General features: G+C 44.6%; 100 protein-coding genes and 1 other annotated feature (2 of these 101 running past the window's edge). Of the genes, 38 read left to right on the top strand and 62 right to left on the bottom strand.

Annotated elements, in window-relative coordinates; translation table 11 throughout:
• From SHAL_RS05775 to murJ, 10 genes are all read right to left on the bottom strand, one after another.
• Positions 1 to 3,151: the 5' portion of a pilus assembly protein gene (locus SHAL_RS05775; RefSeq protein WP_012276251.1), read on the bottom strand. 446 nt of this gene lie to the left of the window's left edge; only the first 3,151 of its 3,597 coding nucleotides appear in the window; it begins with the start codon at positions 3,149 to 3,151; its stop codon lies off the left edge, out of view.
• 4 nt (positions 3,152 to 3,155) lie between these two features.
• Positions 3,156 to 3,590 carry a pilus assembly PilX family protein gene (locus SHAL_RS05770; protein WP_012276250.1) on the bottom strand — a complete coding sequence of 145 codons (435 nt, stop codon included), beginning with the start codon at positions 3,588 to 3,590 and terminating at the stop codon, positions 3,156 to 3,158.
• Between the two features lie 12 nt (positions 3,591 to 3,602).
• On the bottom strand, positions 3,603 to 4,583 hold the full coding sequence (locus SHAL_RS05765) for a PilW family protein (protein WP_012276249.1): 981 nt from the start codon (positions 4,581 to 4,583) through the stop codon (positions 3,603 to 3,605).
• On the bottom strand, positions 4,584 to 5,105 hold the full coding sequence (gene pilV, locus SHAL_RS05760) for a type IV pilus modification protein PilV (protein ID WP_012276248.1): 522 nt from the start codon (positions 5,103 to 5,105) through the stop codon (positions 4,584 to 4,586). It lies immediately after the preceding gene.
• A 245-nt stretch (positions 5,106 to 5,350) separates the two neighbouring features.
• Positions 5,351 to 6,280, bottom strand: coding sequence for a 4-hydroxy-3-methylbut-2-enyl diphosphate reductase (gene ispH, locus SHAL_RS05755; protein ID WP_012276247.1), 930 nt, complete (start codon positions 6,278 to 6,280; stop codon positions 5,351 to 5,353).
• A 2-nt stretch (positions 6,281 to 6,282) separates the two neighbouring features.
• Entirely contained in the window at positions 6,283 to 6,696 is a 414-nt protein-coding gene (gene fkpB / locus SHAL_RS05750) for an FKBP-type peptidyl-prolyl cis-trans isomerase (protein ID WP_398364930.1), read from the bottom strand.
• 14 nt (positions 6,697 to 6,710) lie between these two features.
• Complete coding sequence (lspA, locus tag SHAL_RS05745) at positions 6,711 to 7,223, bottom strand: signal peptidase II (protein ID WP_012276245.1); 513 nt, start codon at positions 7,221 to 7,223, stop codon at positions 6,711 to 6,713.
• A gap of 121 nt (positions 7,224 to 7,344) precedes the next feature.
• Positions 7,345 to 10,167, bottom strand: coding sequence for an isoleucine--tRNA ligase (ileS, locus tag SHAL_RS05740; protein ID WP_012276244.1), 2,823 nt, complete (start codon positions 10,165 to 10,167; stop codon positions 7,345 to 7,347).
• Positions 10,168 to 10,198: 31 nt separating this feature from the next.
• A complete protein-coding gene (gene ribF / locus SHAL_RS05735) occupies positions 10,199 to 11,134 on the bottom strand; it encodes a bifunctional riboflavin kinase/FAD synthetase (protein WP_012276243.1) in 936 nt (311 codons plus the stop codon).
• A 65-nt stretch (positions 11,135 to 11,199) separates the two neighbouring features.
• Positions 11,200 to 12,759, bottom strand: coding sequence for a murein biosynthesis integral membrane protein MurJ (murJ, locus tag SHAL_RS05730; protein WP_012276242.1), 1,560 nt, complete (start codon positions 12,757 to 12,759; stop codon positions 11,200 to 11,202).
• A gap of 256 nt (positions 12,760 to 13,015) precedes the next feature.
• On the opposite strand from murJ, the gene rpsT reads away from it, so the two are divergent.
• On the top strand, positions 13,016 to 13,282 hold the full coding sequence (gene rpsT / locus SHAL_RS05725) for a 30S ribosomal protein S20 (protein ID WP_012154338.1): 267 nt from the start codon (positions 13,016 to 13,018) through the stop codon (positions 13,280 to 13,282).
• Positions 13,283 to 13,501: 219 nt separating this feature from the next.
• On the opposite strand, the gene SHAL_RS05720 is transcribed toward rpsT, so the two are convergent.
• The 3 genes from SHAL_RS05720 to SHAL_RS05710 all read right to left on the bottom strand — a co-directional run bounded on the left by SHAL_RS05720 (position 13,502) and on the right by SHAL_RS05710 (position 16,993).
• A complete protein-coding gene (locus tag SHAL_RS05720; protein ID WP_012276241.1) occupies positions 13,502 to 13,816 on the bottom strand; it encodes an ArsR/SmtB family transcription factor in 315 nt (104 codons plus the stop codon).
• An 813-nt stretch (positions 13,817 to 14,629) separates the two neighbouring features.
• Complete coding sequence (gene yaaA, locus SHAL_RS05715; protein WP_012276240.1) at positions 14,630 to 15,403, bottom strand: peroxide stress protein YaaA; 774 nt, start codon at positions 15,401 to 15,403, stop codon at positions 14,630 to 14,632.
• Between the two features lie 108 nt (positions 15,404 to 15,511).
• The gene (locus SHAL_RS05710; RefSeq protein WP_012276239.1) at positions 15,512 to 16,993 is read right to left on the bottom strand and encodes an alanine/glycine:cation symporter family protein; all 1,482 of its coding nucleotides are present in this window, start codon (positions 16,991 to 16,993) and stop codon (positions 15,512 to 15,514) included.
• 422 nt (positions 16,994 to 17,415) lie between these two features.
• Here SHAL_RS05710 and SHAL_RS05705 point away from each other — a divergent pair, with 422 nt between their 5' ends.
• From SHAL_RS05705 to SHAL_RS05685, 5 genes are all read left to right on the top strand, one after another.
• A complete protein-coding gene (locus SHAL_RS05705) occupies positions 17,416 to 19,782 on the top strand; it encodes a phosphoketolase family protein (RefSeq protein ID WP_012276238.1) in 2,367 nt (788 codons plus the stop codon).
• Positions 19,783 to 20,023: 241 nt separating this feature from the next.
• The gene (locus tag SHAL_RS05700) at positions 20,024 to 21,121 is read left to right on the top strand and encodes an OmpA family protein (protein ID WP_012276237.1); all 1,098 of its coding nucleotides are present in this window, start codon (positions 20,024 to 20,026) and stop codon (positions 21,119 to 21,121) included.
• A 282-nt stretch (positions 21,122 to 21,403) separates the two neighbouring features.
• Entirely contained in the window at positions 21,404 to 22,360 is a 957-nt protein-coding gene (tal, locus tag SHAL_RS05695) for a transaldolase (RefSeq protein ID WP_012276236.1), read from the top strand.
• Between the two features lie 16 nt (positions 22,361 to 22,376).
• A complete protein-coding gene (gene pgi, locus SHAL_RS05690; protein ID WP_012276235.1) occupies positions 22,377 to 24,014 on the top strand; it encodes a glucose-6-phosphate isomerase in 1,638 nt (545 codons plus the stop codon).
• Positions 24,015 to 24,237: 223 nt separating this feature from the next.
• Complete coding sequence (locus SHAL_RS05685; RefSeq protein WP_012276234.1) at positions 24,238 to 24,423, top strand: DUF3545 family protein; 186 nt, start codon at positions 24,238 to 24,240, stop codon at positions 24,421 to 24,423.
• Positions 24,424 to 24,501: 78 nt separating this feature from the next.
• Here the strand turns inward: SHAL_RS05685 and SHAL_RS05680 are convergent, their stop codons facing one another.
• Entirely contained in the window at positions 24,502 to 25,041 is a 540-nt protein-coding gene (locus tag SHAL_RS05680) for a hemerythrin domain-containing protein (RefSeq protein WP_041415862.1), read from the bottom strand.
• A gap of 241 nt (positions 25,042 to 25,282) precedes the next feature.
• Between SHAL_RS05680 and nfo the strand changes: the two genes are divergently transcribed.
• Entirely contained in the window at positions 25,283 to 26,137 is an 855-nt protein-coding gene (gene nfo, locus SHAL_RS05675; protein WP_012276232.1) for a deoxyribonuclease IV, read from the top strand.
• Positions 26,138 to 26,154: 17 nt separating this feature from the next.
• On the opposite strand, the gene SHAL_RS05670 is transcribed toward nfo, so the two are convergent.
• The 4 genes from SHAL_RS05670 to thrA all read right to left on the bottom strand — a co-directional run bounded on the left by SHAL_RS05670 (position 26,155) and on the right by thrA (position 31,442).
• Positions 26,155 to 26,445: a hypothetical protein gene (locus SHAL_RS05670; protein ID WP_012276231.1), complete on the bottom strand. Its 291-nt coding sequence runs from the start codon at positions 26,443 to 26,445 to the stop codon at positions 26,155 to 26,157.
• A gap of 268 nt (positions 26,446 to 26,713) precedes the next feature.
• Positions 26,714 to 28,000, bottom strand: coding sequence for a threonine synthase (gene thrC, locus SHAL_RS05665; protein ID WP_012276230.1), 1,287 nt, complete (start codon positions 27,998 to 28,000; stop codon positions 26,714 to 26,716).
• Between the two features lie 44 nt (positions 28,001 to 28,044).
• Positions 28,045 to 28,980, bottom strand: a complete 936-nt coding sequence (gene thrB / locus SHAL_RS05660; protein ID WP_012276229.1) for a homoserine kinase — start codon at positions 28,978 to 28,980, stop codon at positions 28,045 to 28,047.
• Complete coding sequence (gene thrA, locus SHAL_RS05655; RefSeq protein ID WP_012276228.1) at positions 28,977 to 31,442, bottom strand: bifunctional aspartate kinase/homoserine dehydrogenase I; 2,466 nt, start codon at positions 31,440 to 31,442, stop codon at positions 28,977 to 28,979. The genes thrB and thrA overlap by 4 nt, the downstream gene beginning before the upstream one ends.
• A 713-nt stretch (positions 31,443 to 32,155) precedes the next feature.
• Here thrA and slyD point away from each other — a divergent pair.
• Entirely contained in the window at positions 32,156 to 32,776 is a 621-nt protein-coding gene (slyD, locus tag SHAL_RS05650; protein ID WP_012276227.1) for a peptidylprolyl isomerase, read from the top strand.
• A gap of 132 nt (positions 32,777 to 32,908) precedes the next feature.
• A complete protein-coding gene (locus SHAL_RS05645; RefSeq protein WP_012276226.1) occupies positions 32,909 to 33,310 on the top strand; it encodes a hypothetical protein in 402 nt (133 codons plus the stop codon).
• Between the two features lie 53 nt (positions 33,311 to 33,363).
• Here the strand turns inward: SHAL_RS05645 and trpR are convergent, their stop codons facing one another.
• Positions 33,364 to 33,639 (bottom strand): trp operon repressor, encoded by a 276-nt coding sequence (gene trpR, locus SHAL_RS05640; RefSeq protein ID WP_012276225.1) that lies wholly within the window; start codon positions 33,637 to 33,639, stop codon positions 33,364 to 33,366.
• Between the two features lie 244 nt (positions 33,640 to 33,883).
• Between trpR and SHAL_RS05635 the strand changes: the two genes are divergently transcribed.
• The gene (locus tag SHAL_RS05635; protein WP_041415861.1) at positions 33,884 to 34,327 is read left to right on the top strand and encodes a c-type cytochrome; all 444 of its coding nucleotides are present in this window, start codon (positions 33,884 to 33,886) and stop codon (positions 34,325 to 34,327) included.
• 64 nt (positions 34,328 to 34,391) lie between these two features.
• Here SHAL_RS05635 and SHAL_RS05630 read toward each other — a convergent pair whose 3' ends face one another.
• A complete protein-coding gene (locus SHAL_RS05630) occupies positions 34,392 to 35,084 on the bottom strand; it encodes a cytochrome b/b6 domain-containing protein (protein ID WP_012276223.1) in 693 nt (230 codons plus the stop codon).
• Between the two features lie 309 nt (positions 35,085 to 35,393).
• On the opposite strand from SHAL_RS05630, the gene hpf reads away from it, so the two are divergent.
• Both hpf and pheA read left to right on the top strand, forming a co-directional pair.
• A complete protein-coding gene (gene hpf, locus SHAL_RS05625) occupies positions 35,394 to 35,756 on the top strand; it encodes a ribosome hibernation-promoting factor, HPF/YfiA family (RefSeq protein ID WP_012276222.1) in 363 nt (120 codons plus the stop codon).
• 119 nt (positions 35,757 to 35,875) lie between these two features.
• Positions 35,876 to 35,996 (top strand) — a sequence feature (Phe leader region).
• 79 nt (positions 35,997 to 36,075) lie between these two features.
• Positions 36,076 to 38,055: a prephenate dehydratase gene (gene pheA, locus SHAL_RS05620; RefSeq protein WP_012276221.1), complete on the top strand. Its 1,980-nt coding sequence runs from the start codon at positions 36,076 to 36,078 to the stop codon at positions 38,053 to 38,055.
• Positions 38,056 to 38,096: 41 nt separating this feature from the next.
• Here the strand turns inward: pheA and SHAL_RS05615 are convergent, their stop codons facing one another.
• The 11 genes from SHAL_RS05615 to ffh form a co-directional block, all read right to left on the bottom strand.
• A complete protein-coding gene (locus SHAL_RS05615) occupies positions 38,097 to 39,383 on the bottom strand; it encodes a cation:proton antiporter (protein ID WP_012276220.1) in 1,287 nt (428 codons plus the stop codon).
• A 41-nt stretch (positions 39,384 to 39,424) separates the two neighbouring features.
• Positions 39,425 to 39,763: a hypothetical protein gene (locus SHAL_RS05610; RefSeq protein ID WP_012276219.1), complete on the bottom strand. Its 339-nt coding sequence runs from the start codon at positions 39,761 to 39,763 to the stop codon at positions 39,425 to 39,427.
• 137 nt (positions 39,764 to 39,900) lie between these two features.
• Positions 39,901 to 40,992: an FAD-binding oxidoreductase gene (locus tag SHAL_RS05605; RefSeq protein WP_012276218.1), complete on the bottom strand. Its 1,092-nt coding sequence runs from the start codon at positions 40,990 to 40,992 to the stop codon at positions 39,901 to 39,903.
• 94 nt (positions 40,993 to 41,086) lie between these two features.
• Positions 41,087 to 42,751, bottom strand: coding sequence for a hydroxylamine reductase (gene hcp, locus SHAL_RS05600; protein ID WP_041415860.1), 1,665 nt, complete (start codon positions 42,749 to 42,751; stop codon positions 41,087 to 41,089).
• A 308-nt stretch (positions 42,752 to 43,059) separates the two neighbouring features.
• Positions 43,060 to 44,199 carry a bifunctional chorismate mutase/prephenate dehydrogenase gene (gene tyrA / locus SHAL_RS05595; protein WP_041415859.1) on the bottom strand — a complete coding sequence of 380 codons (1,140 nt, stop codon included), beginning with the start codon at positions 44,197 to 44,199 and terminating at the stop codon, positions 43,060 to 43,062.
• 14 nt (positions 44,200 to 44,213) lie between these two features.
• A complete protein-coding gene (locus SHAL_RS05590) occupies positions 44,214 to 45,305 on the bottom strand; it encodes a 3-deoxy-7-phosphoheptulonate synthase (RefSeq protein ID WP_012276215.1) in 1,092 nt (363 codons plus the stop codon).
• A 359-nt stretch (positions 45,306 to 45,664) separates the two neighbouring features.
• Positions 45,665 to 46,018 (bottom strand): 50S ribosomal protein L19, encoded by a 354-nt coding sequence (rplS, locus tag SHAL_RS05585; RefSeq protein ID WP_012276214.1) that lies wholly within the window; start codon positions 46,016 to 46,018, stop codon positions 45,665 to 45,667.
• A 36-nt stretch (positions 46,019 to 46,054) separates the two neighbouring features.
• A complete protein-coding gene (trmD, locus tag SHAL_RS05580; protein ID WP_012276213.1) occupies positions 46,055 to 46,801 on the bottom strand; it encodes a tRNA (guanosine(37)-N1)-methyltransferase TrmD in 747 nt (248 codons plus the stop codon).
• A 15-nt stretch (positions 46,802 to 46,816) separates the two neighbouring features.
• Positions 46,817 to 47,347 carry a ribosome maturation factor RimM gene (rimM, locus tag SHAL_RS05575; RefSeq protein ID WP_012276212.1) on the bottom strand — a complete coding sequence of 177 codons (531 nt, stop codon included), beginning with the start codon at positions 47,345 to 47,347 and terminating at the stop codon, positions 46,817 to 46,819.
• A 20-nt stretch (positions 47,348 to 47,367) separates the two neighbouring features.
• The gene (gene rpsP / locus SHAL_RS05570) at positions 47,368 to 47,619 is read right to left on the bottom strand and encodes a 30S ribosomal protein S16 (RefSeq protein WP_012154307.1); all 252 of its coding nucleotides are present in this window, start codon (positions 47,617 to 47,619) and stop codon (positions 47,368 to 47,370) included.
• A gap of 217 nt (positions 47,620 to 47,836) precedes the next feature.
• Positions 47,837 to 49,210 (bottom strand): signal recognition particle protein, encoded by a 1,374-nt coding sequence (gene ffh, locus SHAL_RS05565; protein WP_012276211.1) that lies wholly within the window; start codon positions 49,208 to 49,210, stop codon positions 47,837 to 47,839.
• Between the two features lie 393 nt (positions 49,211 to 49,603).
• On the opposite strand from ffh, the gene SHAL_RS05560 reads away from it, so the two are divergent.
• The gene (locus SHAL_RS05560; protein ID WP_012276210.1) at positions 49,604 to 50,392 is read left to right on the top strand and encodes a cytochrome C assembly family protein; all 789 of its coding nucleotides are present in this window, start codon (positions 49,604 to 49,606) and stop codon (positions 50,390 to 50,392) included.
• 148 nt (positions 50,393 to 50,540) lie between these two features.
• On the top strand, positions 50,541 to 51,821 hold the full coding sequence (locus SHAL_RS05555) for an HlyC/CorC family transporter (protein WP_012276209.1): 1,281 nt from the start codon (positions 50,541 to 50,543) through the stop codon (positions 51,819 to 51,821).
• A 91-nt stretch (positions 51,822 to 51,912) separates the two neighbouring features.
• On the opposite strand, the gene SHAL_RS05550 is transcribed toward SHAL_RS05555, so the two are convergent.
• The 4 genes from SHAL_RS05550 to SHAL_RS05535 form a co-directional block, all read right to left on the bottom strand.
• On the bottom strand, positions 51,913 to 52,455 hold the full coding sequence (locus SHAL_RS05550; RefSeq protein WP_012276208.1) for an Mpo1 family 2-hydroxy fatty acid dioxygenase: 543 nt from the start codon (positions 52,453 to 52,455) through the stop codon (positions 51,913 to 51,915).
• Between the two features lie 231 nt (positions 52,456 to 52,686).
• Positions 52,687 to 53,253, bottom strand: coding sequence for a NapC/NirT family cytochrome c (locus SHAL_RS05545; protein WP_012276207.1), 567 nt, complete (start codon positions 53,251 to 53,253; stop codon positions 52,687 to 52,689).
• A gap of 56 nt (positions 53,254 to 53,309) precedes the next feature.
• Positions 53,310 to 54,776, bottom strand: a complete 1,467-nt coding sequence (locus SHAL_RS05540; RefSeq protein ID WP_012276206.1) for a multiheme c-type cytochrome — start codon at positions 54,774 to 54,776, stop codon at positions 53,310 to 53,312.
• A gap of 465 nt (positions 54,777 to 55,241) precedes the next feature.
• Positions 55,242 to 56,288 carry a toxin-antitoxin system YwqK family antitoxin gene (locus SHAL_RS05535; RefSeq protein WP_012276205.1) on the bottom strand — a complete coding sequence of 349 codons (1,047 nt, stop codon included), beginning with the start codon at positions 56,286 to 56,288 and terminating at the stop codon, positions 55,242 to 55,244.
• A 339-nt stretch (positions 56,289 to 56,627) separates the two neighbouring features.
• Between SHAL_RS05535 and SHAL_RS05530 the strand changes: the two genes are divergently transcribed.
• Entirely contained in the window at positions 56,628 to 57,569 is a 942-nt protein-coding gene (locus SHAL_RS05530; protein ID WP_012276204.1) for a Dyp-type peroxidase, read from the top strand.
• A 108-nt stretch (positions 57,570 to 57,677) separates the two neighbouring features.
• Positions 57,678 to 58,193 (top strand): GNAT family N-acetyltransferase, encoded by a 516-nt coding sequence (locus tag SHAL_RS05525; RefSeq protein WP_223296244.1) that lies wholly within the window; start codon positions 57,678 to 57,680, stop codon positions 58,191 to 58,193.
• 9 nt (positions 58,194 to 58,202) lie between these two features.
• Here SHAL_RS05525 and acpS read toward each other — a convergent pair whose 3' ends face one another.
• The 11 genes from acpS to rpoE form a co-directional block, all read right to left on the bottom strand.
• On the bottom strand, positions 58,203 to 58,598 hold the full coding sequence (acpS, locus tag SHAL_RS05520; protein WP_012276202.1) for a holo-ACP synthase: 396 nt from the start codon (positions 58,596 to 58,598) through the stop codon (positions 58,203 to 58,205).
• Between the two features lie 187 nt (positions 58,599 to 58,785).
• Positions 58,786 to 59,523: a pyridoxine 5'-phosphate synthase gene (pdxJ, locus tag SHAL_RS05515; RefSeq protein WP_012276201.1), complete on the bottom strand. Its 738-nt coding sequence runs from the start codon at positions 59,521 to 59,523 to the stop codon at positions 58,786 to 58,788.
• A 117-nt stretch (positions 59,524 to 59,640) separates the two neighbouring features.
• Positions 59,641 to 60,330 (bottom strand): DNA repair protein RecO, encoded by a 690-nt coding sequence (gene recO / locus SHAL_RS05510; protein ID WP_041415858.1) that lies wholly within the window; start codon positions 60,328 to 60,330, stop codon positions 59,641 to 59,643.
• 194 nt (positions 60,331 to 60,524) lie between these two features.
• The gene (gene era, locus SHAL_RS05505; protein ID WP_012276199.1) at positions 60,525 to 61,517 is read right to left on the bottom strand and encodes a GTPase Era; all 993 of its coding nucleotides are present in this window, start codon (positions 61,515 to 61,517) and stop codon (positions 60,525 to 60,527) included.
• On the bottom strand, positions 61,514 to 62,191 hold the full coding sequence (gene rnc / locus SHAL_RS05500) for a ribonuclease III (RefSeq protein ID WP_012276198.1): 678 nt from the start codon (positions 62,189 to 62,191) through the stop codon (positions 61,514 to 61,516). The genes era and rnc overlap by 4 nt, the downstream gene beginning before the upstream one ends.
• A gap of 1 nt (position 62,192) precedes the next feature.
• Positions 62,193 to 63,110: a signal peptidase I gene (gene lepB / locus SHAL_RS05495; RefSeq protein WP_012276197.1), complete on the bottom strand. Its 918-nt coding sequence runs from the start codon at positions 63,108 to 63,110 to the stop codon at positions 62,193 to 62,195.
• A gap of 139 nt (positions 63,111 to 63,249) precedes the next feature.
• Positions 63,250 to 65,040: a translation elongation factor 4 gene (gene lepA, locus SHAL_RS05490; RefSeq protein WP_012276196.1), complete on the bottom strand. Its 1,791-nt coding sequence runs from the start codon at positions 65,038 to 65,040 to the stop codon at positions 63,250 to 63,252.
• Positions 65,041 to 65,169: 129 nt separating this feature from the next.
• Positions 65,170 to 65,634, bottom strand: coding sequence for a SoxR reducing system RseC family protein (locus SHAL_RS05485; RefSeq protein ID WP_012276195.1), 465 nt, complete (start codon positions 65,632 to 65,634; stop codon positions 65,170 to 65,172).
• 13 nt (positions 65,635 to 65,647) lie between these two features.
• Positions 65,648 to 66,580 (bottom strand): MucB/RseB C-terminal domain-containing protein, encoded by a 933-nt coding sequence (locus tag SHAL_RS05480; RefSeq protein WP_012276194.1) that lies wholly within the window; start codon positions 66,578 to 66,580, stop codon positions 65,648 to 65,650.
• A gap of 12 nt (positions 66,581 to 66,592) precedes the next feature.
• The gene (locus SHAL_RS05475) at positions 66,593 to 67,198 is read right to left on the bottom strand and encodes a sigma-E factor negative regulatory protein (protein ID WP_012276193.1); all 606 of its coding nucleotides are present in this window, start codon (positions 67,196 to 67,198) and stop codon (positions 66,593 to 66,595) included.
• Between the two features lie 25 nt (positions 67,199 to 67,223).
• On the bottom strand, positions 67,224 to 67,802 hold the full coding sequence (rpoE, locus tag SHAL_RS05470) for an RNA polymerase sigma factor RpoE (RefSeq protein WP_012154289.1): 579 nt from the start codon (positions 67,800 to 67,802) through the stop codon (positions 67,224 to 67,226).
• 219 nt (positions 67,803 to 68,021) lie between these two features.
• On the opposite strand from rpoE, the gene nadB reads away from it, so the two are divergent.
• Positions 68,022 to 69,632: an L-aspartate oxidase gene (gene nadB, locus SHAL_RS05465; protein WP_012276192.1), complete on the top strand. Its 1,611-nt coding sequence runs from the start codon at positions 68,022 to 68,024 to the stop codon at positions 69,630 to 69,632.
• 30 nt (positions 69,633 to 69,662) lie between these two features.
• Here the strand turns inward: nadB and SHAL_RS23405 are convergent, their stop codons facing one another.
• From SHAL_RS23405 to rppH, 9 genes are all read right to left on the bottom strand, one after another.
• Positions 69,663 to 70,079, bottom strand: a complete 417-nt coding sequence (locus SHAL_RS23405) for a protein YgfX (protein WP_012276191.1) — start codon at positions 70,077 to 70,079, stop codon at positions 69,663 to 69,665.
• Positions 70,060 to 70,299 (bottom strand): FAD assembly factor SdhE, encoded by a 240-nt coding sequence (locus SHAL_RS05455; RefSeq protein WP_012276190.1) that lies wholly within the window; start codon positions 70,297 to 70,299, stop codon positions 70,060 to 70,062. Before SHAL_RS05455 ends, SHAL_RS23405 begins: the two co-directional genes overlap by 20 nt.
• A 166-nt stretch (positions 70,300 to 70,465) precedes the next feature.
• Positions 70,466 to 71,374 carry a transcriptional activator NhaR gene (gene nhaR, locus SHAL_RS05450; protein WP_012276189.1) on the bottom strand — a complete coding sequence of 303 codons (909 nt, stop codon included), beginning with the start codon at positions 71,372 to 71,374 and terminating at the stop codon, positions 70,466 to 70,468.
• A 69-nt stretch (positions 71,375 to 71,443) separates the two neighbouring features.
• Positions 71,444 to 71,827 (bottom strand): hypothetical protein, encoded by a 384-nt coding sequence (locus tag SHAL_RS05445; protein ID WP_012276188.1) that lies wholly within the window; start codon positions 71,825 to 71,827, stop codon positions 71,444 to 71,446.
• The gene (gene nhaA / locus SHAL_RS05440; protein WP_012276187.1) at positions 71,824 to 72,999 is read right to left on the bottom strand and encodes a Na+/H+ antiporter NhaA; all 1,176 of its coding nucleotides are present in this window, start codon (positions 72,997 to 72,999) and stop codon (positions 71,824 to 71,826) included. Before nhaA ends, SHAL_RS05445 begins: the two co-directional genes overlap by 4 nt.
• A gap of 755 nt (positions 73,000 to 73,754) precedes the next feature.
• Positions 73,755 to 74,606 carry a thymidylate synthase gene (locus tag SHAL_RS05435; protein WP_012276186.1) on the bottom strand — a complete coding sequence of 284 codons (852 nt, stop codon included), beginning with the start codon at positions 74,604 to 74,606 and terminating at the stop codon, positions 73,755 to 73,757.
• Between the two features lie 84 nt (positions 74,607 to 74,690).
• Complete coding sequence (locus tag SHAL_RS05430) at positions 74,691 to 75,491, bottom strand: sulfite exporter TauE/SafE family protein (RefSeq protein WP_012276185.1); 801 nt, start codon at positions 75,489 to 75,491, stop codon at positions 74,691 to 74,693.
• 74 nt (positions 75,492 to 75,565) lie between these two features.
• Positions 75,566 to 77,800: a phosphoenolpyruvate--protein phosphotransferase gene (ptsP, locus tag SHAL_RS05425; protein WP_012276184.1), complete on the bottom strand. Its 2,235-nt coding sequence runs from the start codon at positions 77,798 to 77,800 to the stop codon at positions 75,566 to 75,568.
• 19 nt (positions 77,801 to 77,819) lie between these two features.
• The gene (rppH, locus tag SHAL_RS05420; protein ID WP_012276183.1) at positions 77,820 to 78,341 is read right to left on the bottom strand and encodes an RNA pyrophosphohydrolase; all 522 of its coding nucleotides are present in this window, start codon (positions 78,339 to 78,341) and stop codon (positions 77,820 to 77,822) included.
• 692 nt (positions 78,342 to 79,033) lie between these two features.
• Between rppH and mutH the strand changes: the two genes are divergently transcribed.
• Positions 79,034 to 79,705: a DNA mismatch repair endonuclease MutH gene (mutH, locus tag SHAL_RS05415; RefSeq protein WP_012276182.1), complete on the top strand. Its 672-nt coding sequence runs from the start codon at positions 79,034 to 79,036 to the stop codon at positions 79,703 to 79,705.
• Positions 79,706 to 79,829: 124 nt separating this feature from the next.
• Complete coding sequence (locus SHAL_RS05410; protein ID WP_012276181.1) at positions 79,830 to 80,903, top strand: adenylate/guanylate cyclase domain-containing protein; 1,074 nt, start codon at positions 79,830 to 79,832, stop codon at positions 80,901 to 80,903.
• Between the two features lie 61 nt (positions 80,904 to 80,964).
• Here SHAL_RS05410 and oxyR read toward each other — a convergent pair whose 3' ends face one another.
• The 3 genes from oxyR to mnmL all read right to left on the bottom strand — a co-directional run bounded on the left by oxyR (position 80,965) and on the right by mnmL (position 83,571).
• On the bottom strand, positions 80,965 to 81,876 hold the full coding sequence (gene oxyR, locus SHAL_RS05405; RefSeq protein WP_041416269.1) for a hydrogen peroxide-inducible genes transcriptional activator OxyR: 912 nt from the start codon (positions 81,874 to 81,876) through the stop codon (positions 80,965 to 80,967).
• Between the two features lie 198 nt (positions 81,877 to 82,074).
• On the bottom strand, positions 82,075 to 82,440 hold the full coding sequence (locus SHAL_RS05400) for an Hpt domain-containing protein (RefSeq protein WP_012276179.1): 366 nt from the start codon (positions 82,438 to 82,440) through the stop codon (positions 82,075 to 82,077).
• A gap of 189 nt (positions 82,441 to 82,629) precedes the next feature.
• On the bottom strand, positions 82,630 to 83,571 hold the full coding sequence (gene mnmL / locus SHAL_RS05395) for a tRNA modification radical SAM protein MnmL/YtqA (RefSeq protein WP_012276178.1): 942 nt from the start codon (positions 83,569 to 83,571) through the stop codon (positions 82,630 to 82,632).
• Between the two features lie 499 nt (positions 83,572 to 84,070).
• On the opposite strand from mnmL, the gene gltB reads away from it, so the two are divergent.
• The 8 genes from gltB to SHAL_RS05355 all read left to right on the top strand — a co-directional run bounded on the left by gltB (position 84,071) and on the right by SHAL_RS05355 (position 97,287).
• Positions 84,071 to 88,519, top strand: a complete 4,449-nt coding sequence (gene gltB / locus SHAL_RS05390) for a glutamate synthase large subunit (RefSeq protein ID WP_012276177.1) — start codon at positions 84,071 to 84,073, stop codon at positions 88,517 to 88,519.
• A gap of 6 nt (positions 88,520 to 88,525) precedes the next feature.
• Positions 88,526 to 89,935: a glutamate synthase small subunit GltD family protein gene (locus SHAL_RS05385; protein WP_012276176.1), complete on the top strand. Its 1,410-nt coding sequence runs from the start codon at positions 88,526 to 88,528 to the stop codon at positions 89,933 to 89,935.
• Between the two features lie 649 nt (positions 89,936 to 90,584).
• Complete coding sequence (gene betI, locus SHAL_RS05380; protein ID WP_012276175.1) at positions 90,585 to 91,190, top strand: transcriptional regulator BetI; 606 nt, start codon at positions 90,585 to 90,587, stop codon at positions 91,188 to 91,190.
• Positions 91,181 to 92,644 carry a betaine-aldehyde dehydrogenase gene (gene betB, locus SHAL_RS05375; protein WP_012276174.1) on the top strand — a complete coding sequence of 488 codons (1,464 nt, stop codon included), beginning with the start codon at positions 91,181 to 91,183 and terminating at the stop codon, positions 92,642 to 92,644. Before betI ends, betB begins: the two co-directional genes overlap by 10 nt.
• A gap of 9 nt (positions 92,645 to 92,653) precedes the next feature.
• Positions 92,654 to 94,351, top strand: coding sequence for a choline dehydrogenase (gene betA, locus SHAL_RS05370; protein WP_012276173.1), 1,698 nt, complete (start codon positions 92,654 to 92,656; stop codon positions 94,349 to 94,351).
• 345 nt (positions 94,352 to 94,696) lie between these two features.
• Complete coding sequence (locus tag SHAL_RS05365; protein WP_012276172.1) at positions 94,697 to 95,914, top strand: choline transporter; 1,218 nt, start codon at positions 94,697 to 94,699, stop codon at positions 95,912 to 95,914.
• Between the two features lie 18 nt (positions 95,915 to 95,932).
• Complete coding sequence (locus SHAL_RS05360) at positions 95,933 to 96,637, top strand: TorF family putative porin (protein ID WP_012276171.1); 705 nt, start codon at positions 95,933 to 95,935, stop codon at positions 96,635 to 96,637.
• Between the two features lie 167 nt (positions 96,638 to 96,804).
• Positions 96,805 to 97,287, top strand: coding sequence for a MarR family winged helix-turn-helix transcriptional regulator (locus tag SHAL_RS05355; RefSeq protein WP_012276170.1), 483 nt, complete (start codon positions 96,805 to 96,807; stop codon positions 97,285 to 97,287).
• A gap of 124 nt (positions 97,288 to 97,411) precedes the next feature.
• On the opposite strand, the gene SHAL_RS05350 is transcribed toward SHAL_RS05355, so the two are convergent.
• Positions 97,412 to 97,867: a GNAT family N-acetyltransferase gene (locus SHAL_RS05350; RefSeq protein ID WP_012276169.1), complete on the bottom strand. Its 456-nt coding sequence runs from the start codon at positions 97,865 to 97,867 to the stop codon at positions 97,412 to 97,414.
• Between the two features lie 193 nt (positions 97,868 to 98,060).
• On the bottom strand, positions 98,061 to 99,356 hold the full coding sequence (locus SHAL_RS05345) for a diguanylate cyclase domain-containing protein (protein ID WP_012276168.1): 1,296 nt from the start codon (positions 99,354 to 99,356) through the stop codon (positions 98,061 to 98,063).
• 328 nt (positions 99,357 to 99,684) lie between these two features.
• Between SHAL_RS05345 and SHAL_RS23565 the strand changes: the two genes are divergently transcribed.
• The 7 genes from SHAL_RS23565 to SHAL_RS05315 all read left to right on the top strand — a co-directional run bounded on the left by SHAL_RS23565 (position 99,685) and on the right by SHAL_RS05315 (position 103,785).
• The gene (locus SHAL_RS23565) at positions 99,685 to 99,807 is read left to right on the top strand and encodes a hypothetical protein (RefSeq protein WP_263053413.1); all 123 of its coding nucleotides are present in this window, start codon (positions 99,685 to 99,687) and stop codon (positions 99,805 to 99,807) included.
• Between the two features lie 37 nt (positions 99,808 to 99,844).
• Positions 99,845 to 100,537 carry a 5'-methylthioadenosine/S-adenosylhomocysteine nucleosidase gene (gene mtnN, locus SHAL_RS05340; protein WP_012276167.1) on the top strand — a complete coding sequence of 231 codons (693 nt, stop codon included), beginning with the start codon at positions 99,845 to 99,847 and terminating at the stop codon, positions 100,535 to 100,537.
• An 86-nt stretch (positions 100,538 to 100,623) separates the two neighbouring features.
• Positions 100,624 to 101,604 carry a cobalamin biosynthesis protein CobD/CbiB gene (locus SHAL_RS05335; protein ID WP_012276166.1) on the top strand — a complete coding sequence of 327 codons (981 nt, stop codon included), beginning with the start codon at positions 100,624 to 100,626 and terminating at the stop codon, positions 101,602 to 101,604.
• Between the two features lie 145 nt (positions 101,605 to 101,749).
• Positions 101,750 to 102,127: a DUF2721 domain-containing protein gene (locus SHAL_RS05330; RefSeq protein WP_041416267.1), complete on the top strand. Its 378-nt coding sequence runs from the start codon at positions 101,750 to 101,752 to the stop codon at positions 102,125 to 102,127.
• Positions 102,124 to 102,747: a trimeric intracellular cation channel family protein gene (locus SHAL_RS05325; RefSeq protein ID WP_012276164.1), complete on the top strand. Its 624-nt coding sequence runs from the start codon at positions 102,124 to 102,126 to the stop codon at positions 102,745 to 102,747. Before SHAL_RS05330 ends, SHAL_RS05325 begins: the two co-directional genes overlap by 4 nt.
• The gene (locus SHAL_RS05320; protein ID WP_012276163.1) at positions 102,747 to 103,226 is read left to right on the top strand and encodes a nuclear transport factor 2 family protein; all 480 of its coding nucleotides are present in this window, start codon (positions 102,747 to 102,749) and stop codon (positions 103,224 to 103,226) included. The genes SHAL_RS05325 and SHAL_RS05320 overlap by 1 nt, the downstream gene beginning before the upstream one ends.
• A gap of 148 nt (positions 103,227 to 103,374) precedes the next feature.
• Positions 103,375 to 103,785 (top strand): hypothetical protein, encoded by a 411-nt coding sequence (locus tag SHAL_RS05315; RefSeq protein WP_012276162.1) that lies wholly within the window; start codon positions 103,375 to 103,377, stop codon positions 103,783 to 103,785.
• 61 nt (positions 103,786 to 103,846) lie between these two features.
• On the opposite strand, the gene tyrS is transcribed toward SHAL_RS05315, so the two are convergent.
• Entirely contained in the window at positions 103,847 to 105,043 is a 1,197-nt protein-coding gene (gene tyrS, locus SHAL_RS05310; RefSeq protein WP_012276161.1) for a tyrosine--tRNA ligase, read from the bottom strand.
• A gap of 128 nt (positions 105,044 to 105,171) precedes the next feature.
• Between tyrS and SHAL_RS05305 the strand changes: the two genes are divergently transcribed.
• Both SHAL_RS05305 and SHAL_RS05300 read left to right on the top strand, forming a co-directional pair.
• Positions 105,172 to 106,596: a peptidoglycan DD-metalloendopeptidase family protein gene (locus tag SHAL_RS05305; RefSeq protein ID WP_012276160.1), complete on the top strand. Its 1,425-nt coding sequence runs from the start codon at positions 105,172 to 105,174 to the stop codon at positions 106,594 to 106,596.
• Positions 106,597 to 106,667: 71 nt separating this feature from the next.
• Positions 106,668 to 107,777 (top strand): anhydro-N-acetylmuramic acid kinase, encoded by a 1,110-nt coding sequence (locus SHAL_RS05300; RefSeq protein ID WP_012276159.1) that lies wholly within the window; start codon positions 106,668 to 106,670, stop codon positions 107,775 to 107,777.
• A gap of 117 nt (positions 107,778 to 107,894) precedes the next feature.
• On the opposite strand, the gene SHAL_RS05295 is transcribed toward SHAL_RS05300, so the two are convergent.
• Positions 107,895 to 110,045, bottom strand: a complete 2,151-nt coding sequence (locus SHAL_RS05295) for a winged helix-turn-helix domain-containing protein (RefSeq protein ID WP_012276158.1) — start codon at positions 110,043 to 110,045, stop codon at positions 107,895 to 107,897.
• 352 nt (positions 110,046 to 110,397) lie between these two features.
• Between SHAL_RS05295 and SHAL_RS05290 the strand changes: the two genes are divergently transcribed.
• Positions 110,398 to 113,163, top strand: coding sequence for a TonB-dependent receptor plug domain-containing protein (locus SHAL_RS05290; RefSeq protein WP_012276157.1), 2,766 nt, complete (start codon positions 110,398 to 110,400; stop codon positions 113,161 to 113,163).
• Positions 113,164 to 113,258: 95 nt separating this feature from the next.
• Positions 113,259 to 115,343: the 5' portion of an alpha/beta hydrolase family protein gene (locus SHAL_RS05285; RefSeq protein ID WP_012276156.1), read on the top strand. Its footprint extends 435 nt past the window's final position; only the first 2,085 of its 2,520 coding nucleotides appear in the window; the start codon lies at positions 113,259 to 113,261; its stop codon lies off the right edge, out of view.

The raw sequence follows: 115,343 nt of genomic DNA, 5'->3' as shown, positions 1-115,343 counted from the left end.
ACGAGGTAACATCATATAGGTCCGTCAGCTCCAAGGGGCTAGGAACATTCGTTCCTGAAAATGTCTTGGTAACTACGTTTCTGTCTTGGAAAACATAAAACATATCATCTGTACTGGTATTTAACGGGTTCGTACGGTTACCTGTTCCCACTGTGACGGCATCATAAGGGATGTTTTGATAACTCAGCGTTCCTGACTGACTATGAATATTATTAAACTGCGTTTGTGCGACTGCAGGTTCTGCAAAGAACATACGATTATTTGGTGACAAAGACGCGCTTATTGAAGCAAACTGAAACACAGACCAATCACTGCTTACTTTTGAAGGCAAGTCCATACGCCATACATTACCACTGATATCGGTTGCATAGATGCGATCGGTCACACCATCATTGTTACTGTCGAGCACAGCGACTTTATTGGGAATACTGCTCATACTCGAGTCTGTAAACTTATCTATGTAGGCGCCTGTATCGGCATTGACAATATAAACCGCTTCACCTGTGCCATCTGGTGACGCCATACCGCCACCGAATATCAATACCGGACTCTCAATTCCAGGAATAAAGGTAACTACTGGTTCTGACCATGTTTGCCCCAACTCTTCTAGACCTGTGGCATTAGAATCAATTTTCCACTTAAATTTCGGTTGATCGGGGTTAGTAATATCGAGCGCATAGTAAGACATGCCACCACGGCGCATCCCTAAATAAACCCAAGCTTTATTCACCTTTCCTGTAGAGTCAGTTTCGGTATAGGCAACAGGGGATAAGTCCATGCCATAAACACTGTGCTTACCGGTCGGTAGGTTCGATTTCAATGCCGAAACATTGGATAAAAGCTCTGCTGGAATAAATGCCCAAGACTCTTCGACTGTTCCCACTGAGTAATCTTTACTGCCGCTATCAGAGTCTTTAAACATATGTACTAACCCTTGGTTAGTCCCCACCAAGATCCGCACGTCCAAGCTTGTAGAAGATGCACCAAAGTTAATGGCTAACGGTTTAGAATGTAGCGGGTCCCCCATCACATCCATTCTCGCCTCAGTGCGATTCTCATCATTATCATCATCATCGACATCAACACCATAGAGCCAATCTAAGTGTTGCCGTACCGATATTGTTTCAGAATCAACGACTACAGAGTCGATGGTAGGTTTACCAAGCAGTGTGTACATAGATGAAGAAGCGACATCTTCAACGCTCAGTAAACTGCTACTGTTATTGGTATATAATACCCTGCTCTTAAGGGCCTTTCTTAAAGCGGGCAGTACCCCTCCAGAATTCACTTTATTACCATCTGCATTAGAAGATGTACATATATTCCAATAAGTGCAAGTGCTCGCACTTATATTGCCAGCGGCATCGATAGCCTTAGATGTACCACCAGGACCTACGATATCACCGGCCGATGTTACTTTTAACTTTTTAAGGTTGCCACTCCATCGTGGGCCATCTCCAGGTAAAAACATCGCAAAATAGGCGGAGTTATAGGTTTGGGTCTTATCGAAGTTATTACTGGCAATACTGGGTGAAGTAAACGAGGAGTCTACTGATAAAATCGACTTAAGTGCATCTTCTAAAGCTGTTTCCAACGCTAGCCCAGTTTTTGCCACATAGTAACCTTTAGACACACCATTATCTCTCCTAGCATAACCACCTCGATAAGCCGCCTCCTCTAATAAGGTGGCAGCCGCATCGGCGCCATCGGAAAAGCCAATCGTCGACAACATGACATTTTGCTTATTATCGACTCCAGAAGAGTCCTTATTACCCACCACAAGATCGTTGTTATACATATAAGACGCTAAGGCTGGAAGGTAACTGGTCTGCGTGTTCCCCCTCGTATTAGTAAAGTCGAAAGGTCCGTAGTTACCAGTTTCAGCAGCGTTATCAGTGAGCGTCTTAATGTAACCGTCTGCAGCACTATCTAAGGTAGGCGCGCCATCGGTAATATAGATCACATAAGCCGTATCAGGGCACTTCTTAAACGGGCTTGTATAACTTCCTGACATTTGGATACTAGGAGGACTATTGGGGACATAACCATCAATCTTGTAATGCCCTTGAGCATTACTGTCTTTATTGCCGTAGATTACAGCGCCACCGCTAAAATACTGATGAGCCTCATATAATGTCTCACATAAAGGAGTATTGGTTTGCGCTGGCATACCATTGATTAAAGAGATGAAGCTCGCTAAATTAGCAGTGTTTTGTCTTATATCTTTCATACTAGAGACAATCCTGCCACCATCGATTTCATACTCATCGGGGTAATTTAAATTAAATACTGCTAAGCTCGCTTCGATAGGGATTTTCAAAGTTTCCAAAGCGTTACTTAGAGCGGATTTAGCAACTTCCAACCGGGTTCCGGTACCGCCACTGTTCTGACCATCATCTGTTGTGGTCACCCACTGATACCAAACCAAATAATGCGATGTGTAAAGGGTTACAGGGTTCCCCTCTCCAAAGTCCGTCTCAGCAACACTCTGCGCTTGGGCTGCTGCATCTGAACCTGCGGTATACATGGCTTTTGTATCAATCGGATAACCATTATCAAATGCAACCGTGCCGCCGCCCTGCTTTTTCCTGCCGGGGTTTTTCGAGTCAAACTCCAGTATATCTTGTTGGCAATCGACTATTGCCCCTTGATTGAAGCCCTCGTTTTCAGCTAGTGAAACCCACTTACCAGTCTGACCACTGGATTTAAATTCGCGCAGGTAGCCGGTATAGCGACCTCTCTCTTTTAGTGCAATAGCGGCCTTATTGCAGTTATTATTATCAGCATAGAACCGGCGAGAATCCTTCGGCACGTCCGGCACAGGCATGCTGCTGGTATTATCTATCCCGCCAGCATTCCAATAGATCCCAGCTCCATTGATATAACCAGAATAACCCGCTAAGTAATCCTCAAAGCCATCGGCGTAACTACAGTCACCTGCCGCTTTTCCCGCTGCAGAGCAATACTTACTTACCGCATTCTGATCTTCTGTGGACATACTGCCGGAGTTATCAAAAATAAATAACACTTGAGGTAGTTTCCCCGTCGCCTTATTGGGATCGACAAGGTAAAGCTCCGTATCATCTGCAAAGCTACAGGCAGAAACGATTATCGAGGCAGCGATTGCACTACAAAATAGATTTTTAATCATAACCCTAATTCCCTGTCAGCACTTGTTGCTCTACACCCGAGGCAACTGTGAGTGTTCCCAGATTATCTCGACCAAATGTCACCGTGCTAGTGATCTGAACCCGCCGACAACTCACAAGATTTGCACCAGTTGCATTAGAAGTACGTTGACAAGCGACATCTCGTACTCCCGCTTCAGGTAACGGAGTCAGCACTTGAGACCCGCCAAACAGTTCTGCGGTTGCAATATCGGGAAGATTAGCGAAAGGAGCACCTGAGTTATCAGCGATGACCTGTGCCAATCCACCATCGGCAATCGCTTTGGCTTCAACTCTTTCCGCGCCAGCACCGGCCATACGCAAAGACTGAGTTGAATTAACAGCAAGCGCAACGCCTATCACCGTCATAATAACCAGCACGACCAGCGCAAAAAAAAGCACAACGCCTTGTTGTTTCTTCATCAAAGCCCCCGCTTAACTTCGAATGAGTACTGGGTTTTCCAGAACTACCGTTGTTGACATGATTTTACGTCTGTAATTATCTTTTGGTGCGGCGATTGTTTTGTCGCCCAACTTATACAACGTTTCGTTGGTATAACTCTTATCTTGCTCTGTTGAGCGCACTAAAACATAAATTTTGATGGCAACTAAACGCTGAAATGACTCATTGTCCCACATTAGGGAGGTCACACTTTCGGCAGGAATATAACGTTCTGGGGTGCTATCGCCATCGTTATCAAAGCCATATAGAAAACGGATATTCTCAATCCCCTCGACTAACTGCTCATCATTTTTCATGCCTGTTACGCTAAGGGTTTTGCGGTTTAACATAGGAATACCATTTGCTTCATCGATATAATATACGTGCTGTTGATACTCCCAAATTCGTGCATTTAGCAGATTAGAAGATGGGGTGCCATCATTAAAAAATATGGCCTGACTAGCCGTTGTTGACACGTAATATCCAGTATTTATACCTGCTGCAACACTAGGGCCAATAAAACGTTTTATCTGTATGACATCGGTCCTTTCTTTTACTCCAGTCAAACACGACAAACTGTCCGTACTCAAACCGCTTTCATAGCCCCACAATCGTCTAAAGTGAGCTGGCTGATTATTAGGAAGAGTCGCATTATTTAAGCCGGCACCAATACAATCATCGGCCGCGGCAAGAGCTGAATCGACAGTAGTATTAACACCTACAACAAAGTCGGTGCCAGTCAGATCCCCCATGAAACCAAGCTGGCTAATATCTCGCTCCATGATAGTCAGTGCAATACGACCGTTTTCCTGTAGCTGATTAAACTGACTGGTGGTGGTCACGTTAGATGAAGACATACTGAACATGGTAAGAATACCGGCAGACAAAAACAGGCTGATCACCATGGCAACCATCAACTCAACGAGTGACATGCCATACTGTATAGAGGGGCTATTTTTAGCGAAGTGTTTCATTTAAATAATCACCGTTTGAATGGAGTAAACTCGTCGGCGATCACTTGAACTTCCGCAATCGGGAAAGTTTGCAGAATCTGATGTAGACCTTATTCCCTGCCACGACATGATGACAGTGACTGTATTGCCGTTAATAGCTATACACCCAGTGGCTGTATCCAACCCTCCAACATTTTGAGCCCCGACAGTTTCTGCTTGCCCGATAAATGCTGCTCGCCACTCATATAGATCCCAGCCCACAGTCTGCGCAGGAGAACATAGTGCAGCCCCTGTACAGGCGGGGGTAGGAATTGGTGGCGTACCACTAAAATTACCAACATAACCTGCTAACTGCCCAGGATTAAGCCTCATACGGTTAATAATATCGTTAGCATAATAAGAGGCCTGAGTCTGCTGAAAAGACTCGAAACTACCACGTTTAGAAATGATATGAAGGTTAAAGACGCCAACTAGACCAACGGTTAAAATAACCAAAGCGACGAGTACTTCAATTAAAGAAAGTCCTTTCTCTCTGGTCTCCATTCCGTCAATCCTCTTGCATTCGTCATATTATTGACGTTAATATTTTGATTTTACCGTTTTAAATCGGTTACTTATAAGTGTTAAAACAGCATACACGTTAATAGTAAATTAGTCGAATGTTACAAAAGGCCGTAACCTTACTCCCTTCGTATTATCAACCGTTGAAATCACTAATTTTTAAGCAAAAAAAAGAGGCCTAAGCCTCTTTTTATTTATTTCAGTTTGGAGCCAACTTTCGTTATAGATCAGCGTAGCTCTGCGGGTACAGCAAACACAGTGTCCTCTAGACGTCCTTCGACCTCGGTGATCACACTCGGTGCCATTTTAGCTATAGCATCAACAACCTGCTTAACCAGTACCTCAGGTGCCGAAGCCCCAGCTGTGACGGCGACATGTTGAATACCGTTAAACCATGACGGATCAACATCGTCGGCGTTATCGACTAAGAAAGCCGTTGTACCTTTCTTCTGTGCTAACTCACGCAGACGGTTCGAATTTGAACTGTTCTTTGAGCCCACCACGATAAACAACTCAACTTTTTCTGCCACATTACGTACCGCATCTTGGCGGTTCTGCGTTGCATAACAGATATCGTCCTTACGCGGCCCCTCGATTGAAGGGTACTTGCTTTGCAAGGATGCAATCACATCAGTCGTATCATCCATAGACAAGGTGGTTTGAGTAACAAAACACAGATTATCGGGATCTTTAACCACAAGATTAGCAACGTCTTCTGGCGACTCAACTAAATGAACGCCGCCAGCGGGGTTATCATACTGCCCCATGGTACCTTCAACTTCAGGATGGCCGGCGTGGCCAATTAAGATGCACTCAATGCCTTTACGGCTAGCCCTTGCAACCTGTAGGTGAACCTTGGTGACTAGCGGACAGGTTGCATCAAACACTTTAAGGCCACGTCTTTTAGCCTCGTGGCGAACCGCTTGAGATACGCCGTGAGCACTAAAGATGACGATACTCTCGTCAGGCACCTGATCCAGTTCTTCAACAAATACTGCACCGCGATCTTTTAGATTCTGCACCACATAGCGGTTATGCACCACTTCATGTCGTACGTAAATAGGGGGCGAAAATAGTTCTAATGCTCGCTCAACAATGCTAATAGCACGATCGACGCCCGCACAGAAACCACGTGGGTTTGCCAAAAGAATATTCATAATTACAATACCTGTACCACTTCGAGTTCAAAGGTGAGCACTTGCCCCGCCAATGGGTGGTTCAGATCGATAGTTACCGAGTCGCCAACCACATCTCTGACCATACCAGGAATTTCACTGCCACCAGGGCCTGAGAAGCTTACGATCACACCGGGTTCAAGGGCCATATCAGCAGGAAAGCGGCTCCTGTCCATATGGTGCACCGCATCAGGGTTAGATTCCCCGAACGTGTCAGCACTCTGCAATGTAAAACTGTGTTTATCACCTTGTTTAAGGTTGATAATTTCAGCTTCAAACGCAGGGCTTAAGCTTTCATCCCCCACATTAAACCTTGCAGGCTTGCCACTTGAGCGTGTGCTTTCAGCGGTGGAGCCGTCTTCAAGCACGATATTCATATGACATAAAATTGAATGCATCTCTGACACTTGAGCTACTCCTTTATACCATCAGTTTTTTTATCATCTTTACCCGTAACAAATGAGTCTAAGATGATAAGTGCTGCGCCCACACAAATTGCCGAATCGGCGATATTAAATGCTGGGAAGTGACTGGTATTCCAATAAAAATCTAAAAAGTCGACCACAAAGCCATGCTGCAGACGATCAATTAAGTTACCTAACGCACCACCAATCACTAAGGTATAGGCTAAGTTTAAGCGCCACATCTTGCTTGGCTGCTGACGCAGCCAAACTGATAACACTACGCTAAAGCCAACCGCAACGAAGGTGAACAACCAACGTTGCCAGCCACCAGCATCGCTTAAAAAGCTAAATGCAGCGCCATAGTTGCGCACATAGGTAAAGTTAAAAATGGGCAATAACTGTATCGACTCGTAAAGTTCAAAATTCGACAACACCCACTGCTTAGATAGTTGATCGGCAACAAACACCAACACGACTACCCAATACCAACGCAGACCACTGTCTTTCCAGTTAGTTGGCATCTATCATTCCTTCTCAATCTGAATATTGTTTTGCCATAGCTTTAAGAGATGTCTCTCTTAAAAATGTAAAATTAGAACACAAAAAAAACAACGGCTCCTAAAGAGCCGTTGTTATTACTGATTAAGCGAACTGACGAACTTCGCCATCACCTTCGATGTTAGTAACACAACGTACACATAGCGTTGGATGCTCAGTAACGGTGCCTACATCTTCTCTATGGTGCCAGCAACGCTCACACTTCTCGGCCTCAGACTTCTTCAAGCTTAACTTAAGTGAAGCAAGTTCGGTTCCAATCGCATCACTTGGTGCTGCCGCTAGAGCTACAACTTCAGTTTTAGACGTTAGTAACACAAAGCGCAGTTCATCACCTAGCTTCTCAAGTACCGCAGATAATGCATCATCGGCAAACAAAGTCACTTCAGCTTCTAAAGAGCCACCGATCTGCTTCTCACGACGTGCATTCTCAATAACCTTGTTCACTTCAGCGCGAACGGCCAATAACTGATCCCAGTACTCATCACTTAAATCAGATTCAAGTGTGATTGACTTAAGGCCTTCATACCAAGTTTCGGTAAATACGTATTCACCACGCTCACCCGGTAGCAGCTTCCAGATCTCATCAGCTGTGAAACTTAGGATTGGCGCAATCCAGCGCACCATAGCCTCAGAAATAAGGTACAGCGCAGACTGACAACTACGACGCGCATTGCTGTCACCTTTTGCTGTGTACTGTCTGTCTTTAATGATATCTAGGTAGAAACTACCTAGCTCAACAGAGCAGAACTGCATCAGCTTTTGCGTTACTAGGTGGAAGTTATACTCATCGTATGCTTCCAGTAACTCTTGCTGTAGTGCAGCTGCGCGGCGAACAACCCAACGGTCCAATGCAACCATATCTTCAATGGCAACCATGTCACTAACTGGATCGAAGCCATTAATGTTAGCTAATAGGAATCGAGCCGTATTACGGATCCGGCGATAGGCATCGGCGCTACGGTTTAGGATCTGATCTGAAACCGTCATCTCGCCACTGTAATCGGTCGCAGCGACCCATAAACGAAGAATATCGGCACCCAGTTTGTTGGTCACATGTTGCGGTGAAATCACGTTACCGACAGACTTAGACATCTTACGGCCTTGTCCGTCAACGGTGAAACCATGAGTCAGCACTTGCTTATATGGTGCTTTACCATTCATCGCTGTAGAAATCATTAGCGATGACATAAACCAACCACGGTGTTGATCGCTACCTTCTAAATAAAGGTCGATATCATGGCCATGAAACTCTGGACGTGCAGCAACAACTGTCGAGAATGTTGAGCCTGAGTCATACCAAACATCTAATGTGTCGGTCACTTTGCGGTACTGATCTGCTTCGTCACCTAATAGCTCAGATGCATCTAGATCCCACCAAGCTTGAATGCCTTGTTGTTCGATACGAGCGGCAACACGCTCCATCAAAGACACGCTATCAGGATGAAGCTCTTCAGTTTCACGGTGTACAAACAAGGTAATAGGCACGCCCCATGTACGCTGACGTGAAATACACCAATCAGGACGGTTCTCTACCATCTTTTCAATACGGCTCTGACCCCAATCTGGGATCCATTTAGTCTGCTCGATTTCACTTATAGCCTGCGTACGCAGACCCTTTTGATCCATAGAGATAAACCACTGCGGCGTAGCGCGGAAGATAATTGGCGTTTTATGGCGCCAGCAATGCGGGTAGCTATGCTTAATCTGAACATGACTAAGGAGTGCGCCCTTCTCTTCAAGCAATTCAACTACGTTCTTGTTTGCCTTAAATACATGTAAACCTGCGAAGATCTCTGTATCTGGCTTATAAACGCCGTTATCACCAACTGGGTTTGCCACTTCTAGACCATATTTTTGGCCCACAACGAAGTCGTCTTGACCATGACCAGGCGCGGTATGAACCACACCAGTACCCGAATCAACAGTCACGTGGTCGCCTAAAATAACAGGTACGTCAAAATCATAGAATGGGTGATTAAAACGTAAAAGCTCAAGATCGCTACCTGCTACCGTCCCCAATACCGTGTGAGACTCTGCGCCAAAACGCTCAATACATGATTCATAAAGGTCAGTTGCAAGTACTAGTGCTTGAGTTTGGCCATCTTTAACCATCTCAACCAAGGTGTACTCAACATTAGCCGCTACCGCAAGCGCGCGGTTAGCAGGAAGAGTCCATGGTGTGGTAGTCCAGATAACCATTGAGATATTGTGAGCGTAGTCAGCAAGACCAAACTTAGCGAGTAATGCACTCTTATCTACAGCGGTGAAGGCGACATCGATTGCTGGAGACATCTTGTCTTCATATTCAACTTCAGCTTCAGCCAAAGCAGAGCCACAATCAGTACACCAATGTACAGGCTTAACACCTTTATGCAGATGGCCGTTCTCAATAACCTTAGAAAGTGAACGTACGATATTAGCTTCGGTGCTGAAATCCATCGTTAGGTACGGATTTTGCCAGTCAGCAAATACACCTAAACGAATAAAGTCCTCACGTTGACCGTCAACTTGCTTTGCAGCGTATTCACGGCACTTTTGACGAAACTCAGCTGCAGTAACCTTATGGCCTGGTTTACCCACTTTTTGCTCTACTTTCAGCTCAATCGGTAGACCATGACAGTCCCAGCCTGGAATGTACGGCGCGTCAAAACCAGACATGGTCTTTGACTTAATAATAATATCTTTAAGAATTTTGTTTACTGAGTGTCCAATATGGATATCACCGTTCGCATATGGAGGACCATCATGCAAAATAAACGGTTTAGCATCTTTACGGCTTTCACGGATCTGCTGGTACAGTCCGTTCTCGTTCCAAGATTTCAACATCTCTGGCTCACGATTAGCCAAATTACCACGCATCGGAAACTCTGTTTCCGGCAAATTCAAAGTAGATTTATAGTCGCTCATTGATCCTTTACCGTTTTGTTAGCTAAGCTGTTCAGCCTGCATCGCTACCAAGTAGGGCTTTCGCTCTATTGGCATCATCTTTAATTTGTTTTTTCAGCGCATCTAACGATCCAAATGGCTGCTCGTCTCTAATCTTTGCCACTAATTCAACTTCGACAGTTTTGCCATAAAGGTCACCATCAAAATCAAATAAATGGACTTCTAACTGACAGACTTGACCATTTACCGTTGGCCTAAAACCAACGTTGGCTACGCCTTCATATATGTCGCTATTATCCCAATATAATTTAACTGCAAACACGCCTCTAACAGGCGACACTTTGCGTTTTAAGGCAATATTAGCGGTAGGAAAACCTAACGTTCTCCCAATTTTTTCACCATGAGCAACCTTACCGCTTAACGTAAAAGGATGCCCTAACAAGCGTCTTGCTTGCTCTAAGTTACCCTTTGCAAGCAACTGTCTAACTTCCGTAGAGCTAACTCGCTTATCGCCCAGAATAAAACTCTGAGTGCTTACTACAGCAAAACCATGCTTTTCTCCGGCCTTGCGTAACATCTCAAAATTACCTTGGCGTTGCTTCCCAAAACAAAAGTCGTCGCCAACAACTAGGTACTTCACACCAAGGGCCTTAACGAGTAGTAGCTCGATAAAATCCTCTGCCGTAAAACTTGAAAACTTATTATTAAAGTTTACACATAATAAGCGATCGATCTTTAACTCATCGAGCAAGACTATCTTGTCTCGTAGCAAACTCAAACGAGCTGGCGCATTCTCACCCTGAAACAACTCTCGTGGCTGTGGTTCAAAAGTCATTACAACAGCAGGCAAACCTAAATGTTTTGCTTTTTTCACGAGCCGATTAATCACTTCCGCATGACCACGGTGAACACCATCGAAGTTGCCTATGCTTAATACGCAACCTCGATGTTTCGGCAAAATATTATGAATACCGCGGATTAATTCCATTATCTTACACGACACATGAGAGTAAATGGGCGGATTATATACCAGCTAGGCTTTATAATCAGCACTCAAACAGCAGCTTTCATCTTCCAAGGACGAATTCCGAGGCAAACTAAGCAAATAAAGTAAGCGATTGCTGCAAATACAATCAACTTAACTAAGGTATAACTACGCTCTATAAAAGATAAGTCAAGCCATTGCGGTATTGTCGGGTCAAATTGGAATAACACAAGCAACATCACCGCTGCGGCAACGGCTGATTTAGCAAAAAATACCAGCGTCGCCTTATTAGCACGATAAACATTAGCTTTATGCAGTCCGCGGTACAATAAACACGCGTTGAGCATCGCCGACATTGAGGTGGCGATAGCTAAACCGACATAACCGAATGGGATGGCAAAAATAAGGTTAAACACCATATTACTCACCATCGCGATAATGCCATAGCGTACCGGCGTCCTAGTATCTTGGCGCGAGTAATAACCCGGTGCCAAAATTTTAATCAACATAAAGCTCAATAAACCACTGCCGTAGGCCATTAAACTATAAGATGCCATTTCAACATCTTCATAACTAAACGCTCCGCGCATAAATAGTACCATCAACATCGGCTTAGCTAGCATAATAAGGCCACACATTGCTGGCAATCCGAGCAATATTATCGCTTTGACTCCCCAATCCATGGTTTTTGCAAACTCATCACTTTCGGCATTGACATGTCGCTTAGATAAAGCCGGCAAGATAACGGTCGCAATGGCAATGCCAAATAAACCTAACGGAAACTCCAGCAGTCTATCGGAGTAGTACAGCCAACTTATTGAGCCCGTCATTAAGAAGCTAGCGATAAAAGTGTCGAGCAACAGGTTAATTTGTGACACTGAAACACCAAAAAGTGCAGGGATCATTAAGGTGCGTATTTTGGTTACCCCTGGATGACTCCATCCCCAACGAGGTTTCACCAACGCGTTCTCTTTAATAAGAAAAGGAATTTGAAACAAGAACTGGATTAAGCCACCTAAAAATACACCACATGCCAAACCGATTTCAGGCTGTTGCATATTGGGAGCTAGAAAAATAGCCGCAGCGATAATGGCGATGTTTAGAAATACGGGCGTAAATGCCGACACAGCAAAGCGCCCACGAGTATTTAATATCGAACCCGCTAACGCAGTAAATGTGATAAACCATAAATAGGGAAAGGTAATCTTTAACATTAACGAGGCTAGTTCAAACTTTGCCCCATTGGGCTCGTCATTGACCCAAGCTAAAAACCAGCCCCCGCCAAACAGGGCCGCTAAGACTGGTGAAGCAATAACACCGACTAAGGTCACGATACTAACAAGTACACCTAACGTTCCGGCAACTTTTGCGATTAAATCCTTAATTTCTTCGCTACTATTTTTCTCTTGGTATTCTGTCAATACGGGCACAAATGCTTGTGCAAAAGCGCCCTCGGCAAATAGGCGCCTTAAAAAATTGGGGATCTTGTTGGCGAAAAAAAACACGTCCGCACTACTTCCTGCTCCCATAAGGTTCGCAATAACAACATCTCGAACCAAACCTAAAACACGGGAAATCAACGTCATGGCACTAACAATGATGCCTGACTTAACTAACTTTCTGCTCAAAACGCCCCCCACCCCTGCTACAGAGCTAAATAACTTTCGCTAATATCACGTAAAAATTGGTATTAGCTCTATTGTCTCATAGCAATACCTGCTAGAATTGCGCCACATATTACACGAGTTAGGTTGAAGATAGCCAAGTAGGTTGGATTATTTTGAGTTAATCAGATTGATTCAATCATTGTCATTGACAAAGTGACAAAAATAAGGCATATTCCTCGACCTTAAAAATACCAAACCCAGTTTTAGGAGTTGCACCTTGGCTAATAGCAAGTCTGCAAAGAAGCGCGCGCTTCAATCTGAAAAGCGTCGCCAGCACAACGCTAGCCGTAGCTCAATGCTACGTACTTACGTTAAAAAAGTAATCGCTGCAATTAATGCAGGTGACCACGCGACAGCTACTGCTGCTTTCGCTGTAGCACAACCAATTGTTGACCGTATGGCGACTAAAGGTCTTATTCACAAGAATAAGGCTGCTCGTTATAAGTCACGCTTAAATGCTAAAATCAAAGCACTTGTTGCTTAATCTTTAGCTTTAAAGCAAATGAAAAAAACCGGCCTTGGCCGGTTTTTTTATATCTGCAATTTCCAGTACACACCAACAGTTCACATTAGCAAAATTCAGACAAAAAAATAGAGAGGCAAGCCTCTCCATTAGTCATCCATTATATAGCTTTTGTAGAGTCAATAAAAACCAACCGTAACAAATTAAACTTTAACTTGCTAACAACTGACTTTAGATTGACTAAGCAACAGTCTTTAAGCTTTCACAATAGATGTTATTCAGTAATTTAATGATCTCTGCAACTTCTTCACTCTTTAACGAATAGTAAACCGTTTGAGCTTCTTTGCGTGTTTCGACTAAATTATCTTTACGTAACCAAGCTAAGTGCTGAGACAGAGCCGATTGGCTTAACCCCAACTTCTTATTCATTTCACCAACACACATCTCGCCTTCATTAAGAAGATAACACAAGATAAATAAACGACGTTCATTGGCTAACGCTTTCAACAATACAACGGCATGGTCTGCTCGTTGCTGCATTAATTCTATATTCATTACGAGCCATTTCTCCTAAAACAAACCGACGCCCTAATATAGCGTTGCCTTACAGATATAGTCGGGACATAAAGCACACTTTTTGCTAGATTGTTTTAAAAAGTGGGATATACATAGTAAAAAACAAAAAAACTTATGAAAAACAAGTATCTCAATATGCTTTGAGGATTAATTCCTCTTAACTTAATTGGTTGCCAGCACACAAAAAATAATAGAGACGAGGCCGTTTCCACTGATTTACAACAAAAGCCCTTAGCGACTCTTACTTACGAGCGAGTTGAATCTCTAACCGTTGAGCTAGACTCTCGGCTAGCAGGTAGTGAACGAGATCTTATTATTGTTCAGTGGGCAAAGGTTAAACTGACGAGGCAAGGCTTTGATAAAGTCTATAAAGAAGCGATACAAGTCCTCATGTGGCACAGTGCTGAAGCAAAGGCTTCTATAAGTTCCATTTCCACAACCACTCGTGATAACAGCCTTAGGAGGCTGCATTGCGACATTTAGAGGGGATCGAAGCTAATATCATCCGCTTTGATAGCTTAAAAACGTTGAAGCGGCACCAAAAGGCATTGTCGTCATCATAATCTGACTTTGGCACTGGTCGTATCTATCAAATCGACTTTAGAGCCTGTGAGTAAGGATATAAACAACTTATTAAGCTAATTCAGTCAATGGTAGCTAATGAGGTAGTTATAGGCTGTAACGCAGTCTCCGGCGGTCTTGATGTATCCATATAGCCACCTAAAGGTATATCAGTGGCATCCACAGGCCAGATGGTACCGATTACTTCGATTATCCCCATGCGCCTAACGACTATTGCGCTTCACGCAGGAATACTGGCTCATTAACTGTCGAGTCTTTTTCACTGTAGTAGTAACCCGCCGTATCAAACTTGATTAATGCCTCTAGCGAGTCGACATGGTTATCCAAAATATAACGCACCATCATGCCTCTCGCCTTTTTGGCAAAGAAACTGATAACTTTATATTGGCCATTCTTACAGTCTTTAAAGATTGGGGTGATCACCTGCGCATTGAGTTGCTTAGGTTTCACGGCTTTAAAATACTCATTCGACGCTAAGTTAATGATGAATTCATCGCCCTGCTCCTCTGTGGTCTTATTGATTTCATCGGTGATGATATCCCCCCAGAATTGATACAGATTCGTGCCACGATCATTAGCGAGTCGGGTCCCCATCTCTAATCGATACGCCTGCATCAAATCTAATGGCTTAAGCAAACCATATAAACCCGATAAGATCCTTAGTTGCTTCTGAGCTTTTTGTAAGCTTGCCTCTGACAGTGTATCGGCATCAAGACCTGTATATACATCGCCACGAAACGCAAACACTGCTTGCTTAGCGTTCTCAGGGGTAAAATCTTTTTGCCAAGAGCTAAATCTTGCCACGTTTAGCCCTGCAATTTTATCGCTTACTTTCATTAAAGTCGCAATATCTGTTGGGGTAAGCGTGCGACACACCTCAATAAGCTGTTTACTTTGATCGAGTAACGTCGGCATTGAGTAGCTTTCGCAGCCTGGAGGATTGTCAAAATCTAACGTTTTTGCAGGAGAGACTAAGATCAGCATACATGAGGCCTTTAAAGATAAATAATTAAGCTAATGATACTGAACAAAAACAAAAAAACCACGCTTAAACAGCGTGGTTTTTTAGATTGTACTGATAAAACTTATAGATTAAGCATTAGCGGCTTCAGCTTTCGCTACGGCCTTAGCTTGAGCCTTGGCTTCCTCTTCAACAGTTTTGCTCGTCCAAATTCCGCCTTCTAAATTAGATAGCTCTGGGAACTTGCTAGCGTCAAACGTTGGCGTCTCGCCGCTTTTCAGCTGTTGACGATAATCGTTAATCACTCGAATCGCTAAACCAGACAATAGCAGTAAGGCGATAATGTTCACCGTCGCCATTAGACCCATAGACACATCGGCTAAGTTCCACACTAGGCCAATTTTTGCGACAGCACCAAACATCACCATACCTAAAACACAGACTCTAAATATTGGTAGTGCTTTCTTACTATTACCCGATAAATACATTACGTTGGTTTCAGCGTAAGAGTAATTGGCAATAATTGAAGTAAAGCAGAATAGTAAAATCGCTAATGCAACGAACCCACCGCCCCATGGACCAACATGCTGTGTAAGAGCATCAATTGTAAGTTTGATGCCATCACTGTCTGAGCCTACGTCGCCCGCTAACAAAATGATGGCAGCAGTCGCAGTACAGATAACGATGGTATCAACAAACACACCCATCATCTGTACAAAGCCTTGCGATGCTGGATGGTTTGGGTTTGGTGAAGCACTCGCTGCAACGTTAGCAGCACTACCCATACCCGCTTCGTTAGAGAATAGACCACGAGCAATACCTGCTTGCATAGCCTGAGCGATAGTATAAGCCACACCACCAGCCACAGCTTCCTGCAGACCGAAGGCACTCTTAATCACCAGCATAAATACATCTGGTAGCTTCTCGAAGTTCATTGCCACAACAACAAATGCGATCAAGATATAGGCTAAAGCCATAATCGGAACAACGATTTCAGAGACCTTGGCCACCTTATTTAGGCCGCCCATGATGACAAACGCGCTAACAATCACTATGCCGATACCGACATAAGTAGGGTCAAAGCCGAAGACCTGAGTCATCGCACCGGTAATGGTATTGGCTTGAACAGCATTGAACACTAAGCCAAACGCAATGATCAGGAAGATTGAGAATAGGATCCCCATCCAACGTTGACCAAGTCCCTTCTCCATATAATAAGAGGGGCCACCACGATACTGGCCGTCTTCATCGCGCACTTTATAAACCTGTGCCAACGTCGATTCAACCATAGCGGTAGCCATACCGAGTATAGCAATAAGCCACATCCAGAATACGGCACCAGGACCTGCCGCAGTAATTGCAACGGCCACACCAGCCATATTACCGGCACCAACGCGCGCAGCCATGCTAGTACAGAAAACTTGAAAAGATGAAAGACCGCTTTGGCCTCCACCTTGTCGGCTTTTAAGCATAATTTCACCAGAATGCTTAAAATGAGTGAGCTGTATAAATGCCAGTCGAATCGTAAAATACAGTCCGGCACCGACCAGACCATATACTAAAAGCTTTCCCCAAAGCAGCGCATTGAGAAAGTTAATCGTTGTTTCTATCATATAATTTCAATCCCCATGACAAACAGAATCGAGCAAGACGAACGCTAGATTAGTTTATCCTGTTTTTATCCTTCCTAAGGTATTTAAATAACAGCAGTTTTTATTTTCAAATTGTCTTAACGTGAAAAAATTACATCACGCCTGCTGTATTCCGCGCAGCAAAATAGCATAGCATTGCTTCAATCCCGAGCGATGCAGATCACAGTTTCTCATTTAGCCGACATCTACATCACACCTGCACCAGAACAACACCAAAAAATTTAACCAAATTAACACGCCAGCCACATGCAAGTTAACTACATTAAATTGTACAAAACTCTTTCAATAAATCAGATATTGCACACGTTTTTGTAATAAAATTACAAATATAGTGAGTTATATAAAATTTGTTTAACTTTATGATTACGTAAATGGGGTTATTTATGGCACATCAGCAAGAAATTGTCGCACTTAAGAAATTTGTTCGAGCAACTAACTTTCTGGCGACATCACAAATTTATTTAAAGAAAAACGTGCTGCATAAACGCGCACTTGAACACTCCGATATTAAGCCTAGGCTACTTGGTCACTGGGGAACGTGCCCAGGTATCAATTTTGTCTACGCTAACGTTAACAGGCTCATCACCAAGCACAACCGCTCATTCGTTTATTTAGTTGGCCCCGGCCATGGCTTTCCAGCTGTTCAAGCAAACTTGTTTATGGAAGGCTCCTTAAGCCACTTCTACCCCGATACCATTCCATATAATGAAGACGGGATCACCGATATCTGCCAGAAGTTCTCTGCCGCTTATGGTTACCCTTCGCATGCGAACCCTGAAGCGCCAGGCCAAATCCTTGAAGGTGGTGAACTAGGCTATTCACTTTCTGTTGCTTGGGGCGCTGTTTTAGATAATCCAGATCTGATTGCCGCTTGCCTTATCGGTGACGGTGAGTCAGAAACCGGCCCACTAGCTGCCTCTTGGTATGCGAACCGTTTAGTGTCTGCAAAGAATAATGGTGCTGTTTTACCTATTGTTCATATCAACGGTTATAAGATTTCGGGTCCGACTCGTATGGGTCGTATGAGCCATGAAGAACTCGATCTTGAATTTAGAGGTCTAGGTTACCATCCCATTATTGTTGATGATCAATTAGAAGAAGACGTTTATCTTCAGATGGCTGCCGCAATGGATAAGTCATACGAAATGATCAATGACATCCAAACCCGCGCTCGTGCAGGTGAAGATATCGTTAAGCCACGCTGGCCAGTGATCTTAATGCGTACCGCTAAAGGCTGGACGGGTACTGCCGAGTTTGATGGTAAGAAATTAGAAGGTAACTGTGAATCCCACCAGGTTATCGTCAACAAATGTGCTAGCAACAAAGGTCACCTCGATGCACTAAATACTTGGCTTGCGAGCTACAAGTTTAATGAGCTTTATAGTATCAATGAAAAAGGCGAGCTGATCTTCGACGAAGATATTCAGTCCCTTCTACCACCAAAAGAACTAACCTGTGGTCGCCAGCATTTAAGTTATGGTGGTGAAGTGGTTCGCGCACTCGCTAAACCTGATCTAGAAAAGCTTGCCTATGGTCCTGAAACCCCTCGCGGCCATCGCGGCTTATCTATGTATAAGATGGGCGAATGGATGCGTGATGCATTTAAGCTTAACCGCGATCAGCGTAACTTACGTATTTTCTGTCCAGATGAAACCTATTCAAATCAACTACAAGCCGTATTTGAAGAGACGAGCCGTGCATGGCAGTGGCCTATCGAAAGCTGGGATGAAGATATGTCTCGTGACGGTCGAGTCATCGAGTTGCTATCAGAAAACCTATTATTCGGTATGTTACACGGCTACACAGTAACGGGTCGCCATGCCATGTTCCCAACTTATGAGGCGTTCTCACAAGTTGTTTCTTCAATGGCCGACCAATACTGTAAATATGTATATGCGAGCCAAGGCGTACATTTCCGTAAGCCTGTTCCTGCTTGTAACGTAGTTTTATCCTCACTACTTGAGCGCCAAGATCACAACGGTTATTCACATCAAAACCCCTCTTTCTTGGGTGCGATGCTTGAGAAACACCCGAAGATTATCTCAGCTTACCTTCCTGCAGATGGTAACAGCACCTTAGTTTATACTGAGCGCGCTTATGCCGATCGCGACAAGCTCAACATCTTAGTGGCGGGTAAGAAAGATCTACCACAGTGGCTAACACTCGATGAGGCTCGTCAACAAGCAAAAGATGGTGTCATGGTTTGGGATTTCGCATCAGATGAAAACCCAGATGTGGTACTTGTCGGTTGTGGTGATTATGTCACTCAAGAGGCGATGGCTGCACTGGTGCTTATTCGTGAGCTGCTACCACGTGTACGCATTCGCTTTGTCAGTGTTACAGAACTCACAAGTAGTGGTTTAGGTAGCTTAGAGTTCCAAGCTAAGCCTTGGTTGATGGATGAAGTATTCACGGCAGATAAAGGTGTAGTATTCAATTATCACGGTTATCCAAACACGATTAAGAAACTAGTGTTTGATTATAAAGGTAGCAAGCGCTTCAGAATTAAAGGCTATGAAGAGGAAGGCTCAACAACAACTCCATTTGATATGGGCGTTCGTAATGGCACATCACGTTACCATCTAGTCATTGATATGGCATACAAGCTCTTCCAGAGCAGCGTGATTGACGAGTCTCAACACGTGGCTATCACCACCGACATGCTGCAACGCTTAGTCGACCATAGAAATTACATCAAGGCCAACGGTGTTGATCCTGAAAGCATCGAAAACTGGGTTTGGACACGTTAACTCTTTATCTATTTTGAGTTGTAATTTTCAATCAATCAAAGGGCGCTTTTAAAGCGCCCTTTTTTTATGCAACTTTAGTTCTCTATGATATTTCACAATTGGAGTGGAAAATATCGCATTTGCAGTTGATAATAGTGTCAGCTAGCTAAAACATAAAGGAACTCCGTGATAAGTGCTAGTACTGCTTAGAATAATAGTAAGCAGGCGGAGACGTTTTATAAATAAAACATAAGGACTATAAATGATGAACAACACACTAAAAGCAGTTCTGCTTACTTCGATGTTACCTTTTGCTGCTAGCGCGGCTGACGGTATGAGCCCCTGGTATGTAGGTGGTGGGGTCGGCATCAACAACTACGAACCTAATTGCGATCAAAAAACCATGAAAAGCTGTGGTAAAGACGATCCCTATGCATGGGATGTATTCGCAGGTTACCTGTTTAATGATTATTTCGGCGCAGAGCTAGGCTATCGAGACCTAGGGCGAGCAGAATGGGTCGACTATTCAAACAAGCTCAATGATGTGGGAGCTAAAGGCATGAACCTTGGTCTAGTGGCTTTTTGGCCCTTTGCAGGTAATTGGAGCCTGTCAGCTGAAGCCGGTGCTTTCAACTATCTCATTTCAAATAACAAGAACTATGGCAGTGAATACTACAGCGACAGCGGTGTGGCTCCTTACTTTGGCGCGGGTATCGGTTATAACATTACTGATAACTTAAAAATTCAGGCTAAATACCGTCGTTATGAAAACCTAGACGAGGACAAGTGGAAAACCCTTGAGATGGAAAGTAACTATTGGGGTCTTGAGCTAAGCTATCGTTTTGGTAATAAGGCTAAGCCTGTTCCGGTCGTCGCCGCAATCATAGTTGTAGACTCTGATAACGACGGCGTGACAGATGACTTAGATCAGTGCCCGAATACACCAACTACCTATAAGGTTGATGCATACGGCTGTCCGATTTTCTTAGAAGTAGAGAGCCAGCTTGATATTGAAGCAAAATTTGCTAACAACTCAGCTGAAGTAGAAAAGTCTTCATATGGTGCCATTCGGGAGCTTGCTACATATATGAAGCAGCACCCTAATGCAGAAGTAACCATTTCTGGTTTCGCCTCTAATACGGGTAAAGCTGATTATAATATGGATCTCTCTGAGCGACGTGCAGCATCTGTTGCCGAAATTCTCATCAATGAATATGATATAGCGCCGGGCAGAGTGTCCTCAAAAGGTTACGGTATAACAAGGCCGCTAATGGAAGGAAGTTCCGCAGAAGCTAACGCCGTAAACCGACGTATCGAAGCCCATGTAACAGATCTATCTGTCACTCCAGTGCTTAAATAAAATTATGCTCTTTACCAAAAGCTCACGGCTATCACAACCGTGGGCTTTTTTAATATGATGGGTTTATAAAAACGCTATACTTCTTGATCAAACTTTTAACGAGCCCCAATTATTAGCAAGTTTTCGTACTTAGATTACTAAAACAGTCAATTTAAATGATTTTTAGCAACTTTTGTGTAATTTTTTTTCATATATAGTTGGAAAGTTCATTCAAATGGCTTTTAATAGCTGCTAAATTAATTGTCCAATAGATGCTGTTCCTAGAGTAAGGATGTAATACATATGGCCAACACATTAGAACAACTTAAACCTTTCACGACCATTGTTGCCGATACTGGCGATATTGAAGCCATAAAGCGTTACCAGCCAGAAGATGCAACGACTAACCCCTCTCTTATTTTAAAAGCATCAGAAATTCCTGAGTACAGTGCATTAATCGAAAACGCTATCGATTGGGCTAAAAGCCAAAGTGACGACCTAGCGCAGCAGGTTGAAGATGCTGGGGATAAACTTGCGGTTAATATCGGTCTTGAGATCTTAAAAATTGTTCCTGGTCGTATTTCTACAGAAGTTGATGCGCGTTTATCATTTGATAAAGAGGCATCAATCACAAAAGCGCATAAACTTATCAATCTTTATCAAGCTGCAGGTATCGACAAGTCTCGTATCCTTATTAAGCTAGCGTCAACATGGGAAGGCATTTGCGCCGCCAAGCAACTTGAGCAAGAAGGCATTAACTGTAACCTAACGCTACTATTTAGCTTTGCTCAGGCACGTGCATGTGCAGAAGCAGGTGCTTACCTTATTTCTCCATTCGTTGGCCGTATCCTAGATTGGTATAAGAAAGATACTGGTCTTGAATTCTCAGCGACTGAAGATCCAGGTGTCGTCTCGGTAACAAGCATCTATAACTACTATAAGCGTCATGGCTTTAATACTGTTGTAATGGGCGCAAGCTTCAGAAACACAGGCGAAATTATCGAGCTTGCTGGTTGTGACAGACTAACCATTGGCCCAGCTCTACTTGAAGAGCTACAAAACAGCACGACTCCTATTGTACAAAAGCTACTGCCAGCAACTGAAGTTGTTGCACCCGAAGCTGAAATGACTGAAGCGCAGTTCCGCTGGGAATTTAACGAAGACGCAATGGCAGTTGAAAAGCTTGCTGAAGGTATTCGCAACTTCGCTATCGACCAAGGTAAGCTTGAAGTTATGCTAAAAAACAAACTTTCGTCTTAATCAATAGGACAAAAAAATGACTGAACTCACTCAACAAGCCACTTGGCAAGCATTAGAAAAGCACAGTAAAACGCTTTCCCATATGCGCGAGCTATTTAGCACAGAACCTCAGCGTTTTAATGACATGTCGACTCAGGCCTGTGGATTGTTTCTAGATTACTCTAAAAACCGCGCCTCACAAGAGACGATGTCTCTTTTATTTAAGCTGGCGAAAGACACTCAGCTTGAATCAAAAATTAAGGCGATGTTTGCTGGAGAAGCAATCAACAACACAGAACAAAGAGCGGTACTACACACGGCTCTTCGTGCACCAGCAGACAAAGTTATTATTGTCGATGGCAATAATATTGTCGCCGAGGTTCAGCAAACACTGGCAAAAATGAGTGAGTTCGTCGAGTCGCTTACATCCGGAAGCTGGAAAGGCTACACAGGTAAAGCCATTACTGACGTCGTCAGTATCGGTATTGGCGGCTCTTTCTTAGGGCCTAAAATCGTTTCTCAAGCATTGCGTCCATATTGGACGGGTGAGCTAAATTGCCATTTTGTGGCAAATGTTGATGGAACCTCTATCACTGAAAAACTAAAAGGCCTAGACCCGCAAACCACCTTGTTTGTGATGTCTTCTAAATCTTTTGGTACTCAAGAAACGTTAACCAATACGCTTACCGCTAAAGCGTGGTTTTTAGGACAAGGTGCATCACAATCTGATGTTGCTAAGCACTTTGTCGCTGTGAGCTCAAATGTCGCTAAGGCAACGGAGTTTGGTATCGATGCCGATAACATCTTCCCTATGTGGGACTGGGTCGGTGGTCGCTATTCACTTTGGTCTGCAATTGGATTACCTATCGCTCTGCTAATCGGTATGGATAACTTTCGCGAGTTATTAGCCGGTGCTCATGAGATGGATGAACACTTTGCCAATACTCCATTAGAAGACAATATGCCCGTTATTATGGGCTTATTCTCACTATGGTATGGTAATTTTTTCAATGCTCAGTCTCATGTAGTGTTAACTTATGATCATTACCTAAGAGGCCTGCCAGCTTACTTTCAGCAGCTAGATATGGAGAGTAACGGTAAGTCTGTCACCCTAAATGGTACCGATGTTGATTACAGCACTGGACCTGTAATTTGGGGCGGCGAAGGAACTAACGGTCAACACGCATACCACCAGCTATTGCATCAAGGAACGGCACTCATTCCAGCCGACTTCATTATGCCACTCAACAGCCACAACCCGGTGGGTGAGCATCATGTTCAACTTGCTTCAAACTGCTTTGGTCAAACCCAAGCATTGATGCAAGGTAGAACCTATGAAGAAGCATTAGCAGAGTTAAGCTCTAGTAGCCTTAACGATGAGCAGAAGCAACTTATCGCTAAACATAAGGTGATGCCGGGTAATAAGCCGAGCAATACCATCTTAATGGATAAGCTTACTCCTTCAACGTTAGGTGCATTAATTGCTCTATATGAACACAGAACATTTGTTCAAGGTGCTATTTGGCAGATTAACTCATTTGATCAGTGGGGAGTCGAGCTTGGTAAGCAACTAGGCAACGATGTTCTCGATCGCCTCACGGCAAGTAAAGATGCCGATGAGCTCGACACTTCTAGTAATGGTTTGATTAACCTGTTTAGGCAAGGAAATATCTAAGCTCGTACTCAAGCTATAAAAAAGCCAGTTTCTACTGGCTTTTTTGTTTTTTACAGCCAAGCATTCCATATAGCTTAAAAAAAAGACCATATTTATCTCACCTCCTCTCATACTAAAACATTAAACATTCGTCCAATTTAACATTCCTGAAACATTTTGATTGCAAGGTGAGCAAAAATCATGCTATTAAATTGAAGACAAAATAAAAAAACAGGAGGTTGCCATGAATCGACTCGATTATGGTAGTGCGCTAGATAGTGTAGTTGAGAAGCCAAGCCGCTCAAGAAGCTCCAATAAAAAGCGGAAGTGGCGTGAAATTGAAGCTCTAAAGGAAAAGCACCGTTTACTTAAAGAACTTCAAGAGATAGATAATAATTTCAGTGGCGAGCTTGATACCCTCCTGATGTAAAACCAAATAGAAGAGCGCTTAAAGCGCTCTTCTTTAATTTTACTCGAACAACAAAATACCACAGGTTCGACAAAATCGTTATTCTGCGGTGTTCAAGTACTCTCTAAGCTCTTCAAACAGAACCTTATCACTATCACTAAACAGAGGGTCATCAATTAAGCGAGCATTACACATGGCCGCGACCACGTGCCAGTCATCATCGGTAATGACCTCCTTCCATTTCGGAAATACCGTCGACTCCTCAAATTCCATATGCGCTTGCTGCATCCGCACATAACTTTCTAGATCGGCAACTAACTGCTCTTTCGATACCACGGTATCATTCAAAATGAGGTTTAATGTCGCCATTAGAGACGCGGAGGCCTCGCCTAACTTCTGATGCTCAGAAGTCAGCTTTTCATTGATATGTGCTCGACCAAGCTTATTCCAATAAAACTCTGAAATGACCTCTTCTAACGGATGATGGCTATGCTCTGCATAACTCTGCATATACTCCACTATATCTCGCACTAGGTTATAGTTTATCGCTTCACCGGCGGACAGCTTAGTGTATTTATTCTTTAAGACCTTAAGTAAAATAGCAATATGCTTATGATCGTGCATGAGTCTCGCCAGCATAGTCTTCTCCATCCTAATTCCACCACTACCGTTAATATTAGTAAATCGTATAAAGAACACCCAATATAACAAGTGAATTACAACAAGACTAATGATAAAGATCAACTAACTTTAGATTAACTAACAAAGACTTGTGGGTGTCGAGCACTCTGAAAATAAATATTCACAGAGTGATCTAAACCACTTTTACGCTACCGTGGCATAATACCAAAAATAGAAATCAATAACGGAACAGATCCAGATGCAAGCTTCACACCTTATTGGCGCCCATGTTAGCGCCGCTGGCGGTATCGCCAATGCTCCACTAAATGCCGCAGCGATTGGCGCGAATGCTTTTGCTCTGTTTACCAAAAACCAACGTCGCTGGCAGGCGAATGACCTCGAAGAGAAGCAAATATTACTATTCAAGCAGCATTGTCACGACGCTAATATCAGCCTCGAATCCATTTTGCCTCACGATAGTTACTTGATTAATTTGGGTCACCCAGATGATGAGCTGTTAGAAAAATCTCGTCAGGCCTTCTATGACGAAATGCAACGCTGCGAACAGATAGGCCTTAGTTTATTGAACTTTCACCCTGGTAGTCACCTAAGAAAAATACCTATCGATGACTGCTTAGCAAAAATTAGTGAATCGATAAACTTAGCCTTAGAACGTTCATCTGGCGTGACCGCTGTAATCGAAAATACCGCAGGCCAAGGTTCCAATCTTGGGCACTCATTCGAACAGTTAGCGCAGATCATCAATGGTGTGGAAGATAAGTCTAGGGTTGGCGTCTGTATCGATACTTGTCACCTGTTTGCAGCAGGTTATGATATTCGCACCCAAGAGGCTTGCAAGCAAACCTTTGATCTTTTCGATAAGGTCGTGGGTAATCAATACCTGAAAGCCATGCATTTGAATGACAGTAAAACAGCGCTTAATAGTAGAGTCGACCGCCATGAATCCTTAGGGCAAGGTGAAATAGGTCAGCAAGCGTTTGCTAGCTTGATGAAGCTAGATGTGATTAAAGGGATCCCACTTATTTTAGAAACGATACGCCCAGAGATCTGGCAGGAAGAGATTAACTGGTTACGTTTTCTCGCTAAGCAGTGATCTTAATTCCTAATTTGCTACATTAAACATTTGTAGATCACTGCAACCACTTTGGTAGGCTCGCCTAAGTCTGATTGCAACCATACGATATGGGTGCCTTTAAGCTCTTCACCTTGCTTAATGGCGCTCAATCTTGCGTCAGCGAGTGCATTATCGCCCCGTCCAATTCCAGTCACCATGGCAAAACTGTCACAGTGGGTTACTTCAAAGTCATAAGCTTCGTTGATCCGATGATAAAGTTCAAACTCTTCACTCGCACAACCACTTAAAAGGCTAACGCATAAAATAGCTATGACAAAACGAAACACAATACCGACTCCAATTTAAAAACTGCGGCGCACGATATAAAAATTTGCCATTAAAAATAGTGATACAGATCGCACCGCATCAGCTTTAGCTGTCACACTTGGTTTCAACTGTTAAAAAAAACAGATAACAATTAAATAGGTGAAAAAACAATTTGAAACACAGCTGCATATTTAAATTGCTACCCACAATTTATCAACAAAAAAAGGAAGCCTTAACAGCTTCCTTATTTAAGTAACATTTATGTTTTATCCTATTTAACCAGCCCAGTTAATCTAGCAACACCTTGAAAAGATGTTGTTTTAACAGCGCAAAATCTGCTGGTAACTCTGCAGACCAAATAGCTTTCGGGACGACACGAGCTAATGGCTCAGGTAAGGCTAGCTCAATATTGAGGATCTCTTCCACAACCTCATTAAATTTAGCCGGATGAGCCGTTGCTAAGAATATTCCCTTCTCATCTGCAGACATAGTTTGCTTAAGTGCCAAAGCAGCAATGGCAGCGTGAGGCTCTGAAAGGTACCCAGCGCTATTCAGCGCTTGCACCGAAGCCGCTGTTTGCGTCTCAGTGATCCCCAAGCCAACAATATCCTCCAAAGACCAATCCATAACCTCTACAATCGCTTCGACACGTGGCCAGTTACTCGGCTCGGCCACATCCATCGCATTGGACATCGTCGCGACGGTGGTTTCTGGCTGCCATTTGCCACTATCTAAATAGCGAGGTACGGTATCATTACTGTTTGTGGCAGCAATAAATCGCTTGATAGGTAGCCCCATGGCTTTAGCAAATAAGCCAGCCGTTAGGTTACCAAAGTTACCACTGGGTACGGCAATCACGGGATCGCTTTCATTATGTTGCTTAAACTGTGCAACCGCTTCGAAGTAATAGCAAATTTGAGCAAGCAAACGGCTGATATTAATTGAGTTTGCCGAGTTAAGATGCAAACCCTCCCTAATATCGAGATCTTCAAATGATTGCTTTACCAAAGTTTGGCACGCATCAAAGTCTGACTCTACCGCAACCGTATGGATATTGTTTCCTAATGTGGTAAACATCTTCTCCTGTAGTACGCTGATTTTGCCTTTTGGATACAGCACCACCACATTAATATTATCTAAGCCATAGAATGCATCTGCTACCGCAGCCCCAGTGTCGCCAGAGGTGGCTGTGAGAATGTTAATCTTTTCTGATTTAGCTAGTTCATTTAAACACTGGGCCATAAAGCGGGCGCCAAAATCTTTAAACGCAAGCGTTGGACCATGAAACAACTCCAAACTATACAGATTGCTATCAGCCTTCACTAATGGCAGCTCAAAGTTAAAGGCACGCTCTACCAATCTATCAACAGTATCTTGGCCAAGCTCAGAGGCCAACCAAGCACCAATGACTTTCTTACTTCTCTCTACAAATGGCAGCGCCAATAAGCTATCGACATCTTGCAACTGTGGGATCTGTTTTGGGAAAAATAGACCTCTGTCCTTTCCAAGGCCTAACTTGACCGCTTCAGTAAAGCTCACCACCTGTGACGGGTGCTTTAGGTTATATAACTCCATAATGACTTCCTTAAAATTCTGTTCATTGGGTCTAGTTAAGACGCTTAGTCGACTCTACGAGCCCCTTGGCTATCGATTCTGCAGATATGAGAGAAGCCTTTACTAGGCTCAACATAGTTCGCGTCCAGCCATTGCTGTGCTTGCTTAGCCACATCAAGATCATCGGTAATGCTAAACAGGGTCGGACCACTACCTGAAATCCCTGTCGTGAACATACCTAACTCGGCTAAAGCCGTTTTAGCATTTTGATAATTAGGGATTTCAGGCGCGCGATATGGCTCGGCCAACACATCCTTTAATACCGAAATAGCTAGATCTGCATCTTGCTTATAGGATGCGTGTACAAAGGCACTTAAGTAGCGACCAAAATCGATCGTCGTCTGCTTATCGAATTCATTGGGCATCAATTGGCGCATTCTTGAGGTTGATAGCGAAATACCAGGGTAAGCCACCACCCAATACCATTGCTTAAACTCAGGGATCGCTTCACAAACAGTCTTAGGCGTATCGAGCATCAATTGCATTCCGCCTAAGTAACAAGGGGCAACATTATCATAATGTATTGAGCCACTGATCTTGCCTTCGAACTCCCCCATTAAGCGCAGCAGTTCTTGCTCGTTAAATGGCTGCTCAAAAAATTCATTTAATGCCATTAGCGCGGCTACAACCGAGCTGGCACTCGAGCCAAGTCCGCTGCCTACAGGCAAGTTCTTCTCTAACGTTAATTTAAGCCCTGTGTCTTTACCTAGATGGCAGAGGAAAAACGCTGCACATTGATAGACAATATTCTCTTGCTCATTTTGCGGTAACTTACTTGCCCAATGGCCTTCAAGAATGAGTGAAAGTCCCTGCTCAGCAGATTCAACCTTAACCCTATCGCCAAGCAAACTGCCATCAATAGGGGCTAACGCCGCCCCCAGTAGGTCAAAACCCACGCCTACGTTGCCCATCGATGCTGGGGCATAAATGGTTACACTCATACCCCCACCTCACGAGTCCAATTTAGTGTACGTAAAATATCGGCAAATGCGCCCGCAGCAGTAACATCGGTACCCGCACCATATCCTCGAAGTACAAATGGGATAGGCTGGTAATAGCGGCTATAAAATGCGAGGGCATTCTCTCCCCCTTTAACGCTGTATAGCGGATCATTGGCACCGACTTCGACTATTTTAACCTTACAGCCTTCATCATCAATCTGCCCAACATAGCGCAGCACTTTACCTTGTCCTTTAGCGGCTTCAACTCGCAGGGCAACCTCTGCATCTAACGACGGCAGTTTAGCCATAAAGGCATTAACGTCGCCAGAGGCATCGAATGAATCAGGTAATACAGATTCAACATGGATATCGCTAAGCTCAAGCTCCATGCCCACTTCCCTTGCAAGAATAAGCACTTTACGAGCCACGTCCATACCACTTAAATCATCACGAGGATCGGGCTCGGTAAAGCATTTATCTCTGGCGATTGATGTTGCTTGGGACAGAGTCATGCCTTCATCAAGCATGCCGAAAATGTAAGACAAACTGCCCGATAAAATGCCATTAAAGCGCAGCAACTTATCACCAGCAAATAGTAGTTTTTTTAGGTTATCGATAACAGGCAGACCCGCACCAACGGTTGTCTCATACAGGAACTGACGACGCTGCTTAAGCGCTGTTTGTCTTAAATCTTGGTAATACGCCATATCGCGAGTGTTAGCCTTCTTATTTGGCGTAACAACATGAAGCCCTGCATTCATAACATCTAGGTATTTATTCGATACCAATTCACTCGAGGTGCAGTCCACCAGCACAGGGTTGAGTAGCTGCTGCTCCTTCGCCCATACCAACATAGCATCGAGATCCGCCTCTTGCTCACAATCGGCTAATACGCCCTGCCAGTTGGCTAAGTCGATACCTTGTGCATCGAGTAACATTTTTTTCGAATTAACGATCCCGCAGACTCGGATAGCAATATGTTGCTCTTTTAACATGCTACGCTGCAGCTTTATCTGCTCAAGTAAACCGGCGCCCACATTACCGCAGCCGACAAGAAATACATCTAGGTAATGCTGCACATCAAAGAAAGATTGATGACAGGCAGCGATAGCATGCTTAGTCTTGCGCTGCTCTACCACCGCAGAGATCGAACGCTCAGATGAGCCCTGGGCGATAGCCACGATATTTACTGTCGCCTGAGCTAACGCCTGGAAGAATTTGGCGGCCACACCTTTGTGGGTGCGCATACCATCGCCAATAAGTGAGACAATTGCTAAGTCATGACGCATCTCAATCGGCTCTAGAATGTCGCTTTTAAGCTCAAGTTCAAACTCTTGCTCTAGGGCAAACTTGGCTTTAATTGCGTCTTCAGTAGCGACACAGAAACTGATGCTGTATTCAGAGGAACTTTGAGTGATCAAGGACACCGACACACCAGAGCGAGAAATAGCGCCAAGTGTACGACTCGCCATACCGACCATGCCTTTCATGCCAGGGCCTGATACATCAAACATCGTTTGCGAGTCTAGATTAGAAATGGCTTTGACATTGAGCCCTGTTTCATCGGGCTGATCTGACACCAATGTGCCCACGGCTTCTGGATTGAAGGTATTACGGATATAACACGGAATATGGTACTGCGCGATAGGCGCTACAGTCTTAGGATGTAACACCTTTGCACCAAAGTAAGATACCTCCATCGCCTCTTGATAACTAAGCTGAGACAAAAGTTTGGCATCTGCAACCACTCGCGGATCGGTATTATAGACACCATCAACATCGGTCCAGATCTCACAACAGCTTGCGCCGATACAAGCTGATAATACTGCCGCAGAATAATCAGAGCCATTACGTCCGAGTGTGACCACCTTGCCTTCACTGTCACCCGCTGTAAACCCTGGCATCACCCATACTTTTGCCACAGATAAATCTAGAGCATTGAAGCGAAGTTTACTTGCTTCAATATCGACTGCAGACTCAAGACGTGGGCCATAACCAACGAGTAAAGACTCGGGCACTAATAAATCCGCACTATGGTTAAAAGACTTCATCACTTCAACCATTAACGCCGATGACAGCTTCTCCCCACCGACCAAAACCTGTGCTTCAACACTTTCAGGGCACTCGCCAAGTAAGCTCATTCCGTCAAGCTTACTCTGCCAAAAAGTTAGCTGCTGCTGTAGCTTCTCATTAAGCAAAATATTTTGTTCTGTACTTAAGCTAACCGCCGCTGCTGCATAAAGGTCTTTAAAAACCTGTTCTACCTTGGCTAGCACGGCACAGTAGTCCCCCCCTTTTACTGCAACATCAACCATCTCAATCAAGCCGTTGGTAACGGTGGCAGGGGCTGATAATACTACGGCTGTAGCTTGTGAATTAGCAGACTGACGGATAATCTCCGCAGCGCCTTTAAAACGCTGCCAATTAGCAAGCGAGGTTCCACCAAATTTCATTACTTTCATCAAAATCTCCTTGTGCCGCGCCACCTAAGAAACAAAAAAGCCCGCTCCTTTTGGGGGAGCGGGCTTGATATTTTACTTATATCAGGTTGTGCTTAGCCCGCCCCCACGTTGGTAATCGTGGTGGTTGTAATAATGGTGGTGTTCATTAAAACGTGGCTAAACATATAAATTAGTTTCTATCCAACTGGATTGATTTGTGTACCAACAGAATTGCTTTTTTTAGCAACGCATGTCAACCCCTAAACTCAACTATATTGTTATAATTAAGCCTATTAGATAAATAAAGTAGTAAATGAGTCATAAATAACGATCAATTTATGTTTACTGAAAAATTAACGAGGTAATTATTGAGTTACGCTTACGTAAACTAAAATTAGTAGACGAAGTAATATAATAATAATCAAAAGGATAGCCCAGCCCCCTAAAGCTAGAAATAACAGAACTGCTTAAAAATAGTGACTTAATTCTAAATTGACTCAAACATAATATTCTCAATAGTTCTGCGGAAAGGGACTATAAACTTACATAAAACCTATCGTATGAATAAATTTGCTCTCGATATGAAAATTAACTCTGTATCTCCTCAAACATGCTTAAGTGAGTACTAATTTTAAAGTGTAAAGATGTGGCTTAGGTAGCAGAAGTGCATTCATTCTATCGCAAATAACGTTAAAGCAGGCTAGAATGCGCGCAAATTTCCGATTGGAGCCAATATGAAAATCACCGAAAAATGTGCTGTTAGCATCAATTACCGATTATCAGATGCGAAAGGCCAGCTTGTAGAAAGTTCTTTTGAAGGCGAGCCAATGATCTATCTGCATGGTGCAGAAAACATGATCCCAGGTTTAGAAGCTGCGCTTGAAGGCAAAGCACAGGGTGACATCCTTGATGTAACTGTTGATGCTGAGCAAGGCTACGGCCCATACCATGACGGGCTTCGCCAAGAAGTCCCATTGTCAGCATTTGGCGACATCGAAGACATCGTTCCTGGTATGCGCTTTATTGCAGAGACAGAAATGGGTCAGCGTCCAGTACAGGTTACTGAAGTTAAGGACGACGTAGTCATTGTTGACGGCAACCACCCGCTTGCGGGTCAGTCATTAGTATTCCATGTGGAAGTACTTGACGTTCGTGAAGCAACTGAAGAAGAGATTGCACACGGCCATATTCACGCTCACGGCGGCGGATGCGGCGGACATGAACATTCTCATGAAGGCGGATGTTGTGGCGGCGGACACGATCACGGACACGAAGGCGGATGCTGCAGTGACGATGAGACCAAAGAAGCTAAAGAAGGCTGTGACGGTAACGGCGGCTGTGGCTGCAGACACTAAATCCTTCTAGTTCTTTAGAATGAATTTGAGCCCACTTCACTGATTTAAATGAAGCGGGCTTTTTTATGGTCTACACTATTTAAATTGAACAATGGAATTGCTCAGAAAAACCTTTTTGCAAAGGAACTGCAAATGTTATCAAGACCCGTTTATGAAGCCCTGCCCTACACTTATATAGCTCTAGGTAGCATTAGCTTGATGCTGCTGGAGCAAACTTATGCCCAACTCTTCGCTGCACTACTATTTCTATTAGGGAGTCGTGTCGATGTGCTGCGCTCTTGTTATCGCCGTACTGACTCTAAGAAACGTAGAAGAAAGGGCAAACTGCCCACCTTTATCTACGAGCACACCCCATACCTGTACCTACTAACCGCGTTATTACTACTCAAACTCGACTCAAAACTGGCGCCTGTGTTTAGTATTGCGCTAGTAAGTTATGCGCTCTATATCTTTGCGAGGCGCACAATGAACCGCAAACATAAAACCGTCACTTTGCAACGACTAGAAGATATCGGTAACACCCATAATCGATAGCAGATAGCGACTACAGGCAGTAACAATCCTAGTTGAGCCAAGCTGTTGGACGTCTATAAAATTAACCGCTGAATATTGTCTCTTTGCTGCAAACTCATATGCTTAAGATAATTAGAGCAGCGAGTAATGGTGGCGATACTTATTTGGTATTCTTGAGCGATTTGGCGCTGACTCATTTCGCCTTGTAATAGTGTTTGAAAAACCTTTAATCGCCCCGCCACGGCACTACGCTCCTCCTCTGTGAGTAACAACTCAAACAATACGATCAAATCGTCATGCGCTTGATGCGATAAGACTTTCTCTAAAACGGAACCCCATTCTGCTCGCATTTTATCTCCTATTTACAACTATCATCACGTACTAGTGCGTCATTACGCGCATTGTATCAAGAATGCGCCGCACCATGCACTTGTTATAAATTATTAGTTTTTGCTAAATAAAACTCATTTGTAACGAAGAGTAACTATTGTGAAAAACGATTGCAGTCGGTAAGGTAAAAATATATACAATAGGCAAACACAGTTCACATAACACAATAAAAACGTGAGAATAACCATGAAAATAACAGCAAAGATGAGCCTTATCGCGCTAACAGCAACTGCGACCCTAGCCACTAGTGTATATGCAAATAACTTTAAAGAAGCCGATGACGCAATCGATTACCGCCAATCTGCATTTAGCATGATTGCTCATAACTTTGGTGATATGGGGGCAATGCTTAAAGGAAAAAAAGAATTCAACGCTGAAATTTTTGCTATGCGAGCAGAAAATGTAGCCGCCTTATCAAAGCTTCCAGTTGAAGGCTTTGTTGCAGGTTCTGATAAAGGTGACACCGAAGCGCTAGCTAAAATTTGGAGTGATAAAGCTGACTTCGATGCCAAAATGAAGACCTTTCAAGAGAATGCTGCGATACTCGCTTTGGCAGCAAAAAGTGGTGATAAGAAAGAGATGAAGAAAGCCTTTGGTAACACAGGCAAGAGTTGTAAAAGCTGCCACGATGCTTATAAAAAAGACTAATATTTTGATTAGTTAAATCAGATTAAGCCTGTCATCAGACAGGCTTAATTTTATCTTCGATAAACTACAGCATGTCGATAACTGGTAGCATCAAGTAATTTAGCACCATCGCCCCGATTATCACGGTTAAAACAAGCGCCTTAAATACAGAAGCAAATTGAAGCTGATTAGGGTTAGTCCCACCCAACTTAGATTCAGGTAACTTCTTATAGCCACTAAACATAGCACCTAGGATCTTATCGCCTTTAATCATATGCACACCGACAGCAAATACATGCACAACAGCTAAGAGTAAAATAAGATCAAAGTTCTTCTTATGTAGCCAAGTTAGCCAGCCTGCGGTATCAGAGCTAACCGCTGAATAGAGTGGGCCTTCTGTGAAGATCTCATCGGTGGCGAATAACCCTGTAGTAAGCTGAACACTGACCAATGTGATAAGGGCTACCACCATATATCCGCCAACAGGATTATGGCCTATTGATGATGAAATCCCTTCGCGCCGGGCCCTACCAAGGTAGTTAATAACGGTTTTTGGTGAGCGTACAAAGTGACTAAAGCGTGCCGTATCGCTACCGACTAGACCCCAGATGATCCTGACGACAATAAACACCATCAGCATATAAGCCAAGAGTTGGTGCCATTCCATCTCACCGGCATCTGCAGTCCACCACAATCCTCCGAGTAAGCACAGCATGCCCCAATGGAAAAGACGAGTCGGAATATCCCACACTTTAACTTTGACCAGATTTTGTTCCATGTTCGGTCACTCTTGAAAATTAATTTATTCAAAGAGGCCATTATAAACGGGGAATGACAGGAGGGCTATCGAGTTATTTACACTAGAATTTTTGCTAGAAACACTAAATAAGGGACGACTTATCCAATCCAATATGACCTGCTTTTTCGGTGTTTACAAGGAAATTTGGTCAGTTATTGTCTATATTTGTCTAAGTGATCAAATAAAAAGCGAACAGTTTCAAATAGCCCACAAAACGTGATTTAGATCACGACTTTCCTATCTAATATTGGTAGTCTGAATACATGGAAACAACAAAAGGTTCGACATATGATAAAGATTACTAGCAAACACTTTGAAGTTACTGAATCTATCCGCGAACGCATTGAAACCAGACTTGATAAATTAGCAAGACACGATGTGCAGCTAATTAATCCACACATTATTATTGAGCAGGAGAAGCAAGGTTTTAAAATTGAAGCTTCTGTAGGCATTCCAAATGCCAAGTTATTTGCCCAGGCGAAACACGACGACCTCTATGCAGCAATTAATGCAATGGGACAAAAGCTGGAAAAACAGCTAAACCGCCTGACTCATAAACCTGAAAGTCAACGTCACGCAACACTTAAAGTAGAAGATGATGCCATTGATGACGACTTTGATGACAACTTAGAGGAGGAATACGCAGCTTGATATTATTGTTAAATTTACACGCAAAGCGCATCTTCGGGTGCGCTTTTTAATGCAAAAATTTCAAATAAGCTAAGTTTTGATTGACACTCAAGCCGCCCCGCTTTAGTTTTAATTCAATGAATAAAATCCATACTGCTTTTTTTACTTTCTTTTTTATGCCCCCCACCCTCGGAGGCGGAATTTCGGTGTAAAAACGAAAGTAAAAATTCCAAAGCCTCCCACATGGGAGGCTTTTTTATATCGGCTAAGATGAGCATACGTTAGCATGCTTATCACTAAGGTATTAATACTAAGCGCAATAGAAGAGTTAGAGGCGAAGATGAGCAAACCACAACCCTTAAATCACACTCGAGAGCAGATCACGAGTCTCGATAATGAACTGCTGGCTCTGCTAGCAAAGCGCAGAGAATTAAGCTTAGATGTAGCACGTAGCAAAGAGGTCGATGTGAGGCCTATTCGCGATACTATCCGCGAAAAAGAGCTACTATCACGCTTGGTAAAACAGGGGCGTGAACAAGGCTTAGATGCCCACTATGTCATCTCACTCTATCAAAGCATCATCGAAGACTCTGTACTTAATCAACAAGCTTATTTACATGGGCGCGCTAACCCTGAAACTCAACAGCAGCAATACTGCATCGCCTACCTTGGCGCTAGAGGCTCTTATTCGTATCTAGCAGCTAGCCGCTATTGCAATAGACGCCAGGTCGAGATGCAGGATTTAGGCTGCCAAAGCTTCGATGAGATAGTACAGGCCGTTGAGTCTGGCCACGCCGATTATGGATTCCTTCCGATTGAAAATACTTCCTCGGGCTCTATTAACGAGGTTTATGACGTACTACAGCACACCAGCCTTGCTATCGTTGGAGAAACCACCATTGAGGTCGGCCACTGCTTGCTGGCTAATAGCGGCAGCAATATTGCCGATATAAAAACAGTTTACGCCCATCCACAACCCATTAGCCAATGTAGCCGCTATTTGAGTCAGCGCAGCGAGTTCAAACTAGAATATTGCTCAAGTAGTGCCGAAGCGATGGAGAAAGTCTGTAACGCAAACGATAGCAGTGTCGCGGCTATCGGTAGTGCCGAAGGTGGCGCCTTGTATCAATTAGAAGCGATTGAAACGGATCTCGCTAATCAAAAGGTTAATCAAAGCCGCTTTATCGTCGTTGCACGAAAGGCCGTTGAAGTACCTTCACAGCTTCCAGCAAAATGCACGCTGATCATGGCTACAGGGCAGAAGCCTGGAGCATTGGTTGAGGCCTTACTCGTATTAAAGGCCCGTAACCTTAATATGAGTAAACTCGAATCCCGTCCGATCCCAGGTACTCCTTGGGAGGAGATGTTCTATTTAGATATCGATGCAAACCTCTCAAGCGAGCCGATGCAAGCAGCGCTAAAAGAACTGGAACGCACCACTCGCTTTATTAAAGTGCTCGGTTGTTACCCTTGCGAAACGGTAAAACCGACTCAACTCAGTAATAGCCAGTTGATGATTGAGCCTAACACCTCTAAGTCGACCGCTGTTGCAGCAACAACCAGTAATAAGCAGCAACGCTTTAGTAAGCAATATAAGAGTGAAGCAACACAAGTCGTTTGCGGCCAACTGGATCTTGGCAATGGAAATATCGGAGCCCTTGCCCAGATGCAACTCCCCATTGATCTTCTGCAGTTTGAACAGATGGCAAAGGAGCTTAAAGAGGCTGGTTTCCAAGCCGTTGCTATTCAAGGGTTAAGCCAACAAAGCGATGTGATTAACTCTATCGATAAATTTAAGCACGCTCTCGCTCAGTTTAATTTAGTTTGTGTCTTGGTAATCGAACATGAAACTGACTTAACTATGGCAACTCAGTTTGCGGATGTAGTAATGCTATCGGGCAACCTAATGTATAACCAGGCCATTTTAATCCAACTTGGCTCTCTACTCGTTCCTGTTATCGTAGAGCGTAATACAATGGCTAGCGTCGATGATCTACTCAATGCCGCAGAAATAATTTTAGGCCAAGGTAACCAACAGCTTATCTTGTGTGAATCGGGCGTCACAACCCTTAATAACTCAGGTAAACCATCACTGGATCTGGCTGCATTGGTTGAGTTAAAAGCCCTAAGTCACTTACCTATTTTAGTCAATCCAAGCTATGCGATTGAGTCCGAGCAAATGCCCACATTCGTTAGGGCGATAAGACAGCTGAAAGGCGATGGTGTCATGGTGAATTTGAGCGCGATTGAGCATGCATCAAAAGCTGACACAGCAGAACTAATTAATAAGATTTTGAGCAGTTTATACCAATCACATTAAATATGTGATCATTCAACGGGAAACTGGTTCTCCTTCTGATATTAAGATTTACGCTGAGCAGCTTGCTCAGCGTTACTCTTATCAATCAAACTTGGAATCGTCGTCCCTTGGACTAAAATAGAAAAAACCACCACCGCGTAAGTCATCACCATTAAGAGCTCCCGCAGATCAATATTACTGTCACTCATAATCATCAAACCAGTAGGTAAACTCATCGCCATCGCAAGTGCGAGTCCACCTCTGAGCCCTCCCCAAATCAAGATCTTTTCCGCATAGGAGTTATAATGCCTAAAACGCCTAAAACCTAAATAAGGCAGGTAAATGCTGATAGCTCGCCCTATCAACACTATCGGGACGGCAAGAAGCATAAACCACCACAGCTCAACATCGAAATGAATGAGTAGCAATAGCAAGCCTAACAGCAGGAACAATAACGAATTAAAGAATGACTCAATCAATAACCAGAAGCTCTCTAGGTGGCCTTGATCTTCTTCCTTTAGCAGCTTAGGCACACTCAGATTACCTATGATAATTCCTGCTGCGACCATGGCTAATGGCCCAGATACTCCCAGCAAATCGGCTCCGATGTAGCCAGCACTCGGCACCAATAATGTCATCAGTAAATACTGAGTCCGCTCTTCGGAAAAACGTAACATGCCATGTAATATGGCGGCTAATACAGCACCGTAAAGTAAACCTCCCAACGCTTCTCTAATAAACAGCTTACTCACATCTATAAATGTTAACGGCTCAGTTGAAAATGCCACTTGCGAAACAGTGATAAAAATCACCAAACCAATACCGTCATTGAAGAGCGATTCGCCCTCAACCTGAGTTGCAATATCTTCCGGCGCACCAAGCTGTTTAATAATTGCCAGTACTGCAATCGGATCCGTTGGTGAAATCAGTGCGCCAAATAGTAGGCAATGACTAAAATTTAAAGGTAAACCTATAACAGAAGCGACTAGATATAGCAGACCACCGACAATAAATGTTGATATCAGTGTGCCAACAAAAGCCAGTATAAAAATTTCCCACTTCTGTTTTTTTAATATATTTAGCTTAATCTGCAACGTGCCAGCAAACAGTAAGAAGCCCAGCATGCCGTTAAGCAGCAGAGCATTAAAATCAAGTTGTTCTAAATCAGTCACTAAGGTTGAATAAATTTTTATACCGAAAATTTTACCTGCAACTAAAATAACGAGGCTCAAACACAATGCCAGTGCAGTAATAGTGACGGTTTGCTGCCAGCGGTGTAATCGTGATGAAATAAGCGAAATAACAAGAGAAAGTGCAGATAGTAGACAAAGGATTTCGTAACTGGTCACAAGTAGTTCTCGGTAAGGAAAAAGAGAGACGATTGGAGAGGTTAAATATTGCGACCTTCAATTAAGCTGAGCCACCCCTTGATGATCCTGCCACTAAACCACACAGCAGCAAGAATATAAAGTGCAGCACTTAACCATACTTGGGTCGCTAGGTATCCAGTCGTCATCAGCAGAAACATCCCCATAATTGACCAGCGCTGCCAACGTAAATGAACGGCTAGCACACTATTTCGGTTTTGCTGAGGTTGATAAAGATTGATCAGTAGGCTTAAAGCGGCAGGCACTAGCATGATAGGAAAACAGGCCATAAGCGCATACAACAGGTGCGCAAGACTTTTGTCTTCCAGTGCTAACGATTGAGAATGTAATGTCGATGCCATACGCCACTCCATAAAGAGATTAGAGACAGGCACAAATCCATCATGGCCTGTCTTTAACCTTACTTTCTCATGATGAGTTACGCAACTTTCATTCCTGAATTATTTCAGATTTTTATCTTATAGCTTAGCTTGTATAGCTACAGCTCTAGAGTCACATCTGACTTTAACCTAGTTGAGCAAGCGAGCACATAACCTTGGGCTACTTCATCGGGTGTCAGTGCCATCTGGCTGGTAGACTCGATATCACCCTCAATGACTTTACACTTGCATGCTCCACACACACCCGAGCGACATGCAGCAATAATCGGTAATCCTTCCGCTTCGATACCATCTAATACCGTTTGCTCAGCAGATAAGGCTCGGCGTCGTTCTCCGATATTGAGCATAAAACCAGATGCCTTAGCACTATCGTCTTTCGCCGCAGCAAGCTCGCCCATATCACCTTTAAATGAGCCGAAGCTTTCTTGGTGGAACTGCGTCATATCGAACTCTAACGACTCAAGTAGCGCTTTTACCGCTTGCATATAAGGCTCAGGACCACAGACAAATACAGTTCGGCTCCTAAAGTCCGGCACTAAACGCTCGAGTTTTTCGGCAGTTAACCGCCCTGCTCGGCTATCAATATGGACGTCAGCCTCACAGGTTAGCTGCTCTAAGATATAGTTAAGATTAAACTGAGCATTGCGCTGTGCCATCTGCGCTAATGAGTCTTTAAAAATCAGATCTTCACTCGATTTTGCACTGTGCAGAAAACTAATGTCAGCGCCAATTTCGGTGTCGGTTAACCAACGAGACATGGAGTACATCGGTGTGATGCCGCAACCCGCACTCAAAAATAGGTACTTATCAGCCTGAATATCAAGTAGATTAAATACCCCTTCAGGTCCAAGAGCCCGTACCATATGACCGACTGCGAGATTATCGGCCAAGTAATTTGATACCTTGCCACCTTCTATACGCTTAATGGTCAGCACGATGGAATATGGACGAGATGGCGATGAGCTAATGGTGTAGCTGCGAGCGATTTTCTCTCCATCGATCTCTAGTAAGAGGGTTAGAAACTGCCCAGGTTTAAAGTGAAACTTAACTGGGGTCGTCCCACGAAAGCGAAAACTGATAACATCATGAGTCTCGTTCCACTTTTCGACACAAACGAGTTGATGCTCACCTGACTGCCACTGCTCTGCAGAAAACGACTCCACTGTAGAAGCTTGCTTATTGATTACCATGATAACTCTTCACCTAATGATTCAATTTGTAAGAGAAAAATGGCCACTCAGTGGCGGCCATTTTAAACTTACTGTTCAGCTAAACTGATTGCAATTATGCAACATTAAGAATGCGATTAAGATCTGCTTCTACCGTTGTCGTATTGCGAAGACCAAATTTCTCTTCTAGCACTTTAGCAAGGTTAGGAGTTAGGAATGCTGGTGCCGTTGGGCCCGTCATAATGTTCTTCACACCCAATGACAATAGCGTTAGCAGTACCACAATCGCTTTTTGCTCAAACCAAGAAAGCACTAAGGTAAGTGGTAATTCATTGATATCACATTCAAAAGCTTCTGATAGTGCGATAGCTAACTGAATTGCTGAGTAAGAGTCATTACATTGACCAATATCCAACAGACGTGGAATACCGTTGATGTCACCAAACTCAAGTTTGTTGAACTTATACTTACCACAACCTAATGTCAGAATCACTGAATCTGCAGGCGCTTGAGTCGTAATATCGGTGAAATAACCACGCTCTTGCTTATCGCCATCACAACCACCTACCAAGAAGAAATGCTTGATTGCACCGCTCTTAACATTTTCGATTACGGTAGGTGCCGCTGCCATCAGCGCGTTACGAGCAAAACCTATGGTGATTAGATGGGGGATCTCATCATAGATAAAGCCTTCTAAAGATTCTGCTTTAGCAATCACTTCACTAAAGTCGTCACCGATTAGGTGAGTCACACCAGGCCAGCCTACGATGCTACGAGTGAAGATACGGTCTGAGTAGTCACCGACATTAGGGTCGATGATACAGTTCGAAGTCATTACGACCGCGCCAGGGAATGTCGCAAATTCTTTCTGCTGGTTCTGCCATGCGCTACCGTAGTTACCCACTAAGTGTGGATATTTCTTAAGCTCAGGGTAAGCGAGTGCAGGCAACATTTCACCATGGGTGTAAACGTTGATGCCCTTACCTTCTGTTTGCTCAAGAATAAGCTCAAGATCTTTCATGTCATGACCTGACACCAAGATAGCCTTACCTTTTACAGACTTAGTGTTAACCTGTGTTGGCTCTGGGTGACCAAAGGCGTGAGTTTCACCTTCATCAAGCATCGCCATCACGCGGTAGTTAAGCTGACCAATCTGCATAGCCGTATTAAATAGCTTGTCTGCATCAACAGAGTCTTCACCTAGGAACGCCATGATCTCATGAAATTCACCGGCAACTTCATCGCTAGTTTGATCCAGTACGCGAGCGTGCTCCATGTATGCTGCCGCGCCCTTTAGACCATACAAGCAAAGCAAGCGCAGACCCATGATATCTTCATGAACCTCATCTTTACCGCGGTTTGGTACAGCTTGAAGTGCCTGAGTTAGCATTTCAGGTTTAGTGGCGCCCAATACAAGCTGCATAGGTGCGCTCATTGGCTTAGCTTCAATATTAAGCTCAGCACACTTAGCTTCGTATGCTGATTTTAAACGATTACGGAAGGTTTCAGCCTGAGTGGTATAGGCGATGATACGGTCATCATCGAAGTTAACGTTAGTTAATGTAGCGAAAAAGGCTTTCGGCACAAACGTATCAATCTCATGGTCGATAATGCCGACTTCACGAGCCAAGGCGGCATAAGACGACACACCTTGAAGAATATAGATTAGAAGATCTTGTAAGTCTGAAGTATCAGAAGACTTACCGCACATACCTTGAGTGTAACTACAGCCATTACCTGCAGGTGTTCTAATTGTTTGCTCACATTGAATACAAAACACAGCACTAACTCCTATATTATAATCATGCATATTATTTACATGTTTTAAGTATAGTCTACGCTTCTTGAGGAATTGCAAAAGGTTTTTTTACGTAAAATGGGAAAAAACATGAAAGAGATCACCTTAAGCAGTGACTAATTAATTTATTTAGGTAATATTAAATTAGTTGCTGCAGGAGAAAAATAACCATTCAAAATAGCAACTTAAAACATTCACCCCGACTAAAACACACTAAACCACTCGGTTTTGGGTACTAAAAAGGAGCCTAAGCTCCCTTTTTGTCGATATCGTTTCGGCGGTTCAACACACTAGCCGGTTTTCATATCATTAACGGATTGCAACATCGCACGGCTCTCTCTTTGGAACTGTGGCGCAAAGTCACCAAACCAGCGAGACACCTCTTCAAACTGAGCGACAAAGCCATCGCGATCTCCCGACTTGAGGAGCGACAGTGCTTGAGAGTAGTTATCCAAATAATCACTAATGGCGACTAAACTCTCTTCTTGGGCAAAAATAATATCGGCATAAAGCTCAGGACTTTGTGCAAACAAACGGCCAACCATCGCCAGTTCTAAACGGTAGATTGGCGAGCTAAACTGCAACAGAGACTCAATATCCGCTTCCTCTTTGTAAAGGTTTAAGCCATAAACAAAAGAAGAGAAGTGTCGCATCGCCTGTACCAGCTGCATCGCTTTATCATGCTTAGTGGACTCAGTTTCTACAATACGTGCGCCCCAGATCTGGATCTGTTCAATCAGCCATTGATAGGCCTCGCTATCGCGGCCATGACACACGACCACGACTTGCTTTGCAAGGCTGCCTACATCGGGGCCAAACATCGGGTGTAGTCCCAGCACAGGACCACTGTGTGCCGCCAGCATTGCCTCGACAGGCGCAGTCTTAATCGACGTCAGGTCCGCCAAAATACAGTTTGCAGGTAAGTTCGTCAGTTTTTGTGCTATCAGATCACAAGTGATATTGATGGGTACAGTTACGATCACTAGTCCTGCGCCAGCGAAGATAGCCTCACTATTAAGCCAATCATCTTTATCAAGCGATCTGACCTCATAACCTGAAAGCGTCAACATCTGTGAAAACAAGCCACCAAGCTTACCCTCACCGCCCACGATAACGACATGGCCTAAGTCGGCTTTCACCTGCTTAAAGCCGACATCCTTCTCATTAAGGTAAGACTCTCGCATCAAGCGACGCAGGATATCTTCAATGAGCTGCGGCGCCACATTCATTGCCTTAGCTTCTTCTCGCCGCTTAGCCAGCATATTGGCCTCGCGCTGGGGAGCATAGATTGGTAGGCCCGCACCATGTTTTACCGCACCAACTTGCGCCACAAGATCTAAACGTTTTCTCAGTAAATGCAGCAACTGCTGATCGACACCGTCAATCAAACCTCTCAGGTTCTCAAGCTCTGCAGTGGTCTTCTCATTCATCAATCTTTCTTCCATCAGCCGTTTGCTACTTTCAGCATATCAAACCTTGTTGGTAGTACCGACGCTAAGTCGCTGGCACCGGTACGTAATAATGATTCCGTTGTTGCCCAATCAATACAGGCATCTGTTACCGATACACCGTACGCTAACTCCTCCATAGGCAAGTCACTACTTTGCTTACCCGCATTAAGGTGGCTTTCTAGCATAACACCAATAATTGATTGATTGCCTACTGCTATTTGGTTAAATACATCCTCGCACACAGGCTTTTGTTTATTATGATCTTTTGACGAGTTACCGTGACTGCAATCCACAATCAATCGAGCATTGAGGTTTGCCGCGTGCAGCTGCTGTTCGCACTCCGCAACGCTCATAGCGTTATAGTTAGGCGTTTTACCACCACGTAAAATCACATGTCCATCGGGGTTGCCCGCAGTTTGCAGCAGGGCAACCTGACCGCGTTGATTAATCCCCATAAAGCGGTGCCCGCTTGCGGCTGACTCTAACGCATTTATTGCAACACCAAGTTTACCGTCGGTGCCATTTTTAAAACCAACGGGCATAGAAAGCCCCGACGCCATTTCACGGTGAGTCTGAGACTCTGTCGTACGGGCGCCAATGGCTGACCAAGTGACTAACTCAGACATATACTGTGGGCTAATAGGGTCGAGTGCCTCTGTCGCAACGGGTATCCCAAGCTCCGCTAGCCAGATCATGAGCTCTCTTGCTTGTCTTAAACCCTTATCAACATCGAATGACTCATCCATATCGGGGTCGTTGATCATGCCTTTCCAGCCTACTGTGGTGCGTGGTTTCTCAAAGTAGACTCGCATCAACACGTAGAATTGATCGCCTAACTCATCATGCAGCTGCTTGAGTTTAAGTGCATACTCTTTAGCGGCGCCAATATCGTGAATAGAGCAAGGACCAGAGATCACCAGTACGCGGTGATCTCGTTTATGTACAATATCTGAAACGGTTTTACGCGCATTAAGAACATATTGGTATGCATGCTTAGACAAAGGCAGATCGCGCTTTAGCTCCTCTGGAGTGACCAGAATTTGCTCTGAACTGATATGAACGTTGTTAATTGTATCTTGTTGCATGATTACCACCTGTATTTATCTCTTACCCGCTTTGCACTAACAGTCTTATATCACTGAAGAACGTCTCAACTGGAGTCTTAGTGGACCATATAGCAAGGCCACCAAAAGTATCACCGTAACGGTACACCATTACACCTTGAGAATACTATGCCTTTGACAACGAATGAGATCAAGCGACATTTTCAATAAATGAACAATTCTAATGATATGCAGAGCATAGAGAAATTTTGAATGGTGGATTTAAGCAGTAGAGCCTCAGCCACATGAAGACTGCTATTGAAGAAATTCAAGCAACAAAAAACCGCCATATAGGCGGTTTCTCGTGCGAACACTGCATCTTTTTTATAGCGAGTACTAAATTACTTAGTAGCAAGCTTCTCACGGATACGTGCAGACTTACCTGAACGATCACGTAGATAGTAAAGCTTAGCACGACGAACACGGCCGCGACGCTTAACTTCGATGCTAGAGATGATTGGGCTGTGAGTCTGGAACGCACGCTCAACACCTTCACCATTAGAGATTTTACGTACTGTGAATGCAGAGTGAACGCCGCGGTTACGCTTAGCGATTACAACGCCTTCAAACGCCTGTAGACGCTCTTTTCCGCCTTCTACAACACGTACTTTAACAACTACTGTATCACCGGCACCAAATTGTGGTACGTCGGTTTTCATTTGCTCTTCGTTGAGCATTTTGATGATGTTATTCATTAAATAAACTCCATACTAGTAATAACTGCGCTTCGACTAATCATCTTGTTTGATGGTGTCAACAAAATCGGCTAAAAGCTTTTCTTGTTCGCCAGTCAGAGCTAGATTTTCAAGTAATTCTGGTCGTCTCAACAAAGTCCTACCTAGGCTTTGCTGTAGACGCCAGCGTCTAATATGTTCGTGGTTACCACTTAACAATACGGCTGGAACATCCAGGCCATCCAAACTTTCAGGACGCGTATAGTGGGGGCAATCCAGTAATCCATCAGAGAAGGAATCCTGCTCTGCGGAAGCTTGTTTTCCTAGCACGCCAGGAACCAATCTAGATACTGAATCGATCAGAGTCATCGCTGGAAGTTCACCGCCCGAAAGCACGTAATCTCCTATCGACCACTCTTCGTCCACTTCAGTTTGAATAATGCGCTCATCGACACCTTCGTATCGTCCACACACTAAAACCAAACTGGATGACTTTGCTAACTCTTCAACGCCTTGCTGTGTCAGCTTACGGCCTTGAGGAGAAAGGTAGATCACCTTCGCCTCTTTTCCAGCTGCAGCTTTTGCTGCATGGATGGCATCACGTAGAGGCTGCACCATCATTAACATTCCAGGGCCACCACCATAAGGGCGGTCATCCACTGTTTTATGTTTATCATGGGTGAAATCTCGAGGATTCCACGTTTGCAACTCTAGCAACCCTTTGCTAACTGCACGACCCGTTACACCAAAGTCTGTTACGGCACGAAACATCTCTGGAAACAGGGTTACTACCCCTAACCACATATGTTGTACCTCGACTTAGAAGTCCGGATCCCAATCCACTAAAATCTGTTTTGCTGCCAAGTCCACCTTTTGGATGAACTGGTCAGTAACAAAGGGAATCATACGTTCCGCTTTGCCAAAGCCATCTTTCGCGTTAGCTTTAACTAGAAGTACGTCATTCGATCCTGTTTCCACGATCTCTTGCACCGTACCCATGTTGTAGCCTTTGGTGTTAATCACTTCGCATCCGATAAGATCTCGCCAGTAGAATTCATCTTCTGGTAAGTCTTGCATCTGCTCAGCAGGCACAGCAATCTCACAATTAGTAAGCGCTTGAGCCTCATCCCGTGTTGTTACGCCTTCAAGACAAGCAACGACTGCTTTACCCTGAAAACGCCACTGGGCGACTTTAACCTCGCGCCATTCACCTTGTTCTTTAATAAGCCAAGGAGAATAGTCAAAGATACCTTCAACAGAGTCGGTATAGGTAGTGATCTTCAACCAACCTTTAATGCCAAAACTGGAACCTAATTTCCCAAGGATGACGGGTTCTTGTTTACTACTCATCAATCTATACCCTAACGCTATTAAGCTGCTGCTTTACGAGCGTCTTTGATCAATTTTGCTACACGATCAGTAGTAGCAGCACCGTTAGCAACCCAATGCTCAACACGGTCAAGATCTAAGCGTAGAGCTTCTTCTTGGCCACGAGCTACTGGGTTAAAAAAGCCAACGCGCTCGATGAAACGACCGTCACGGGCGTTACGGCTGTCAGCTACAACGATGTTATAAAATGGACGCTTTTTTGCGCCGCCACGAGCTAAACGAATGGTAACCATGCGTTTTGTATCCTCTAATGATTTGCTTTTTATCAAGCAAAAATAAAAACTGAAACTCCGTGTTCGCGGAGAGCCCCAGATAGAAAGCCGGCAGATTTTACCTGACTGACCAGCGAATGCAACCGTAATCGACGTTTTTTACGCCTAAAACGATTTACAGACCAGCGTGAGTTTCACTCTGGTCTGTAAATTTAGCTTTGCAGAATTAAAAGATAGCCTAGCGGCCCGGCATTTTCATGCCCGGTGGCAACATACCACTCATGCCACGCATCATCTTTTTCATGCCACCTTTAGATGACATTTTCTTCATCATTTTCTGCATTTGAGTGAACTGTTTAAGCAAACGGTTCACATCTTGAATTTGTGTTCCTGAACCCATGGCGATTCTGCGCTTACGCGAACCTTTAATAATGTCAGGGCGTTGACGTTCACCTGCCGTCATAGAATTGATAATCGCTTCCATCTGCCCTGTCATCTTGCCGTCTTGAACTTGAGCAAGTGCTTCAGGTGGTAATTGACCCACACCTGGTAGCTTCTCAATCATGTTCATCATGCCGCCCATGTTCTTCATCTGCTGCAGCTGTTCGCGGAAATCTTCTAAATCAAAGTTTCCACCTTTTTTCACTTTAGCAGCAAGCTTCATCGCCTTTTCTTGGTCTACACCACGCTCAACCTCTTCAATAAGAGAAAGAACGTCGCCCATACCAAGGATGCGTGACGCGACACGATCTGGGTGGAATGCTTCTAACGCATCAGTCTTTTCACCGACACCTAAGAATTTAATTGGCTTACCGGTAATGTGGCGGATAGAAAGCGCAGCACCGCCTCGTGCGTCACCATCGACTTTTGTCAGTACCACACCCGTTAACGGTAAGGCTTCGTTAAAGGCCTTTGCTGTGTTTGCCGCATCTTGACCTGTCATGGCATCAACCACAAACAATGTCTCAACCGGGTTAATCACGGCATGAAGCTCTTTAATTTCATCCATCATGGCTTCATCGACGTGCAGACGACCTGCAGTATCGACAATAACCACATCAATGAATTTTAGCTTAGCATGAGCAATTGCCGCTTTGGCGATATCAACTGGCTTTTGGCTCACGTCTGACGGGAAGAACTGAACTTCAACTTCCGCCGCTAAGGTTTCTAGCTGCTTAATCGCCGCAGGACGATAAACGTCAGCAGACACAACCAGAACAGACTTCTTCTCACGTTCACGCAAGAATTTAGCAAGCTTTGCAACACTGGTGGTTTTACCCGCACCTTGCAGACCTGCCATCATGATAACAGCTGGCGGCTGAGCCGATAGGTCTAAAGCTTCGTTCGCTTCGCCCATCGCATTTTCAAGTTCGCTTTGAACGATCTTAATAAAGGCTTGGCCTGGACTTAGACTCTTAGAAACCTCTTGTCCAACAGCGCGTTCTTTAACGCTATTTACGAATTCACGAACCACAGGCAAGGCAACATCGGCCTCAAGAAGTGCCATGCGTACTTCGCGTAAGGTTTCCTTAACGTTTTCTTCCGTTAAGCGACCACGGCCACTGATATTTTTCAGAGTCCGTGACAATCTGTCAGTTAAGTTCTCAAACATTATCCAGCTCTTTACCGTTTAAAATTAATATTGATGGGGCTGTATTATAGCGATGCCCAGCTATTATGCTACAGAATGAAGCAAGTTACTTTTACAACTGGACCTGCCAATTGCATAAATTTGTGTAAAATCGGTTATAAAGCAAAGAATCGACCTATTTTTGCAACCAAGGTCACTGCCCAAATCACCTTTGCTCATGCTATTCTATCACGTAATGTTACGTGCAAACTCAGTGATTAAAATCGAAATGACTTTAGCAAGGAGACCGGGCACGATACTTTAGCTCGTTCAGTGATTAAATCACGCTACTATGCAACTAGTTTGGTCTACTTTACTTACAGATTAAAAGCATGCGTTAAAGCATCAGGTTCATAAATAATAGGTTAATACTCAATGGTCATTTTTTCAGCTTCAGCCATGTTTTTTTATAGTATTGCTTTGGTTCTCGTCGCAAGTCGCCTTTTTCATGTTGACGGACCAAACAGAAAGTTAGTCGCTGGCGTGGCTGCGGTTGGTGTTGTGCTGCACGCTGCGGCGCTATATCAAGCCATTGTCACCACTGATGGTCAAAACTTCAGCTTAACCAACGTGATCTCCTTGGTTAACTGGATCATTACCTTTAGCTTTACCATCTTGTTATTCAGGCTGAAGGTGATTGTTGTTCTACCTGTCGTTTATGCTTGCTCGGTGATCTCTGTAGCGCTGCTTTGGTTAGTGCCACCTGAATACATCATTCATTTCGAGATCCATCCAGACGTCTTGGTTCACGTTGTATTGTCGCTAATGGCTTACAGTGCACTGATGATTGCTGCGCTTTATGCGATCCAACTGGCGATTATTCAGAACCGTCTAAAGAGTAAGAAGTTTGTTCTCACTTCGGCTATGCCACCACTGATGACCGTTGAAAAACAGCTGTATCACTTAGTGATTGTCGGCGTAATTTTACTCAGTTTATCACTCGCGACTGGCTTTATCTTCCTCGATGACATGTTTGAAGAAGGTAAAGGTCACAAGGCTGTACTCTCTATTATGGCTTGGTGTGTGTATATCGCCATGCTAGCTCAGCAATACTGGGTTGGTTGCCGTATAAGAACGGCCGTAGCTTACACATTGACAGGCGGAGTGCTGCTGTCACTGGCTTACTTTGGCGCCCGTGTTGTCAAAGAGTTAATCCTCAACTAACGCCGCTATTTTGTTATTTAGCCCACCTTCAAATGGTGGGCTAAACTTGACACTTATTTGAAAGTTCTGTAATTACTAATTTTATTTATAGCGCTTTATTCAGTTTTTATTCGCCTCTATCTTTAAAACAACAGCGGAGCTCCAAGGTTTGGACGATATATCCACTGGCGTACTTTTATCAACTTTGTTCGTCTTGATTATACTCTCAGCCTACTTTTCAGGCTCAGAAACCGCCATGATGTCGCTCAATCGCTACCGCCTGCGTCACTTGGCAAACAGTGGCCATAAAGGTGCTAAACGCGCCATAAAAATGCTTGAGCGCCCTGATAGACTGATAGGGCTTATCCTTATCGGTAATAACCTGGTGAATATTCTCGCGTCGGCTATCGCCACCATTATCGGAATTCGTTTATTTGGTGACGTCGGGGTCGCCATCTCGACCGGTGTGTTAACGCTTGTCGTACTCGTATTTGCTGAAGTCACTCCCAAAACCGTTGCAGCCCTCCATCCTGAACGTATCGCTTTCCCCTCTAGCTTAATCCTTCGCGTACTATTAGTCGTATTATCGCCCTTCGTTAAAGTTGTCAATTTCATTACCTCGACCTTCTTACGCTTACTCGGTATTCGTTCTGTTAAAGCCGATGATGCCCTAAGCCAAGAAGAACTACGTACCGTTGTGAATGAGGCTGGAGCCTTAATTCCACAACGTCACCAAGAGATGTTGCTGTCGATTATGGATCTTGAAAAGGTGACGGTCGATGACATCATGATCCCGCGTTCTGATCTTTATGCCATCAATATTAACGATGACTTTAAGAGCATCAACAAGCAGGTGATCCAAAGCCCACACACCCGTGTTTTACTTTATCGAGATACCATCGATGACGCGGTTGGTTTTGTACATTTACGTGATGCGCTACGTCTGCAATCTAAAGGGCAATTTAGTAAGTCATCACTACTTCGTGCAGTAAAAGAGCTGTACTTTATTCCTGAAGCGACGCCGCTAAATGTACAACTATCGAACTTTCAGCATAATAAAGAGCGCATCGGCTTAGTGGTAGATGAGTATGGCGACATTCAAGGCTTGGTGACACTTGAAGATATTTTAGAAGAGATTGTCGGTGACTTTACCACCTCAATGGTGACAACTCCGAGCGAAGATATCACCCTACAACAGGATGGAAGTTATCTGATTGAGGCCAGTATCAACATTCGAGAGCTCAATAAAGAGATGAGTTGGCAATTTCCAATCGATGGCCCTAAGACCATTAATGGTCTAGTACTCGAATATCTTGAAGAGATCCCAGAGCCCAATACTTCAATGCGCTTATATGGTTACCCGCTCGAAGTTATTGATGTGGCCGATAATATGATTAAAACGGTAAGAGTCATGCCACAGCATTATCTACCACCAACAAAAGCAAAATAGGCTCGCAGCGTAATCTTTTAGACTTCTGCAAGAAAGACTGAAATGAAAGAAGACGCCATCAACGCCTTCTTTTTGCTGATTATGACTGCGATTATCCCGCCACTTTCCTCAGCGCTTCCAATTCACGCCGCTTAGTTATCGCCAGCGGCGTGATCTGTTTATTGAGATCATTTTCAAATCCCAACATAAAGTAAACCTCTGCCATCAAGAAAAAAGGGCCTATTAATAACTGGTTAAGATCATCGATAAATGCAGGTTTGGCCTTCTCATATTGGTGACCAATAAGCTGAATAACCCAAGCAACTACAAATACGACTATCGCTATCCACAACCCATATTGATGCTGGGCAACAAGGTTTGATGTATAGAGCACCGGCATGATAAACAGCAGCATTCCCAATGCCAGTCTCATATGCAACATCGCATAGTAGATAAGCACACCGACAGCGAAAACATCTGCAACATTGACCGATATCCCCTGCTCTGGCAACGCTATAAAATGAACTGGAATAAGGTTAAGCATCACAAACAATGACCAGATAATCAGTGGGACTCCCACAAAGTGGGTCTTAATATTGTTTGGGTTTAAGTGAACACTTTTATAACGAGCTAACTGCTCTACGGCGGATTTCATCTGCTCTTCTCCATCTTTATTTTTCTACGTTCTAATCAGTAATATTACGATTAACCTAATGGATTTGAACCTTGATTAACAGCGTAAATATTTTTGGCAAACAACAATAAGCTTTCAAGATGATAGCGAGACGTGTAGTGAAACAAAATAAAAAGGCCGCAAGTGGGAGGCGGCCTTTACTGGAGAAGAGCTTTTTTGAATCTATGCGAACTTGTCAGTTCACGGTCTAACTTAGCGTATAACGATCCGTTTATGGGTTAACCCTTGATGACAATCAATACAGGTTTCACCTCTTGCCGCTATCTTTTCATGATTCAGTCGCGCCCTTTGTGGTTGCTTGGCTAAATCAAAGTTTTCACCTTGATGACATTCGCGACAGTTAGCAGAGTCGTTCTTCTTGAAATCTTTCCAAACATTCTCTGCCATAGCGGGTCTATGTTCTTCAAAATTTTCCTCGGTGATGGTACCTACCATCATATGATATACATCCTTAAGCGCGATGGTCTTGACGATCATCTTATCGACAAAAGGATGAGGCACATGACAATCTGAGCAGGTGGCTGGAATCGTTTCCCCATCACCATAGTGGGATGACGCCTTATACTCCTGCACAATCGTATCCATCTTCAGGTGACAACTAAAACAGAAAGCGTTTTGGTTTGATGCCACCATCATTCCTTGAAACGATGCTGCTCCCATTACCATTAGAAACACTCCGATAGGGATCCCCAAAGCTAAAGGTCGCTTTAACCAGCTCCAAAGCCGTTGCCACCGAGTTCTTTCCCCTTTGTTATTCACTAGAGTCTCCTCAATTGGGGGAGGAAGGAGGTGATTAACACCCCCTTGCTCGGTTGCTAGTTACTTTCACTTAGATAGCGAGCTTTAAACTCTTTCTGGGCAGCTTTACGGGCTTCTTTCACCTCATCGGGTTCATTGCCGGTAAACCACGCGTGCTCTGGACGAGATAATATTTCATCAAGAAGCTTACGAGCCCTCTCTGCGCCCTCAGTATTACCATTGTGCTCGGCGACCTCAACAACTTCCAGATACTGAGGAACCATCTCGATGTAGAAACGCTCGGCGACTTCAAACATACCGTGCCACTGTACATAGTCAGGAGCCTGCATCGCTGCACCATGACGAGCACGTCGCCCTTCGTGATGCCATAAGAAGAACCAAGTCCACTCTATCTCTTCATCGAAGGCAGTCTCAGTGACCATATTTTCCTCTTTCAGCATCCCCATGAGACGTTTACCTGGGCTTGCAAACTTGTCGTTATAGAGGTTAACCAAAGAGTCGAATTGTAGATAGAAGCTGTCTGTCATCGATTTAGTATGACAAGACTGACAAACCTCTTTCATATCCTCACGTCTATCTTGCCAGCTCTTAACCTTGTGTCCCTGAGCGATTGCCTTTGCGTCGATTTTCTCAGATACGGCAGGTCTTAAGGTCCAACTAATTCTGTCACCAACATCATGGGTGATAGGCTGCTCACGTGTTGCAGACATATGACAAGTCGCACAAGTAGGCGCTGCATCATAGTCTTCACCGACAATCCACTTAGATGAGTCTAAGTTCATACGATCGACGTTAGCGTAGAAGTTAATCCCGTGTTTAGACTCTTCATAGACCTCTTTCTGAGGGTGATCGGGTCCCATGTGACACTTACCACAAGCTTCAGGGCGACGCGCCTGCGTCATAGAGAACTCATGACGTTGGTGACAGGCTGTACAAGCACCAATTGATCCATCCGGGTTAATTCGTCCTATACCCGTGTTAGGCCAAGTCGTAGGATCAAGATCGCCGTTAGGCAAAACTTTCACCTCTGAGCCATGACACTGCCAGCAACCATTGACCGCAGCAGGTGACTTGCCATTGAAGGTCATTGACCCTTCAACAACTTCAGCGAGGAAGTTATCGAGAGAGCCCATAATCTTACCCGCTTTGGCATGATGGCTCTTAGTGAACTGTTCAACCTCTTGGTTATGACACTGAGAACAATCTTTAGGCGAGACAATAACCGAGATTAAACTGCCCTCATGCTCTATCACATCTTTATCGTTTTTATCTGCTGCGTGACACTCATAGCAACCGACATTGGCACCGTAGTGCTTTGAACGCCCCCATTGGGCGTAGATTGATGGGTTTTTCTCTTTGTGACAGGCCGCGCATTCTGCACTTTCGTCACTTAACTGTTTGAAGGGTTTTAAAACTAGCGCTTTTGCTTCTGCATTTACTGTTGACGTCCATGATAGGCAAACCACTGCTAAGAGTGGAAGCAGTATAGATAACCACCGCCGTACACTTCGAGTATATTCCATTTTATACACCTCTATTGCACTTCAATTAACTCACTATTTGTAAATCATCATATTCTGATTATTCTTCTTATCTCACTGTTAATGTATTGATAATAACAATGAGTCGCCATGTTAAACTAGCGTTTAAATATTGTATTGATCTAAATCAATGGCAGCTTCAACTTGCGTGACAACCATCACACAATGAAAAGCTTTCATGATGCGCATCAGATTTATAGGAAGGTTTGTGATGAGCCAAAAAAACTAATAATGAGAGGCTTTAACCAAGAATAGAGCGATGGTTTTGAATTTTTATAACCACAGCAGGCTACCCTAACAAAACCAGTAAGGGCTGTATTAATTAAACTTTAAATCGTTGAAATATTCTTCAGCTCTGGTGGTAAGCTGACTAAAGTACCTAGCACTAGTAAGCCCTGCGAAATGAGCTTCAGCTACTCGATTGCAGCTGTTGGCTTCACTCAATAACTACCCTTCGTGAGTTATCCACTTACCAAACTCATCAGGGTAGCTCTTGTGGGTCACCTTGCCTTTAGCATCCAGCTTTTCAATAAATACCACCTGACCATTTTCGTCATAGGTTTTAATCTGTTTATCAGTCACAAGACCATTTACATAGGTACGACTGTTTCTCAGTTGTCCATTACAGTGATAATCCTTAAACTCTCCATCCGCAACCCCCAGATTGTAATGCTCCGAAGATTCAACTTGACCATTTTCATTACAAAAGCTCAACTGTAATCCATGTCTAGTATTTAGCGGGTTGTAGCCATAATTCTGCTCATCTCGCAGTTTTCCATTAGAGCCATATGTCTTTAACTTCCCCAAATTGGCCTTTCGGTCAAAGTGGAACTCTGTCTTCAAGCGACCATTTCGATAGTAGGTTTTCTCATTAAGTTTCTTATAATCGGCATAAATGAATTCACTATTACTCTCAAGCTGCCCGCCAGCATAATAGTCCTTGTGACGCTGCCGTTTTTCACCAGCAACAAAGTAATACAGGCGCCACTCACGACCTTTTTCATAAGAAATGCTCTCAACCTCTTCTTTGTTTTCAAAGCGCTTATAGCTAGTTACCACACCTTGCTCATCGTAGAGATAACGCTCGGTTTGTACACCCGCTTGATAAAGCCTTACCCATTGCGGCTTTCCTGTTGTGCTAAAGTGATACGTGGTATTTTTTCCCTCTAACTTACCAGCTTGGTACCATGCTGTTTCATTGAGTTGATTGTTTAGCGTGGAGAAGCTATAGCCATGCTCGAGTCCATCTTGATACTGAGTCGCTCTATAAAACCCCGTTGGCTTGCCATAAGTATAAGTCGCAATACCAGTAAATAACTCGCCTCGGTAAGACATTGGGCAATCACTTTGATATTGCTCGTCACAGGAGATTTGATCTAAGTCATCCTCACTAATAGGCAACTGCACCTTGCCATTACAAGCCGACAGTAACAAAGTACTCATTGCCAGCATCAATGGATAGATTGTTAGTTTTATTTTGTTGATAAACGCCATACTAGTGACTCTTGTGGTTAATTAGGGGGGGATAACAGCCAAGGTCTATAACCCTCACTTAGATAAAGCCCCAGGATACACAGAGCTTGTCCCGTTCACAAACAAGCTAGGTACCATTACTCATTTTATCGGTAAATTCACAACCGTCATCACTAAAATCAAGATCAACGAATGATGTGCGGCCCTCCGCACCGAAGTTGAGATAACTACTATGATTAACGGGAGTTAATTTCACATTATGATATAAAAGCGTATAGTTTTTAAGTACTCCAATCAGTTCCGCTACACTCTTTATTATGGAACTATCACAGCAATCCATACCTGACGGGGAAAACTTCAATGACACAGCTCTGCTTACTTGCACAATCAGGCGTTTTATCTAACCCGACCTCTCATGTTGAATATCTGACTTTTTGCCTAAAAGCTCATCCTGAACTTGCTGAACAAATTGGTGACTGCATCGCAGCTATTATCGGCATCGAGAAGTCGATTAACCAAAAAGATCTCACTGCAGGGTTAAATATCTCCATCGGTTTTTCAGCTAATGCATGGCCGCAGCTATTCCCTGAGCAACCTATGCCTGCAGAGCTGCACGTATTTCCAGCCATGAGTAATGGCGAGCGTCTATTTCCCTCCACCGCAGGCGATATCTTCGTGATGATAAAATCTGAACGTATCGATCTGAACTTTCAGGCCGCAAAATACATCCGTAATAGTTTTGAGGATATAGCGACACTGAGCGAGGATATCCAAGGTTATAAATACCTAGATAATCGCGACATGATTGACTTTGTCGATGGCACCGAGAATCCCACTGGCAATGAACGCACTGAAGCTGTATTAGTTGCTGAAGATGTCGCACTGCATCAAGGCGGTAGTTACCTGCATGTTCAGCGCTATATAGACCGCCAGGGGCTATGGGATAAACAGAGCACAGAATATCAAGAGCAGGTGGTTGGCCGTACCAAGATGGATAATGTAGAGCTAACTGATGATGTAAAACCCGCTTGGGCCCACAACGCTAAAAGCAAAGTGGAGATCGATGGTGAAGAGATTAAAATGCTCAGGCAAAACCGCCCTTACGGCAACGCGATGGAGCATGGCACTATGTTTGTCGGTTTTGCCGCCACGCCATCTATCATTGAGACCTCACTTAGCCAGATGATTAATGCCGACGAAAACGGTCATTATGACCGCCTTCTTGACTTCGTCGAGGCTAAGACTGGTTGCCTATTCTTTATGCCATCAAAAACCTTTATTGAGCAATTTGATGACGAGTAAACACTAAAACTCGTTAAAACCATCTAACGCACGTTAAGCGCTTCTAAATGAGCTTAACGTGCACTGATGCCCACTCACGTTTCTTTCTATTGAATTAAGCTTGAGCCTTTGGCCGTAAAAGCAGTAATATCCGTCTCATTAGATGATTTAACCCAGCCAACAATGACACTCGCAGCGCCTTTACTCAGCATCCAACCCATTAATAACACGAACCTAGATGCATTACTTAAGCTACAGCTAAATGCCGACCAGAAGGGGTTCATTGAGTCTATTCCTGATTGCCTAAAAGAGGCCGAAGAAGACAAGCGCTACACGCCAGTAGCTCTTTGCTACGGTCAACAAGTGGCAGGTTTTGCTATGTATGGCTTATTTAATGAATGCCAAACGCAGCGGGTCTGGTTTGACCGATTCCTTATAGCTCAAGACTACCAAGGGCGCGGCTTGGGTAAAGCCTTTGCACTGTTGCTACTAGAGTTTCTATTTTGCCACTTTCAATGTCAGCAAGTTTTCTTAAGTGTTTATCCTAATAACCATGCGGCCATCGCTTTATATCATAAGCTAGGTTTTGAGTTTACTGGCGAGCAAGACATTAATGGTGAGCAGGTAATGAGTCTCTGCTCATAAAAAGCAGCATCAAGACTCTAGGATCACGGTCGCCGTTGCGTAGTGTTTCTCATCGGCTATGGAGAGGTGTGCTCGGCTTCCACCAAGCTGAGCCAAGCGTTCGGCAGCGCCGTCACTAAAGGCCACTAACGGAGCGCCATTGGTGTTATTACTGATCTCAATATGTTGAAATGAAACACCACGGCCTATACCAGTCCCCAACGCTTTGGCTGCAGCTTCTTTAGCGGCAAAGCGTTTAGCCAGATATCGCCCCGGTTGAGATGACGCAACAAAGAGTGCAAATTCGGTTTTGGTTAACACACGCTTTGCTAAGCGACAGCTTAATAGCGCTTCATCGCCTGCTGTAGGAATACGCGCTTCTATTCGCGCAATTTCAACAATATCGGTGCCTAAACCAACGATCATAACACTCCCCTATTTAGCTAAAACCAACCTAATCTCTAACCCTAGTGACTTTAAATTCGAGGCTTTAAGTTCGAGAATTAAATAACTAAACTTAAATAACTAAACTTAAAAACTAAGCTTAAATAACAATGCATAAATAAAAGCCGAGAACGTATGTCTCGGCTATCAGTAATGATGGCGTAAAAGCTTATTCGCCTCTACGGCCTTCTAACATCAATTGCTTCATATCGCGTACGGCAGTCGCTAAACCATCGATAGCGGCACGAGCAATAATCGCATGGCCGATATTAAGCTCATACAGCTCAGGTATCGCCGCAATAGCTTTTACGTTGTGATAGTGCAAACCATGCCCCGCGTTGACGACTAGGCCTTTACCATGAGCGTAAGTTGCCATCTCGGTAATACGTTGCAGCTCCGTCGCCTGTTCGGCGTCGGTTTCTGCGTCGGCGTAACAGCCCGTGTGAATTTCAATCACTGGTGCGCCAACCGCAACGGCGGCATCAATTTGAGCTTTATCGGCATCAATAAATAAAGACACCTTAATACCTTCTTGAGTCAGCCTAGCTACCGCTGCCGCAATTTTATCTTGCTGACCCGCAACATCCAGACCGCCTTCAGTGGTTAGCTCTTCACGCTTCTCAGGTACTAAACACACATAAGCAGGCTTAATATCACAGGCGATATCTAGCATCTCTTCGGTCACCGCCATCTCAAAATTCATACGCGTCTTTAAGGTTTTCGCCAACGTATAGACATCGCGGTCGATAATATGACGACGGTCTTCGCGCAAGTGAATTGTGATCCCCTCAGCGCCAGCATGCTCTGCAACGGCTGCTGCATGAACGGGATCGGGATAATTTGTACCGCGTGCCTGACGCAGAGTCGCAATATGATCGATGTTAACGCCCAATAAGATCCGGCCCATGATAATTCCTTAACAAAATCAGCTGAAATGAAAGAGCATATTGTACTGATAGGGTGGCAGTTTAGCCAGTACATGGAGCAGAACGCTATTGAATTTATCTTAGCTTGCTTCGCGGAATTAAGTCTTGGTTTGCTTAATAAACAAGCTTCTCGAGTGCAGTGGTTTATCGCCAAGTATTGGAGCTAACAACTGACGCATCAATCTTTTGGCTTCACTATAGTGTTCCATCGTTAATGTCTGCTGGTTTAACGCTACTAACATTTCTCCAGAAAAATACTTGTGTCGATTAAACTCTGTCGTTATCACAGGCGTGAAACCATGCGTTTGCTCTAATCGATAACAGCCACTGGCGGTGATTGGAGCATCGCTAGGGTCAAAGTCTAACGATGGCATAGTGCCTAGCTCTCTTAAGAGAGCATGCTCAAAGTACCTAAGCTGACTTTGATCAAATTTCGTAGCCATGGCTATTAAGGTGCGATGATAATCAAAAAATAAGTTCTCAGCATTATGCTGCCCGCTTAAGCAGCGGATCAGGAGTTCATTTAGATAAAGGCCGGAATATAAACAATCACCCGTTAACGGCACCGCAGGACTTGCTGCTTCGGTTTGTTTTAAGGTTTTAAGCTCCGATTTTCCCTGCAACTGAAAAATCAACGGCTGAAAAGGCTGTAAGATACTGCGAATCGAATTTTTAGCGCTACCAAGGCGAGCCACTGCATCGACACGGCCTTTACCGTCAACCAGTAAGTTAACGATTACGCTTGAATCACGAAAATGTCTGCTGTGAAGAACGTAGCCACGCTCCATGATGATCTCATTCCGATTGCAAAATAAACTGAAACAGTGATCAACATCATAAGATCTATTGGCCATTATACCAATCGGTATAAACAACTCGAACAGAGTGAGCCTTAATCTGTTGTCTTGCTATAAAAAAATGCCTCTTCTTATCACTAAAAAGAGGCACTATTTGCTAGATTAACTTCCAAACTAGCTTGATGTTACTCGTCGCCGTAACCTAGGCTACGCAGTGCGCGCTCATCATCGGCCCAACCAGATTTAACCTTCACCCACATCTCTAAGAAAACCTTGTTATCAAACAAAACTTCCATATCAACGCGTGCTGCAGAACTGATCTTCTTGATACGCTCGCCTTTGTTACCAATGACCATGCGCTTTTGCGTTTCACGCTCAACAAGCACCAAGGCATTAATCTGGTAAACACCGTTTTCCATCATCTTAAACTGTTCGATTTCTACCGTACAATCATATGGCAGCTCATCACCTAAAAAGCGCATTAGCTTTTCACGTACAATTTCTGACGCCATAAACTTTTGCGAACGGTCTGTTACATAATCTTCAGGGAAATAATGTTGAGCTTCTGGCACTGATGCAACAGCCATATCTAAAATACGCTGTACGTTAGTTCCCTGTGTTGCTGAAATCGGTAAGATTTCATCAAAAGGAAACTTCTTCGATAACTCTTCAAGATGCGGGAATAACGCTTCTTTATCTTTAATATTATCGACTTTGTTAATCGCTAGAATCGTCTTACGGCCATCATCACGGCTCTGCAGCTTACGCAGTACCATTTCATCATCTGGCGTCCAGTTCATACCATCGACAACAAATATCACCAAGGCAACTTCAGCTAACGAACTCGCCGCTGCGCGGTTCATCAGACGGTTAATCGCACGCTTCTCTTCCATATGAAGACCCGGCGTATCGATAAACACCACCTGACGTGGACCATCGGTATGAATACCCATGATACGGTGACGCGTGGTTTGAGGCTTCTTAGAAGTAATACTGATCTTCTGGCCTAACAACTTATTGAGTAGCGTTGACTTACCCACGTTTGGACGACCAACGATAGCGACCATTCCACAATAAGTCACAGCGTACTTAACCGCTGATGACGGATTGTTCATATTAGCCAGTAATTCGTCTAAGCTTGGCTCGTGGCTTTCAGGTAAATCTTTGTTGTCACTCATTTCTTCATTAACTCCAACACTTGAGCTGCAGCACTTTGTTCGGCTTTTCTGCGTGAACTGGCTACTCCAACAACGGCTTGGCTCAAGTCTTCAACAATACATTCAACGGTGAAAGTCTGCTCATGAGCATCACCTTCAGTATGGACCACTTTGTACACTGGCAGTGGTTTTCTAAACTTCTGCAAATGCTCTTGCAGCAAAGTTTTTGGATCTTTTTGGTTTATAGGCTCAATGACCTTTAAACGCGATTCATACCACTTCAGCACTAATGAGCGACATTTCTCGATTTCTGAATCAAGATAAATCGCACCAATAATGGCCTCGACGGCATCGGCAAGAATCGACTCACGTCTAAACCCGCCACTTTTAAGCTCACCAGGTCCAAGCTTGAGGTAGTCGCCAAGCTTAAACTCTATCGCAATTTCGGCCAGCATCTTACCGCAAACCAGTGTGGCGCGCATACGGCTTAAGTCGCCCTCTGTTGCAGTAGGAAACTGATGGTATAAAGCATCAGAAATGACGATTGAAAGAATCGAATCACCTAAGAACTCTAGTCTCTCGTTATGCTTATTAGACGCGCTACGATGTGTTAACGCTTGGTCTAAAAAGGCTTGTTCGGTAAATTCATAGCCTAATGTACGACACAGGCGAGGAATATTTTTAATCGGTTCCATATTACTCAATTCCGCCTACACGGTTAAAGCGAACCCCTGTTGGGATCCAAGTCGGCAAAAAGTCTGCTGGTGTTCTGTCAAATTCGAAGCTAATCCAAATAGCGACAGCCTTACCCACTAGATTTTCTTCCGGTACAAAGCCCCAGTAGCGACTGTCTTGGCTATTGTCACGATTATCACCCATAGCGAAGTATTGGCCTTCAGGAACAATAAACTCCGTTAGCGGTACATTTTGCTGACGGAAATATTGGCTAATCATATCAGGGCGAGTCGGGTTGATTAAGATGTCATGACTCACATCGCCTAACTGCTCTTTGTAACGGATCAACGGCGTGCCATTTTGAGTGAACTCGCCACGGTTAACTAAGGCTCTATCTACCATCTTCAGCTCTGGGCAAGGGCTTTGTCCCTCTGCACACGCGGGCTGGATATAAAGCTCTTTGTTACGATAAATGATACGGTCACCCGGCAAGCCGATAATGCGCTTGATATAATCGATTTGTGGATTGACCGGATATTTAAATACTGCAACATCACCACGCTCAGGCTTACCCGTTTCTTTTAGGGTTGTGCGCCATACCGGATCTTTAATCCCGTAACTAAACTTCTCAACCAAGATAAAGTCACCAACCAGCAAGGTTGGCATCATTGAGCCCGATGGGATCTGAAACGGTTCGTAAATAAAAGAACGTAAGATCAACACAAACGCGATAACAGGGAAGATAGACTTCGATGTTTCAACTAACGCTGACTCACGCATAATCTTATCAACGCTTTCTTCACTCAAGTCTGCCTGTGCAGCTTGAGCCATTGCCAACTTCTCACGGCGCTTAGGCGCAAAAAATAGTGCATCGGCCATCCACACTAAGCCACTGCTTAATGTAACCAACACCAAAATAAGAGAAAAATAGGCTGCCATTATTAATTAACTCCTGCCAAACATAGTCAGTTTTATGGCGAAAGTGCCATTGTCATTTAAGGTTATACGCCAGTAATGAAAGCGCCGCAAATTGCGGCGCTCAGTCTAGCGATAGATTAACAATGCTTAACGAATTAGTTTAATCGTTAAGCTTCAGTACCGCTAAGAATGCCTCTTGTGGCACTTCAACGTTACCAACCTGCTTCATACGCTTCTTACCTTCTTTCTGCTTGTTCAGTAGTTTCTTCTTACGAGATACGTCACCACCGTAACATTTAGCCGTTACGTCTTTACGCATAGCCTTAATCGATGAACGAGCGATGATCTGGCTACCAACTGCAGCTTGAACCGCAATATCAAACATCTGCCGAGGAATAAGCTCTTTCATCTTATTCACAAGGGCTAGACCTTTAGAGCGGATCAATCCTTTATGAATGATCATCGCTAACGCATCGACTCTGTCACCGTTGATCAAGATATCTAAACGTACCATGTCAGCGGGCTCGAAACGGATAAAGTTATACTCAAGAGAAGCATAACCACGGCTGGTTGACTTTAGACGGTCAAAGAAGTCCATTACCACTTCAGCCATTGGCAGTTCGTATGTCAAAGCCACTTGGTTACCGTGGTAAACGAGGTTTGTTTGTACACCACGCTTTTCAATACACAGGGTAATAACGTTACCTAAGTATTCTTTTGGAACCAAAATATTGGTTTCAACAATCGGCTCACGCATCTCAGCGATATTGTTAATCGCAGGCAGATCCGATGGGTTATCAACGTAGATAGTCTCGCCATTAGTCTGAACGATTTCATACACTACCGTTGGTGCAGTCGTAATCAGCTCTAGGTTGTATTCACGCTCTAGACGCTCTTGAATAATCTCCATGTGGAGCAGACCCAAGAAGCCAATACGGAAACCAAAACCGAGTGCAGATGATGTTTCAGGCTCAAAGAATAATGAAGCGTCATTCAAGCTAAGCTTGTTCAGTGCGTCACGGAAGTTCTCATAATCGTCGGTAGAGATTGGGAATAAGCCTGCATAAACTTGCGGTTTAACTTTCTTAAAGCCCGCAAGCGCTTTTTCTGCACCGTGCTTAGAGTGAGTCAGGGTATCACCTACTGGAGCACCATGGATCTCTTTAATGCCCGCGATAACAAAGCCTACTTCGCCGGTTTTAAGCTCGGTGGTATCGGTTTGCTTAGGCGTAAAAATACCCACGCGATCAGCATTGTAGTTCTGTCCTGTGGACATCACTTTAAACTTGTCCCCCTTCTTTAGTACACCATTTTTAATACGTACTAGAGATACGACGCCTAAGTAGCTATCGAACCAAGAATCGATAATAAGCGCCTGAAGTGGACCTTCTGGGTCACCTTCTGGTGGTGGAATTTGTGCAACGATAACTTCAAGTACGTCTTTAATACCGACACCCGTTTTAGCTGAACATCGAACCGCATCGGTAGCTTCAATACCCACGATATCTTCAATTTCTTCAGCAACACGGTCTGGATCAGCCTGCGGCAGATCGATCTTGTTCAGAACAGGAACTACGTCCATATCCATCTCAAGTGCGGTATAACAGTTTGCTAGTGTTTGTGCTTCAACGCCTTGACCCGCGTCAACCACCAACAATGCACCTTCACAAGCGGCAAGCGAACGTGATACTTCATAAGAGAAGTCAACGTGGCCAGGCGTATCAATGAAGTTTAACTGGTAAGTTTCACCATCATTAGCTAGGTAGTCCAAAGTCACGCTTTGCGCTTTAATCGTAATGCCGCGTTCACGCTCAATATCCATTGAGTCAAGAACTTGCGCAGCCATTTCACGATCGGTTAAGCCACCGCATTCTTGAATAAGGCGATCTGAGAGTGTTGATTTGCCGTGGTCAATATGGGCAATAATTGAAAAGTTTCTAATATGCTTCATTATGCTGGGATGACTTAACTCGAAGTTGATAAAAATTTTAAAGTGCAGAATTGTACCCGATCGCAGCTTTAATACCAATTTTTATAGTGTGATAACTGAGGAAAAAATAACTAATGGCCAGTGTAATGCCTAATTAGCTATCTCGATGGGCTTGCCCAGAGACTTGATGATGACAGGCTGTGCCTGCGCTTCTAATCTCTTGGACGCTTTTTTCCCGGCGGCCCAGAAACAGAAGCTTCCCACTAATGCTCCCGAAATAGATAACAGGTCGGAAGCGCCTCCAAATAAGAAGCCGATTTGATTTGCGCCGAAAGCGCCGATAAACAAACCGATAAGCGGTAAAATATAGACTAAGGTTGCCGCTTTTAGGATCACACTTTCCGGTAACCCCAATTTTAAGCGTTCACCTTTAACAAACTGCTGCTCACTTTGAATTGAAAAACGTTGTACTTTGGGCGAAAACGCTTTTGAAACAGCTGAAGTCCCACAGGAATCACCACTCTCGCAGTGATTACAGGCACTCTTCATTTCAACTTCTACAACGACCCAACCAGAGTTGCCATTGGCGACAACTCTAGCGACTTCTTCCATCATGATAGAACCTTCATCACTGCAACATGATGCTTTTAGCAATACGGCTTAAGGTTTCAGCAGGTACTTTACCAACAGCAACGACCTCGGCATTACCGACTCGCTCCGTCGCTAGAGATAAACCATTACGGGTAACTAACTCTTCAGGTAGTGGTGCTTCCCCCGCTTTAGCGACATAAACAGATATATTGGCTAAACCATCACTGATGGCAATATATTCAACCGCTTCTTTGCTACCAATCAACCTATGTTGATCTTTGACGAGTACTTTAAATCCCGCTGGCAACCAGCTAAATTGCCAATCCTCACCACCTTCTCTGTCAGACTGAGACATCACAGCTGGCCACTCTTGCTTGTAGGCTTCTTTTAAAATCGCAGGAACCTCGTCAAGCACGAGTAATTCAACAACCAATAACTGCTCTAGTAGTTGCTTATCACCACTAATCATATCGAAACGCAGCGGCAAGTAAGTATCCATATCTAACCAAATCTGGTAGCCATAACGGTTGTTATCGTTAGGAATAATACGTACAAGTTGCCCTGGACGACCCGCAATTCGGCTACGTCCCCCTAAGACAAACTGATAACCATCCTCAAGCTTAGAGACGTCATCGGCAAATGCACCAGGAATAACCCCTTGAATACGATTGGAATATACACTGTAAGCAGGTTGATCGTGCTCGATAAAAGTCACAGTATTTCCCACTCGCACAGCATTTTTAGGCGGTCCATTTAGGTGCTCTAAAAAGGCCACTTCTTCATCATTAACTTTACCGTGTATATAAACCAGCGGGCGGATATGATCGGCTTGAAGTTGGATAAGGGAAATTTTAAATTCTTGTTCTCGCAGGGCTTGGCTCATATTTTCTAGCCAAGCTTTGGCGGGCATATCTTCCCGCGCCATCGCGGGAAAACTCATGGCTATAATAGCCAATAGGATTAGACGCAAGCTAACTCCTCATTATTGAGCAACAGGTGTAGTATCGACCTCACTATTGTCGTCGATATTCACTCCATTATTCAATCTTTGTTGCAACATATGATCTTGGATATAGGCATTAATACGGCGACGTTGGTCGACTACCTGATCATTAGTATAACTTTGGTTCTGCTGTACAGCACCAGTTTGTAAGCTAACTGGAGATGCACTACCAATTAATGGACGCGTATTAAGCACTGGCAACGGAGAGTTGTCCATTAATGTATCTTGGTTGTAGTTTTGCACCCCTACAACCGCAACCATGGCGACAGTAGCAGCAATAGCGTATTGGCCAAATTGCTTAAACAGTGGAATAACCTTTCCACCTGATGCGCTATTTGACTCTTTCACTACTATTGTTGGCTGTGGCGCAACAATCGCAGGTTCTTCATCGATAGCCGCCATAATGCTTGCACTGAGATCCAAAGACATCGTCTTCGGTAGCTCACCACGCATCGCATCACCAATCATATGATAATCACGCCACTGCTCATGTGAATCTGCGTCAGCGACTAATTCAGCTAACGTGTGCTCATCAATTTCACCATCGACAGCAGCAGATACCCATTCCTGACCTAACTTATCCATTATTCACCTATCTTTATTTAAGATGCTAACGTTCTAGCAACGGCTTAAGCTTTTTATCGATTGCCTCTCGCGCTCTGAAGATCCGTGATCTTACAGTGCCGACGGGGCAATCCATGACATTGGCAATCTCTTCATAACTCATACCATCGAGCTCTCGTAAAGAAATAGCCATCTTCAATTCTTCTGGCAGTGTGTCTAAGGTGTCGAAAACAACCTTTTGAATTTCTTCTGACAAAACGAGACGCTCTGGGGAGGCAAACTCCTTTAACGCATCACTGCCATCATAATATTCAGCTTCTTCAGCATCGACATCATTCGCCGGGGCACGACGTCCCTGAGCGACCAGATGATTTTTCGCAGTATTCACTGCAATACGGTACAACCAAGTATAAAACGCACTTTCACCACGAAAGTTTGGTAGCGCTCGGTAAGCTTTAATAAAAGCTTCCTGCGAAACATCGGCAACGTCGGCCTGATTTCGTACGTAACGAGATATCAGATTCGCGACCTTGTTTTGATATTTCTGTACCAAAAGGTTAAAAGCGTTTTTGTCTCCACGCTGTACGCGCTCAACTAACTGTTGATCACTTATTTGTCCACTCATCCGAGCCGACTACTCCTAAATCTAATACTGATTTCTCAGCCGCTCGAATCATATTCACTTATGTAGACTAGCGCGTTTCAAAAAAGTTCTAAAAAAATTTGCAAAGATGTGATTTTCTTTTATAGAAGCGTTGATTTCTTTATATACACCTATGAAAGTATCCATATTCAGCGCCATGGTTTAACATAGTCGGACTCCCAGATAACTCTATGATACCTGATGAAACAAGTAGTTGAACACCAATCTGACGTTTTGGTTATCGGCAGTGGCGCAGCCGGTCTCACTTTAGCTTTGCATCTTGCTGAAAAATCAAAAGTTATTTTGCTATCCAAAGGGCCTCTCAGTGAAGGCTCAACCTATTACGCCCAAGGCGGTATCGCCTCTGTATTTGACGAAGGTGACACAATTGAGTCGCACGTTGCCGACACTTTAGTTGCCGGAGCCGGCCTTTGTGACGAACCCGTCGTCAAATTTACCGCCGAAAACGCCAAAGCAGCAATGCAATGGTTAATTAATTGTGGCGTGGCCTTCGATAAAGAAGAAGTTCCCGCTGGCAGTAATGTAGAAGCACCTTATCACCTAACCCGTGAAGGCGGCCATAGTCACCGACGCATTCTACATGCCGCTGATGCGACAGGCAAAGAAGTCCAAGTGACTTTACAAGACCAAGCACGCAACCACCCTAATATTCGAGTACTCGAACGCTATAACGCCATCGATCTCATTACCACTCGTAAATTAAGCCTACCGGGAAACCGAGTGCTAGGTGCCTATATATGGAACCGAGATGAAGAGCATGTTGAAACGGTTAAGGCGCGTTTCGTTGCCCTAGCAACAGGCGGCAGCTCTAAGGTTTATCAATATACCTCTAATCCAGATATCGCCTCTGGTGACGGTATTGCTATGGCCTGGCGCTCTGGTTGCCGCGTTGCCAATATGGAATTTAACCAATTCCATCCGACATGCCTATACCATGCCGATGCACGCAACTTTTTGCTTACCGAAGCCCTTCGCGGCGAAGGGGCATTTTTACGTCGCCCAGATAGCTCTCGCTTTATGCCTGACTTTGATGAGCGCGCAGAACTTGCCCCCCGTGACATTGTCGCGCGAGCAATCGACTATGAGATGAAGCGTTTAGGCTCTGACTGTGTCTACCTAGACATTACCCATAAGCCAGCAGACTTTGTTATTAAGCATTTTCCAACAATCTATAAGCGCTGTTTAGAACTGGGCATCGATATCACCAAAGAGCCTATCCCAGTGGTCCCCGCGGCGCATTATACCTGCGGTGGGGTGATGACAGATCTACATGGCCAAACTGATCTTAATGGTTTGTACGCCATTGGCGAGGTCGCATATACAGGCCTTCATGGTGCCAACCGTTTAGCCAGTAACTCACTGCTTGAATGTTTGGTATTTGCTAGAGCTGCGGCTGAAGATATTGAAAGTCAGCTAGGTAAAATCCCAATGCCAGGGACTCTACCTGCTTGGGATGAAAGCCAAGTATCTAATTCAGATGAAGAAGTGGTTATCGCTCATAACTGGCATGAGTTACGCCTGTTTATGTGGGATTACGTCGGAATTGTTCGTTCTGATAAACGGCTTGAGCGCGCGCTACGTCGCTGCGTGATGTTACAGCAGGAAATTCAAGAGTATTACAGCAACTTTAGAGTCAGTAATAACTTGCTAGAGCTACGTAACTTAGTCCAAGTTGCAGAGCTTATTATTCGCTGCGCGATGGAACGTAAAGAAAGCCGAGGCTTACATTACAACATTGATCATCCAAACAAGGATGCATCACCAAAGCCTACTATTCTACAGCCCGATTAGCCCTAGTCGCTAACCATAGTCATTAGCCTTTCACCTCTGGCTGGCTAACTGAAGTAGACGACACAAATGCCGGAAGTTTGTGTCGTCTAGCATATCAGCCCACACCACTAACCTTCTACTTTGCTTCGCTAAGCTAATATCAAACATAACAGCAAAAGGCGTAATGACCGGTTTTCCTATCAGAGCGAAATCCACATTACCCTCAAGTTTACCAACGCCATCGGCTCGTAAAACGAAGCGACAACGCCACTCTTTTAAACGCCAGAGTTGCCAGACAAAAAAAACACAGCAAGTGATGAACAGCAGCCCTTTGAACAAAATATAGAGGGTGTTTTCGGCGTAAGGCCAGATAAAGAAAGAGCTTAAACAAACAAAGGCGATAACGGTCAGCGAAAAACGCTGACCGAAAGAGGAGCAAACATCGAAACTATGCTGCTGGACGTCCACGGACCTTGATAATCATTTCGGCAAACGCCGGGGTTGGGCATACTTCATGGCCCATAAACCAAGCAAATAGTTCAGGGTCTTCACACTCGAGAAGTTTAACAAGCACGATTTTATCTTCTACGGACATCGCCTCATAATGCTCTTCAACAAAAGGCTGAAATAATACATCAAGCTCAAGCATGCCTCTACGGCAAGCCCATTTGACTCTTGATAATTTCATCGGTTCTTGGGTTGATTCAGACAAGGTGCAGACTCCAAACTGTTATCGTTATATTGCAGCTAAGTGTACCAGTTGCCACGCCTTAGTGTCGATAATTGCTACGCACGAATATCTAATCACAACTCAGACTGAGATAGTCGACTAAGATAGCCTTATCAGGAGTATGCTACAACTGCTGCACTTTTAAATCGTTACCAGCGAATAGCTCGGTAAAGTCGGTTTCTAACAGGCTCTTAACTGCCGGGTGCTGGATCATCCGCTCGGCAAACATCACATGATACACCTCTTTAATTTCTGATGTTTCACCAAGTAAGGTCATACCATGGGCTAAAATATCTTGCTTATAAATCGAAGGAGCAACAAAGATCCCCTGCTTGAAAAAACCAAAAGATTTCATCATCGCGGCATCATCAAACTCACCGAGAATACTCACATTCAACCCTTTCTCGTCGAACCAACGCACTAACTGTTGACCAAGAGAGCTACGTCTTCCAGGGATTAGTAACTTGCCTTGCTCTAAACATTCAGGGAACGGCTTCGAATAAGTTTCTGCAGAGAAAAACGCTATACCTGACTCCCCCAATTGCTTTGATAAGATCTCAGGATACTTAAGACTTTCACCTGCACAATCCGAGAGGATCATATCCAGCTTATGTTCACGTAACCTAGTCATCAAGTCTTCGTGAGTCGATTCATAGCAGGCTAAATGCATAGAGCCATCACTCGGCACAACCGAAAGTAAAACTCTACTGGCTAAGGCTTTTGACAAGGCTGCGGCAATGCCTACCTCAAATAAAATGTTCTCATCTTTTTGATAATTCAGCAGATCCAACATTTCATAGCTTAAGCTAAACATCTTATCGGCGTAACGAAATACCAATTCACCGAGCTCAGTAGGTTCTAATGTGCGGCCGACCCGCTTAAATAAGCTGCCTTTCAGGCTAGTTTCTAATACCCGAATTTGACCCGTAACCGTTTGCGGAGTTAAGCATAATGCCTCGGCGGCTTTAGCAACAGAGCCCTTCTTTTGGATCATCCAAAAATAGTAGAGATGATTGTAGTTTAGATTTGCCATAGTTGGGCCACCGTTGTTATAAATAAAAACGAGGCAACTTATTCAGTTACCTCGTTAGCTTTTTTAGGCTTACTTAAGACGTTGACAGTCCATTAAATCAAACATCGCAGTTGTTAAATCATCGCTGTTTTTGATTTCAGCTGCAGAGAATGCCTCAGCTAGCCCAGAAACCAGCGAATCTCGATCGGGTATTCTATCCCGGCAAAATTCACGGTTAGCTTCCTGAAAACGTTTACCACCACGGTATTTAAGCGCCCGAGACTCATAGCCATCTGTCTCTAATCGTTGGCCCACTGCCGCCCCTCTATACATCAAGGCTCCATCAACAACACCTTCGAGATAGTTCTTGCACACAACACTGTCGATATTTTGATTGCAGCTCTCAATCTGACTTGCTGTTGCAACAGAGCTAAACCCAAGACCAATAACTAATGCTAATAATCCTAATCTCATGCTTTCTCTCCTTTCTCAGGTAACACCTTCGACAACCAGAAATAACCTATCGTCGCTGATGCTATTGACCCTAATAAAATACCTAACCGTGCATAATCACCGTACATCTGCCCCTCACCAATAAAGGCAAGCGAAGAGATAAACATAGACATAGTGAAACCGATACCACACATCACAGCAACAGGAGTGATGTGTCTCCAGCCCATGCCATCAGGTAGAACTGCCAGCTTAAGCTTTACGGCAACGAAGCTAAATAGCATGATGCCTAATGGCTTACCCACTAATAGACCGAGTGCAATACCTAGTGGTACAGGCGATAACACTGAACTCAAGCTCATGCCACCCAAGTCAACACCAGCATTGGCGAAGGCAAATATTGGCAAGATAATGAAGGTACTCCAAGGGTGAAGACCATGCTCTAAACTCTCAGATGGTGAGGAGCCATCTTTAGCTCTAAGCGGAATACAGAACGCAATAATTACGCCGGCCAATGTGGCATGTACCCCAGACTTCAGTACCGCGATCCACAGAATAAGACCGAGTACACCATATGGCCCTAGAGCGGTGACACCTTTGCGGTTTAATCCTACTAGACCTAGAATCGCCACTGCAGCCACAATTAAGCTAATGGTCGACAGATCTGTACTGTAGAACAGTGCAATGATGACAACAACACCAAGGTCATCGATAATCGCCAGTGCCAATAGGAACACCTTCAATGCTACAGGTACGCGGCTACCAAGTAGCGCCATAATACCTAAAGCAAACGCGATATCGGTCGCAGCTGGAATCGCCCAGCCCACTTGGGTAATGGGATCAGAGTAGTTAAAAATAAGGTATACAGCAGCAGGGAAAACCATACCGCCGATCGCCGCAAATGTAGGCAAAGATGCCTGAGCACGGCTAGATAATGCACCTTCAAGCAACTCTCGCTTCACTTCCAAGCCGATAAGCATGAAGAAGATTGCCATCAAGCCATCATTGATCCAGTGAATAAGTGTCTTATCGATATCTAGGCTACCAACACGCACTTGCATTTCTGTGTCCAGAAAGCCTTGGTACATACCCGATAAAGGTGAGTTTGCTAATAACATTGCAAGCACGACGGAAATCATCAATAAGATGCCGCCCGCCGATTCCTGGCTTAGAAAATTCCTAATTGCCCGTTCCATTTTTACGCTCCATAAAATCTCAATACCGCGAGTGTAACTGAATACGATTAACCTGAATAATCGTTTGCATCAGCCATAAACATCGGGATATCCGAAGTATCAAGTCTAGTCCTAAGGAAAGTAAATATCAAACATCAACAGAATAATCACGTTTTAAAAACTCACAACAACAATTAGTTGCTATAGATCACACTTTTTTAGCAAATAAAACGGTGATCTATATCGAAAGTCTAGTTTTCCCTAAAAATGAGAGCCTAAATTAGCCACAGGTAAGGACTCGAAAAAATCGAAGTTTCGTTCGTTTTTCCAGCAAGCATTAACTGACGCCATGCTGAAAATAGATTTATGTCACCAAAGTAGCCGGAGTTTTATAACTGATAAATTCAGGACATTAAATAGAGGAAGGTTATACCAACCAGTATAAAGATTTGGTCGCTCAGCGAGAGTTTAGCGGTTCTGAGGCAAGGCAACGAGTGAAGAGCATAGTTGTTCTACGGTTAAGCTCGTTAACAAAGCGTCAGAGTCGCTAAAACTCGCCATTCTGGAGCGTTTTTGGCTGCCTACATCAGCGTTGAACAACTTTACAAGGGAATAGCCATTCTTACAGATATTCGCCTTGAATTAATTTGCCAAAAACCGCTCTGAGTAGATCAACTTCTTATACTGATTGGTATTACTCGAGAGTTTGGCCATTATTGGATAAAAAAACTCGCCATTTGGCGAGTTTTTAAAGCCTGATTTGTAATCAGGAAAAGTTACACTGAGAATGGATATTTAATCGCCTCGTGGTGTTCATAACCTGTTACTTCAAAGTCATCCATAGTCACCCAAGTCTCAAGATCTTCTAGTGACTTGATATCAGGGTTAATCACTAGCTTCGGCGAGGAGAGCGGCTCGCGCTTAATCTGTACATCTCGCATCAGTTCTAACTGATCTTCATAGATATGCGCGTTAACAATTTTATGGAATGCGGTTCCCGCTTTATGGCCAGTAATTTGTGCCATTAACGCCAATAGCGTAAATACCTGAACCTGGTTGAAGTTCAGTCCTAAAGGCACATCACATGAGCGTTGAAAGCTAGTAAGGTGTAAAGTATCACCCAGCAATGAGAAGTTATGAGTGTGCATACAAGGCCTTAAACACCCCATATGAAATTCACCCGGGTTATAGAAGCTCAAGATCTCACCTCTATCATCAATTCCCTTAGATAGGTCATCTACAATTTTACGTAACTGGTCGATAGTGCCGCCATCTGGTTTGCTCCATGCACGGCCCTGTACACCATAGACTCGGCCCATGTCATCAACACCTTTACGGTGTGGATTATTCAACCAAGCTTGATTGTCGTTAGCATTAGCGTTCCAAGTATTACAGCCTATTTTTCTAAAATCAGCGGCATTATCATAACCTCGGATATAACCCAGCAGCTCAGCGATTGCAGCCTTATAAAAGCTTTTCCGAGTAGTGATAAGTGGGAATTCATTTTTATCGACGTTATAAACCAGATCAGCATTAATAACGGTAAGACAACGTTTACCGGTGCGGCTATTCTCAACCCAAGTCCCTTCATCAATAATACGCTGACAAAGATCTAAATACTGTTTCATGATTATCTACCTATAAAAAAGAGTTGCTGAGCTGACTCTCAGCGCTAAACGAGAAAATACTACCAATAATTGCTCAGTAGAACATTATGCTAAAACAAGTTTCAAACCGACAAGGGCGAGGAATATAGCAAATACCTTCTTTAACTTTGCAGTAGGGAGCGTCGTTGCCGCCCTAGCGCCCAACGGAGCCATCAACATCGATGTCGATACGATACCAATAAGTGCTGGCAGATAAATATAGCCCAGAGTCCAGTCGGGTAAGCTTGGGGCATTCCAGCCAGCCAATGTATACCCAATACTACCAAACGAGGCGATGAGTAACCCTGTCGCCGACGAAAAACCCACGGCAAAACGCATCTGCAGGCCGCACCAAGTTAAAAATGGAACTAAGAGTACTCCACCACCAATCCCCATTAGAGCCGCGATAACGGCAATGATTGTTGCAGCAAAAAACAAGCTCATCTGGCCGGGCATGTTGTGGTTTGGTTCAGCTTTAAATGGGTACGCCATCTGTACCGCCATCAAGATAACGAATACAGCAAAGATTTGCTGCAGTGATTTAGCGGCAATCATCTCTGAGATAAAACCCGAACATAGAGCCCCCAGCACAAAACCGGGCAACATAGGTTTCAATAGCGACCAAGGTATATTTTCTCGCTTATGGTGAGCACGAGCAGAAGAGAGAGAGGTGAGAATAATTGCCGCTAAAGAGGTCGCAATAGCGACATGGGGTAGATTATCTGACGTTATACCAGCCTGGGGAAGAATATGCAGCAAGGCTGGAACTGCTATCAGCCCCCCGCCGATCCCCAAGAGCCCAGCCATAAAACCGATCACCGCACCTAGAATAAGACAAATACACAATATATATAGCCAGCTTTCCACAAGCGCTACCTTTAGTAGTTATTATTTATCAAGCTTAAAACAATCAAGATGGAGTTCATAGAGCATAAGCCCTTTTAACTTAATACTGACGCAAGACCCTTTTGCTCACAGTATTGAGCCACTAGCAACCTCACCTCTTCGCCACTATTAAGCTTTAACGCCTCACCCAGTAACTGATTCAACTCTGTTTGGGAAACACGCCTTAACAGATAATTAATCCGCGCTAAGCTTGCTTGGTTCATACTAAGTTGATCATAGCCCATTGCGACAAGTAACATGGCGCCAATCGGCTCACCCGCTAATTCCCCACAGACACTAATCGGCAATTGATGCTCGCCACAGCGTTCGACGGCAAATTTAAGCGCTCGGAGTACGCCAGGGTGATAGCTATCAAATAATGGGCTAACACTGGGGTTATTGCGGTCGACAGCCAATAAGTACTGAGTCAGATCGTTCGATCCCACAGAGACAAAATCCACACGTTTAGCCACTTCATCTAGCTGATACAACAATACTGGTACTTCGAGCATAATACCCACTTTAGGCATAGTAATGCTCTTGCCAAGCTCAGAAGTCAGCTCTTGACAAGCTTGCTCTAAATAGATCAATGATAAATCTATCTCTTCAAGATTACTGACCATCGGCAGTAATATATGCAGCTGCTCAGTGTCAATAGCCGCCTGTAACATTGCTCTAAGCTGAACGAGGAATAACTCAGGATGATCCAGCGATAATCGTATGCCACGCCAGCCCAAAAACGGGTTATCTTCAATAATAGGGAAGTAATCGAGCGGTTTATCCCCTCCAACATCAAGGGTTCGCATCACCACAGGCTTATTACCCGCCGCCTTTAAAACCTTGCGATAAATTTCTAGCTGTTCTATTTCTCCAGGGAAGCACTGTTTGAGCATAAACAGGATCTCGGTGCGATAGAGCCCAATCCCATCAGAGTCGGCACCGGTTTCAGAGTCGACACTACTCAACAATCCACTATTGATGTAGAGATAAATGCGCTTGTTATCGAGGGTAACCGCTTTAAGAGATAACTCTTGCGCATATTGTCTTTGTTGCTCTTCTTGCGCCGCAATTAAGCTTCGATACTCAGATAATACTAACGCTGAAGGTTCAATGATAACCTGACCACGATTGGCATTGATAATGATCTGCGACTTTTCGATATTAGCGCTTAAAATACCTTCGACACCAATAATTGCAGGTACCCCCATCGCCCTAGCTAAAATAGCCGCATGAGAGTTGGCGCCGCCAAGCTCGGTTACGATCCCCGCCAACTTTTGTCTAGGAAATTCTGCTAACAGAGTTGTACTGGCTTCACGAGTAATCAAGATCACCGGTGTTTCTGGCTCTAAAAAAATCTTATCAGGTTCGATCAACTGCCTAAGAACGCGCTGACCGAGATCTCTAATATCATTAGCTCGCTCTTTTAGATAAAGGTCACTCATCGAGCCAAAGTGTTCTATGTACCGCTTAGATACCTGACAAACAGCGGTTTCAGAACTCCAACCCGCTCTAACCTCTTCAATGTATTCACCGCCCAAACTGGCCTTCTCAAGCAATAACAACAGCGCTTTAAAAATCGATGCGGCTTCTTCATCTTTCTCCCTGTCGAATCGCTGAGATAGACCGACGAGCAAATCTTTGCAGCGGTTCATCGCATCTTGAAGGCGTTTCTCCTCCTCTTCTATTGAGTTTGCACGCTGCAAAGCAAGATCAAACGAGATCTGCCCCCCCAACATCAGAGCTTTTGCAATCGCAATGCCTTTTGAAGCTTGAGTGCCAGTATAATATCGCTGCTGTAGGCTACTGCTAGACTTTGCTCTATGGGTTAGCCCTTTAATTGCAACAGCCAACTGAGCGGCTAGCGTCATTAAGAAGGCTTCTTCTCCCTCACTAAACTGACGAGCTTGAACTTGCTGAACCACGATAACGCCAATAACCGACTTTTGATATACGATTGGCACTGCGAGAAAAGCACTATAAGCTTCTTCAGCCACTTCAGGGAGTAGTTTAAATCTAGGGTGGGATGGTGCATCGGCTAAGTTAATTGCCTCTTCTCGCTGAGCAACTAAGCCAACTAAGCCTTGTGTAACGGGGAGTTTAACACGATTAACAGCCGCAGGGTCTAGGCCGTCCGTTGCAGAAAGAACGAGTTGTTGCTCCTCTAATATATAGATAGAGCAACACTCTGTAGCCATAGCTTGTTTGGTTTGCGTAACAAGTAGCTCTAACGCGTATTGAAGATCGCGTGAAGACGCTACTGCCTGTGTAATATCTCTCAGTGTTTTTAGCACTACCGCAAACCTCCCTTATTTAGCTTCTGCGCATACCTCGTCTTCTGTTATTCGACTCTTTAACCTGCAAAGGCAAAGTGGTCGCAGCGAACTCTTTCATCACTTTTCGGTAAACATCTCTCTTAAAAGAAACAACTTGTCTTACGGGATACCAATAACTGACCCAACGCCAATCATCAAATTCTGGATGACCGCTGGCATTGAGATCAATAGCGTTTTCGGCACTTTTCAATTGCAGCAAAAACCACTTCTGTTTCTGCCCTATACACACGGGTTTACTATCTTGTCTGATTAACCGCTTAGGTAATCGGTAGCGTAACCATGATCGCGTCGATGTTAGAATTTGCACATGTTCTGGCTTTAATCCTACTTCTTCGTATAACTCTCGATACATGGCTTCTTCTGCTGACTCTCCATCGTCAACGCCACCCTGAGGAAATTGCCAGGAATGTTGGCCAAACCGTCTTGCCCACATAACCTGCCCAAAGCGATTACAGATAATGATGCCCACATTTGCGCGAAAGCCGTCACTATCAATCACATGGACTCCGAACTATTAACTATTAATCTTTTGATTGTTTCATAAAGCGTGTCCGGCGGCAAATATCAGTTACCCACAAACCTTTGGATAAAATGTCTTTTAACCCAACCTTATCAACAGAGAGGTAAAAGGATAACTGATGATATCCACAGAAACTGTGGATATCTCTGTTGGAAACTCAATTAAAGTCTAATAACTTATGCTTTTGCCATTGGTTTAATAATTTTACCTTAGTTACGAAAATAGTTTTAAAATTATAAAAAACATTAGCTTAGCATGCAGCGAAAAAACCAGTCTATCAAGCCAACACACAAGCGCTCAAAATTTAGCCAGCCAATTTAATTGGTGGAAATAGCCCATTAGCCGAAAGGTGTTATTCACAAGTGCAATAGTTTTCCGCTTAAAAAAAGCAAAAAAACCCCGTGTAATTAGATTGACAGATCACATTTATTACAGTAGTTGTTGAAATAATTTAAGTTATCCAACAAATCTGTGGATAACTATGTTGGAAAAAGAGGGAAAGCAGTGGTGTAACTTATCACAAACAGAACTCAAAATATAAAACACCATCAAGATCCGCATTAAATTCACTAACTTAAGTGTTCTTTTTAAAGTTATCACCAAGCAAATAAATAGTTGTTTGTTTTTTGCGCGCATTTGATAAAAGGCGCTATTTAGGTAAAATTGTAGTTATGAAGAAATCACTTAGCTCTCCAAATAGCATCGATGAGTTGATGCAACGCGCTGAATCAATGGCAGGTTTAACACTAGGGCAACTTGCAGATTATCACGAAATTGAGATGCCAAATGACTTGAAGCGGCATAAAGGCTGGGTTGGTCAGTTAATAGAACTGGAACTCGGCGCCTTAGCGGGCTCAAAACCTGAGCAAGACTTTGTGCATTTGGGCATAGAACTTAAGACAATTCCAGTTAGTCGACGAGGAAAAGTGTTAGAAACCACTTATGTAACCGTGGCGCCGTTAACCAATATTCAAGGGTTAACTTGGGAAAATAGTGTGGTTTGCCACAAGCTACAACGGGTATTGTGGATCCCAGTGCAGGGTGACCGAGAGATCCCCTTGTCCGAGCGCCAGATAGGCTCGCCCATTTTATGGCAACCATCGCTTGAAGAGCGTGAATTACTTAGGCAAGACTGGGAAGAGATCATGGAGTTAATAGCTATGGGTCAAGTAGATAAGGTCACAGCTCGCCATGGAGAAGTATTGCAGTTACGTCCTAAAGCGGCTAATAGTCAGGTCGTCACAGATAGCATTGGCCGCGATGGACAGCTCACTCAAACTAATCCCAGAGGCTTTTATTTAAAGACCCAATTTACTCAAAGAATACTTTCACAGTTGCTTTAAGTCGTTTTTTGGCCGAAAACCACACTTATTTGACTTAGATCACAAATACTACTAGTCAAACTAGGGGAATGTTCTATAAAATAACGCTCCTAAAATTATGTAGTATTTGGATACCCCTTTAATAGTGAAAGCACATATACAAGCGAAGAAATTAGCCTTTGCTATATTCGCTTGGACCTCGGCCATGGCGGCTTTCGTATTTTTTAGATACGCGCAAACTCCAGAACTTCCACAGTGGGCCATTGGTTCCGCTGATTTAGCCACGCTTTCTATTTATATGGGTATTATTTTCGGCAGCCTTCACTGGATGTCAAACTTGATTGCAGATTTTAGTGCTATCAACCGCTTACCTTATGTTTTTTCAGTCATATTCAAAGGCCTATTTTTATTACTAGGCGCAACAACGCTGGCCTATATCACCCAATATCTCAACATGTGGGCCATCGAGAACCATATGACCACACTGCGCCAAATGTTAACTGCGCACATTCTTTATAGCCCTTCATTCCAAGCTTTGATTGTCTACTTAGTCGTGGTTCGCGTGGGGCTCGCATTTATTGAGCAGATGGCATTATTGGTTGGCCCAAGAGTGTTATTTAATATCGGCTTAGGTAAATATCATAAGCCTAGGTATGAACAGCGACTATTTCTGTATTTAGACATGGTGGCATCAACCACCCATGCAGAATCGCTCGGAGATTATCGTTTTAGCCGCTTAATTCAAGACAGCTTTAGTTTATTGGCCGATACAGTCACCAATAACGAAGCCGAGATCTACCGTTATATGGGTGATGCCGTTCTTATCTATTGGCCTCTAAAAGACGGTATAAAAGAAGACAGATGCTTTAATATTTATTATGAGTTTAGCCAGCAACTAAGTTGGCAAAGACGCTACTTTGAAGAGCAGTATGGCTTTGTGCCAAAATTTAAGGCTGCTGCCCATTGCGGTCAAGTCGTAGCAGCCGTTGTTGGCGTACAAAAGCAGGAGATCAGTTTCTTTAGCGATGTGCTCAACACCTTAGCTCGATTACAAGATCAATGTAACCCACTCGGTCAGCGTATGTTGATTTCAGGCTCGCTACAATCGCGCCTTGAATACAGCGATTCAAAATACAATCTGAACAGCTTAGGGCCTATCAAGCTTAAAGGTAAGCAACACTCTATCGAAGTGTTTGGCGTTACACCTAAAAATAGCTAAATCTTAAAAAATAAAAAGCCGATAATCATATCGGCTTTTCTGTTTTAGCAATCCCAGCTAACTATTCATCATCTTGCTCTAATAACTTTTGGATCTCTAGCCCCATGGTTCTAAAGGTCAAAATACGGCTAGAGGTTTGGCGCCAAACCAAACCAATATCTCGGTATGGCGTTTCACCTGGCGGGGCCATAGTGATTAAATCGGTATTATTTAAAATACCCGCATCGATAGCCATCTGGGGTAAGAACGTTGTGCCGAGCTTACAGTTAACCATTTGCACCAAGGTGTGTAAACTCGTTGCCGCAAATGGGTTAATTTTAACACTCTCGCCTAACTGACAAGCCGTAATCGCATGACCCGTTATACAATGCTCAGCTTGCAGTAAAAATATACTTTCATCCGGCAGATCTTGGTAGTCGATGGGTTCATGGATCTCATCGCTCAAATCTTTATGCACCACCATTTTGAACGGATCGATCCCGACCTTCATCCTATGGAAGCCGCTGGTATCGACTGGAAGAGCAAGCAATAACAGATCCAGCTCACCTTTCCCTAAGGCATCAATCAGACGTTCGGTTGTGTCTTCCTTTAGAAACAGCGTCAGTTCAGGATAAACTTGTTTGCAATGCTGAACAACATTGCTCAGTAAGAAAGGCGCGATGGTAGGAATACAACCTAAACGGATTTCTCCCGTCATAGGCTCACCTTGATGCTTAACAAGTTCAACGAGATCATCAACATCGGTCAACAACTTACGAGAACGCATCACCACTTCCTCACCGATCGCGGTAAAGATAAATGACTTATGGTCACGCTCGATCAACTGATGGCCTAACTGCTCTTCAAGGTTTTGAATCCCACTCGACAAAGTCGACTGGCTAACGTGGCATATTTTAGCGGCTCTGTTGAAGTTCTGCTCTTGATGTAGATTCACCAGATAAAACAGATTCTTTAAACTGGGTAGATGTTTCATAAAATAGATTACCAGTGACATAATTTATCTAATCGTTCAATCTAACTCTATCATAAAACCCTAAGCTAACCCGGTTTTTGAGCGGATAGACTGTGAACTGAATCAAAAATGTACAAGATATTCTTCTGTAAACTCCAGATAAAAAAATAGCGCAGTGGATAAATCCAAACTGCGCTATCAATTTTGAAGCTAGGTCAATTAAGCCTTAGACTCCAAATATTCTTTTAATTGCTGTAGATCTTTTGATGCATAGGCAACAATTTCACTCAACCATGCAGCATGCCCTTGTTCCCACCCAGCTTCTTCACCATGTTGTAATAACTGGGCATATTGCTGAATACGTTTAAGGCCTACAGATCCTGCAGCACCTTTGAACTTGTGCGCTTCGCTGCAAAGTGTATCTTTATCGTTTGCTTCCTGTGCACTAACTAGGTTGCCAACATACTCGGGCATAAGTTGTTCAAATAAAACGACGCTTTTAAGTAGCGTACCGGCACCAATTGCACTGCAGTACTGCTCCAGTGTATTAAGATCTAGGATTGATTCTAGTTCAGTTGCTGCCATTTAGGCACCTCTCAAAATATTGTCGTGTATACAAAAACCAATTTTACCACATAATACCCGCTATAATCACAGGCGCAACACCTAGCGTCGCATGAGCCTCAAAAAGCCCTTAAATTTAACCATTTAACAACATAAAATCAAACAAAAGCACTCAAGTCTCACGATTTACCAGCCTACAGTGACAGTTCGTTATTCAACCAAGAGCACTGTGGGATCTTGCAAAGGCTCAAGATATGTCCCCTGGCCACCTTTGGCTTTAAGATCGTCAACAATTGCAACTAAACCATTCCAACGATAGGCACACCAGTCTGGCGCTAACAACATAGGTTTCTTCGCATAAGCCGTCACTCGGTGAAAAATCACCTCCTTAGGCGTCCAGCGTATCAGTTCACCGACGCTATAGGCATAAGTCTCTAATTCAAGCAGGCTCATCTTATTGTTACGCCAAGCTTTTGCCATGGTGCTCCCCTCGACAATATGTAAAGGATGCAACTTCAAGCCATCGACGCCAACGGCTAACACCTTGTCTAGGGTTTCTAGATAGTCTTCATGACCCTCACCAGGCAAGCCGAGGATTAGATGAGTGCAAACTTTTATTCCTAAGCGGCGTGCACGCTTTACGGTATCTTCGTAGGCGGCAAAATCATGACCTCGGTTTATCTTCTTAAGGGTTCTGTCATTTGCCGATTGTAACCCTAGCTCTAGCCATACATCGACGCCATCGTTTTGATAGCCCACCAATAACTCTAGCACCTCATCGGGAACACAATCGGGACGAGTACCCACACACAAGCCGACAATATCGCTATCTTGAATCGCCTCATCATACTTTTGCTTAAGGACGAGATACTCATCGTAAGTACTGGTATAGGCTTGAAAGTAGGCGATGTACTTAGACGATTTAGTTGACAGGCGCTCTCTGCCTTGAGCCAATTGCTCTTGAATAGATAGCTCGGTCTTGTGCTCATGACTGAACGAAGCCACATTACAATAGGTACAGCCGCCCTTTCCTAAAGTGCCATCGCGATTTGGACAAGTAAACTTGGCATCGATTGTCAGCTTACGGATCCGCTCGCCATATTTTTGCTTACACACACCACCGAAGGTATTAACGAAACTATCCAGTCCCAACTGTTCTATCACCTAGTAAAAAAATTTGCGTTATTTTAACCAGTTCTTAGAAACATTAATTAGCGCTAGCTCAAATAACCGTAAGACAGCATAGAGGCTGGTACAGACTTTTCACTCGCCTTGCTTTATATATTAACAGCTGCTTATGCATAAATAAGCAAAGCACTAAGTGACTACCATTTCACTGTATCTGCAAGAAAAATCACTTTATTGAAAACAGACATAATCAACATTTTCGTTACACCTCTACTGGCTATTACCCATACAAATATTAAAATTCTTTTTATTCAGAAGGTTATACGAGAGCTTTTACAGTTTACGTTAAGGTAAACCAATTGGAACTGGCGTATAAAACAAGAGTTAATAGTTAGTTTTTATGCAGTAATTAGGTTTGACCTTTAATACTCTTGAGGTTAATTTGATTGATTCGGGTGCATATCTATCAATATTTTTTGCTTTATCTCCCGAGTAGTATCAGTCGAGGTTAGGGAGTGTAGTAATGAGCTTATATCATCCAAGTTTTGAGCGGGACAATTGTGGATTTGGGTTAATCGCCCAGATGGACGGTGAACCAAGCCACCGTATTGTACGTACCGCGATTCACGGCCTAGACCGAATGAAGCATCGTGGTGGTATCGCAGCAGATGGTCGAACAGGTGATGGCTGTGGACTATTAATGCAATTACCAGTAAATTTCTTTAAAGCGGTCGCCGAAGAAAATGGTTGGCACCTTAGCCGTCGTTTTGCTGTAGGCATGCTATTTCTTAGTCAAGATACCGTTTTAGCTTCTCAAACCAAGCAACTACTTGAACAAGAACTCCAGAAGGAGACCTTAAGTGTTGCAGGCTGGCGAGATGTGCCAGTTAATACTGATGTACTTGGCCCCATAGGTAAAGCGAGTCAACCACAGATAGTTCAAGTATTGATTAACGCCCCTATTGGTTGGCGAGAAAAAGACTTAGAACGACGCCTATATATGGCAAGACGACGTGTCGAGCAGCAGCTTACCCACGATAAAGACTTCTATGTAGCGAGTCTTTCAGGACAAGTCATCGTCTATAAAGGCCTGATGATGCCCGCAGATCTGCCCGCTTTTTATAGCGACTTGGCAGATATCCGTCTACAAAGCGCAATCTGTTTATTCCATCAACGTTTCTCAACTAATACCTCACCCAAATGGCCATTGGCTCAGCCATTTAGATACTTAGCTCACAATGGTGAAATCAACACCATTACCTGTAACCGTCAATGGGCAAGAGCACGTGCCTATAAGTTCCACGCACCACTGCTACCCGATTTGCAGCAGGCTGCACCATTCGTAAATGAAACCGGATCCGACTCATCTTCATTAGATAATATGCTTGAAATGCTGCTCGCTGGTGGCATGGACTTGTACCGAGCCATGCGTCTATTGATCCCACCAGCATGGCAGAGTAACCCTGAAATGGATGCGGAGTTAAAAGCCTTTTATGATTTTAACTCCATGCATATGGAGCCCTGGGATGGGCCAGCGGGGATCGTGATGACCAATGGCCGCCACGCAGCCTGCGCCGTTGACCGTAATGGTCTGCGTCCATCGCGCTATGTCATTACAAAAGACCGTATTTTAACACTGGCATCAGAGGTTGGGATCTGGGACTACGCTGCAGATGAAGTGATCGAAAAGGGTCGTGTCGGTCCCGGCGAGCTATTGGTACTCGATACCTTAAATGGTCAGCTCTACTCCTCGTTTGAGATTGATAACGACCTAAAGCGTCGCCACCCATACAAAGAGTGGATGGCCAAAAACAGTAAGGTACTTAAACCTGCCGAAGAGTTCGGAGCTAATGATCAGGGAAAACGAGAGTTTGATGATGCACAGTTACTGCAATATCAAAAACACTTTGGCTATTCTCGTGAAGAATTAGAACAAGTCATTTGGGTGTTAGCTCAGAAAGGCGAAGAAGCCACAGGCTCTATGGGTGATGACACGCCTATGGCGGTTTTATCTAAAAAGTCTCGTACCATCTATGACTATTTCCGCCAAAAGTTTGCTCAGGTAACCAATCCCCCTATCGATCCACTGCGTGAAAAACACGTGATGTCACTAACCACTTGTGCGGGTCGTGAGCAAAACCTATTTAACGAGACCACAGGTCATGCTTATCGAGTGATGTTTAACTCGCCAGTGCTGCTGTTTAGCGACTTCAATCAGCTGATGGCATTAGACAGTACTTACTATCGTGCTAATACCGTCGACTTGAACTATGACCTTAGCGAAGGCTTAGAAGCCGCGATTAAACGCATCTGTGATGAAGCTGAACGTTTAGCTCGCTCTGGAACCACATTATTAGTGCTTTCAGACCGGGCCACTGCCAAGTCAAAGCAAGTGATCCCCGCCGCAATGGCAGTCGGTGCAGTGCAACAGGTGCTGGTCAACAACAGTCTACGCTGTGATACCAACATCATAGTTGAAACCGCATCGGCAAGAGACCCACACCACTTTGCCGTGCTGCTTGGGTTTGGTGCCACCGCGATCTACCCTTACCTAGTTTACGAGTGCATCTCAGAACTTGCCAAACGTAACGGAGTTGAAAACACTCGCGACCTAATGCTTAACTTCCGTCATGGCATAGACAAGGGTCTGCGTAAGATCATGTCGAAGATGGGAATTAGCACCGTCGCATCTTATCGTTGTAGCCAGCAGTTTGAAGCGGTAGGCCTTGCAGACGAAGTGGTTGAGCTTTGCTTTAACGGCGTGATTAGCCGTATTCAGGGGGCAAACTTTGAATTGATTGAGAAAGATCAGCAGATCTTGCACAAGAGTGCCTTTATAGCTCATCAGCAACTGCCACAAGGTGGCCTACTCAAATACGTTGAAGGCGGTGAATACCACTGCTTTAACCCTGATGTGGTCAACACGCTTCAAGCTAGCCTAAAAGACAAAGACTACCCAAGTTATAAGCGCTTTACAGAACTTGTCGACAATCGCCCTATTGCCACCTTGCGTGATTTAATCGAAATCAAAGGTGAGCTTGCCCCCATTGAGCTAGACGCAGTCGAAGCGGCTAAAACCCTCTACCCTCGTTTCGATAGCGCGGCCATGAGTATCGGCGCCCTTAGCCCTGAAGCTCACGAGGCATTAGCCGTCGCCATGAACCGCTTAGGCGGGCGCTCAAACTCAGGTGAAGGCGGTGAAGATCCACGTCGCTTTGGCACCGAAGGGAACTCAGCTATCAAGCAGATCGCATCGGGTCGTTTCGGCGTCACCGCCCACTACCTTGTGAATGCTGAAGTGTTACAAATCAAGGTCGCACAGGGTGCAAAGCCCGGTGAAGGTGGCCAACTTCCAGGTGATAAAGTCAGTGTTGAGATTGCCGCGCTGCGTAATGCGCGTCCAGGAGTAACCCTGATTTCACCGCCGCCCCATCATGATATCTACTCTATCGAGGATTTAGCGCAGCTGATCTTCGACTTGAAACAGATTAACCCTAAGGCGCTTGTGTCGGTCAAACTGGTTTCAGAGCCTGGCGTCGGTACCATTGCCACTGGCGTAGCCAAAGCTTACGCCGATATGATCACCGTCTCAGGTTATGATGGTGGTACGGGTGCAAGCCCAATTACCTCGGTGAAATACGCCGGTAGTCCATGGGAGCTCGGACTTGCCGAGGTTCATCAATCACTGGTTGAAAATGGCCTACGTCATAAGATCCGCTTACAAGTTGATGGTGGTTTAAAAACGGGTAAGGACGTTATTAAGGCGGCTTTACTTGGTGCAGAAAGCTTCGGTTTCGGTACTGTGCCCATGATTGCACTCGGTTGTAAGTACCTACGTATTTGCCACCTTAATAACTGTGCAACCGGTGTTGCCACTCAAAACAAAACGCTTCGTAACGAGCATTACCACGGCTTACCAGAGCGTGTAATGACTTACTTTGAATTTGTTGCGCAAGAGATCCGTGAATACATGGCTGCTCTTGGTGTAACTGAATTCGAGCAAATGGTCGGTCGAAGTGACTGGTTAGCGGCAATTGAAGGCGAAACAGCTAAACAACAACATCTTGATTTAGCGCCTATTTTGTATCGTCCTAAGGTGCCTGAAAGCTCTGCCGTTACATGGCGTGAAATCAATCAGCCATCAGACAAGGGCCTATTAAACCAACGTTTAGTTGAAGACTGTAAACAAGCAGTCAATGCCGGTGAATCCATTTGTGAGATGTTCAGCATCAACAATACCGACCGTTCAGTAGGTGCGAGCCTGTCTGGCTATATCGCGACCCATGTAGGGCGAGATGGTGCTAAAGCCCCTATCACATTGAAGTTTAACGGCAGTGCAGGCCAAAGCTTTGGTGTATGGAACGCACCGGGACTTGAGCTAATGCTTTGCGGTGATGCCAACGATTACGTCGGTAAAGGCATGTCGGGTGGTAAGATTTGTGTCTATCCACCACTGGGAAGTCCCTTTAAGAGCGAGCGCTCGGCCATTTTAGGTAATACCTGTTTATACGGGGCCTCTGGCGGCAAGTTATTCGCCTCAGGTAAAGCCGGTGAGCGTTTTGCGGTGCGTAACTCAGGTGCCATTGCCGTTGTTGAAGGCCTAGGTGATAACGGCTGTGAATACATGACGGGCGGCATTGTGGTTGTGCTAGGTAAAACGGGTGTGAACTTCGGCGCAGGTATGACTGGTGGCTTTGCCTATGTATTTGACCAATTTGGCCGCTTTAGCCGCCGAGTCAATACCGAGATGGTTGACACACACAAAGTGCAATCGCCTATACATCAGCAACATCTACGCGATCTGATAGAGCAGCACGTCAAAGAAACCAATAGTGATCATGCCAAGAAGATCTTGAGCGATTTCGAAAACTGGCTAGATTGCTTTATTTTAGTGAAACCCAAAAGCGTTGAACTAGACGATCTATTAAAGTTAGAGCAATCAGAACCTGCACTAGCAGTCAGAGCGGGGTAAGTAAAAATGAGCAATGATTTTCAGTTTCTTGAAGTGGGCCGCAAAGACCCAGCTAAACACGCCGCCAAACAACGTGCAACGCAGTTTATTGAGATTTATCAACCTTTTGCCCAACCTCAAGTTAAAGAGCAGGCCGACCGTTGTTTAGACTGTGGTAACCCATATTGTGAATGGAAATGTCCACTGCATAACTACATCCCTAACTGGCTTCAATTAGCTAAACAGGGGCGTATTATGGAGGCAGCGGATTTAGTCCACGAGACTAATACCCTACCGGAGATCTGTGGCCGTGTTTGCCCACAAGATAGGCTCTGTGAAGGGGCCTGTACCCTTAACGAAGAGTTTGGCGCAGTCACCATCGGTAATGTGGAAAAGTATATTACCGACACAGCTATCTCACAGGGCTGGCGCCCTGATCTGTCAATGGTCACACCGCGTAAAGAGCGCGTGGCTATTGTGGGTGCGGGGCCAGCTGGTCTTGGCTGCGCCGATATCTTGGCCCGTAACGGCGTAAAAGCGGTGGTGTTTGATAAAAACGTGCAAATTGGTGGTCTACTGACCTACGGTATTCCCTCATTCAAGCTTGATAAAGAGGTGATGCAGGTTCGCCGCACCGTGCTTGAAGGAATGGGCATCGAATTTAAGCTTGGCGTTACCGTTGGCAAGGATATCGACTTTAAAGAGTTAATCGAGCACTACGATGCCGTCTTTCTCGGTATGGGTACCTATACCGCCATGAAGGCAAACCTGCCTGGCGAAGATGCTAATGGGGTGTATCAGGCGCTACCTTACTTGATTGGTAACACCCATAACGTTATGGGCACCGAGTGTATTGAGACCCCCTATCTCAGCCTTAAGGGCAAACGCGTCGTCGTGCTAGGTGGTGGTGACACCGCAATGGACTGTGTCCGTACTGCGGTGCGTCAGGGAGCGACTCAAGTCATCTGTGCCTATCGCCGCGATGAACAGAATATGCCGGGCTCTCGCCGTGAAGTGCAAAATGCTCGCGAGGAAGGCGTTGAGTTTCTATTTAATCGTCAACCAACGGCAATCAAAACTGTCGATGGCAAGGTGGTGGGCATCGAGTGCATCGAGACCCAGCTCGGTGAAGCCGATGAAAGTGGACGTCGCCGCCCAGAGCCAATAACGGGGAGTGAGCAAGTGCTCGATGCCGATGCCGTCATTATTGCCTTTGGTTTCCAACCTAGCCCAGCAACGTGGCTAGGCGACTACAATATCGAGATCAATGATTGGGGCTTGGTCAAGGCGCCAAAAGTCGCCGATAATCCATTCCAAACCAGCAACCCGAAGGTGTTTGCTGGCGGCGATATGGTGCGAGGTTCAGACCTGGTCGTTACCGCTATTGCAGAGGGGCGCGATGCGGCTATGGGAATTTTAAATTACTTAGAAGACTAATATTTTAAAAGAGGTTTATAGAGGATGTTTAAAAGAGGTTTATAGAAGGCTGACTTGAATGAAAGCTTACTTATAAACCTCTAGCCTAAAACATTGGCGATTTAGAACTCTGGTTTGAATCTAATACAAAAGTTGCTTGTGATTATGCGCTCCCGATGGAGCGCCTTTTTTATATTTAGCGGCTTGCCTCCTATCACTCTCTTTCTCCCTCTATCACCGTCAGCCCATCAGTCCCCTTTAATCATCCCAAGCTGAATATCAGCCTCAAAAAAAACGGATAACATAGTCATACCATTAACCACTAACCTGCACTCACAGGATCTCAAACCAAGCCATTCTGATAAAGATTACAGTTGAAACTAATTTTTATTAAAAATTAATTTACATCTCATCTGACCTCTGCGAACAAAATTAAAGCGAGTTATTTACTCTAAAATAAACATGCACTTGCGCGTAAAAAGCTCCGAACACAAATCACCAAACCAAATCTGTGAACCTTGTCGCATTTTTACATAAAGCTTGATCGTTACAACTCTAACCATTAGAGTTGTTATTAATTGAACGTTCAATCAACAATTAAAAATACAAAACAGACACAAAAGCAGACGAAAAATAACAATAAGAATTAAACACAGGAATTTGCTCTTTTATGCCGCGCCCGCCAATGAAAACCGTTCGACAACAACAGCTCATCGACGCCACTCTTGTCTCTGTTGAGCGTCACGGCTTACACAACACCACCATCAATACCATTAGCGGTTTAGCAGGCTTGTCTTCTGGATTAATTAGTCATTACTTCGGTGGTAAGCAAGAGCTCATTGAAGCCACGCAAAAGTACCTGCTAGAGCAACTAAAACAAGCACTGTTGAGCCGCACGACAGACAGAGCACTGTTACCGATCGAGCGACTGCATGCCATTGTGGAAGCTAACTTTACCGAGCTACAACGCTCAAGGTCCGCCACTAAGACTTGGTTAAGCTTTTGGTCACAAGCCATGCATGAGCAAGGCCTTGCCAGACTACAACACATCAATAGCCAACGTTTATATAGCAACCTCCTGTTCTCTTTCAAAAAACTTCTTCCTAAGGCCCAAGCCGTTACCGCAGCCAAACAAACCGCAGCGATGATCGATGGTTTTTGGCTACGAAGTGCATTAAGCCCAACGCCAGAGAATGAGTTCCAACAGGCCCAAATTCTATCTAAAGCCTTTATCGAGGCAGTGATCATGCAGTACGGAGAAAACCGATGTCACTAGTCGTTTACCCCAATTATATCCACGGCAAAGCACTCAACAATTCCACTGGCGAAACCTTCGAGGTCATCAATCCAGCCAATGGAGAGGTGAGCTATTTAGTCGAAGTCGCCGATGATAAGATCCTACAAGCCGCCATTGAAAGCGCTAAAGTCGGTTTCGAGATCTGGTCGAAAATGCCCGCCATAGAGCGAAGCCGCATTCTACTTAAGGCCGTTGCGCTGCTGCGTGAGCGCAACGATGAGTTAGCCGCCATTGAAGTACAAGACACAGGAAAGCCTTGGCAAGAAGCCTCAGTGGTCGACGTTGTCACAGGCGCCGACTCTATCGAGTTCTTTGCAGGCCTAGCGCCCAGTATCGAAGGTAATCAACAGACCGTAGGCGATGACTTTTATTACACTCGCCGTGAACCTCTGGGTATTTGCGCCGGTATTGGCGCATGGAACTACCCGCTTCAAATCGCTTGTTGGAAATCCGCACCGGCACTCGCCTGCGGTAACGTGATGATCTTTAAGCCATCAGAGGAAACGCCCCTCGGTGCACTAAAACTGGCTGAGATCTTTACCGAGGCTGGAGTACCTAATGGTGTGTTTAACGTCGTTCAAGGCGATGGTCGTGTTGGCGCTTGGCTGACCAATAATGATGAGATTGTTAAAGTCTCATTCACTGGTGAAGTCGGTACAGGCAAGAAAGTGATGGCTGCAGCGGCAAGCTCGCTCAAAGAGGTCACCATGGAGCTAGGGGGGAAATCGCCGCTTATCATCTTCAATGATGCCGATATCGACAATGCCGTTTCAGCAGCCATGTTAGGTAACTTCTACACCCAAGGTGAGATCTGCACTAACGCTACCCGCGTATTCGTGCAAAAAGATATTTACTCGCAATTTATCGCAAAGCTACTGACTCGCACTAAAAACAATATCGTCTGTGGCGATCCAATGGATCCTGAAACCAATTTTGGCGCGCTTATCTCAAAGGCTCACCAAGACAAGGTTCTGAGCTATATAGAGATAGGTAAGCAAGAGGGCGCCGAGCTACTCGCTGGCGGCCATGCATTAACCCCTGAAAATAGTCCTAATGGTTATTTTGTCGCACCCACCATCTTTGGCAACTGCACCGACGAGATGACTCTGAGCAAAGAGGAGATCTTCGGCCCAGTGATGTCTGTACTGCCCTTCAATGATGAAGAGGAAGTGGTTAGCCGCGCTAACGATACCCGTTTAGGTTTAGCGGCAGGCGTGTTTACTCAAGACATTACTCGTGCCCATCGCGTTATTCATCAGATGCAAGCGGGCATTTGCTGGATCAACGCCTATGGCGCCTCACCCGCCGAGATGCCAGTAGGTGGTTACAAGATGTCAGGGATTGGCCGCGAAAACGGCAGCGAGACCCTAAAAGCTTACACCCAAATCAAAGCCGTATACGTGGGTATGCAGCCTCTTGAAAGTCCATTTTAAGGAGCAGACATGACCATAACCAATCCACAATACGACTATATTATCGTTGGCGCTGGTAGCGCTGGTTGCGTGTTAGCTAACCGTTTATCAGCCGACTCGAATAACCGCGTACTGCTGCTGGAAACTGGCGGCAGCGACAGGAGCATCTTTATTCAGATGCCTACCGCGCTATCAATCCCGATGAATACTAAGAAGTACGCTTGGCAATTTGAAACCGATGCAGAGCCCTATCTAGACAACCGCCGTATGCACTGTCCACGCGGCAAAGTATTGGGCGGCTCATCATCGATTAATGGCATGGTATATGTGCGCGGCCACGCTCGTGATTTTGATGAGTGGCAAGAGCACGGTGCAAAAAACTGGGATTACGCCCACTGCCTACCTTACTTTAAGAAAGCCGAAGACTGGGCATTTGGCGAGGATGATTATCGCGGTAACGATGGCCCACTTGGGGTCAACAACGGTAACGAGATGAAAAACCCGTTGTATAAAGCCTTTGTCGCCGCGGGTGTTGATGCTGGTTACCTCGCCACTGACGACTATAACGGTGCTCAGCAAGAGGGCTTTGGCCCTATGCATATGACGGTTAAAAATGGCGTGCGTTGGTCAACGGCTAACGCCTACCTAAGACCAGCAATGCAGCGTGAAAACCTCACCGTGATCACCCACGCTCAGGTGCACAGGGTGCTGTTTTCAAGTAAACCTGGTGAAGCCAACAAAGTCGTGGGAGTACGCTTTGAGCGTAAAGGAAAAATGCGTGAAGCTAACGCCAGCAAAGAGGTGATACTGTCTGCAGGTTCAATCGGCTCGCCGCATATCCTACAGCTCTCAGGTATTGGCGCCAGCGATACCTTAGCCAAGGCTGGCATCGAGCAAGTACATGAGCTGCCTGGTGTCGGTGAAAACCTGCAAGATCACCTCGAGTTTTACTTCCAGTTTAAGTGCCTTAAGCCAATATCGCTCAACGGTAAACTCGACCCACTCAATAAGCTGTTTATTGGTACTCGCTGGATCTTAAACAGATCAGGGCTCGGCGCCACCAACCATTTCGAGTCTTGCGGCTTTATCCGCTCAAAAGCGGGTCTCGAATGGCCCGATCTGCAATACCATTTTTTACCTGCAGCGATGCGATATGACGGCAAAGAGGCCTTTGCAGGCCATGGTTTCCAAGTACACATTGGCCACAACAAACCTAAGAGTCGCGGCAGTGTAAAAGTGGTTTCAAACGATCCCAAAGTCGCCCCAAGTATTTTGTTTAACTACCTATCTCATCAGGATGATATCGAAGGCTTCCGTGCCTGCGTTCGCTTAACCCGTGAAATCATCAATCAACCCGCTCTGGATGAGTACCGCGGTGAAGAGATCCAGCCCGGCACAGCAGTACAAACCGATCAGCAGATAGATAGCTTTGTAAGAAGCACGGTCGAGAGCGCCTACCACCCCTCTTGCACATGCAAGATGGGCGAGGACGAGATGGCGGTTGTCGACTCAGAAACACGAGTTCATGGAATACAAGGGCTTAGAGTAGTTGACTCCTCTATTTTTCCGACGATTCCAAATGGCAACCTGAATTCACCGACCATCATGTTAGCCGAGCGTGCCGCCGACTTAATCTTAGGTAACACGCCACTCGCGCCAAGCACTGCAGAAGTGGTCATTAGCCAAGATTGGCAACAGCAGCAAAGGCAAAGGCCACCAGCAAGATAAATGCTTCGGCTTAGCTCATGCACAAACGCATTAGTGCACTAGTGCTGTACATGGGCTAAGCCAAGCCCCTCCACAAACGAGGTGAAGATGTTCGGCATTCCTTCTGCTGCCTCTTCAAACTGTTTATGTATAGGCCCTGTCAGCCTAAGCCTTAGCGGCTAAATGGCATTAACCGCCACGTTTAATTTATCAAACCTTAACTGTCGTTAAAGCGGCAATTAAGGCTTGAGGGATTTTTGCGGCCAAAATTTGACTGCAAGCGGGCATAACTAAAATAAAAACAAGGACTAAAAGCATGCTTTTTAATAAAAAGGTTTGTACTCAGAATACGCTAGGAGCTCAACTATGACCACTTGGCTGACTATAGGAATATTATTTACGTTCGCCGCCATCGCCTTCGTGATCTACCGCTGGGGTAACGTCAAGTGTGTAGGCGTCACACCGGTGCGCACCTTTACCTTTATCGCCATCCTGTTTACCTCAGGTTTGGATGTGGGTTTAATCATGTTCCCACTAACCGAGTTTGCTGGTTACGCAGACTTAAGCGCGAGCCCCGAGTATGGCTTTACTAATCCATTAGCGATTGAGTTTGGTTTCTGGGCATTTTTAATCTGGGCATTTTACTTCTTAACCTGCTTCTATTTTTGTGTGATAGAGCCTAGGGTCAAGTTCTTCGAGATCCCAGTCATTAAGTTCATTAATAACTTAGTGATTATCGGCACCTGTGCCTTCACCGCTTATCTGCTATTGACCAACTTACCTTGGTACCTGCCAGAGATGGGTGATGGCGAGTCAGTGGTGAGCAGCTTCTACCTAATTGTGTTCGTGATTATCGCCGCTGCCGTGTACTCAAGTACTAGCATCCGTTATGTGCGCATTCTGAGCTTAGCTAGCACTTGGTTATTCCTAGGCTTAATCGTGTTGATGTGGGCTGGCGCATTTATGTCAAAAGAGTCAGGTATGGGTGAGTTCGTTAACACCTTCTCCCTGATCGGTGATTACTTTGGCAATATCCATCACTTCGTCCTGCCGATGAATGATTACCATGAGTTTTACCTATTTTGGTGGTTCGCTTGGAGCATCATGATTGGTCAGTTCACTTCACGCTTTGTGGGCGGTATGAAGACCTATCAAGTACTGATTGCCATGATGGTATTTCCGTCCTTGCCTATCGCCGTGTGGTTTACGGTACTGTACTACTACAGCGCAAATGAAATCGCCACTACAGGCTTCTATAACCTCGCGATGGTGATGGTAGGCGTTACCTTCGTGGTTAACTCGCTCGACTCGTTAATTCGTCTCTATACCGACAACCTAAACCTAACCGTTGAGCGCTTCGGCAAGACTAAATACATCATTGGTAACCTCGCCTTAATGAGTGGTCTCACCCTGCTGTTCCAGCTGAATTTCTTAGAGATCCAGTGGGTTGGCGCACTGGCTATCGGCCTCATCTTAGGCTGCTTCGGTTACATCTTAGCGACTAAATATAAGAAAGTGGCCGCGATTGAGCACTCACCAACAGAAAACAAAATCGACTTTAGCAAAATTGAATTAGCTAACTAAAAAGAAGAAAGGAAAATGATGAAAACAACAATTAAAAATCTTGCGCTACTGGGCCTCATCGCATTGCCAACAACGGCAATGGCTAACGTGAGCTCAACGATTAATGCCACTTCTGATTACACCTTTAACGGTGTAAGCCAAACAGATAACGGCCCCGCGCTGCAGGCAAGTCTAGATTACGCCGCCGATACTGGTTGGTATGTGGGCACTTGGGCATCGAATGTGGATTACGGCTCAGGTGATGACACTTGGCTAGAGCTAGATTTTTACGGCGGTATGTTTTTCCAGTTAAGCGAAAGCGTGTCGCTTGATGCGGGTATCGCTTATTACACTTATCATGGTGATTCGTTCTCAGATGAATACCAGTATCCAGAGGTGTACACTAAATTTGGTTATGGCTCATCTGTTGGTCAAACAGAGCTTAACTTCTGGTACACATGGGATTACTTCGGCGTTGATGCAGGTCATTACATCATGATGGCGGCGCATACATTTACGATTGCCGAAGGTCATGACATCCGCATCAGCTTTGACCGTTCAACATCAACAGATGTGAACAAGTGGTCTTGGGATGGCGATAAAGCTTATAACCATTACCGCGCAGAATACATGACGAGCTGGAAAGGTTTTGACTTTAACCTAGCCGTTGAAGATACCAGTATGGACATAGATACCGCCGATACTCGCGCTGTACTATCGGTCGCAAGAACCTTTAACTTCTAGACGGTTTAACGCCCGTCGAGTAACAAGTGCAAGCTTGCAGCTAAACTAAATTGTGCGGTATAACGCTGATCGTTATACCGCACTTTTTTAATCGCTGCGATGAACAGCAAAGCTATTAATTCAAAACTTAACGGCACAGGTACAGGCCTTTTGACCAAGGAATACAGATGGAAAAATATGAACAGCTATTGATTTCGCTGCGCCGAGTGATCCGAGCGATTGATATTCACTCACGCCAACTGAACAAGCAATCAGGCTTAACTGGACCGCAGTTGATGGTGATGCAAAGTATTGAACAGCTTGAAACGCCGCTAGCGAAAGAAGTCGCTAAAGAGGTCGCACTTAGCCCTGCAACAGTGACGACAATTATTGATAGGCTAGAAAGTCGTGAACTCGTCGTTAGAACCCGCAGCGAAACTGATAAACGCAAAGTAATCCTATCACTGAGTGAAGCAGGTAAAGCATTACTGAGCAGCTCGCCTAAGCCATTACAAGAACACTTTATTACACGCTATCAAAACCTTGAACAGTGGGAGCAGAGCCAACTGTTATCATCAGTTGAGCGCATTGCCGCCATGATGGATGCCAATGAGCTAGATGCAGCACCCGTACTGTTGGTGGGGCAAATTCAAGCTGATGAAGCGCTTTAGCCTTACGGCACTTCGCTTAAGTTATAAACTTAATTTTGTAGGCCTTAATTTTTGTAAGTATTAGCTTTGTAAGCTATTAGTTTTGAAACATTAGTTTTGAAACATTAGTTTTGAAACATTAGTTTTAAAGCATTTTACTCATAAAGCTGCTGTAGGGATCCTGCTTATAATCGCCAAATGGTGAGCACTCGGTAAAGCCAAACTGCTCATAGAGTTTACGAGCAGGTATAAAGGCATCCATAGAGCCAGTCTCAAGGCTGAGTCTTTGATAACCTCGCGCTCTTGCCTCAGCGATAATATGCGCCAGAAGCGTTTGCGCGACGCCTTGACGAAGAAAGTTGTTCGATGTTCGCATCGACTTGATTTCACCGTGAGTACTATCCAGCCGTTTAAGTGCGCCGCAACCCGCCAGTTCATCTTCGCACCAAAGGCTCCAAAAGGTAACATCGTCAGCCTCAAGTCCAGATACATTCAGCGCATGCACACTCTCTGGTGGAGAGTGTAATGCCATATCCTCATGGTGCTCTTGTAATAGCATCAGCACCTGCTCACTGCGCAGTTGCCCTACTCGAATCTGCATTTTTGTCTCAATTCTCAGGTGTTACGGCCATTTTTTGGGGTTAAAGATATCCAATGCCCATTGATAATGCTCATTGATATCATTCCGATTGATATAATACCGATTCGTACTAGGTCACTTGGCTACTAATATTACAGTGACTCGTCTCTGTTACATATGGTGATAGTGAAGAGGTATCCTCACTATCACTCGCTCAGTTTAACATTGAAGTATCAAAGAATTTATAATTTATACTCTCATCGCGTTTTACTGCGTACATAGCGATATCGGCCCGATTGATTAACTCACTGCTTTGTGATGAATCCTCTGGCGAAATAGAGATACCGATACTCAGCGATATATCGATTACGTTGCCCCTGCAAATAAATGGCGAGTCGAATTTAGCCAACATCTTTTCGGCTATCACTCTTGCATGATCCGCTTCCTTAATGTCATTGACAATAACAACAAATTCATCTCCTCCGAAGCGATACACAGCATCATTCACCCTCACCGACTCTTTGATACGTAACGCTGCTTCCTTGAGAATTTCATCTCCAACATCATGCCCTAAGGTATCATTCAGCACTTTAAACTTATTTAGGTCTATAAAAAATATTGCCAGTTTTCGGCCATAACTCAGTGCCTTTATAGAGTAATCAACTCCAGTATCTAAGCCTGTACGATTCTTTAATCCGGTGAGATAATCATGGTTAGCTTCGTGATCTAACACCTGTGCTTTAGCGTATACGGTTTCACTCATTTGATAGAAACGCGAGAGTAAATAGCCCATCTCATCTTTTGGCAGGATATCTGAAACTTCTTGCCTTTCGCCCCGCTCCATTTTAGCCGTAGCTTCAATCATCATGCCTAATGGTTGATAGAATTTATTTTTTACAAACATTGCTGTAATAATCGACAAAAAAATAAAAAACAGGATCTCAGCTCCAATCAATGTGGTGATATATGCCCGACTCTCGTTAAACGCGCCTTTCCTTTGTTCTAGCAGCACCAGCTCTTCATTATTAAACGAAGTGAGCTCATCCCTTATTGCATCCATATAGTCCTTACCACTGTTATTTTTAACAATGTTAGAGGCTTCAGATATGGAGGAGGGAGTATTTTCTTGGGTCAAGTTAATCGTTAAATTTAGCTCGGCTAACTTTTTCGTCAATAACCCACTTATATTTTCTAAGCGCTTCTGTTGTGACAAATTATCTATAGTTAATCGGAAGAGCTCTTGAAGGTGTGAATCCACCGAAGACACGCCAATATGGTACGGCTCAAGATATGCCGAATCCTGGGTTAAAAGGTAGCCTCGCTGACCCGTTTCAGCATCGATAACTGCGCCAATTAGACGTTCCGATTCAGTTAACACCTCATGTGTGTGGATCACCCATTCAAGCTTCTCCTCACCATACTCCTCAAGGATAAATGTGAATACAGTATTACCAATTGCAGCAAAAAACAGTAAGGACAAAAGAAGTCCGAGTTTGAAGCGTATGCTCATTCGAGCCCCCTTAAAGTTTACTGCTTAATTATTAGAATCAATTAATCGCCATATTATATTTATTCACTTAGCAATTAAATTATCTGGAACAAAAACGTTAACTAAATCATCTCATCAGATACAGCGTCATCTGTTTGCGCTCTTAGCTGCAAACCTAAACCCGTGAAGCTCCATACATGCTCTAGAATTAGAGTCTAGAACAAAGTCAACACAAAGCGAGTCAATAAATAAATGAATCAATTAAGGTTATTAATTTGCGACGGTTCTAACTTTATCATCACAAAATCATGAAGCCACTCCCCTTAGGCACAAGAAGAGCTAAATACAGATGGCCACAGTTATCGCTATCAGCCACGACTACACCGACTTTAGTCATCTATCTATCCGCAGCCTTACTTCTCATCTTATCTTCAAGGCTTTTTCACTAACGCCAAGTGCCGTGGTATATTAGCGCCCATATTCATTCAGGTAGTTAAAAAGGTCATTAAATGAAAATCGGTATTATTGGCGCTATGGAGCCGGAAGTTGCACATTTAGTTGAGTCGATGGAAAACCCAAGCTCTACAACCATCGCCGGTATCGAGTTTGTTGCAGGTCAGCTAGCGGGCAAAGACGTTATCGTTACTCGTTCAGGCATTGGTAAAGTAACAGCCAGCATTGCGACGACGCTGCTTATCGAAAAGTATGCACCTGATGTGATTATTAACACAGGTTCTGCTGGCGGCTTCGCCGACGAACTTGCCATTGGCGATATCGTGATCTCATCTGAAGTGCGTCACCATGATGTTGACGTGACTGCGTTCGGTTATGAGATTGGCCAGATGGCGCAGCAACCTGCAGCGTTTATCCCTGATGCTAAGCTTGTGGCTGCGGCGCAAAAAGCGGTTGCTAGCCTTGGTGAAGTCAAAGCCATTGAAGGTTTAATCTGTACAGGCGATAGCTTTATTTGCGATCCCGTTCGCACCAAGACCATGCTAGAGAACTTCCCAACGATGGCGGCGTGTGAAATGGAAGGCGCAGCGATTGCTCAGGTTTGTCACCAGTTTGGTGTACCGTTTGTGGTTATCCGCTCTCTGTCCGACAATGCTAACAACGACTCGCCTGTAGATTTTGACGAATACATTGTTAAAGCAGGCCACCACTCTGCATTGATGGTTATCGCTCTGCTTAAGCAACTTTAAGCTAAGCTGCTTTAAGTTAAAAAAGCTCTAAGCTAAAAAGCTTTTAATTAAAGACGAGTAAAGCAACACAAGGATAGCGCAGCAATATGGTTCCAGAGTTTACTAAAATCTTCTCTCAAGATAGTCAGCTTTACACTGGAGCCTTGGTGTTATTCGTGTCAATTTTACTGGCTCGAATCGCCCCACTACCGCGCCCCCTGCAGCCACTTGAGTGGTTATCTCAAGTGGCTAAAAACTTAAGCGCAAAGGTGAACCATGCTAACCGAGCGCCGTCACAGCAGTTAATCGCTGGCTCCCTCGCCATGCTGCTGTTAATCATTCCTTTTTGGGCTGTGACAAGCTTTCTGGTAGAACTTGCCGAATTCCCTTGGTTCTTTGAAACCATCATTATTTATCTTTGCTTACAAGACGATCATTTCAGATATATCGCCAACGAAGTGGCTATCGCCATCAAACGCGATAATAAGCCCCATGCACGTAGCCTACTACTACCTTGGGTAAGTCGCAGCACAGTTTCGCTTTCAAGTGTGGGCTTATGTAAGACCACCATTGAAAGGCTATCGACCACCTCAATTTACGGCACGGTCTCTGCCATTGTCTTTTTTGCTATCGGCGGCGTGCCACTGCTGATCATCGCGAGAATGCTCAAGCAACTCGAATCCGTCTGGCCTGCTTATAACCCTCGCTACCGCTACTTTGGTATGCCCGTGTATTTACTCAGTACCTTAGTGCACTATATTCCAGCAAAACTATGGAGCTTTAGTCTCGCCATTCAGGGTGGCCCAAAGAGCCTTATGAGACTATTTGCGCCTAAGATAAATGCGACACCACTGAATGAGTATCAAACCTGCGAGATCGTAGCCTGTACGTTAGCGATTGAGCTTGGCGGCCCGGTGAAGTTCAAAGAGGAAAGAGTCGATATGCCTAAGGTAACTTATGGCAAGCTACCCGATGAAAATGATCTATTAAGAGCGATTAAACTCAACTCTATTGCCTTTAGTCTATGGGCGCTTGCTATCGTTATCTTACCGAGTATTTGGGGGCTGCTGCGGGTGATGCAAGGCTAATGTCTTGAGTTTTGCTTAATAATCCCCTTTGTGAGCAACTTATTTATCCCGTAGATTGTAATCATCTTGTATAAATTGTTGGCGTTGGTATGATTCCTAAAATCGTATATTGACTCTTTTAGGGCTTATTCCATTGTTCGAAAATATTCATGTCTCACTGACAACGCCGGCACTCCTCTTTCCTGCAATCTCTTTACTATTGCTGGCTTATACTAATCGTTTCTTTGCCTTAGCAGCACTAATTCGTAATCTCAGTGCCGATGGTAAGCCTATTAATAATAGTCAGCTAAAGAATCTCCGTCAGCGGATAAGCATCATTAAGCGTATGCAAGAGTCGGGCGCATTAAGCTTTGCTCTGTGTGTGTTATGCATGATTTTTATTTACATCGGCTTTAACAAGGTAGGTGCTTTGATTTTTGGCTGTAGCCTGTTCTTACTACTTTATTCGCTACTGCTTTCAGTTATCGAAATTCGTATTTCGGTCGATGCCCTCAACATCCATCTAAAAGAGATGGATAGATGATCGATTGGATCTATTTCTTTGACCTTTGCGGTACGGCGGTATTTGCGCTTTCAGGTGCGCTTGCGGCTGGCAGGCATAAGATGGATCCGTTTGGGGTACTCGTGCTTGCCTCGGTAACTGCCATTGGTGGTGGTAGTATTCGTGACGCCCTGCTAGGCACAACCCCCGTATTTTGGATCCAAGACCATAATTACATCACGGTGATTTTAATTACCGTTATATTGACCTTTATTTTTGTGCGTAAACCTAAGCGGGTACCACGCTACATCCTGCCCGTTGCGGACGCCCTAGGTTTGGCGCTATTTACCGTGATTGGCGTAGAAAAAGCGCTGAATTTAGAACTCAGTGGCATGACTGCCGTGGTGATGGGTTTAATTACTGGCGTCGGCGGTGGTATTATTCGAGACTTGCTCTGTCAGCAGGTACCTATGGTGCTGCGCACAGAAATTTATGCAACGGCATCGATAATGGGCGGGATCTGTTACACCATTAGCCTGCATTTGGGAGCGGCCGATATGTTTGCCTTATTATTTGCAATGAGTACTGCACTCGTGATTAGATTAGCCGCTATTCGTTGGCACCTGTCATTACCAGCATTTGATTTAAAGACACCACAATAATGAGATTAGCTTTTTTTAGTTTTGTATTTCTACTCTTTAGCTTTCCAGCACTCGCTAATATTGGCGACATGCCCAAAGAGCAGCAGTTGGCGATCAAGTATATTCAAGCGCTAACTCATCAAGACTACTCCAGTCTGGGTTCTTTTTATAATCGTGATAGCGTGTTTAACGATAGAACCGCTGGGCGAAAATACACGGGTAAGCGCCATATTTTACAATTCTTGAAACGTGCCCATCGCGGAGTACTCGAGTACAACTTTAATATCGAGCATATGTTTAACTCAGGTTCGCTTGTGGTACTTATCGGTAACTACCGCTATAAAGGCCCAGGCGAACTATTTGGTAAGCCTGGCCGTATCATAGATATTGCCATCCCCGGCGTTACAACACTGAGTTTAGACATGACCCATGAGCGGATAAAAGAACATCAAGACTTGATGGACTATCAAACTATGTCTGATCAACTGTCAGTGCAGTAATCAAAGCAAAAATACACAGTAAGAGTCAGTCATTATTAACACGGCTTTTTAATATCTAGCAACTTAGCTCACAATTTACTCCACAGTGAGGAAACTTTTCTACATTCGCCTGTCAAAGTATTAAGTACCTTATATGCAGCAGGTTGTTATGAGTGTTATCAATGCTTTCCGGTCCATTATTGTCTTAGCTCCACTACTGTGTGGCTCAGCCTTTGCGCTAGAGCAACCCATAGTAGTGTCTTTTGCCGATCAGCCCATCAATAAGTTCAATCAAAAACTAGAGCTCGCCCAGCACCAAAAGCGCAACTGGAGCAAACAACCTGAGTCGATTTCGGCCCACTATGCCGGCAACCGTTTTCAGTTAGCCAAAGTCAAACAGTACCAAGGTAAAGTGGTGACTTATAACGTCAGCGCGGCAAAAGGCAAACACCCTAAAATGTTATTAATTATTTCGATGGAGAAGCAGCGGGATAACTGGATATTAGATGCGGCAAGATTAACTTGGCAATGTGAAAACGGCCTGCATTTTGGCACAGACCGTTGTTCGAATAACCACTAAACAATTTGCTGACAAGTGGTAAGCGGTTAAATTCGGCGAGTTAAGCCGAGACTTAATCGACTTAAATCAGAGTGATCTTAGCAAACTTGCGCTTACCCACTTGGAATACCGCTGTGGTTCCTGCTGTCAATTGTAGGCGGGTGTCTTCAATCTTATCGCCATCAATCTTAGCTGCGCCTTGCTTAATCATGCGCATTGCATCAGAAGTTGAGCTTACAAGCCCTGCTTCTTTTAGCAAGTTAGCAATCGCAATCCCTTCACCAGCAGCAATCTCTAACTCTTCGATATCGTCAGGGATATTGCCTTTCTGGAAACGGCTAATAAACTCTTGATGTGCAGCTTCAGCCGAAGCTTCGTCGTGGAAACGTGCGATGATCTCTTTCGCTAGTGCAATCTTCACATCACGTGGGTTAGCACCGGCTTCAACGTCAGCTTTAAATTGTTCAATCTCAGTCAACGGACGGAAAGACAGTAGCTCAAAGTAGCGCCACATCAACACGTCAGAGATTGACATGATCTTACCGAACATCTCACCTGCTGGCTCACTGACACCAATATAGTTATGTGCAGACTTAGACATCTTCTTAACGCCGTCTAGGCCTTCAAGCAGTGGCATCATGATCACTGTCTGTGGCTTTTGACCCGCAGATTTTTGTAACTCACGGCCCATCAGCAGGTTGAACTTCTGATCGGTACCACCTAGCTCAACGTCTGCCTCTAGTGCTACGGAGTCATAACCCTGTAGCAGTGGGTACATAAATTCGTGAATCGCAATCGACTGACCTGAAGCGTAACGCTTTTTAAAGTCGTCACGTTCCATCATGCGCGCAACCGTTTGCTGTGAAGCCAGACGGATCATACCCGCTGCGCCGAGTGGCTCTAACCACGTAGAGTTAAACTCGATACGGGTTTTAGCAGGATCTAAGATCTTATAAACCTGCTGCTTATAAGTCTCAGCATTAGCTAGAACTTGCTCACGCGTCAATGGCGGACGAGTACTGTTCTTGCCGCTAGGATCACCCACCATACCGGTGAAGTCACCAATCAAGAAGATCACTTCATGACCCAGCTCTTGGAAGGTACGCATCTTGTTCAAAATAACCGTATGGCCAAGATGAATATCAGGAGCGGTTGGGTCTGCACCGAGTTTAATTTTTAACGGGCGACCTTCTTTCAACTTCTCCAGTAGATCCGCTTCAAGTAATATCTCGTCGGTGCCACGTTTTATTTCTGCTAATGCTTGCTCTAAATCAGCCATATCGGCGCTTACTCCTGGGAGCCTAATCAAAAAAAATATGGGCACTCATGTTACTTGTTAGCAAGCACAAATGAAAGTGTGTACACTAAAGGGATCAATAAGAAAGAGTGAATTTGGTATCAAGGTCAATGGGAAAGGTTATAACTTTATTTAAATTACTGCCAAAATTACATCAAATGCTCTTGTGCGGTTTAGTTTTTGTCACGCTAATTATTATTTTTATGCCATCTGATGATGTTCAGGCGTCTAAACAAACCCCATCGACAAGTGGCGAATATGACGTCAATACCCGTTATGACGTACCACTCGCTTTTAGAAAACCGACACCACCTTCAGCATCAATGAGTGAGTCAACGCCATCTCAACGAACGAGCAGTGAAAAGCTAGCCTTCAACACGAGTGAACAATCCAAAAAGCAGGCGCTTGTTCAAGCGACTGACAAGCCTGAAATACAAGAACCTGCTGCACCAAAATTAAAAGAGAAACGCTTTCAAGTTAAAAGTGGCGACACCTTGGCCGCACTGTTTGATCGCGCAGGCTTAACCGCTAAGGATGTCTACGATGTAACTCAGCTGCCTAAAGCTAAAAAGGATCTGCTTAAAATCATGCCGGGTGATAACCTTGTTATTGCCAAAAATGATGATGGCAAGCTGGTTCAGCTGAGATATCACCTCGACAAAATCACCACTTTAATCATAGACCGCACCGACAGCGGCTATAAAGAGCAGATCGTCACCAAGAAGGTAGAAGCGCGCTCTAAGTTTGCTAGCGCGACTATTGAGAATAACTTCTGGAATGCCGGTGTTAATGCCGGACTGACACCAAATCAAATTATGCAGCTCGCCACCATTTTTGGCTGGGATATCGACTTTGCCTTAGATCTACGTAAGGGCGATCAGTTTGCGATGATATTTGAAGAAGAGTATGCCAACGGCGAATTCTTAAAAAACGGCAATATTCTCGCAGCCGAATTTACCAACCAAGGTGATCGCTATACCGCCGTTCGATATAAAGACGGCAACTATTATTCCGAAGAGGGCCGCAGCATGCGTAAAGCCTTCCTGCGATCACCTGTCGACTTTAAATATGTTAGCTCTAGCTTTAACCCGCGTAGACTACACCCGGTTACAGGCCAAGTTAAGGCCCATCGTGGCGTAGATTATGTGGCTGCTGTTGGTACGCCTATTAAAGCGGCAGGTAACGGCCGAGTGATCAAATCAAGCTATAACCAATACAATGGTAACTATGTGTTTATTAAGCACAACGACACTTACACCACCAAGTACCTTCACCTGACTAAACGAAAGGTGAAAACTGGGCAGTCCGTTAAACAAGGTCAGATTATTGGTACTCTTGGCTCCACAGGCCGGGTAACGGGCCCACACCTACATTATGAGTTTATCGTTAACGGTGTACATCGTAATCCTCGCACCATAAAACTGCCAAAGTCAGAGCCGATTGCGAAGAAAGAAAAGGCCCAGTTTGCTACGCTTAGTAAAACCATGATGGCTGAGCTTGAACATAACAAACAGGTACAGATTGCAGCGCAGTAACGCTGCGACAAGACTTTTAAACCGTCAGTCTTTAGTTTTATTCACTAGGTTTGATTTATAGGTTCGATGCGATGAATAACAGTTATTACGTAGGCTTGATGTCGGGCACTAGCATGGACGGCGTCGATGCAGTGTTAGTTAACTTTGATGGCGACCAGCCTAGCCTTATAGCCACTCATACCGAGGCGCTACCAAAGGCTCTTTTGAGCAATCTACAAAAGCTGTGCCTGCCGGGAAATGATGAGATAAACCGTCTGGGTCATTTAGACCGCGCCATGGGTAAACTTTTTGCTAAAGCGACCAATGCCCTGCTGGAAAAAGCCGGTGTCGACAAGTCGCAAGTCATCGCCATCGGTAGCCACGGTCAAACCGTGCGTCATATGCCCAATCTTGAGATGGGCTTTACCCTGCAGATTGCTGATCCCAATACCATCGCCGCCGAAACAGGTATCGATGTCATTGCCGATTTTAGACGCAAAGATATCGCTCTAGGTGGCCAAGGCGCACCATTGGTACCCGCCTTTCATCAGCATGTATTTGCCAACCCGAACCACCAGCGGATTATTCTCAATATCGGCGGCATTGCTAATGTGACCTACTTGCCGGGCAACACCCAAGATGTTACCGGCTTCGATACCGGTCCTGGTAATGGTTTGAGTGATGCTTGGATCCAGCACCAACTTGGTCAGCCTTTTGATAAAGATGGCGCCTGGGCTGCATCAGGAACGACGGATCAGAAGATGTTGCAACATCTACTGTCTCACCCCTACTTTGCTCTTGCCGCTCCTAAGAGTACGGGACGAGAACTATTTAATCAGGCTTGGGCCGAGCAGCAGTTGTCTGAGTTTGGTCACCTAAGCGAAGCTGATATTCAATCTACTCTGCTTGATTTAACCTGCTACAGCATCGCCAACGATGCCTTAACGTTATCAGATAATGGTGAGATGTATGTCTGTGGCGGAGGCGCCTATAACTGCGAGTTAATGCACCGCCTACGTAAACTGCTACCCGACTATAAAGTGGTCACCACCTCAGAGCTGGGCATGGACCCGCAATGGGTTGAAGGCATTGCCTTTGCTTGGCTCGCCATGAGACACCACAACGGCTTACCGGGTAACCTGCCAGCAGTAACAGGTGCCTCTAGAGAGGCCATATTAGGATCTTTCCACCCTGCGGATTAATCGTCTAAAACCGATAGCATTAGCCCGATATCATTAGTCAGTAATAACTCACATTACTGGCTAATCCTGCTTTAAGCCCCTAGTGACATTTCAGCTGCAACAGTGGACGCCAATCCTCTAATACAATAACTTATGCTGCAGCTTTATCACATCACGTTTGTAATTTCGCGATAAGGTCATCAGCAAGCTGTTATTACTGCCCATATAGGTCATGGCACCCGAACGGGGAATACTGCCCGAAGGTAACTTCAAAATAGGCGTGATAAGCCCTGTATTAAAACGCCAAAAGTTAATCAGCTGATAACCACTGCGGCTCGTTCTAAAGTAAACACCTTTATCGGTTGCCACCCAGTTATATCCTTCACCAAAATGGTTAGCACTAATCAGTTCACTAGGCTGTTCTGGGCTTGCTAGCGACAACAACCATAAACCGTTCTTCCCGAGCAGAGTAAAGACTAACTTATCTTCGGCTATCATCTTACCAAGACGCATGTCGATTGGGCTAATCACCTTAGGCAAACGGTTATCCAGATAAAACTCGGTAATGCCGTCTTTACTGCTCGCTAGTACCATCTCATCATTCCACCCCCAACTAGGACGATTGTGATCCAGATAAGGGGTCGCAAGAATGCTGATGTTGGAGGTCTTCATATCCAGCACGTGAATTTTATTGCCCTCATTTTTATCATCGGGGGCTAGAAATGCCACCTTAGTGCCATCATGGGACCAACTAGGATAGGCCACTCGGCGCTTAAGGTCGGTATGCTGCCGCCTTTGACTGCCATCAGTGTCACTGGACCAAATTTCATTGAAGCCTGTTTCATTGGACACATAGACGATACGCTGGGTGATTGATGAGTAATCGGGATTTCGGTAACTGTACTCTACCTGCAATAGTGGAAAAGTGGCGGTAGGGATAGATTGCTCTAACGCAAAAGAGGCCACATGATAGTCACGAATATAGTTGGAGTACACCAACTCATCGCTGTTAGGAATAGAGCGCGGGTAACTCATGCCCTCCACTTCTAGCGGCTGGATCTGTTTGTCATCAATCCCAACAATATAGCCATTTCGCACACCAGAGTTTTCGGTGCTAAAGATCAGCCGCTCACTATCTTGATGCCAGCTAAGGCCGCGAATATCCTCTAAACCAAAGGTTAAGCGCTGCTCCTCTTGCGTTTCTGTATGCCGAATAAAGATATCTTCGGAGATATTACCAAAACGCCGTGCAACCGCGAGCCAGCTGCCATTGGGACTGAAGGCGATATCACGGTCACGATAGCTACAGTTTTCAGTACAAGATAAGCGCTTGGGCTTCTCTCCCTCTATAGTAAGAGACAACTCATAGAGGCCGGAGCCAAACCCCTCTGCGCCATCCCAGATATACACTAGCCGGCTTGCATCAGGGGCGATATCAATCGCCGAGCTGTAGGTGTAACACTCACCTAACTTAAGGGCTTCATTACTGTCTAGATTGAGTTTAGTCAGGTAACACTTATCTTCGCTCCTATGTTCAGAGCCGTAATACAGTGCGCTACCATCAGGACTCCATACGGCTCTGAGCTCGGCAGTCTTAGTCGAGGTGAGTCGCTTAGGGGTTTCGGCTGGGTTTTGCAAATCTTTAAGATAAAGACTGGCGTACTTGTTACTGCCACGGCTACCATAAACCAGCCAGCGACCATCGGGAGAAACCGCAGGGTAAAGCTCTGAGCCAGCTTCCGTGGTTAAGTTTTGCTTGGTGGTGGGGACATAACGAATACTGTCTTGATAGAGGTGATACCCTAAAGCTACTGAAATCACACCGATAAATAATCCACCCGCTAGGGTAAGCCTTCGATTAAACCGAGTTAGATGCTTGATTTTAAGCTGTGCTTGCTGGAATAGATCTGGCTCATCGACCAGATCCGCATCATTAAACTCAGGCTCAACCAGTAAACGGTACCCCATCTTACGCACCGTCTCGATAGCTTGTTCAGCATCCGTCCGCTGATTGAGCTGCTTACGCAGATGCCAGATGGCATTGGTTAGCGCTTTACTTCCCACGTAGCTATTGCCCTCCCAAATATTGTCGATTAACTCCTCTCGGGTGACTACTTTGGGGTATTGCCGTGCTAGATAACTTAACACCTCGATAAATTTAGGCTGAATTGAAACTTTTTGACAGGAGCCGTTATCAGCGTCTGTATCATAAAAGTTCAGGCTATTATCACTGGGATTAACCTCACACTGGCCAAGCTTAAATAACGCCTCTTTCCTTATATCAAGCATCCTGATCCCATTTTTTATTTATCTTTTTTATATCGGTATCCATCACCAGCACGGAGCGCCACATCTTTTTAACATAGACAAAGAGTTCAACCCACCACCAAAAGATACACTAAGCCAATGAAAATATAAACAATAGAGATTAAATAGACATATAAACAATAAAGAAACGACTCCACACCGATTGCTGCGCGCTCACAAATTAATTACAACTAACCTCAGCCGATAACCAACAGCATTTCAATTGGAAACTCGACAGTATTCACCCTAGGAATGACATGCCTTAATCTGATGATGTTGTGCGTAAATATGATTATCGCGTTTAGGGAAATTATAAAAATAAGGACTGCAATCAATGAAACCAAAAACAAAACTTTCAGCATTGAGCCTCGCCATCAGTATGGCAGCGCTAACCCCTACAACCTTGTTTGCAGCTGAAGCGGCAGACAAGAGCGACGCTAAAAAAGAGATGGAAAAAATTGAAGTCACAGGCTCGCGTATTAAGCGTGCCGACTTCGAAGGTGTTTTACCTGTTACAGTCATTACAGCGGACGACATTGCCAATAGTGGCCTTAACTCTATCTCTGAGGTACTGCAATCCTCTGTTGCCAATACGGGTGGTTCACTCAACGGTGAGAGCGATGGTTACACTGATAGTGCTAGCTCTGTGAACCTACGTGGTATGGGCGCTAACCGCACCTTGGTTCTTATCAATAGCCGCCGTCAAGCCTCCTTTCCAAGTGCTGCCGGTGGCACCTCGAACTTTGTTGATGTATCAGACATTCCTGCAGCGGCAGTAGAACGCATCGAAATTCTAACCGGTGGTGCCTCGGCAATTTATGGTTCTGATGCCGTTGGTGGTGTGGTCAACATTATTCTTAAGAAAGAGTACGAAGGCGCGAAGGTTTCAGCTAAATATAATGACCCAACTCAAGGTGGCGGTGAGGAACTTGATCTGTCTTACCTACAGGGCTTTAATACCGATAAGAGCCAAACCCTGTTAATCCTCGAATATAAAAAAGCAGAGTCGATTCAAACTTATCAGCGTGACGGCCTATACAGTCCTGCTTACTATGAAAATGAAGATGGAGACCTTACTTGGGGTGCTGGCCCTTATGGCGATGCCGCGCCTTCAAGTTGGTCTTCAAGAATTACCGATTACAGCAAGGTTTATCACGAAGATAAGTACGTTAACCTGAGTGAACAACAGTGTGGCGAGCTGTTTGGCGATAAAGGGATTTACAGACCCACTTACAAATATGACTGTTACTACGATAAGTACGCTGACCGTGGCCTAAAATCAGCTTATGACCGATTCAACTTAGTGCTTAATTCGACTTACGACTTAAACGATGATTGGCAGCTTTACGGTATGGTCAACGCCTCTTACAAAGAATCGACTAAGTATAAAGACGAAAAAGGCTTCGGTACCAGTATTTATCAAGATGAAGCGACTGGTGCACTAAGCTATGACAAATATGAGTTTGAAGATGATAACCGCTTCTATCTAGCGCGTAGAATGGAAGAGTATCCAGGACCACGTACTTACGATACCCAAAATACTAAGGCTTCGCTCTCATTTGGCGCTGACGGTAACATTGGTGAGTACGAGCTCGATCTCTCTTGGTCAAGCAGCTACAACAAGTACGAAAAGCAAAACCATCACATGGTAAAAGCTGATGCGCTACTCGATATTGTAACTTTCGATCCAAATGATGCCGACCCATCTAAGTGGTACCCGAATAGTCAAATGACGACTGAACAAGCTAACATGCTTATTGCGGACTCAACTAAAAATTCAGATTCAAGCTTGCACCAGTTCCAAGCGGTATTTGCCGGTGATTTGATGGAGTTGCCAGCGGGCACAGCTGGCTTTGCAACCACTGCCGAGTGGGCGCGTGAAAGTTATGAAGATACCCTAGATGATGTTACCTCAAGCGGTGGCCTAATCGGTATGGGAGGTACCGGCGGTAAAGGCGATCGAGACCGCGTTGCCGTTGCTGGTGAGTTACAAATCCCACTGTTAGCCAATATCACGGGAATTAGGTCATTAGATCTTTCAGCTGCACTGCGTTACGACCAGTACCTAGATGATTCTGATGTAGGCGGCGCAACCACTCCACAAGTAGGACTTTCATACCGTCCAATTGATGAAGTCATGGTTCGTGCTAACTGGGGTAAGAGCTTTAGAGCACCAGACATGCACCGCCTTTATGCTGGGCGAACTATCGGTTTCGGTGGAACAGATTATCCACACCCAACCATCCCAGATGAGATTTATGAAGATGATTACCGCTCAATTACTCAAGGTAACCTAAACCTTGAAGAGGAAAAGGGTGAATACTGGAACTTTGGTATTGTAGCCAACATAACCGACAACGCCGATATCACTGTTGACTGGTGGAACATCGAACTTGATGGTGCTGTTAAAACCATATCAACCGATGAAATGTTAGCCGATCCTTCTTACTACCAAACGGGTAACTACACTAGTTGTGAAGAGATGGATAGAGTCGGTTACCTGACTGAGTACGATGATGACGGTATCGAGAATATCGCTTGTATGCGTAAAGGTCCAATCAACAGTGCTTATGAGGCCTCTGAAGGTATTGATACCAGCTTTAACTATCAGTTCCCAGAAACAGCGATTGGTGATTTCAAATTCAAAGTTGCCGCTTCTTACTTAATTAAGAAAGAGTACCAAGAGCGCATCGATAGCGAAATTGAAGAGCAAACTGAGACCGATTACTTCCCTAAATGGAAAGGTAACGCGAGCCTAAGCTGGAACTATGAAGACTTTAGCGCAACGGTTGCTTACTACTACACGGGTGAAGCACAAGGTGTCGATCTGTTCGAGTACCAAGATGAGAACGGTGATGATGTTGAGTCAATGGAGACTGACACACTAGATGCTTATCAAATCGTCAACATTACCTTGAGCTACTACGCACCTTGGGAAGGTAAGTTCACTGCGGGTGTTAAAAACCTAACCGATGAGATGCCACCTTTGTACGACGAGCGTAACGACAAGCACAATGACTGGCCTTTCTATGAAGATGACAATAGCAGCTATTCAAACACTGGCCGTAGTCTATTCATTGGTTATTCACAGAAGTTTTAATCTCGTTTAAATCTCCCTTCGATACGAGAAATAAGCGCCCAACTTTGGGCGCTTATCTTTCCCGCTTACCTCTTTCCTATTATCAGGAGATAAGAATGTCTCGCAACCCGCTCTTAATGTATGCCCTGATAGCCATCTGCAGTCTGCTGTTATTCAGCGCTAATGCGATGAGCAACAGCTATCAATTACCCACACAAGCATTACAGGATGTCGTTGAGCAAACTAAAAATGTAAGCACTCGCTTATCTCAAGATAAGCAATGGCTTGCGATATTAACCCCAAGAAAGCACCTTTCAATCGATACGCTGGCACAAACTGAGCGCAAGCTTGCAGGTCTAAGAGTCTCACCAGAGCTGCTGATCCCAAGCCGAATAAAGTACAGCTATTTGAGCGTCGAGCTAATTAACCTCACTAAATTAAAAGCCGATGCGGAACCTTTTACCATACCACTACCAAGCGCTATGCAGTTGGCCAATGTCAGCTTCTCTCCCGATAGTCGCTACCTAAGCTATATCGGCTTAACTAAGCATGGCGCAGATCTGTTTATTTATGATTTAGAAAAACAGCAGAGCCGCAAACTCAATCCAAGCCGCCTAAACGCCACATTGGGATTGAAATATATCTGGCAAAACGACAGCAAGGGAGTGTTTACTAACCTTGCAACAGCGACTAGTTCTAATAGCAACCCAGTGGCAACCGCACCGAATATCAGTGAAACCTCAGGCCAGAAAGCGCCGCGCAGAACCTATCAAGACTTGCTTAAGAACCCACAAGATGAGGCCGAATTCACCGCATTAACCACCAGTCAGTTAAGCTTTATCTCCCTTAATGGCGATGTTAAGCCTATCGGCAAGCCCGCCATTAATATCGGCTACAGTCTGTCGCCTAACGATAAATATTTAGTGGTCAAACGTATCGCTTCGCCTTTCTCTTATATGGTCAAATACTATGACTTCGCCCAGTCGGTAGAGCTATTTAGCCAGACGGGTGAAAAACTACAAACCCTTGCGCACCTAGAAAGCAGTGAGTACCGCCCTCCGGGCAGCGACTCGGTACGCAAAGGTCCGCGCATGATCCATTGGCGTAGCGATAAGCCAGATACCCTCGCCTTCGTGAAAGCCCTCGATAAGGGTGACAGTCGCATCAAAATCAACTACCGCGATCAACTGCTACAACTCAGTGCACCTTTTACTCAAAAGCCTATGCCACTCACCAAGACCCCTTGGCGGATCAGTAAAATAACCTGGGGAGAGCAAAACACTGCACTCGTCACAGAGCGACAATCAGATAAGAAACAGATGCGTGTCAGTCTGTTAGATACCTCCACTGACAGTTCTCAAGGGTTATCTCTCTGGTATCAAAAGGCAATTCGCGACACCTATAATGCCCCCGGTAGTCTTTATCGTCAAAACGCTAAGCTTAACGGTAAACATTTAGGACGAGTCTTCAAGTTACATGACAATAGCTTACTGCACTACGGTCTTGGCGCCTCACCTGAGGGCTATCAGCCTTTCTTACAGTCATCATTACTGACACCACTAAAAGGTGAGCAAAGCATAGCTAAACCAACGACCCTGTGGCAGTCATCGACGCAGCAATTGGAAAGAGTTAAATATATTCTCAAGCTTGAGCCGCTAACGCTGATCATCAGCAGGCAAGGCACTGATACCCCCTCGCACTTGGTGATGCTAGATGTTGCGTCAGGTGACGAGCAACTGCTGTATCAAAACCAACATAAGCTCGAGGCTTACCAAGGCATGACTCGCCAGCTAGTTAACTACAGCCGTGATGACGGCTTGCCGCTATCGGGCGTGCTATATCTCCCCGCAGGTTATAGTACTGAGGATGGCCCACTACCTGTTTTGATGTGGGCTTATCCCCGAGAGTACAAAAATGCTGAGGTCGCCAGCCAAGTAAACTACTCGCCTAATCAATACAATCAAATTAGCCCCAAAGGCCCGGTACCATTTGCCGCCAAGGGGTATGCTATTTTCGACAAGGTTGCCATGCCGATTGTTGGTGAGGGGAGTGATAAACCCAACGATAGCTTTCGCCGTCAGTTAGTCGCTAACGCCAATGCCGCAATCGATACCTTAGTGGAGATGGGCGTTGCCGATAGAGATCGCGTAGCCATTGGCGGTCACTCTTATGGTGCCTTTATGGTAGCGAACCTGCTGGCC

This window comes from Shewanella halifaxensis HAW-EB4 (assembly GCF_000019185.1).
GTDB lineage: Bacteria > Pseudomonadota > Gammaproteobacteria > Enterobacterales > Shewanellaceae > Shewanella > Shewanella halifaxensis.
This window is presented reverse-complemented; position numbering and strand designations above follow the sequence as displayed.

Coding starts and splice junctions, on each gene's coding strand:
- trpR (WP_012276225.1), bottom strand. CDS start 33,639: ATGCGAGCAGAATGGGGTTCCGTTTTAGAGAAAGTCTTATCGCATCAA.
- era (WP_012276199.1), bottom strand. CDS start 61,517: ATGAGTGACAACAAAGATTTACCTGAAAGCCACGAGCCAAGCTTAGAC.
- SHAL_RS05540 (WP_012276206.1), bottom strand. CDS start 54,776: ATGGAATATACTCGAAGTGTACGGCGGTGGTTATCTATACTGCTTCCA.
- rnc (WP_012276198.1), bottom strand. CDS start 62,191: ATGGAACCGATTAAAAATATTCCTCGCCTGTGTCGTACATTAGGCTAT.
- mtnN (WP_012276167.1), top strand. CDS start 99,845: ATGAAAATCGGTATTATTGGCGCTATGGAGCCGGAAGTTGCACATTTA.
- fkpB (WP_398364930.1), bottom strand. CDS start 6,696: ATGCATTCAATTTTATGTCATATGAATATCGTGCTTGAAGACGGCTCC.
- rpoE (WP_012154289.1), bottom strand. CDS start 67,802: ATGAGTGGACAAATAAGTGATCAACAGTTAGTTGAGCGCGTACAGCGT.
- SHAL_RS05630 (WP_012276223.1), bottom strand. CDS start 35,084: ATGGAACAAAATCTGGTCAAAGTTAAAGTGTGGGATATTCCGACTCGT.
- SHAL_RS05770 (WP_012276250.1), bottom strand. CDS start 3,590: ATGAAGAAACAACAAGGCGTTGTGCTTTTTTTTGCGCTGGTCGTGCTG.
- SHAL_RS05590 (WP_012276215.1), bottom strand. CDS start 45,305: ATGCAACAAGATACAATTAACAACGTTCATATCAGTTCAGAGCAAATT.
- recO (WP_041415858.1), bottom strand. CDS start 60,330: ATGGAGCGTGGCTACGTTCTTCACAGCAGACATTTTCGTGATTCAAGC.
- pdxJ (WP_012276201.1), bottom strand. CDS start 59,523: ATGGGCCGGATCTTATTGGGCGTTAACATCGATCATATTGCGACTCTG.
- nadB (WP_012276192.1), top strand. CDS start 68,022: ATGAAACAAGTAGTTGAACACCAATCTGACGTTTTGGTTATCGGCAGT.
- SHAL_RS05710 (WP_012276239.1), bottom strand. CDS start 16,993: ATGATAGAAACAACGATTAACTTTCTCAATGCGCTGCTTTGGGGAAAG.
- rimM (WP_012276212.1), bottom strand. CDS start 47,347: ATGAGTAGTAAACAAGAACCCGTCATCCTTGGGAAATTAGGTTCCAGT.
- nhaR (WP_012276189.1), bottom strand. CDS start 71,374: ATGGCAAATCTAAACTACAATCATCTCTACTATTTTTGGATGATCCAA.
- SHAL_RS05295 (WP_012276158.1), bottom strand. CDS start 110,045: ATGCTTGATATAAGGAAAGAGGCGTTATTTAAGCTTGGCCAGTGTGAG.
- lspA (WP_012276245.1), bottom strand. CDS start 7,223: ATGCCAACTAACTGGAAAGACAGTGGTCTGCGTTGGTATTGGGTAGTC.
- SHAL_RS05325 (WP_012276164.1), top strand. CDS start 102,124: ATGATCGATTGGATCTATTTCTTTGACCTTTGCGGTACGGCGGTATTT.
- betA (WP_012276173.1), top strand. CDS start 92,654: ATGACCATAACCAATCCACAATACGACTATATTATCGTTGGCGCTGGT.
- nfo (WP_012276232.1), top strand. CDS start 25,283: ATGCAAGCTTCACACCTTATTGGCGCCCATGTTAGCGCCGCTGGCGGT.
- tal (WP_012276236.1), top strand. CDS start 21,404: ATGGCCAACACATTAGAACAACTTAAACCTTTCACGACCATTGTTGCC.
- SHAL_RS05535 (WP_012276205.1), bottom strand. CDS start 56,288: ATGGCGTTTATCAACAAAATAAAACTAACAATCTATCCATTGATGCTG.
- lepA (WP_012276196.1), bottom strand. CDS start 65,040: ATGAAGCATATTAGAAACTTTTCAATTATTGCCCATATTGACCACGGC.
- SHAL_RS05445 (WP_012276188.1), bottom strand. CDS start 71,827: ATGAGATTAGGATTATTAGCATTAGTTATTGGTCTTGGGTTTAGCTCT.
- pilV (WP_012276248.1), bottom strand. CDS start 5,105: ATGGAGACCAGAGAGAAAGGACTTTCTTTAATTGAAGTACTCGTCGCT.
- SHAL_RS05605 (WP_012276218.1), bottom strand. CDS start 40,992: ATGGTAATCAATAAGCAAGCTTCTACAGTGGAGTCGTTTTCTGCAGAG.
- mutH (WP_012276182.1), top strand. CDS start 79,034: ATGAAGAAATCACTTAGCTCTCCAAATAGCATCGATGAGTTGATGCAA.
- pheA (WP_012276221.1), top strand. CDS start 36,076: ATGAGCAAACCACAACCCTTAAATCACACTCGAGAGCAGATCACGAGT.
- SHAL_RS05680 (WP_041415862.1), bottom strand. CDS start 25,041: ATGCTGGCGAGACTCATGCACGATCATAAGCATATTGCTATTTTACTT.
- SHAL_RS05350 (WP_012276169.1), bottom strand. CDS start 97,867: ATGCAGATTCGAGTAGGGCAACTGCGCAGTGAGCAGGTGCTGATGCTA.
- SHAL_RS05365 (WP_012276172.1), top strand. CDS start 94,697: ATGACCACTTGGCTGACTATAGGAATATTATTTACGTTCGCCGCCATC.
- rpsP (WP_012154307.1), bottom strand. CDS start 47,619: ATGGTTACCATTCGTTTAGCTCGTGGCGGCGCAAAAAAGCGTCCATTT.
- SHAL_RS05455 (WP_012276190.1), bottom strand. CDS start 70,299: ATGAAATTATCAAGAGTCAAATGGGCTTGCCGTAGAGGCATGCTTGAG.
- SHAL_RS05720 (WP_012276241.1), bottom strand. CDS start 13,816: ATGAATATAGAATTAATGCAGCAACGAGCAGACCATGCCGTTGTATTG.
- SHAL_RS05550 (WP_012276208.1), bottom strand. CDS start 52,455: ATGAAATCCGCCGTAGAGCAGTTAGCTCGTTATAAAAGTGTTCACTTA.
- SHAL_RS05475 (WP_012276193.1), bottom strand. CDS start 67,198: ATGGATAAGTTAGGTCAGGAATGGGTATCTGCTGCTGTCGATGGTGAA.
- pgi (WP_012276235.1), top strand. CDS start 22,377: ATGACTGAACTCACTCAACAAGCCACTTGGCAAGCATTAGAAAAGCAC.
- SHAL_RS05300 (WP_012276159.1), top strand. CDS start 106,668: ATGAATAACAGTTATTACGTAGGCTTGATGTCGGGCACTAGCATGGAC.
- SHAL_RS05315 (WP_012276162.1), top strand. CDS start 103,375: ATGAGTGTTATCAATGCTTTCCGGTCCATTATTGTCTTAGCTCCACTA.
- betB (WP_012276174.1), top strand. CDS start 91,181: ATGTCACTAGTCGTTTACCCCAATTATATCCACGGCAAAGCACTCAAC.
- SHAL_RS05530 (WP_012276204.1), top strand. CDS start 56,628: ATGACACAGCTCTGCTTACTTGCACAATCAGGCGTTTTATCTAACCCG.
- lepB (WP_012276197.1), bottom strand. CDS start 63,110: ATGGCAGCCTATTTTTCTCTTATTTTGGTGTTGGTTACATTAAGCAGT.
- SHAL_RS05355 (WP_012276170.1), top strand. CDS start 96,805: ATGGAAAAATATGAACAGCTATTGATTTCGCTGCGCCGAGTGATCCGA.
- SHAL_RS05290 (WP_012276157.1), top strand. CDS start 110,398: ATGAAACCAAAAACAAAACTTTCAGCATTGAGCCTCGCCATCAGTATG.
- oxyR (WP_041416269.1), bottom strand. CDS start 81,876: ATGAAACATCTACCCAGTTTAAAGAATCTGTTTTATCTGGTGAATCTA.
- slyD (WP_012276227.1), top strand. CDS start 32,156: ATGAAAATCACCGAAAAATGTGCTGTTAGCATCAATTACCGATTATCA.
- SHAL_RS05645 (WP_012276226.1), top strand. CDS start 32,909: ATGTTATCAAGACCCGTTTATGAAGCCCTGCCCTACACTTATATAGCT.
- nhaA (WP_012276187.1), bottom strand. CDS start 72,999: ATGGAACGGGCAATTAGGAATTTTCTAAGCCAGGAATCGGCGGGCGGC.
- SHAL_RS05560 (WP_012276210.1), top strand. CDS start 49,604: ATGGTCATTTTTTCAGCTTCAGCCATGTTTTTTTATAGTATTGCTTTG.
- SHAL_RS05485 (WP_012276195.1), bottom strand. CDS start 65,634: ATGATGGAAGAAGTCGCTAGAGTTGTCGCCAATGGCAACTCTGGTTGG.
- ffh (WP_012276211.1), bottom strand. CDS start 49,210: ATGTTTGAGAACTTAACTGACAGATTGTCACGGACTCTGAAAAATATC.
- acpS (WP_012276202.1), bottom strand. CDS start 58,598: ATGATCGTTGGTTTAGGCACCGATATTGTTGAAATTGCGCGAATAGAA.
- betI (WP_012276175.1), top strand. CDS start 90,585: ATGCCGCGCCCGCCAATGAAAACCGTTCGACAACAACAGCTCATCGAC.
- SHAL_RS05765 (WP_012276249.1), bottom strand. CDS start 4,583: ATGAAACACTTCGCTAAAAATAGCCCCTCTATACAGTATGGCATGTCA.
- hpf (WP_012276222.1), top strand. CDS start 35,394: ATGATAAAGATTACTAGCAAACACTTTGAAGTTACTGAATCTATCCGC.
- thrB (WP_012276229.1), bottom strand. CDS start 28,980: ATGAGTGTAACCATTTATGCCCCAGCATCGATGGGCAACGTAGGCGTG.
- SHAL_RS05705 (WP_012276238.1), top strand. CDS start 17,416: ATGGCACATCAGCAAGAAATTGTCGCACTTAAGAAATTTGTTCGAGCA.
- tyrS (WP_012276161.1), bottom strand. CDS start 105,043: ATGGCTGATTTAGAGCAAGCATTAGCAGAAATAAAACGTGGCACCGAC.
- SHAL_RS05360 (WP_012276171.1), top strand. CDS start 95,933: ATGAAAACAACAATTAAAAATCTTGCGCTACTGGGCCTCATCGCATTG.
- SHAL_RS05685 (WP_012276234.1), top strand. CDS start 24,238: ATGAATCGACTCGATTATGGTAGTGCGCTAGATAGTGTAGTTGAGAAG.
- thrA (WP_012276228.1), bottom strand. CDS start 31,442: ATGAAAGTAATGAAATTTGGTGGAACCTCGCTTGCTAATTGGCAGCGT.
- SHAL_RS05305 (WP_012276160.1), top strand. CDS start 105,172: ATGGGAAAGGTTATAACTTTATTTAAATTACTGCCAAAATTACATCAA.
- SHAL_RS05700 (WP_012276237.1), top strand. CDS start 20,024: ATGATGAACAACACACTAAAAGCAGTTCTGCTTACTTCGATGTTACCT.
- SHAL_RS05385 (WP_012276176.1), top strand. CDS start 88,526: ATGAGCAATGATTTTCAGTTTCTTGAAGTGGGCCGCAAAGACCCAGCT.
- ispH (WP_012276247.1), bottom strand. CDS start 6,280: ATGAATATTCTTTTGGCAAACCCACGTGGTTTCTGTGCGGGCGTCGAT.
- rplS (WP_012276214.1), bottom strand. CDS start 46,018: ATGAATAACATCATCAAAATGCTCAACGAAGAGCAAATGAAAACCGAC.
- gltB (WP_012276177.1), top strand. CDS start 84,071: ATGAGCTTATATCATCCAAGTTTTGAGCGGGACAATTGTGGATTTGGG.
- trmD (WP_012276213.1), bottom strand. CDS start 46,801: ATGTGGTTAGGGGTAGTAACCCTGTTTCCAGAGATGTTTCGTGCCGTA.
- SHAL_RS05400 (WP_012276179.1), bottom strand. CDS start 82,440: ATGGCAGCAACTGAACTAGAATCAATCCTAGATCTTAATACACTGGAG.
- SHAL_RS05345 (WP_012276168.1), bottom strand. CDS start 99,356: ATGAGCATACGCTTCAAACTCGGACTTCTTTTGTCCTTACTGTTTTTT.
- SHAL_RS05610 (WP_012276219.1), bottom strand. CDS start 39,763: ATGGCATCGACATTACATTCTCAATCGTTAGCACTGGAAGACAAAAGT.
- SHAL_RS05320 (WP_012276163.1), top strand. CDS start 102,747: ATGAGATTAGCTTTTTTTAGTTTTGTATTTCTACTCTTTAGCTTTCCA.
- thrC (WP_012276230.1), bottom strand. CDS start 28,000: ATGGAGTTATATAACCTAAAGCACCCGTCACAGGTGGTGAGCTTTACT.
- tyrA (WP_041415859.1), bottom strand. CDS start 44,199: ATGAATGAGAAGACCACTGCAGAGCTTGAGAACCTGAGAGGTTTGATT.
- ribF (WP_012276243.1), bottom strand. CDS start 11,134: ATGGAATTAATCCGCGGTATTCATAATATTTTGCCGAAACATCGAGGT.
- yaaA (WP_012276240.1), bottom strand. CDS start 15,403: ATGCTGATCTTAGTCTCTCCTGCAAAAACGTTAGATTTTGACAATCCT.
- SHAL_RS05435 (WP_012276186.1), bottom strand. CDS start 74,606: ATGAAACAGTATTTAGATCTTTGTCAGCGTATTATTGATGAAGGGACT.
- SHAL_RS23565 (WP_263053413.1), top strand. CDS start 99,685: ATGGCCACAGTTATCGCTATCAGCCACGACTACACCGACTTTAGTCAT.
- SHAL_RS05635 (WP_041415861.1), top strand. CDS start 33,884: ATGAGCCTTATCGCGCTAACAGCAACTGCGACCCTAGCCACTAGTGTA.
- SHAL_RS05335 (WP_012276166.1), top strand. CDS start 100,624: ATGGTTCCAGAGTTTACTAAAATCTTCTCTCAAGATAGTCAGCTTTAC.
- ileS (WP_012276244.1), bottom strand. CDS start 10,167: ATGAGCGACTATAAATCTACTTTGAATTTGCCGGAAACAGAGTTTCCG.